The organism is Desulfatiglans parachlorophenolica (assembly GCF_055394735.1).
In genome coordinates this window covers 1,890,998-2,003,310 of the sequence record NZ_AP042460.1, presented here as the reverse complement: position 1 = coordinate 2,003,310, position 112,313 = coordinate 1,890,998, and the positions used below count along the sequence as shown (strand labels likewise).

106 protein-coding genes and 3 pseudogenes (2 of these 109 running past the window's edge) are annotated in these 112,313 nt (G+C 59.7%); 51 read left to right on the top strand and 58 right to left on the bottom strand.

What is annotated here, in order from left to right; all coding sequences use genetic code 11:
• A protein-coding gene (gene cas1, locus ACZ500_RS09500; RefSeq protein ID WP_464232263.1) for a CRISPR-associated endonuclease Cas1 crosses the window boundary here: on the top strand, positions 1 to 177 show its end. Its footprint begins 879 nt before the window's first position; 177 of the gene's 1,056 nt are visible here — the last part of the coding sequence; the start codon falls outside the window, past its left edge; the stop codon is at positions 175 to 177.
• Between the two features lie 3 nt (positions 178 to 180).
• A complete protein-coding gene (gene cas2, locus ACZ500_RS09495) occupies positions 181 to 459 on the top strand; it encodes a CRISPR-associated endonuclease Cas2 (protein WP_464232262.1) in 279 nt (92 codons plus the stop codon).
• 149 nt (positions 460 to 608) lie between these two features.
• On the opposite strand, the gene ACZ500_RS09490 is transcribed toward cas2, so the two are convergent.
• The 5 genes from ACZ500_RS09490 to ACZ500_RS09470 all read right to left on the bottom strand — a co-directional run bounded on the left by ACZ500_RS09490 (position 609) and on the right by ACZ500_RS09470 (position 5,739).
• Positions 609 to 2,765 (bottom strand): hypothetical protein, encoded by a 2,157-nt coding sequence (locus tag ACZ500_RS09490; protein ID WP_464232261.1) that lies wholly within the window; start codon positions 2,763 to 2,765, stop codon positions 609 to 611.
• Entirely contained in the window at positions 2,755 to 3,882 is a 1,128-nt protein-coding gene (locus ACZ500_RS09485; protein WP_464232260.1) for a hypothetical protein, read from the bottom strand. Before ACZ500_RS09485 ends, ACZ500_RS09490 begins: the two co-directional genes overlap by 11 nt.
• Positions 3,875 to 4,939, bottom strand: coding sequence for a hypothetical protein (locus ACZ500_RS09480; RefSeq protein ID WP_464232259.1), 1,065 nt, complete (start codon positions 4,937 to 4,939; stop codon positions 3,875 to 3,877). The genes ACZ500_RS09485 and ACZ500_RS09480 overlap by 8 nt, the downstream gene beginning before the upstream one ends.
• Positions 4,939 to 5,400, bottom strand: coding sequence for a hypothetical protein (locus ACZ500_RS09475; protein ID WP_464232258.1), 462 nt, complete (start codon positions 5,398 to 5,400; stop codon positions 4,939 to 4,941). Before ACZ500_RS09475 ends, ACZ500_RS09480 begins: the two co-directional genes overlap by 1 nt.
• Positions 5,401 to 5,559: 159 nt before the next feature.
• Positions 5,560 to 5,739: a hypothetical protein gene (locus tag ACZ500_RS09470; protein ID WP_464232257.1), complete on the bottom strand. Its 180-nt coding sequence runs from the start codon at positions 5,737 to 5,739 to the stop codon at positions 5,560 to 5,562.
• Between the two features lie 51 nt (positions 5,740 to 5,790).
• Between ACZ500_RS09470 and ACZ500_RS09465 the strand changes: the two genes are divergently transcribed.
• The 6 genes from ACZ500_RS09465 (at position 5,791) to ACZ500_RS09440 (ending at position 11,948) form a co-directional block, all read left to right on the top strand.
• Complete coding sequence (locus ACZ500_RS09465; RefSeq protein ID WP_464232256.1) at positions 5,791 to 6,120, top strand: hypothetical protein; 330 nt, start codon at positions 5,791 to 5,793, stop codon at positions 6,118 to 6,120.
• On the top strand, positions 6,102 to 6,608 hold the full coding sequence (locus ACZ500_RS09460; protein ID WP_464232255.1) for a PEGA domain-containing protein: 507 nt from the start codon (positions 6,102 to 6,104) through the stop codon (positions 6,606 to 6,608). The genes ACZ500_RS09465 and ACZ500_RS09460 overlap by 19 nt, the downstream gene beginning before the upstream one ends.
• 212 nt (positions 6,609 to 6,820) lie before the next feature.
• Positions 6,821 to 7,216, top strand: coding sequence for a CRISPR-associated protein Csx20 (gene csx20, locus ACZ500_RS09455; protein WP_464232254.1), 396 nt, complete (start codon positions 6,821 to 6,823; stop codon positions 7,214 to 7,216).
• Positions 7,217 to 7,528: 312 nt separating this feature from the next.
• Positions 7,529 to 7,963: a MerR family transcriptional regulator gene (locus tag ACZ500_RS09450; RefSeq protein WP_464232253.1), complete on the top strand. Its 435-nt coding sequence runs from the start codon at positions 7,529 to 7,531 to the stop codon at positions 7,961 to 7,963.
• 1 nt (position 7,964) lies between these two features.
• Entirely contained in the window at positions 7,965 to 10,211 is a 2,247-nt protein-coding gene (locus ACZ500_RS09445) for a VIT and vWA domain-containing protein (RefSeq protein ID WP_464232252.1), read from the top strand.
• A 576-nt stretch (positions 10,212 to 10,787) separates the two neighbouring features.
• The gene (locus tag ACZ500_RS09440) at positions 10,788 to 11,948 is read left to right on the top strand and encodes an RHS repeat-associated core domain-containing protein (protein ID WP_464232251.1); all 1,161 of its coding nucleotides are present in this window, start codon (positions 10,788 to 10,790) and stop codon (positions 11,946 to 11,948) included.
• A gap of 546 nt (positions 11,949 to 12,494) precedes the next feature.
• Here ACZ500_RS09440 and ACZ500_RS09435 read toward each other — a convergent pair.
• Positions 12,495 to 12,644, bottom strand: a pseudogene (locus ACZ500_RS09435) (IS701 family transposase); the annotation flags it as partial.
• 400 nt (positions 12,645 to 13,044) lie between these two features.
• Positions 13,045 to 14,109, bottom strand: coding sequence for a type II toxin-antitoxin system antitoxin DNA ADP-ribosyl glycohydrolase DarG (darG, locus tag ACZ500_RS09430; protein ID WP_464232250.1), 1,065 nt, complete (start codon positions 14,107 to 14,109; stop codon positions 13,045 to 13,047).
• A gap of 207 nt (positions 14,110 to 14,316) precedes the next feature.
• On the opposite strand from darG, the gene cas1 (ACZ500_RS09425) reads away from it, so the two are divergent.
• Genes cas1 (ACZ500_RS09425) through ACZ500_RS09410 form a run of 4 tightly spaced genes read left to right on the top strand, consistent with a single transcriptional unit; the run spans position 14,317 to position 15,817 of the window.
• Positions 14,317 to 15,036, top strand: a complete 720-nt coding sequence (gene cas1 / locus ACZ500_RS09425; RefSeq protein WP_464232249.1) for a CRISPR-associated endonuclease Cas1 — start codon at positions 14,317 to 14,319, stop codon at positions 15,034 to 15,036.
• Positions 15,033 to 15,320 (top strand): type II toxin-antitoxin system RelE/ParE family toxin, encoded by a 288-nt coding sequence (locus tag ACZ500_RS09420; RefSeq protein WP_464232248.1) that lies wholly within the window; start codon positions 15,033 to 15,035, stop codon positions 15,318 to 15,320. Before cas1 (ACZ500_RS09425) ends, ACZ500_RS09420 begins: the two co-directional genes overlap by 4 nt.
• A 6-nt stretch (positions 15,321 to 15,326) precedes the next feature.
• Positions 15,327 to 15,632 (top strand): HigA family addiction module antitoxin, encoded by a 306-nt coding sequence (locus ACZ500_RS09415; RefSeq protein ID WP_464232247.1) that lies wholly within the window; start codon positions 15,327 to 15,329, stop codon positions 15,630 to 15,632.
• Between the two features lie 17 nt (positions 15,633 to 15,649).
• A complete protein-coding gene (locus ACZ500_RS09410; RefSeq protein WP_464232246.1) occupies positions 15,650 to 15,817 on the top strand; it encodes a hypothetical protein in 168 nt (55 codons plus the stop codon).
• A gap of 255 nt (positions 15,818 to 16,072) precedes the next feature.
• Here the strand turns inward: ACZ500_RS09410 and ACZ500_RS09405 are convergent, their stop codons facing one another.
• Positions 16,073 to 16,306 (bottom strand): hypothetical protein, encoded by a 234-nt coding sequence (locus tag ACZ500_RS09405; protein WP_464232245.1) that lies wholly within the window; start codon positions 16,304 to 16,306, stop codon positions 16,073 to 16,075.
• A gap of 351 nt (positions 16,307 to 16,657) precedes the next feature.
• On the opposite strand from ACZ500_RS09405, the gene ACZ500_RS09400 reads away from it, so the two are divergent.
• Together ACZ500_RS09400 and csx20 (ACZ500_RS09395) are read left to right on the top strand one after the other, a co-directional pair.
• A complete protein-coding gene (locus tag ACZ500_RS09400) occupies positions 16,658 to 17,020 on the top strand; it encodes a HigA family addiction module antitoxin (RefSeq protein ID WP_464232244.1) in 363 nt (120 codons plus the stop codon).
• Between the two features lie 183 nt (positions 17,021 to 17,203).
• On the top strand, positions 17,204 to 17,599 hold the full coding sequence (csx20, locus tag ACZ500_RS09395; protein WP_464232243.1) for a CRISPR-associated protein Csx20: 396 nt from the start codon (positions 17,204 to 17,206) through the stop codon (positions 17,597 to 17,599).
• Positions 17,600 to 17,686: 87 nt separating this feature from the next.
• Here csx20 (ACZ500_RS09395) and modC read toward each other — a convergent pair whose 3' ends face one another.
• The 6 genes from modC to ACZ500_RS09365 form a co-directional block, all read right to left on the bottom strand.
• Positions 17,687 to 18,808 (bottom strand): molybdenum ABC transporter ATP-binding protein, encoded by a 1,122-nt coding sequence (modC, locus tag ACZ500_RS09390; RefSeq protein ID WP_464232242.1) that lies wholly within the window; start codon positions 18,806 to 18,808, stop codon positions 17,687 to 17,689.
• The gene (gene modB, locus ACZ500_RS09385) at positions 18,805 to 19,503 is read right to left on the bottom strand and encodes a molybdate ABC transporter permease subunit (RefSeq protein WP_464232241.1); all 699 of its coding nucleotides are present in this window, start codon (positions 19,501 to 19,503) and stop codon (positions 18,805 to 18,807) included. Before modB ends, modC begins: the two co-directional genes overlap by 4 nt.
• Positions 19,503 to 20,300 (bottom strand): molybdate ABC transporter substrate-binding protein, encoded by a 798-nt coding sequence (gene modA, locus ACZ500_RS09380; RefSeq protein WP_464232240.1) that lies wholly within the window; start codon positions 20,298 to 20,300, stop codon positions 19,503 to 19,505. The genes modB and modA overlap by 1 nt, the downstream gene beginning before the upstream one ends.
• Before the next feature lie 47 nt (positions 20,301 to 20,347).
• Positions 20,348 to 20,749, bottom strand: a complete 402-nt coding sequence (locus ACZ500_RS09375; protein ID WP_464232239.1) for an ATP-binding cassette domain-containing protein — start codon at positions 20,747 to 20,749, stop codon at positions 20,348 to 20,350.
• Between the two features lie 52 nt (positions 20,750 to 20,801).
• Positions 20,802 to 21,002, bottom strand: a complete 201-nt coding sequence (locus ACZ500_RS09370) for a hypothetical protein (protein ID WP_464232238.1) — start codon at positions 21,000 to 21,002, stop codon at positions 20,802 to 20,804.
• A gap of 522 nt (positions 21,003 to 21,524) precedes the next feature.
• Positions 21,525 to 21,839: a hypothetical protein gene (locus tag ACZ500_RS09365; RefSeq protein WP_464232237.1), complete on the bottom strand. Its 315-nt coding sequence runs from the start codon at positions 21,837 to 21,839 to the stop codon at positions 21,525 to 21,527.
• A gap of 128 nt (positions 21,840 to 21,967) precedes the next feature.
• Here ACZ500_RS09365 and ACZ500_RS09360 point away from each other — a divergent pair, with 128 nt between their 5' ends.
• From ACZ500_RS09360 to ACZ500_RS09350, 3 genes and pseudogenes are all read left to right on the top strand, one after another.
• Complete coding sequence (locus ACZ500_RS09360; RefSeq protein WP_464232236.1) at positions 21,968 to 22,759, top strand: peptidase associated/transthyretin-like domain-containing protein; 792 nt, start codon at positions 21,968 to 21,970, stop codon at positions 22,757 to 22,759.
• Positions 22,760 to 22,972: 213 nt separating this feature from the next.
• Entirely contained in the window at positions 22,973 to 23,368 is a 396-nt protein-coding gene (csx20, locus tag ACZ500_RS09355; protein WP_464232235.1) for a CRISPR-associated protein Csx20, read from the top strand.
• A 204-nt stretch (positions 23,369 to 23,572) separates the two neighbouring features.
• Positions 23,573 to 23,707: pseudogene (locus ACZ500_RS09350) on the top strand (VOC family protein); the annotation flags it as partial.
• Positions 23,708 to 23,959: 252 nt separating this feature from the next.
• Here the strand turns inward: ACZ500_RS09350 and ACZ500_RS09345 are convergent.
• From ACZ500_RS09345 to ACZ500_RS09335, 3 genes are read right to left on the bottom strand one after another with little or no spacing between them, the layout of a single operon-like run.
• Positions 23,960 to 24,217 carry a Txe/YoeB family addiction module toxin gene (locus ACZ500_RS09345; protein WP_464232234.1) on the bottom strand — a complete coding sequence of 86 codons (258 nt, stop codon included), beginning with the start codon at positions 24,215 to 24,217 and terminating at the stop codon, positions 23,960 to 23,962.
• Entirely contained in the window at positions 24,214 to 24,471 is a 258-nt protein-coding gene (locus tag ACZ500_RS09340) for a type II toxin-antitoxin system Phd/YefM family antitoxin (RefSeq protein ID WP_296998262.1), read from the bottom strand. Before ACZ500_RS09340 ends, ACZ500_RS09345 begins: the two co-directional genes overlap by 4 nt.
• Positions 24,472 to 24,482: 11 nt before the next feature.
• Positions 24,483 to 24,842 (bottom strand): helix-turn-helix domain-containing protein, encoded by a 360-nt coding sequence (locus tag ACZ500_RS09335; RefSeq protein ID WP_464232233.1) that lies wholly within the window; start codon positions 24,840 to 24,842, stop codon positions 24,483 to 24,485.
• A gap of 455 nt (positions 24,843 to 25,297) precedes the next feature.
• Between ACZ500_RS09335 and ACZ500_RS09330 the strand changes: the two are divergent.
• Both ACZ500_RS09330 and ACZ500_RS09325 read left to right on the top strand, forming a co-directional pair.
• Positions 25,298 to 27,004 (top strand): annotated as a pseudogene (locus ACZ500_RS09330) (RHS repeat domain-containing protein).
• Positions 26,976 to 27,212: a hypothetical protein gene (locus ACZ500_RS09325; RefSeq protein WP_464232232.1), complete on the top strand. Its 237-nt coding sequence runs from the start codon at positions 26,976 to 26,978 to the stop codon at positions 27,210 to 27,212. The pseudogene ACZ500_RS09330 and the gene ACZ500_RS09325 overlap by 29 nt, the downstream one beginning before the upstream one ends.
• Position 27,213: 1 nt before the next feature.
• Here ACZ500_RS09325 and ACZ500_RS09320 read toward each other — a convergent pair whose 3' ends face one another.
• Complete coding sequence (locus ACZ500_RS09320) at positions 27,214 to 28,548, bottom strand: IS4 family transposase (RefSeq protein ID WP_464232231.1); 1,335 nt, start codon at positions 28,546 to 28,548, stop codon at positions 27,214 to 27,216.
• 351 nt (positions 28,549 to 28,899) lie between these two features.
• Between ACZ500_RS09320 and ACZ500_RS09315 the strand changes: the two genes are divergently transcribed.
• Positions 28,900 to 29,211 (top strand): hypothetical protein, encoded by a 312-nt coding sequence (locus ACZ500_RS09315; RefSeq protein ID WP_464232230.1) that lies wholly within the window; start codon positions 28,900 to 28,902, stop codon positions 29,209 to 29,211.
• A gap of 113 nt (positions 29,212 to 29,324) precedes the next feature.
• On the opposite strand, the gene ACZ500_RS09310 is transcribed toward ACZ500_RS09315, so the two are convergent.
• From ACZ500_RS09310 to ACZ500_RS09295, 4 genes are all read right to left on the bottom strand, one after another.
• Complete coding sequence (locus ACZ500_RS09310) at positions 29,325 to 29,729, bottom strand: PaaI family thioesterase (protein WP_464232229.1); 405 nt, start codon at positions 29,727 to 29,729, stop codon at positions 29,325 to 29,327.
• A 395-nt stretch (positions 29,730 to 30,124) separates the two neighbouring features.
• A complete protein-coding gene (locus ACZ500_RS09305; protein WP_464233026.1) occupies positions 30,125 to 31,585 on the bottom strand; it encodes an ISKra4 family transposase in 1,461 nt (486 codons plus the stop codon).
• Positions 31,586 to 31,696: 111 nt separating this feature from the next.
• On the bottom strand, positions 31,697 to 32,599 hold the full coding sequence (locus ACZ500_RS09300; RefSeq protein ID WP_464229930.1) for a DUF4338 domain-containing protein: 903 nt from the start codon (positions 32,597 to 32,599) through the stop codon (positions 31,697 to 31,699).
• A 218-nt stretch (positions 32,600 to 32,817) separates the two neighbouring features.
• Positions 32,818 to 33,027: a hypothetical protein gene (locus ACZ500_RS09295; protein WP_464232228.1), complete on the bottom strand. Its 210-nt coding sequence runs from the start codon at positions 33,025 to 33,027 to the stop codon at positions 32,818 to 32,820.
• Between the two features lie 158 nt (positions 33,028 to 33,185).
• Here ACZ500_RS09295 and ACZ500_RS09290 point away from each other — a divergent pair, with 158 nt between their 5' ends.
• From ACZ500_RS09290 to ACZ500_RS09270, 5 genes are all read left to right on the top strand, one after another.
• Positions 33,186 to 34,493: a nucleoside recognition domain-containing protein gene (locus ACZ500_RS09290; protein ID WP_464232227.1), complete on the top strand. Its 1,308-nt coding sequence runs from the start codon at positions 33,186 to 33,188 to the stop codon at positions 34,491 to 34,493.
• Positions 34,494 to 34,648: 155 nt separating this feature from the next.
• Entirely contained in the window at positions 34,649 to 35,317 is a 669-nt protein-coding gene (locus ACZ500_RS09285) for a CerR family C-terminal domain-containing protein (RefSeq protein WP_464232226.1), read from the top strand.
• Between the two features lie 108 nt (positions 35,318 to 35,425).
• Positions 35,426 to 36,640 carry an efflux RND transporter periplasmic adaptor subunit gene (locus ACZ500_RS09280; RefSeq protein ID WP_464232225.1) on the top strand — a complete coding sequence of 405 codons (1,215 nt, stop codon included), beginning with the start codon at positions 35,426 to 35,428 and terminating at the stop codon, positions 36,638 to 36,640.
• A gap of 12 nt (positions 36,641 to 36,652) precedes the next feature.
• Complete coding sequence (locus ACZ500_RS09275; protein WP_464232224.1) at positions 36,653 to 39,835, top strand: efflux RND transporter permease subunit; 3,183 nt, start codon at positions 36,653 to 36,655, stop codon at positions 39,833 to 39,835.
• The gene (locus ACZ500_RS09270; RefSeq protein ID WP_464232223.1) at positions 39,832 to 41,322 is read left to right on the top strand and encodes an efflux transporter outer membrane subunit; all 1,491 of its coding nucleotides are present in this window, start codon (positions 39,832 to 39,834) and stop codon (positions 41,320 to 41,322) included. The genes ACZ500_RS09275 and ACZ500_RS09270 overlap by 4 nt, the downstream gene beginning before the upstream one ends.
• A 6-nt stretch (positions 41,323 to 41,328) precedes the next feature.
• Here the strand turns inward: ACZ500_RS09270 and ACZ500_RS09265 are convergent, their stop codons facing one another.
• Both ACZ500_RS09265 and ACZ500_RS09260 read right to left on the bottom strand, forming a co-directional pair.
• Positions 41,329 to 42,855: a benzoate-CoA ligase family protein gene (locus ACZ500_RS09265; RefSeq protein WP_464232222.1), complete on the bottom strand. Its 1,527-nt coding sequence runs from the start codon at positions 42,853 to 42,855 to the stop codon at positions 41,329 to 41,331.
• 94 nt (positions 42,856 to 42,949) lie between these two features.
• Positions 42,950 to 43,099, bottom strand: coding sequence for a hypothetical protein (locus ACZ500_RS09260; protein ID WP_464232221.1), 150 nt, complete (start codon positions 43,097 to 43,099; stop codon positions 42,950 to 42,952).
• A 235-nt stretch (positions 43,100 to 43,334) separates the two neighbouring features.
• On the opposite strand from ACZ500_RS09260, the gene relB reads away from it, so the two are divergent.
• The gene (relB, locus tag ACZ500_RS09255) at positions 43,335 to 43,547 is read left to right on the top strand and encodes a type II toxin-antitoxin system RelB family antitoxin (RefSeq protein WP_464232220.1); all 213 of its coding nucleotides are present in this window, start codon (positions 43,335 to 43,337) and stop codon (positions 43,545 to 43,547) included.
• Positions 43,531 to 43,797 (top strand): type II toxin-antitoxin system RelE family toxin, encoded by a 267-nt coding sequence (locus ACZ500_RS09250; RefSeq protein WP_464232219.1) that lies wholly within the window; start codon positions 43,531 to 43,533, stop codon positions 43,795 to 43,797. Before relB ends, ACZ500_RS09250 begins: the two co-directional genes overlap by 17 nt.
• Before the next feature lie 16 nt (positions 43,798 to 43,813).
• Here the strand turns inward: ACZ500_RS09250 and ACZ500_RS09245 are convergent, their stop codons facing one another.
• Genes ACZ500_RS09245 through malQ form a run of 3 tightly spaced genes read right to left on the bottom strand, consistent with a single transcriptional unit; the run spans position 43,814 to position 48,279 of the window.
• Entirely contained in the window at positions 43,814 to 45,199 is a 1,386-nt protein-coding gene (locus ACZ500_RS09245; RefSeq protein WP_464232218.1) for a sigma-54-dependent transcriptional regulator, read from the bottom strand.
• A gap of 13 nt (positions 45,200 to 45,212) precedes the next feature.
• Positions 45,213 to 46,751 (bottom strand): ATP-binding protein, encoded by a 1,539-nt coding sequence (locus ACZ500_RS09240; protein ID WP_464232217.1) that lies wholly within the window; start codon positions 46,749 to 46,751, stop codon positions 45,213 to 45,215.
• Between the two features lie 46 nt (positions 46,752 to 46,797).
• The gene (malQ, locus tag ACZ500_RS09235) at positions 46,798 to 48,279 is read right to left on the bottom strand and encodes a 4-alpha-glucanotransferase (RefSeq protein ID WP_464232216.1); all 1,482 of its coding nucleotides are present in this window, start codon (positions 48,277 to 48,279) and stop codon (positions 46,798 to 46,800) included.
• Between the two features lie 467 nt (positions 48,280 to 48,746).
• Here malQ and ACZ500_RS09230 point away from each other — a divergent pair, with 467 nt between their 5' ends.
• The 4 genes from ACZ500_RS09230 (at position 48,747) to ACZ500_RS09215 (ending at position 51,319) form a co-directional block, all read left to right on the top strand.
• A complete protein-coding gene (locus ACZ500_RS09230) occupies positions 48,747 to 49,634 on the top strand; it encodes a damage-control phosphatase ARMT1 family protein (RefSeq protein WP_464232215.1) in 888 nt (295 codons plus the stop codon).
• Positions 49,631 to 50,425, top strand: coding sequence for a NifB/NifX family molybdenum-iron cluster-binding protein (locus ACZ500_RS09225; protein ID WP_464232214.1), 795 nt, complete (start codon positions 49,631 to 49,633; stop codon positions 50,423 to 50,425). Before ACZ500_RS09230 ends, ACZ500_RS09225 begins: the two co-directional genes overlap by 4 nt.
• Positions 50,426 to 50,523: 98 nt before the next feature.
• Complete coding sequence (locus ACZ500_RS09220) at positions 50,524 to 50,748, top strand: hypothetical protein (protein WP_464232213.1); 225 nt, start codon at positions 50,524 to 50,526, stop codon at positions 50,746 to 50,748.
• Positions 50,749 to 50,752: 4 nt separating this feature from the next.
• The gene (locus ACZ500_RS09215; RefSeq protein ID WP_464232212.1) at positions 50,753 to 51,319 is read left to right on the top strand and encodes a hypothetical protein; all 567 of its coding nucleotides are present in this window, start codon (positions 50,753 to 50,755) and stop codon (positions 51,317 to 51,319) included.
• A 225-nt stretch (positions 51,320 to 51,544) separates the two neighbouring features.
• Here the strand turns inward: ACZ500_RS09215 and ACZ500_RS09210 are convergent, their stop codons facing one another.
• From ACZ500_RS09210 to ACZ500_RS09195, 4 genes are all read right to left on the bottom strand, one after another.
• Entirely contained in the window at positions 51,545 to 51,760 is a 216-nt protein-coding gene (locus ACZ500_RS09210; protein WP_464232211.1) for a hypothetical protein, read from the bottom strand.
• A gap of 158 nt (positions 51,761 to 51,918) precedes the next feature.
• On the bottom strand, positions 51,919 to 52,629 hold the full coding sequence (locus ACZ500_RS09205) for a phosphoribosyltransferase (protein WP_464232210.1): 711 nt from the start codon (positions 52,627 to 52,629) through the stop codon (positions 51,919 to 51,921).
• A gap of 168 nt (positions 52,630 to 52,797) precedes the next feature.
• Positions 52,798 to 52,962 (bottom strand): hypothetical protein, encoded by a 165-nt coding sequence (locus tag ACZ500_RS09200; RefSeq protein ID WP_464232209.1) that lies wholly within the window; start codon positions 52,960 to 52,962, stop codon positions 52,798 to 52,800.
• A gap of 313 nt (positions 52,963 to 53,275) precedes the next feature.
• Positions 53,276 to 53,917, bottom strand: coding sequence for a transglycosylase SLT domain-containing protein (locus tag ACZ500_RS09195; protein ID WP_464232208.1), 642 nt, complete (start codon positions 53,915 to 53,917; stop codon positions 53,276 to 53,278).
• 343 nt (positions 53,918 to 54,260) lie between these two features.
• Here ACZ500_RS09195 and ACZ500_RS09190 point away from each other — a divergent pair, with 343 nt between their 5' ends.
• Entirely contained in the window at positions 54,261 to 54,434 is a 174-nt protein-coding gene (locus tag ACZ500_RS09190) for a helix-turn-helix domain-containing protein (RefSeq protein WP_208598413.1), read from the top strand.
• A gap of 36 nt (positions 54,435 to 54,470) precedes the next feature.
• On the opposite strand, the gene ACZ500_RS09185 is transcribed toward ACZ500_RS09190, so the two are convergent.
• Positions 54,471 to 55,646 (bottom strand): exo-beta-N-acetylmuramidase NamZ family protein, encoded by a 1,176-nt coding sequence (locus ACZ500_RS09185; protein ID WP_464232207.1) that lies wholly within the window; start codon positions 55,644 to 55,646, stop codon positions 54,471 to 54,473.
• A 258-nt stretch (positions 55,647 to 55,904) separates the two neighbouring features.
• Here ACZ500_RS09185 and ACZ500_RS09180 point away from each other — a divergent pair, with 258 nt between their 5' ends.
• From ACZ500_RS09180 to ACZ500_RS09165, 4 genes are all read left to right on the top strand, one after another.
• Positions 55,905 to 56,831, top strand: coding sequence for a peptidase MA family metallohydrolase (locus ACZ500_RS09180; protein ID WP_464232206.1), 927 nt, complete (start codon positions 55,905 to 55,907; stop codon positions 56,829 to 56,831).
• A gap of 328 nt (positions 56,832 to 57,159) precedes the next feature.
• Positions 57,160 to 59,166 (top strand): oxidoreductase, encoded by a 2,007-nt coding sequence (locus tag ACZ500_RS09175; protein WP_464232205.1) that lies wholly within the window; start codon positions 57,160 to 57,162, stop codon positions 59,164 to 59,166.
• A gap of 278 nt (positions 59,167 to 59,444) precedes the next feature.
• Positions 59,445 to 59,933: a metallophosphoesterase family protein gene (locus ACZ500_RS09170; RefSeq protein ID WP_464232204.1), complete on the top strand. Its 489-nt coding sequence runs from the start codon at positions 59,445 to 59,447 to the stop codon at positions 59,931 to 59,933.
• A gap of 176 nt (positions 59,934 to 60,109) precedes the next feature.
• Positions 60,110 to 61,285 (top strand): adenylate/guanylate cyclase domain-containing protein, encoded by a 1,176-nt coding sequence (locus ACZ500_RS09165; protein WP_464232203.1) that lies wholly within the window; start codon positions 60,110 to 60,112, stop codon positions 61,283 to 61,285.
• Between the two features lie 135 nt (positions 61,286 to 61,420).
• Here ACZ500_RS09165 and ACZ500_RS09160 read toward each other — a convergent pair whose 3' ends face one another.
• Entirely contained in the window at positions 61,421 to 61,975 is a 555-nt protein-coding gene (locus ACZ500_RS09160) for a CBS domain-containing protein (RefSeq protein ID WP_464232202.1), read from the bottom strand.
• 453 nt (positions 61,976 to 62,428) lie between these two features.
• Between ACZ500_RS09160 and ACZ500_RS09155 the strand changes: the two genes are divergently transcribed.
• Entirely contained in the window at positions 62,429 to 64,165 is a 1,737-nt protein-coding gene (locus tag ACZ500_RS09155; RefSeq protein WP_464232201.1) for a YgiQ family radical SAM protein, read from the top strand.
• A gap of 69 nt (positions 64,166 to 64,234) precedes the next feature.
• On the opposite strand, the gene ACZ500_RS09150 is transcribed toward ACZ500_RS09155, so the two are convergent.
• The 3 genes from ACZ500_RS09150 to ACZ500_RS09140 all read right to left on the bottom strand — a co-directional run bounded on the left by ACZ500_RS09150 (position 64,235) and on the right by ACZ500_RS09140 (position 68,324).
• Positions 64,235 to 65,677, bottom strand: a complete 1,443-nt coding sequence (locus ACZ500_RS09150) for an ATP-binding protein (RefSeq protein ID WP_464232200.1) — start codon at positions 65,675 to 65,677, stop codon at positions 64,235 to 64,237.
• A 96-nt stretch (positions 65,678 to 65,773) separates the two neighbouring features.
• Positions 65,774 to 66,661 (bottom strand): thiamine pyrophosphate-dependent enzyme, encoded by an 888-nt coding sequence (locus ACZ500_RS09145; protein ID WP_464232199.1) that lies wholly within the window; start codon positions 66,659 to 66,661, stop codon positions 65,774 to 65,776.
• On the bottom strand, positions 66,630 to 68,324 hold the full coding sequence (locus ACZ500_RS09140; protein ID WP_464232198.1) for a 2-oxoacid:acceptor oxidoreductase subunit alpha: 1,695 nt from the start codon (positions 68,322 to 68,324) through the stop codon (positions 66,630 to 66,632). The genes ACZ500_RS09145 and ACZ500_RS09140 overlap by 32 nt, the downstream gene beginning before the upstream one ends.
• Positions 68,325 to 68,656: 332 nt before the next feature.
• On the opposite strand from ACZ500_RS09140, the gene ACZ500_RS09135 reads away from it, so the two are divergent.
• The 7 genes from ACZ500_RS09135 (at position 68,657) to ACZ500_RS09105 (ending at position 81,810) form a co-directional block, all read left to right on the top strand.
• Positions 68,657 to 68,806, top strand: coding sequence for a hypothetical protein (locus ACZ500_RS09135; RefSeq protein ID WP_464232197.1), 150 nt, complete (start codon positions 68,657 to 68,659; stop codon positions 68,804 to 68,806).
• A gap of 189 nt (positions 68,807 to 68,995) precedes the next feature.
• Positions 68,996 to 70,666 (top strand): glucose-6-phosphate isomerase, encoded by a 1,671-nt coding sequence (gene pgi, locus ACZ500_RS09130; protein WP_464232196.1) that lies wholly within the window; start codon positions 68,996 to 68,998, stop codon positions 70,664 to 70,666.
• A gap of 317 nt (positions 70,667 to 70,983) precedes the next feature.
• Positions 70,984 to 72,300 (top strand): TolC family protein, encoded by a 1,317-nt coding sequence (locus ACZ500_RS09125; RefSeq protein ID WP_464232195.1) that lies wholly within the window; start codon positions 70,984 to 70,986, stop codon positions 72,298 to 72,300.
• Between the two features lie 336 nt (positions 72,301 to 72,636).
• Positions 72,637 to 72,954 carry a YHS domain-containing protein gene (locus ACZ500_RS09120; protein ID WP_464232194.1) on the top strand — a complete coding sequence of 106 codons (318 nt, stop codon included), beginning with the start codon at positions 72,637 to 72,639 and terminating at the stop codon, positions 72,952 to 72,954.
• 19 nt (positions 72,955 to 72,973) lie between these two features.
• Positions 72,974 to 75,202, top strand: a complete 2,229-nt coding sequence (locus ACZ500_RS09115) for an efflux RND transporter periplasmic adaptor subunit (RefSeq protein WP_464232193.1) — start codon at positions 72,974 to 72,976, stop codon at positions 75,200 to 75,202.
• A gap of 56 nt (positions 75,203 to 75,258) precedes the next feature.
• Positions 75,259 to 79,155 carry an efflux RND transporter permease subunit gene (locus tag ACZ500_RS09110; RefSeq protein ID WP_464233025.1) on the top strand — a complete coding sequence of 1,299 codons (3,897 nt, stop codon included), beginning with the start codon at positions 75,259 to 75,261 and terminating at the stop codon, positions 79,153 to 79,155.
• A gap of 144 nt (positions 79,156 to 79,299) precedes the next feature.
• Positions 79,300 to 81,810: a hypothetical protein gene (locus ACZ500_RS09105; RefSeq protein ID WP_464232192.1), complete on the top strand. Its 2,511-nt coding sequence runs from the start codon at positions 79,300 to 79,302 to the stop codon at positions 81,808 to 81,810.
• Between the two features lie 232 nt (positions 81,811 to 82,042).
• On the opposite strand, the gene ACZ500_RS09100 is transcribed toward ACZ500_RS09105, so the two are convergent.
• Positions 82,043 to 82,507, bottom strand: a complete 465-nt coding sequence (locus ACZ500_RS09100; RefSeq protein ID WP_464232191.1) for a hypothetical protein — start codon at positions 82,505 to 82,507, stop codon at positions 82,043 to 82,045.
• A gap of 476 nt (positions 82,508 to 82,983) precedes the next feature.
• Here ACZ500_RS09100 and ACZ500_RS09095 point away from each other — a divergent pair, with 476 nt between their 5' ends.
• Complete coding sequence (locus ACZ500_RS09095) at positions 82,984 to 83,163, top strand: hypothetical protein (RefSeq protein WP_464232190.1); 180 nt, start codon at positions 82,984 to 82,986, stop codon at positions 83,161 to 83,163.
• Entirely contained in the window at positions 83,157 to 83,453 is a 297-nt protein-coding gene (locus ACZ500_RS09090) for a type II toxin-antitoxin system RelE/ParE family toxin (RefSeq protein ID WP_464232189.1), read from the top strand. The genes ACZ500_RS09095 and ACZ500_RS09090 overlap by 7 nt, the downstream gene beginning before the upstream one ends.
• A gap of 11 nt (positions 83,454 to 83,464) precedes the next feature.
• On the opposite strand, the gene ACZ500_RS09085 is transcribed toward ACZ500_RS09090, so the two are convergent.
• The 15 genes from ACZ500_RS09085 to ACZ500_RS09015 form a co-directional block, all read right to left on the bottom strand.
• Positions 83,465 to 83,827: a hypothetical protein gene (locus tag ACZ500_RS09085; protein ID WP_464232188.1), complete on the bottom strand. Its 363-nt coding sequence runs from the start codon at positions 83,825 to 83,827 to the stop codon at positions 83,465 to 83,467.
• Between the two features lie 80 nt (positions 83,828 to 83,907).
• Positions 83,908 to 84,033: a hypothetical protein gene (locus ACZ500_RS09080; protein WP_464232187.1), complete on the bottom strand. Its 126-nt coding sequence runs from the start codon at positions 84,031 to 84,033 to the stop codon at positions 83,908 to 83,910.
• Between the two features lie 99 nt (positions 84,034 to 84,132).
• The gene (locus ACZ500_RS09075) at positions 84,133 to 85,311 is read right to left on the bottom strand and encodes an ATP-binding protein (RefSeq protein ID WP_464232186.1); all 1,179 of its coding nucleotides are present in this window, start codon (positions 85,309 to 85,311) and stop codon (positions 84,133 to 84,135) included.
• Positions 85,312 to 85,816: 505 nt separating this feature from the next.
• Entirely contained in the window at positions 85,817 to 87,400 is a 1,584-nt protein-coding gene (locus ACZ500_RS09070) for an ATP-binding protein (protein WP_464232185.1), read from the bottom strand.
• A gap of 430 nt (positions 87,401 to 87,830) precedes the next feature.
• Positions 87,831 to 89,111, bottom strand: a complete 1,281-nt coding sequence (locus ACZ500_RS09065; protein ID WP_464232184.1) for a TRAP transporter large permease — start codon at positions 89,109 to 89,111, stop codon at positions 87,831 to 87,833.
• 76 nt (positions 89,112 to 89,187) lie between these two features.
• Positions 89,188 to 89,676, bottom strand: coding sequence for a TRAP transporter small permease (locus ACZ500_RS09060; RefSeq protein WP_464232183.1), 489 nt, complete (start codon positions 89,674 to 89,676; stop codon positions 89,188 to 89,190).
• A 142-nt stretch (positions 89,677 to 89,818) separates the two neighbouring features.
• Entirely contained in the window at positions 89,819 to 90,841 is a 1,023-nt protein-coding gene (locus tag ACZ500_RS09055) for a TRAP transporter substrate-binding protein (protein ID WP_464232182.1), read from the bottom strand.
• 122 nt (positions 90,842 to 90,963) lie between these two features.
• Complete coding sequence (locus ACZ500_RS09050; protein ID WP_464232181.1) at positions 90,964 to 92,145, bottom strand: (Fe-S)-binding protein; 1,182 nt, start codon at positions 92,143 to 92,145, stop codon at positions 90,964 to 90,966.
• Between the two features lie 32 nt (positions 92,146 to 92,177).
• Positions 92,178 to 93,587, bottom strand: a complete 1,410-nt coding sequence (locus ACZ500_RS09045; protein WP_464232180.1) for an FAD-binding oxidoreductase — start codon at positions 93,585 to 93,587, stop codon at positions 92,178 to 92,180.
• Positions 93,588 to 93,590: 3 nt separating this feature from the next.
• Complete coding sequence (locus tag ACZ500_RS09040) at positions 93,591 to 93,728, bottom strand: hypothetical protein (RefSeq protein WP_464232179.1); 138 nt, start codon at positions 93,726 to 93,728, stop codon at positions 93,591 to 93,593.
• Positions 93,729 to 93,741: 13 nt separating this feature from the next.
• The gene (locus ACZ500_RS09035; protein WP_464232178.1) at positions 93,742 to 95,112 is read right to left on the bottom strand and encodes an MmgE/PrpD family protein; all 1,371 of its coding nucleotides are present in this window, start codon (positions 95,110 to 95,112) and stop codon (positions 93,742 to 93,744) included.
• Positions 95,113 to 95,121: 9 nt separating this feature from the next.
• Entirely contained in the window at positions 95,122 to 95,784 is a 663-nt protein-coding gene (locus ACZ500_RS09030; protein WP_464232177.1) for a GntR family transcriptional regulator, read from the bottom strand.
• Positions 95,785 to 96,044: 260 nt separating this feature from the next.
• Positions 96,045 to 96,173, bottom strand: a complete 129-nt coding sequence (locus ACZ500_RS09025) for a hypothetical protein (protein ID WP_464232176.1) — start codon at positions 96,171 to 96,173, stop codon at positions 96,045 to 96,047.
• 218 nt (positions 96,174 to 96,391) lie between these two features.
• On the bottom strand, positions 96,392 to 97,975 hold the full coding sequence (locus ACZ500_RS09020) for an ATP-binding protein (RefSeq protein WP_464232175.1): 1,584 nt from the start codon (positions 97,973 to 97,975) through the stop codon (positions 96,392 to 96,394).
• Between the two features lie 99 nt (positions 97,976 to 98,074).
• The gene (locus tag ACZ500_RS09015; RefSeq protein ID WP_464232174.1) at positions 98,075 to 99,205 is read right to left on the bottom strand and encodes an Rpn family recombination-promoting nuclease/putative transposase; all 1,131 of its coding nucleotides are present in this window, start codon (positions 99,203 to 99,205) and stop codon (positions 98,075 to 98,077) included.
• A gap of 908 nt (positions 99,206 to 100,113) precedes the next feature.
• Between ACZ500_RS09015 and ACZ500_RS09010 the strand changes: the two genes are divergently transcribed.
• Together ACZ500_RS09010 and ACZ500_RS09005 are read left to right on the top strand one after the other, a co-directional pair.
• Positions 100,114 to 102,075: a hypothetical protein gene (locus ACZ500_RS09010; RefSeq protein WP_464232173.1), complete on the top strand. Its 1,962-nt coding sequence runs from the start codon at positions 100,114 to 100,116 to the stop codon at positions 102,073 to 102,075.
• A gap of 165 nt (positions 102,076 to 102,240) precedes the next feature.
• Positions 102,241 to 103,767, top strand: a complete 1,527-nt coding sequence (locus tag ACZ500_RS09005) for a hypothetical protein (RefSeq protein WP_464232172.1) — start codon at positions 102,241 to 102,243, stop codon at positions 103,765 to 103,767.
• Here ACZ500_RS09005 and ACZ500_RS09000 read toward each other — a convergent pair.
• The 3 genes from ACZ500_RS09000 to ACZ500_RS08990 are packed head-to-tail and all read right to left on the bottom strand — an operon-like array spanning position 103,760 to position 106,145.
• Positions 103,760 to 103,993, bottom strand: a complete 234-nt coding sequence (locus tag ACZ500_RS09000; protein ID WP_464232171.1) for a hypothetical protein — start codon at positions 103,991 to 103,993, stop codon at positions 103,760 to 103,762. The two genes, ACZ500_RS09005 and ACZ500_RS09000, sit on opposite strands and share 8 nt — an antisense overlap.
• Positions 103,994 to 104,049: 56 nt before the next feature.
• Positions 104,050 to 104,553, bottom strand: coding sequence for a hypothetical protein (locus tag ACZ500_RS08995; protein WP_464232170.1), 504 nt, complete (start codon positions 104,551 to 104,553; stop codon positions 104,050 to 104,052).
• Between the two features lie 17 nt (positions 104,554 to 104,570).
• Positions 104,571 to 106,145 (bottom strand): ATP-binding protein, encoded by a 1,575-nt coding sequence (locus ACZ500_RS08990; RefSeq protein ID WP_464232169.1) that lies wholly within the window; start codon positions 106,143 to 106,145, stop codon positions 104,571 to 104,573.
• A gap of 801 nt (positions 106,146 to 106,946) precedes the next feature.
• On the opposite strand from ACZ500_RS08990, the gene ACZ500_RS08985 reads away from it, so the two are divergent.
• Together ACZ500_RS08985 and ACZ500_RS08980 are read left to right on the top strand one after the other, a co-directional pair.
• Positions 106,947 to 107,165, top strand: coding sequence for a type II toxin-antitoxin system HicB family antitoxin (locus ACZ500_RS08985; protein ID WP_464232168.1), 219 nt, complete (start codon positions 106,947 to 106,949; stop codon positions 107,163 to 107,165).
• Entirely contained in the window at positions 107,162 to 107,341 is a 180-nt protein-coding gene (locus ACZ500_RS08980; RefSeq protein ID WP_464232167.1) for a type II toxin-antitoxin system HicA family toxin, read from the top strand. The genes ACZ500_RS08985 and ACZ500_RS08980 overlap by 4 nt, the downstream gene beginning before the upstream one ends.
• Positions 107,342 to 107,428: 87 nt before the next feature.
• Here ACZ500_RS08980 and ACZ500_RS08975 read toward each other — a convergent pair whose 3' ends face one another.
• Together ACZ500_RS08975 and ACZ500_RS08970 are read right to left on the bottom strand one after the other, a co-directional pair.
• Entirely contained in the window at positions 107,429 to 109,063 is a 1,635-nt protein-coding gene (locus ACZ500_RS08975; RefSeq protein WP_464232166.1) for an ATP-binding protein, read from the bottom strand.
• 56 nt (positions 109,064 to 109,119) lie between these two features.
• Entirely contained in the window at positions 109,120 to 110,262 is a 1,143-nt protein-coding gene (locus ACZ500_RS08970; protein ID WP_464232165.1) for an Rpn family recombination-promoting nuclease/putative transposase, read from the bottom strand.
• A gap of 466 nt (positions 110,263 to 110,728) precedes the next feature.
• Here ACZ500_RS08970 and ACZ500_RS08965 point away from each other — a divergent pair, with 466 nt between their 5' ends.
• Complete coding sequence (locus ACZ500_RS08965) at positions 110,729 to 111,685, top strand: hypothetical protein (protein WP_464232164.1); 957 nt, start codon at positions 110,729 to 110,731, stop codon at positions 111,683 to 111,685.
• An 80-nt stretch (positions 111,686 to 111,765) separates the two neighbouring features.
• Here ACZ500_RS08965 and ACZ500_RS08960 read toward each other — a convergent pair whose 3' ends face one another.
• A protein-coding gene (locus ACZ500_RS08960; RefSeq protein WP_464232163.1) for an Rpn family recombination-promoting nuclease/putative transposase crosses the window boundary here: on the bottom strand, positions 111,766 to 112,313 show its 3' portion. The gene runs 547 nt beyond the window's last position; only the last 548 of its 1,095 coding nucleotides appear in the window; its start codon lies off the right edge, out of view — the gene reads right to left on this strand; it ends in the stop codon at positions 111,766 to 111,768.

The following is a 112,313-nucleotide window of genomic DNA, read 5'->3' as shown; positions in this document are numbered from 1 at the left end:
TCGCGCGCGCTGCTCAGGTCCTACGAAAAGTGGATGGAGCAGCGGATCAAGCCCCCCGATGGGGAGCAGCGGCTCACCTACAGGGGCCTGATCCTCGAGCAGGTCAGGCGCTTCGAGAAATATCTCATGGGGGAGTTGAAGGAGTATCAGCCGTTTCCGTGGTCGCAGGTGGGATGAGTCATGTTCTATCTGATCTGCTTCGACATCGTGGACGACAAGGTCCGCAACCGCGTGGCCAAGGTGCTCAAGGGCGCCGGCACGCGGGTGCAGAAATCCGTCTTCGAATGCGCGGACCTGAACGAAAAGCAGTTTCTGAAACTCAAGGACCGGATCGAGCGCCTGATCGATTTTACGGAGGACAGCGTGCGCTACTACCGTCAGTGCGGCGGCTGCCTGTCGCACTTCGAGTTCTCGGGGGTCGGCGAGCAGCCCGAGAAGCGGAAGTTTGCGGTGGTGTAAAGAGGGTTCCGCACGGGCCGAGGCGAATCTGCTGCTGGCGCTGAGCGGGATCTCGCCTGAGCCGCGTGCGCGGGTGGGAGCCCGCTCGGGCAGAAGGTGGATGAGCACGTCGCCAACACTGAGCCGCCTTGCACGGGCGGAAGCCCGCTTCAGCGGTACGAAAAGGGAAAAAGGGCGGTCTGTTCGTCGATGACGGTCTCGAGGAGTTTTTCCCATCTGTGGGTGTCGAGCAGGCAGGCGAAGTGTCTGCGGCTGAGGTGGGGGCCATCGAGCAGGGCCCGGATGCGCCCGGTTTCGCGCTGGAGCATGCGGGGATCCCCCAGCCGATGAGCGTGCAGGGCGGCGAGGGGGAGGAGCCCCATGACGTTGAGGGTCTCTTCCCCTTGCGTTTTGCAGAGCTGCAGGGATTGCAGCCAGGCCTTCTCCTTCACGGACGGGTCGTCGGACGTGCGGCCGAGGTTGTAGAGCCAGAGCTGCCAGGGATGTTGGGGGGCAGTCTTCCCGATCTGTTTGCACGCCCATGCGAGATACGCGGGGGCTGGCTCCTCGGTGTCCGCCAGCCAGCGCATCAGGGCGGCGTGCCGGTAAGGGTTCGAACGCGGGTTGCACGTATCGGGTGTGGAGGTTTTCAGATAGGTGAGAAGGGCTCTGCGGGCGCTTTCGGGAAGCCCCGCATCGAGGTAGGCGTATACCTTATAGGAGACATCTCTCAGCCAGTGGGTGTGCGCTTCTTCCTGGACCAGACCGCCCCCGAAGGCATCGAGGGCCTTCGAGACCCAGCCTTCGAAGGCAGGCAGGTTCTCCGGTCCGCAGAAAGCGGCATTCTGGGCCATCGTGCCGTAAAAGCCTCCGAGGTCATGATTGACGGCCAGAGGGTCGCAGCGCCGCCTTTCGGCGAAGATGCCTTCCATGCGCTCGATCAGCGCGCGGGTGTCCTCCGGGAGGTGTTCGGCCAGCCGGGGGTCGAACTCGAAGCGGTTGTGGGCCTGCCCGATCCGATGGCAGGCGTGCTGGAGGATCAGACTCTCGCCGTCGGTCATGTGGACGGCTGCTTCCTGGAAAGACTGGGCGGCTCTCAACCAGAAGGCGGCCTTCCCCGCGGCCCCGCAGTGGTTGGCGCAGGTCACCTGGGCCTTGCACAGCCGGAACGCCAGACCGGGGGCATGGCGCCCCAGGGTGTCGACCAGTTCTGGCGTGCAGAGGTCGAGCAGGAGCAGGGCCCTGTCCTTGGACCAGTCCGGCGGGTCCAGCAGCGCCTCGATCGCCCTGACGAACCGTTTGGCGATGGAGGGGTCGCCGACGATTTCAGGTAGGCGGAGGGAAATGATGCGCCGATCGGCCTCCAGCCAGGAAAGGAGCTTGGCCGGCACGTCTTCCAGGTGGTCGATGATCCACTTCGTGCTCCGGTTTTGGGAAAGAAAGGCCGACGCAGCTGAGCCGGTACCCGGGGCGTGAAAGCGCCAGAGGATCTCGGCGGTTTCGAGGTCGCCTACGCGAAGACACTCGAAGCGGCCGATGTTGACAAGGCTGGCCGCGTGGGTTTGGGCAGGGCAAAGGATGCCGGTCAGCCGGTGGTCACGGGCGGCCTCGCATTTTTGAAGGATGCCTTCGACCGGGAGAATGTCGCCGTCTGCGCTGAGGGCGCCTGTAGCCGCGAGCGCCGGGACGGGGAAGCCTTGCTGGGCCGAGCGGAAGCCGAGGTAGACGGCCAGGCCGAGCGACGACCCGTAGAGAGCGACGTTGCCTCCGCAGGGATCGAGCACAGGCCAGAAGAAGAAATGCCCTTTCGGGCGCTTTTGTGCGGCGAGGGCGGCCGCGGTTTCAACCGCCCGGCAGGCCGTCGCATCCATGCGGGTCCGCGCCCACAGAGGCATGCCGGTCCCGGCCGCCTTTTCGCCGAACCCGACCATGGCCCAGCGCACCTCGCCCGCTGTGTCCTGAGGGCGGGTGAGCAGCAGCGGGATCCCCGCCCACCTCCATGCATGGAAATGGTCCCAGTCGATGAAAGGCAACCCGAGGGCGGCAAGGGAGGTGTGGGCCGAGAGGGCGCTGGTCAGTTCCGGGCGGCGTCTGTCAGGGGCGAGGATCGCTGCGGCGAGGCAGCACAGGCAGAAAAGCCTGCGGAAGGGTTCGTCCGCGCCGATCCGTTGGAGGATCTTTTCGAGAAGGTCGGACAGGCGGCCGCCGTCCTCCGGCCAGATCCCCGGATGAGGATGGAGAAGGTTGTCCCGCCGATCGCGGATGTCCCAGTCCGCGGAATAGGCGTGGAGTACCTGCAGATCCCAGCTGTTCGGGTTATACCGCATCGCCCACCAGAAGAAGGACCAGTGCGCCGTTTTGGACCTCGGTTTCCCTGAGGCCTCTGAAAACGATCCGAAAAAGGCTTTTGCCCCGGTCGAGTTCATGCGCGGCGGCCGGCAGCGGGTCAGCGCCGGGCCTTTCCCACCATGCGTGGATGGTTTGAGGCAGACAGCCCGTCTGCCGGATTTTTCCGGTCACCAGAAGGCCGGCAGGGGACTGGCTTATCAGATCCACCTGAAAGGGCAAGGCCTGGACCTCGAAACCACCCGAGGTCAGACAGATGCAGTTCGCCCTGTCCCAGCCCCCCTTCTCGTCGGCCGCCAGAGGCGTTTCCAGGTCGGGAAAGCGGCTGAAGGCCAGCAGTTCATAGTCGTCTGCTGCGCGCTCCGGCAGTTCGGCGCCGGGGTAGGCCTCCTCGAGGAATGCCCGCAGGGCGAGGCCAGCGGGCGGCATCGCTGGGTGGGCGGGGGATTTCTGCTTCGACAGGAGCCGCTCGACGCTCTTGGCCGCGAGGTAGCCCGCCAGTTCGAGTTCCAGCTGGCGGAAGAAGAAGAGGACGGAGTGCTCGGGGATCGGCTGCGGCGGCTGAGCGGCCGCAGCCTGAACGGCCGAAAGGGTTTCGGGGGGGGCCTGCCCCCAGCGTCGCCCGATGTCCGCGAGGGCCAGCGTATAGGTGTTCCAGCACTCCACAAAGCCTCTGTCCTCCCCGAGCGCTTCGTCGTCAAGCCCCATGAGCGCTGCATCGCCGCAAATCTGCGCGACGCGCGCACAGGGGTCGGGCGAGGCCTCGATGTCCAGGATGAACACTATCGGCGGATTGTAGTACCGGTTTGCAGGGCCCCATCCGCCGAGGGCCGCCTTCACCTCCCGGATCTCGCCCGGGGCGGGGGCTCCGTCCTCGGCCGCAGGCGAGGCCTCCGCCAGCCGACCGCCGAGGCTCTCCCATGCGCTCCATTCGTCAACGGCTGAAAGGCGCTCCGCGCAAAAGGGGCAGGCCTCGATATGGCGCTCCAGAGCGGGATCGCGGTCCGCCGAAAAGAGGATGCGGTCCGGCGGACAGGTGCGCAGTGAAAAGAGGTTCTGCCAGGCAAGCTTCATGCGGATGGAACCAGGGTCATTCATCGGAGGGCTCCGTTTCATCTTCTTTCATTGGATCTGAACGGCCTTCGACGGCGGATTTGCAAAGGTCGAGCACCCGCACCACGAATTCTCCGAAAAGATTTTGGTCCAGATCCTCCGGGGAGAGCCCGGGCCACAGGCTGCAGAAGCCGCGGAGGGCGTCTTCGGCAAGGGTCAACTGATAGAGGGGGCCGCTTGGGCCTTTGTACCCCAGCCGGCGGGCCATCTCCTCCAGGGAGAGGTCCATGCCGTATTTGAGATGCAAGACGGCGCGTTTCTTGACGTCGATCCCCTTCACGAACTGTTCGGCCAGAGGGGCGAGATCGGCGAGGGCGGCCGCCTCCTCGGCGGTCAGGCCGGGGTCGGAAGGCGGTGCGAGGTAGGGCCCGCCGGGTCTAGGCGCATCTCCGTCGGGCAGCGGCACCTCCCGGTAGGATTCGAGGAGTTCCGGGAAGAGCGTGCCGAGGAAGTTGACGAACGAGCGGACCGGGACCCAGCCGTGGACCCCTGTCCGCTCGACGAGGAGTCGCTCGAATGTCTTCGAGAGGGAGATGAGGTTCACCTGCGTGACTGACTCTGCGGGTTTCATCCCCGGATCGGGCCAGTCCCTGGGGGTGGCATCCACGGGTGGGATGACCGGCCGGTCCTCCCCGGATTCCCAGGAATAGAAGGCCGCCTCCCGTCCAGCCTTGTAATGGATGCCGTCCGCGTTGGAGAGGACCTGGCGCACGCGCCGGTACAGGGCGTGCCAGGGGCTCATTTCCCGGGTGCGCAAGCGGTCGAGGGCGTGGTTGATGAACAGTGTGCTGAGGTAGCCCGCAAAACGGCTCCAGTCGGCGTTCTGAAGCAGGCGGAGCAAATCGGGCGGCAGGCTGCCCTCCTTCTTCTCCTTCAGGAAGGCCCAGATCTCCGCCGCAAGCTCCCGGTTGTCCTCGTAAGGCCACTGGCGGCTGGAGAGGTTCAGGGGCTTTATTTTGCGGGAAACGGTTGCCGCGCAGCGCTCCAGGACCGCAAAGCAGCCCGGGCTGTCGATCCATGCCTCCCAGGTCGACGTGTCCATCAGAGGCTTCTCCGCAGGCACGATTCAGGCACGACACCCATGAAGCGCAAAGAAAAGTTCACCTTTCCCGAGCGTGGAAGACCGAAGCGGAACCGCTCCATGATGTAGGAGGTGCGCTCCATGGCATATTCGCTCGGTTCGAGGAGGCATCCTTTCTCAATATAGAAGGGACTCGATGGGACGGAGGTGCACGGACAGACCTGGAACCCGAAATTGGCGAGTCGCTTCAGGACGAAGAGCGGATGGGTCTTTTTGTCTCTGCGGAAGGTGGCGGGAAAACCTCCGGTCGCGTCTCTGAGCTTCCGGTCATCCGCCCCGTGGAAGAACATCCGCTCTTCCCAGTAGGGCGAAGGCAGGCGTCTGATGGAGGCCCCCAAGCGGCGCCAGTCGAGCGGCGGCTGTTTTGGGGCCTCACCCCAGAGGCGTGCGGCAAATCCTTGTTTGGACCCGGCCTTTGCCATTGGACCTCTCCATCCCTGTGCTGTTCGGAACCGTGCAATGCTCGGCAGTCTATAGCGCATTTATACGCCAAAAACAATGATCCGGTGCAAAAAACCTCGGGTGTCGGAGCCCGTGTTGCCAGTATACACCCGCTCTCCTCTCCAGCCCGCAATCCCCGCTCAACAGTCCCCAGCCGCCACGGATTCAGCCTTTATCCTTTCTTGTGGTGATGAAGCTCCCATTGTTTCCATTCGGAAATGGTCATTTTGGCCAATCCCGACGTCCATCTGCACGTTTGATTGTGCGGCGACCTGCAGGTTGCCTCCGTGCAAACGCTTGATTTCCTTGATATTGGCCAAAAATGCTCATTTCGGATTGGAAACTGAGTCCTACCACGAAATCATTTCCGGATGGATACTGTCAAGCAGTCAGAAGACGTTTCCAACAACCACTCGATCCAAAATCTGGCCGCGAGCCAGCGGCCGGAGATTAAACAGAACCCGCCGGTCTTGGCCCTCACGCACAAGGCCGCACTTGTCGTGAATGGCGGATTACTTTCATCCCTCAAGGCATTTTTTTTGAAAATTACCGCATCCCCGCCGTTCAGCACTGTCAGGTGGAGGATGGCGCAGAGGTCACGCGGGTTTCCGCAGCGCGGCCACGAAGCGGCGGTTCCTCCGGCCGAGGCGGGATTTATTGACCATCAAAGGAGGAAAGAGGTATGCGTTGGATCATCGTGACAATGATGTTGGGAGTGCTGGGGCTGGTCGGCTGCGCCACGATCGTAGGCGACAAGACCCAGCTCTTGAGTATCAACAGTTCACCCGAGGGTGCCGAGGTCTGTGTTACGGACGAAACAGGTCAGCAGGTCTTCAAAGGGCAGACCCCGACGACCGTGGTGCTCCAGAAGGCGGACGGGACCTATTTCGGTGGCAAGGACTACACCGTTTCGATCTCCAAGGAAGGCCACGAGACCCAGACGGTGCAGGTCGTCAGCGGGCCGAATGGGTGGTACGTCGGCGGCAATTTCATCTTCGGGGGTCTGATCGGGTGGCTGATTGTCGACCCGTTGTCGGGCGCCATGTGGACGCTTTCTCCGGAGACGGTGAACCTGAACCTGGCCCCTGCAGCCGAAAAAACCAGCCTTGACGATTCCAGAGGTCTGGCCATCATCCAGTTGGACGATGTGCCTGTGGAATGGAGGGGCTGTTTGGATCCGTTGATGTAGCCGTTTCAATGCACGGTTGGCAGGTCACCGCGTCCGCCGGCGGTGGCCTGCACGTGTTTGTGTCGTTGCGGTGCAAAAGGTTTGCCCGGTTCGGAGGTTTTCCCGCCATCCAGTTCAAAAAGCCTTGCTTATGAAATGACGCGTTGACAGAATACACTTCCCGTCATGCCGGGTGGTTTCCAGGAGTGATACCGACCAAGGGAGATGAGAAAATGACCGAGCGGACCCTTTTTCTTCTGTTCAACCACCAGATTACAGAGACGCAGCGCGAGGACGCGTCGAAAAGCCTCGGGGTTGGAAGGATCATGGACCTCCCGGCCGGATTGAAGCAGGTGTGGCGGGACATCCCTGCGGATCTGCCGGAGATCGGCGCGTTTCTCGAACCGGTCCGAAAATGGCTCGAGGAAGAGTCCCGACCCGGGGATTTCGTTCTCATCCAGGGGGACTTCGGTGCGTGCTACCTGATGGCGGGCTTCGCCTTCGAGAAGGGACTGGTCCCGATCTATTCCACCACGGATAGAGAGGTTGAAGAAGAGCGCGGCGCCGACGGCCTGGTCAAGGTGACCCACGCCTTCCGGCACCGGATCTATCGGAAATACGGGATTTAGCGCTTCGAGGGAAGATCGACCCTTCCCCGGCTGCTTCAGCGAGCCGTCTTTTCCAAACTCTTCGATTACCCCTGAATCCGTGATGGTGGAGCGGAGAATATCATCGCCCCTGATGTCCGGTACCCTCCCAGCCTTTTTATAGGGTGTGTCCTGTCGCTATGCACTTCGGGCAGGTCTTCGGCGGCATCTTTCCCCTGGAGTTTCCGCAACCTGCAATGGGCTCTGAAAATTCCGCCCCTGGACCCGATCTGTCGAAAAATGCGCCATCTTTTTTTCTTGATCATGACACTAAAAGTGTATAGTATAAGTGTCATGAAAAATGACGTCAGAAAATTCACGATCGACGAGATGTGCGCCCTGGTGGAGATGGACAGGCGCACGGTCCGATACTACATCCAGAAGGGCCTGGTGGACCGGCCCGAAGGCGCAGGAAAGGGGGCCTATTACACGCACGCGCACCTGGAGCAGCTGCTGGCGATCCGCAAGTGGAAGAGGGCCGGGGTGTCGCTCGATCGCATCCAGGAGATTCTGGCCGATGGAAAGGGGGGCGCCCCCGGTGGTCAGCCGCTTCCACCGCCGCCGCCCCGAAAAAAGGGGGCCGTCGAAGTCTGGAGCCATCTGAATGTGAACGACGGCATCGAGCTGCACATCGAACCTACGCGGGCTGGATTGAGCCCGGGACAGGTCCGCGCCCTGTTCCGGGACGTCATGAAGGTGGCTGGAAAGATAAGAGAGGAGAAATCGTAGTATGAACAGAGCGATGACCGCGCCTGATTTGACGCCTGTCGGGGAGGGAAGGGTCGCACTTCAGTCAGTGAAGGTAGAGGCCGAAATCGAAAACCTTCTGTGCAAAGTGACCATCAGGCAAACCTACCGCAATCTGGAAAAGGTCAACATCGAAGCCGTTTACACCTTTCCGCTTCCCCTTGGGGCCGTGCTTCTGGACATGACGATCAAAACCGGCACCAAGGCGTTCAAAGGCGTCGTGGTTGAAAAGACCGAAGCTGAAGACCGGTATGAGGACGCCATAACCGACGGTGACACCGCGATCATGCTGGAGCAGATCGACCCCGGTCTGTACACGATGAACGTGGGCAACCTGCAGCCTGAAGAATGCATCGATCTGTCGATCACGTATGCCGAACTTCTCAAATGGCGTGAGAATTCCCTGAGGTTTTTTCTGCCGACGACCGTCGCGCCGAGATACGGCGATCCCGAAATCCTCGGTCTTCAACCGCACCAGAGCCCGGACTACGATCTGATGCATGAAAACCCCTTCAGCATCACGGTGTCGGTCTGCGGTGCGCTGGCTGGAGCGTTGATTGAAAGCCCTTCCCACCACATCGCGTCACAGCGCCGCTTTGGAAAGACGGTTGTTTCCCTCGCAAAAAGGCAGGCGCTGATGGATCGGGATTTTGTCCTGAACCTTTCCATGGAAACCGATAAAAAGAGCATGGCGCACGTCGAGCGAGACGGGGAGGGCTACGTAGCCTTGGCGTCTTTCTGCCCCAGGTTCCCTGCCCCATCCAGGCCCGCGCCCAGGTGCATCACGATCATCGTCGATTGCTCCGGCTCCATGGCGGGAGACTCCATCGCCCAGGCCCGCAGGGCGCTCTGTGAAATCCTCGGTCTGCTGCGACCAGAGGACTGGTTCAACGTCATCCGGTTCGGGAACTCCCACCGAAAGCTGTTTTCCGCGCCCGTTGCAGCGGACGCCGCCAACCTGAAAAAGGCGAGGGCCCTCCTGGAGGTCCTGGATGCGGACATGGGGGGGACCGAAATCGGGCAGGCCGTCGCGGCCGCCGTGAGGAGCGCAGCCTCCTCGACGCTCTCGAAGGAGGCGCTGCTGATTACGGACGGTGAGGTGTGGGAATGGGAAAAGGTGACGGCGATGGCGGCCGGGTCCGGCTTCCGGTTTTTCACCGTCGGGGTGGGCAGTTCCGTCTCAGAGGCCTTCGTTCAGAGCCTGGCCGACGCCACGGGCGGGGCCTGTGAGCTGGTTTCCCCGTGGGAGGAGATGGTGGAAAAGATCGTGCGGCATTTCAAGAGGATCTATTCGCCCAGGGCGGTGAAGGTGCAAATCCACTGGCCCAGCGAACCGACCGGGATTTTTTCCGAAGCGATCCCGGCCATCTACGAGGGGGATACGCTGCATGTCTTCGGCACCTTCGACGAAAGACCCGACGGCATGGTCGAGCTGCAGGCCGTGCTTGAAAACGGCGCAGCGTGGGTTCAGAAAGTGCCGCTCCAGGCCGGCATTCAGATGCAGCCACCGGACGAGGCGGCTGGAACGATGGCGCGCATGGCCGCGGCATGCAGGATGAAGACGATGAAGGATCCCCGGGATATTGCAGACCTCGGTGTGAAGTATCAATTGATGTCCCCCTTTACGAACTGCCTGGCTGTCGATGTGAGGGCCGAGGGGCGAAAGGCCTTGGATCTGCCGGTCCTCCGAAAGACCCCCCAGATGCTCGCGGCCGGTTGGGGAGCGTCAGGTTCGGTATTGATGAACGAGAGATTCGAATTGAGGTTTAACGCGGAAAGATTGTCGATTTCCAAAGTGGAAATGTCTTCTAAACGGCTATGCTGCTCCACCTTCATGGGCTATCTCGAAAGCGAACGAAGACAATTCGATGGACTGATTGCTTGTATCAACGGGATCCAAATGGACCAAACCGCTCCTTTTGAGAACATCCTGTCCCTGATTCGATTCGAAAAAGAAGGCATGCCGAAAGGCCTTGTCAAACCAATGAAAAGCATGGTGGATGCTGGTGCCGATGAACACACCGCTGTGATCGTTTTGCTCTATCTGCTGTCGCAAGACAAACGAATCAAAGGCGGGCTCGAACGGACAACCAGAAGAATGATCAAGAAATCCTATAAAGAGTTGTCCGATGTCCCAGAAGAAATGAAACAGCAGATTGAAAGCATCATTGAGTCCTACTTGAATCCGAATGCCATTGACTTGAGGGATTGTCTCGAGCCGTTGATGTAGCCGTTTCAATGCAGGGGGTGGCAGATCACCGCGTCCGCCGGCGGTGGCCTTCACGTGTTTTGGGGTTTCCGATCACATGGGGTGCATTGTTTCCTGACGTCATCGCTGAATTTTGCCAAGGTGCCTTCCCGGGAGGGAACAGCACCTTGGCAGAGACCCTGTATCAAATTCACGGCTGTCAGATCAGAGAGGAAGGCCCATCGGTGGCCTGAATCCCGGCAGCAATGGCCACTCGATTGTGCATCGACCCGTTTTGAGGCCCCTTCCAGGATCCCCCATTGCTTTGTCCGTCCCCGTTCCCGGCCGGATCTCCTCCCGAGCAAAAAATCTCCTATCTGCATAAATTCAACCGGATGCATGCCTGCAGCATGAATACCGACCGCCCGATGGCGCGGCCCTCACCCAGCTTGGCGCAGAACTTGCGATATACAACTGCCTGACCTGCGCAGGCCGAAGCGGGTCCGCTCGGGCCCGGAGGAGATCCACTACGGCTGGGAGGGAGGCCTCCTCCTATCCGAAACCCACGGGGGCACCCTGAACCAGACCCTCGGCTACGCCTACGACGATGACTTCCGATTGAGCGCCCTGAGCTACGCGGGCCAGACCCTCTCCTATGGCTACGACCTGGATGGACTCCTCTCTTCGGCCGGCGCATACACGATCTTCCGCAATGCGCAGAACGGGCTTCCTGAGACGGTCGCAGGAAACGGCCTCGAGACCTCCCGCACCTTCAACGGCTATGGGGAAATCACGAAAGAGGCCTCCCTCCTCGCCGGAGGCGCCAGAACCCGGTATGATTACGCGAGCCGCGGCGCGCTTCTGTCGGTCAGCCTTGCGGACGGTAGGCTGATCGAGTACGTCTACGATCCCCTTGGCCGGCGCATCGCAAAAAAGATCGACGGTGCCCTCACCGAGAAATACCTCTGGCAGGGCCTGACCCGGCTCCTTGCGGTCTATGACGCAAACGACCGGCTCCAACTCCGCTTCGAATACGCGGACGGCCGTCTCCCCGTCGCCATGACCGGAGAAGACGGCGCCCGCTCTCACCTTTTCTACGATCCGGTCGGCTCGCTCCGCCTGGTGGTGGATGGCCAGGGCAATGTGGTCAAAGAGATCCAGTACGATGCCTTCGGCTCGGTCCTGAGCGACAGCAACCCGGGGCTTGCCATCCCCTTGGGCTTCGCCGGCGGTCTCCACGACCCCGACACGGGCCTGGTGGGCTTCGGATTCCGCGACTACGACCCCGCCACCGGCCGCTGGACCGCCAAGGACCCCATCGGCTTTGGCGGGGGAGATCTGAATTTATATGGATACGTCCTAAATAATCCGGTTAATTTTATTGACCCACTTGGGCTGGAATTTTATGGGGTTGCCAATGCTGGATTTCTTGGGTTTGATTATAGCGCAAGCACACAAAATCCAAGTCAAGCTTCTCTCACTACAGGTAGTGGAGCTATTGTCGGTGGCGGTTTGTCTGTAGGTTATGATTTTGGTAAAGGAATTTTTGGTGATATCACTCATGACTTACTTGGCCAAGACTCAGTCAATCTTGGCCTTGGGAAGTATTTGGGTATTACCGTTGCACCTGATCTTTCAAAAATACAATTAAATATAGGCCTTGGTTTGGCCCTGCCTGTTTCATACACTGTGCCTATTAGGGATGGTAATTGGGAGCCTATAGATGCTACCTTTGGTGACGATCTTTATGGCCTTTTGCACGATGACCCTTGTAAATAAATTTATAAATATTAAATCCATTCAATTCTAAAATGGCTGGAAAAATAAATGTACATTTGAAAGTTGGACGATGGGTGAAGAAAGTAATATTGTCGTTTATCGTATGTGCAATTTTAATCTTCTGCTTATCAGTCCTTATACAGCGGTATAATATCTCCCAAAAATATATGGCTATAGTATTGTTTATATGCTGTGCTTTTTATCTTTATCAAATATTTTTAATAACAAAGATAAGGTGTCCAAATTGTAATGAAGTTTTAATATTCATATTATTTACAGGAGATATTTCATCCAATTTCAAAAGCTATAAAATGAATAAATGTAATAACTGCGGTAAAGAATTTGATTAAATAAGGAGAATAAAAAAGGTTAAGTAAGAGAGCGGTTGAGATTTAATTCTTCTATTGGGAGTTGGGATAATCAGATAAAATAGGTTGACCTTTGGCGTATTCAAAAGTTATCTTCGCCTTATGTATGTGGCATTTCCCATTGGTACCTATCTTTCGAAAAGGACATTAGAATACATCTGAAGTTTCCTGAAAATGCTCACGCCGCCATGCGCAGCAGGGCGTCCACAAAGGAATTTAGCCTGGATTTACACGGCACCGAGAAAAGTAAACCGAAATTATCATCCGCCGCGGCTTGAGCAACCGATCTTCGCACATCGGAGAAGGCGAAATGGTTGCGGCCCTCCACAATCGCCACACTCGATTCCTTCAGCTGGCTGAAAACCCGGGAAATGGACCTGAATCGGTTCGAGTTGTGGTCGCGACTGGCCCTCGGGCTGGTGGGCGGCGGTCGTGGTTTATAGCTCGTCAGGAGGGTGATAGGTCGGGTAAGAGGATGATCGGCTTTCTTGGAACGAGCGTTTGCCAGGCCGGCGTGTACGTGTTCGGCGGGCGGAGCAAGGAAACGCGCTTCGTGCGGGCCGCCCTCGCCTCGATTTTCGAGCCGTAGGAAGTGGTGGTTTTCCTGAGGCAGGGCGCAAAAGAGAAAAACTGGCAGTCCCCGGCAGATTCGGAAGGGAGGGAAGGAGGCCCAAAACCGTTATAGCCGCAGGGAAGATCGGATAAGAACCGGCTCATAGAAGCGGATGTCAGTGACACATCGTCTGATCAGGGAAGTTCTTAATCCAGTTTTTCCTGGATAACACGTCCACGGCAAGCGCAATCTGACGTCTTGTGAATTGCCTTTTCCGATCATTCCATTCATATGTTTGTGTCACAACGTCGTCCTCGGTTTGAACCTTCTCCTCACTAATAACCCAGTGGACCGAAGACAACAACTCGAGACCGAATGGTGATTCGAATCCTTCGACCAGTTCTGTTACTTTATCAAATCGTGCCTTGGTTTCTGCTGCATCTCTAAGGAAGGCTAGTGCGTCTTCGGCTGCGCCGGGTACCAGCTCTAAATGCTTGTTAGGATCGTCCCATCCGTCGGCGTAGCCGGAAACCAAATGTCCCTCGACGGTGTTCAGTAAATGCCTGAGGTTTTCGGCATACGGCCCATAGTGGCTTTTCGTGAAGCGAAGCTTCAACGGTTCTCCAGCCTCTTGCATAAAATATATGAGCTTGTGTACTTCCAGCAAGGTTATAAAAGGGTCCAGCAACCCGTTTAGATAGCGGGACATCAATCCTACCAAGGCAGCCCTGCCTGACGTCATTTTAGGTACACCCTTTGAATGGTTGATCTCCGTGTTAATCGATGCGTCACGTGGTTCGAAAATGACCGCCTTAAGCTCTTTGAACTCTCCTAAAGCCGCTTCGATACGCGGACGGACCTCTGGCCAGCCCAAACCGCCTAATCCGCTTCCTAGAGGCGGGATGGCGATGGACCGAATGTCCCTTGATCGGATTACCTCCACTAAAGCAACAAGACCGCTCTCGATATCCTCGATCCGGCTCTTGCCTCTCCAGTGACGTTTGGTTGGGAAATTGATGATATAGCGCGGATTCACCAGTCGCTCGGTCTCAAAGACAAACATCCGTCCCGGCTGCACTTTTTTCCGCTTGCAAGCCGCAGCGTATGCCCTGAAATTATCCGGGTAAGCGTTTTTAAACTGAAGGGCTATGCCACGGCCCATGATGCCCACGCAGTTAACCGTATTGACCAGTGCCTCGACGTCCTCAGTGAGTATGTCGCCTGTCTTGTATACGATCATATAGCTCTCCATTTTCTTAATAATACCATTCAGGCTTCACATCTACACGAGGTTTGTGATCTGCCGTTTGCAAAATTTTGAGGTTTTGGTTCCCACAGGCCGAGATATGATGCCGATACGAATGGCCGATTTTTTGAATCGTCTGGAAATAGACCATCCCCGAAAACATTTTTTTGAAAATCCCCCCTCCGATGCCGTGATCCATTAATGCAGGCCCCGGGTAGCCCCTCTCTAAGGGATGGGCTGCCCGGGAGTCCTGCCCTTGGCCGTATAACCTCAACCAGGGCTTTCGCAGACTACCCGGATTTCGAGGCGGGCTGGCGCGAGCACATCGAACTGCTGGTTCTGCTCGGTAAGGGGCAGGAGGCGGCTGCTGTCAAGGCGCGGGCGGCTACCATCCGCGCCATGGAGCGGGGCGCCCTCGACCCGGCCTCCGATTTGGATATCGTCAGGGGGATCGAAGGGCAGGGGACGCGCGTCTATTACGAGGGCTTTCCGCGGCTGGTGCGGAACCCGGGCTTCAGCTTCAAGGGCCGCAACCGCCGGCCGCCGCTCGACCCGGTCAATGCGCTGCTTTCCTTTGTCTATACGCTCCTGACGAGCGAGGTTCTGACCGCCATCAAGATCGTCGGCCTCGATCCCTACATGGGCGCCCTGCACGTGGAAGACTACGGGCGGCCGTCGCTTGCCTGCGATCTGGTCGAGGAGTGGCGCGTTTTTCTCGGGGACCGGTTTGTCCTGGCGCTCATCAATCGAAATGTCCTCAGCCCGGAGGACTTCGTCTACAGGCAGATCGAAAATACGGACTTCGTGGACGAGGAGGACCTCAAACAGAAGCGGCCCGTCGAGATGAAGCCCGCCACCTCAGCATTGGGATGTGAAAACCGTTTGACGTTAAACGCTAAATGGTATAATCTGACTTTATGATAAGATCATTCAAAGACAACGAGGCCGAAAAGATCTTCGATCGACAGCGGTCTATGAAGCTTTCCGAGGAGTTGCAGCGAGCCGCTTTGCGGAAGTTGAGAATGCTGAATCGGGCAACGAACCTCGATGATCTACGAATTCCACCAGGCAACAGGCTGGAAAAAATGAAAGGAGACAGGGCTGATCAATACTCGATACGCATCGATCGGCAATGGAGGGTCTGTTTCAGATGGTCCAGCAACGACGCTTTTGAGGTCGAAATCATAGATTACCATAGGGGGTAACGAAATATGGAAGAAAGAAAATTATCTCCCTTGCATCCAGGAGAGGTTTTACAAAAAGAATTCCTTGAGCCTTTGGGATTGAGTCAAAATAAGCTTGCCATGGCTCTTTGCGTTCCAGCACGCCGAATCAACGAGATCGTTTTGGGGAAGCGACGTGTGACCGCGGACACAGCTTTGAGGCTTTCACGATATTTCGGCATGTCTCCTCAGTTTTGGCTCGGCCTACAAATGGATTATGAACTCGATGTCGCGGAAGATCTGCTCGAAGACAAAATTGAAAAGCAAATCACCCCAATGGCTGCTATTGGATAGCCAGCTTCCATCCGGAAATGGTCTTTTTTGCCAATCTCGGCGTCAATCTACACGTTTGCTTGCGCGGCGACCTGCAGGTCGCTTCCGCGCAAACGCTTGATTTTCTTGATATTGGCCAAAAATTCTCATTTCCGGATTGGAAACTGGGTTCTACAGGGCAAAACTCACAACCCGTACTCTTTTGACAGGTTTTGTCAGGGTATCAAGAGCCTTTTCGGCCCGGCCTGAAAAGGCTCTGCCCCAGACCGCGGCATCCATGCGGTTGCGGACCCACAAAGGCATGCCGGCCCCGGCCGGTTTTTCGCAGAAGCCGACCATCGCCTGGCGCACCTCGCCGGAGTGCTCCTGCGGGCGGGCGAGCATCATCGGTATCCCCGCACACCTCCACGCATGGTAATGGTCCCAGTCGAGGAAGGATAACTCGAGGGCTGGGCCCTGTCTCAGCGGTAGGAAAACGGGAAGGGCCCGGTCTGTTCGTCGATGACGGTCTCGAGGAGTTTTTCCCAGCTGTGGGTGTCGAGCAGGCAGAAGAAGTGTCCGTGGTTGAGGTGGGACCCTCGAGGAGGGAGCGGATGCGCCCGGTTTCGCGCTGGAGCATGCTGGAGGATCTGGCTCTCACCTTCGGTCAGGATAGTGCGCTCCAGAACGCGATCGCAGTCCGCCCAAAAGAGCATCTTGACGGCCTCAATCGGGTCGTCGAATTTAAAGTTAATTATTCATTTCAAACAGTTTGACAACTATTATGGGTCGCATTATCATATGATCCATGATAAAGACTTTTAAGACCGCCGGTGCGGAGGATATTTTCGATGGTAATGCATCCCGAGCAGCTCGAAGATGCTGTCCTCAATCTATTTTCCCGGTTGATCGCCGAAAGTTGTATCAAGTCAACCGATTTCGATAGATCAACGAACTTAAAGAATTTCCTGGTAATCTTATGGAGCACTTGAAAGACAATCGGCAGGATCAATACAATATTTGCATTAATATACAATACAGATTTTGTTTTATATGAGAGTAAGGCCATGCCTACGAGATCGAAATCACAGATTACCACTGATGTTGGTCGGCGCCTGCCTCGTAATCGTCTACCAACACACCCTGGGGAGATGCTTTTAGAGGAATTCGTCAAACCGCTTAACCTCACACAAGCAGAACTTGCAAGGCGTCTAGGCGTTTCTTACCCTCGCTTGAACGAAATTATCAAAGGCAGGCGTTCGGTAACTCCGGATACCGCTTTGCGGCTGTCGCGTGTTTTGGGAATGTCTGCTGATTTCTGGCTGGGATTGCAGCAGGATTGGGACCTTTGGCATGCAATGAACAGCCCTGAAGCAAAACAGATCAATCGCCTGAAACCGATCCCCAGAGATGAACATTCTTTCGCATAACCCTTTGCGTGTTTGACAGGCGTTCTGTTGCCGCTGCACACCTGCAGAAAAAAATCTGTCAGGGCTTGGGATATTCCTGCGGCACCGAAACTTTTGATTTGATACAGCTGAAGTCATGTTGAGCATCGATTGGGCACCAAGAACAGGTCGGAGCAACTCGTTGGTGACGGGGTTGACTAAAGGATGACCGAGCGGACCCTCTTTCTTCTGTTCAACCACCAGATTACAGAGGCGCAGCGCGAGGACGCATCGAAAAGCCTCGGGGTTGGAAGGATCATGGACCTCCCGGCCGGATTGAAGCAGGTGTGGGGGGATATCCCTCCGGATCTGCCGGAGATCGGCGCGTTTCTCGAACCGGTCCGAAAATGGCTCGAGGAGGAGTCACGACCCGGGGATTTCGTCCTCATCCAGGGGGACTTCGGTGCGTGCTACCTGATGGCGGGCTTCGCCTTCGAGAAAGGACTGATCCCGATCTATTCCACCACGGACAGGGAGGTTGAAGAAGAGCGGGGCGCCGACAGTCTGGTCAAGGTGACCGACGCCTTCCGGCACTGGATCTATCGGAAATACGGGGTTTAGCGCTGGGGGGAGTGGTCGATTCGCCCCCGGCGGCGGCAGCGAGCCATTTTCTCCGGGCTTTCCGAGCGCCCCATCGGTGGTGGCCTGTCAGATGGGTGGCACCTTGCTCCCGTCCGGCATCGCATTGACGGCACCGAGTGATACGGACACACTTTTGATGAGGGCGAATACCGGTTGGCCTGGTTTCAGATTCAGGTCGAAGAAGGATTGCCGCGTAACGCGCGCCAGCAGAAGACAGCCGATATCCAAACGCACGTCGACGAAGGATTCTCCGCAGTCGAATATCTGGTCGACCTTGCCGGGGAAGATGTTCTGGAAGCTGGTCCGTTCGGGTGCTTGGAGGGCCACGGCGACATGGCGGGCGGAGATGCGCACACGAACCTGGTCGCGCCGGCCTGCCGGCATCGGCGGCACTTTGAGCCAGTGGCCGCCGAAGCGCAGCCGCGTAAGGCCTGAAGCGTCCAGGGGCTCATCCACCACCGCAGAGATCACCGATCCATAATCTTCCGTTCCAAGGTGCGTCTGCAATTCCGGCCTGGACAGGAGGTCATCCAGGTCCCCGAATGCGGCTACGCGTCCCATGTCCATGATGACCAGGCGATCGGCTAGATTCAGAATTTCATCCATGATGTGGCTGACGTAAAGAATGGGAATGGCGTACTCGCGGGAAAGCCTCATGATGAAGGGCAGCACCTCGGACTTGCGGGAGGCGTCCAGGGAGGCAAGCGGCTCGTCCATCAGCAGCATGGCCGGGCTGGTCAAGAGCGCCCGGCCGATGGCCACGCGCTGTTTTTCGCCCCCGGAGAGCCTGGCCGGCCGGCGGCTGAGCAGGTGTCCGATGCCAAGCAACTCGACCACGGCGTCAAAGGCGACAAAACGGCGACTTGCAGGGGTCAGGCGCATGCCGTAGGTCAGGTTGCCGCGGACCGAAAGGTGCGGCAGCAGGCGGCCGTCTTGAAAGACATAGCCGATCCGCCGTTTCTCGGGCGGCAGGTTTATGTGCCGCTCCGAATCGAACAGGCAAAGCCCGTTGACCTGTATGCGGCCGACATCGGGGCGCATCAAGCCGGCCACCATGCTGATGAGCGATGTCTTGCCGGCGCCGGAGGGTCCGAACAAAGCCGTAACCCCCGATTCCGGGCCCTCGAAGGCTGCATCGACCAAGAAGCCGTCTTGCTTGCGGGTAATGTTGATCTCCAAGCGATTCAACCTCTCATGCGGGCGGCAAAACGTCGCGCCAGCATTTCCGAACAAACCAGGGCCGCCATGGCGATCAGTACTGAAAGGATGCAAAGGCGCATGGCTCCGACCTCTCCGTCGGGAACCTGTGTCAAGGTGTACAGGGCCAACGGCAGTGTCTGGGTCTGTCCCCGGATGTTGGATACGAAGGTGATGGTGGCGCCGAATTCCCCTAAGCTTCGCGCAAAGGCGAGGATCAGCCCGGTGATGATGCCGGGCACCATCAAAGGAAGGGTGACCGTGAAAAAGACCCGTAGAGGTCCGGCACCCAGGGTGCGTGCAGCCGCCTCCAGCCCCTGGTCCACACTCTCCAGCGAGAGTCGCACGGCCCGCACCAGCAAGGGAAACGACATCGCCGCCGCTGCCAGAACGGCCCCTTTCCAGTTGAAGGCCAATGCGAGGCCCAGGTATTTGTAAAGCGCCGCCCCGATCAGACCGTTGCGTCCCAGCAGCACCAGCAGCAGGTATCCGGTGACCACCGGTGGCAGCACCAGGGGCAGGTGCACCAAGCCGTCCAGAAGGTTTTTGCCCGGAAAGCGCAACCGCGCCAGAACCCATGCTACCAGGATGCCGATCGGCAGACTGACGGCTACGGCCCACCCCGAAACCCACAGGCTTAGCCGCAGGGCCTCGATTTCAACGTCGGTCAGATGCCAGAAATGCATTACCTGACTTCGAACCCGTATTTTTCAAACACCGTCCGGGCTTCGGGGGTTTTCAGGAAGTCCAGGAACTTGGCAGCTACATCGGTCTTTTGCCCGGCCACCGCCGCCACCGGGTAAACGATCGGCGGATGGCTCTCCACCGGAAACGCCCCGACAATCCGCACCTTTTTAGAGATGGCCGCATCGGTGGCATACACCACCCCTAAAGGTGTCTCGGCGCGCTCCACCAGAACCAGGGCCGCGCGCACGTCTTTCATGGGTGCCAGGCGGTCCTTGACCCGATCCCACAGTCCCAGGCTCTCCATGGCCTGCTTACCGTATATTCCGACCGGAACATGCTCGGGGTCGCCCGTGGAAAGACGGCCGTCGCTGCCCAGCAAGGCGGCCAGATCCAGCTCTTTTTTCAGGTCGACGGTTTGAATCGGACTCTGCAAAGGCGCGATCAAAACAATGCGGTTGCTCAGAAGGTCGAACCGCGACGCCTTTTCGATGGCGCCTTTTTCCTCGAGAAAATCCATCCATTTTTCGTTGGCCGAAAGGAAGACATTTGCAGGTGCGCCGTTGGCGATCTGCTTGGCCAGCGTTGACGAAGAAGCGAAGGACGTTGTGATATGCCCCAGCCCCCTCGCCGCAAAGAGATCTCCGATCTCCGTGATGGCATTGGTGGTGGATGCGGCGGCAAAAACGACCACCTCGCTTTCCGCGGCGGTTCCGTTTTCCATGGCAAACCCCGGCACCGCTCCGGTCAGCACCATCATCATCCCGAACATGAGCAACAAGCGTTCTGCAAATTTCATTTTTCAACTCCTTCTGATTTTCAAAACGGTCCGTTGGATTATGGGGTTCATGAAAAATTGCTTTTCCCACTACACGCCAGCGCCTGCTCGTCGGCATCCGACCTTGGGCCCGCGATTTTTCCCATAGAGGCCGTATCCGCATCCGTGTCCGAATAATTGAACAGCCGACCGGAATGAATAACGCCGCTGCGGTCCGCCAGGAGACGTGCTTCCTTCCAGTTGTGGGTGACGAAAATCGTGGTGATTTTTAGTTTTCTTTGATGGTTTTTCAACTCAATCCGAAGCCGTTGGGTATTTTCCGTATCCAGGCTGCTAAAAGGTTCATCAAGAAGCAAAATGCGTGGATCGGTGGCGATGGCTCTTGCCAAAGCCGCTCGTTGTTTCTCGCTTCCGCTGATCTGGCCTGGATATCGATCCGCCAAATTCGGGATGCTGAAGCGTTGCAACAACGCAATCCAAATCCTGGCACGCGAACGAGAAACCCTGCGGCCAAGGTTTCCATTATTCGTGGTTGAAAGCCGAAGATACTTCCTTTGACCCTGCCGTATCGGTTTTGAACATGGCCGGCGAGGGCTCGCGCACATTGCGAAAATTGTTGGCTGGCGGGGTTTCAAAAATCGCCTGCAGCGTTTCGCCCATCAGGCCATGCCGGCGGGAAATTGCCGTGGCCTTATTCGCTGGTTCGTGAAAAACATTCGTCATAAAGGATGTAATCCCTTTCATTTACGTTCAAGCGCCAAACATCGTGGAAATTCGATTGACGCTTATACTTGCCATACGTAATTTTCCAAGTATATATGTTGATAGAACATTATCAGGTTCTTTTTCAGATTTTCCTTGAATGGTGTGATCATCTGTGCCTGGCGTTATTTTGAGACGGCTTTTCCGGGGTGTTGCCGACCTTGAAATGTTTGTGATGCCGGCTGCAATTCATCCTTTTCCGACAGTCGAAATGGGTTCCGCAGGGTTTGATATCTGAAAGCGGGGTTCCGTCCAGCATGTCCACCTAGGAAAAATTGGCTCGGTTACCTTCATTCGGTATGCGCTTCCTTAGCCTTTCAAAAACCTTTTACCCTTGAAATATAAATGGCGATCAGACGTTTATAATTTCTAGTTGACAAGTTTACAATATATAACTAGCTAGCGCCTATCTGGAAATCATTTCCCGGTACAACCCCGTTTCCAATCCGGAAATGAAGATTTTTCTTTACACGCTGCGCGTGCTCAGTCCCACCGCTTCGCGGCGGGTCCCGGTTTGGCCAATATCAATAAAATCAAGCGTTTGCGCGGAGGCGACCTGGTGGTCGCCGCACAAGCGAATGCGCGGATTGACGCCGAGATTGGCAAAAAAGGCCATTTCCGGATGGACACTAATTGGTGTCCATCCGGAAATGATTTTCTTATAGAACCCAGTTTCCAATCCGGAAATGAGGATTTTTGGCCAATATCAAGGAAATCAAGCGTTTGCGCGGAGGCGACCTGGTGGTCGCCGCACAAGCAAACGTGCAGATCGACGCCGAGATTGGCCAAAAAGACCATTTCCGGATGGAAACCAGGTATCACTTCGATAGTGTTTCAAGGTGGTAAGATACCCGCTGTCTTGCGACGGCGTCGCTGCGACGGTGGTTTCCCCTAGCACGGCTTGGTGGTGAACGGAGGGCATGCGGTTGACCCATTTGTCAAAGGCCTTGACCGGCCTGCTGAGCTTTACGCTACGGTTGAATGGCTCGGTAAATGGTTGTCGGTTTTTCTTCATCTTCCCAAAGACGCTCCAACTCGTCTTCACTTTCATCCTTTACGGCATTTGTTTTGAAAATTACCGCATCCCCGCCGTTCAGCACTGTCAGGTGGAGGATGGCGCAGAGGTCACGCGGCTTTCCGCAGCGCGGCCACGAACCGGCCGTTCCTCCGGCCGAGGCGGGATTTCTTACAAACCGAAGGAGGAAAGATTTATACGTTGGATCATCGGGACAATGGTGTTGGGAGTGCTGGGGCTGGTCGGCTGCGCTACGATCGTGGGTGACAAGACCCAGCTCTTGAGTATCGACAGTTCACCCGAGGGTGCCGAGGTCTGTGTTACGGACGAAACAGGTCAGCAAGTCTTCAAAGGGCAGACCCCGACGACCGTGGTGCTCCAGAAGGCGGACGGGACCTATTTCGGTGGAAAGGACTACATCGTTTCGATCTCGAAGGAAGGCCACGAGACCCAGACGGTGCAGGTCGTCAGCGGGCCGAATGGATGGTACGTCGGAGGCAATTTCATCTTCGGGGGTCTGATCGGGTGGCTGATTGTCGACCCTCTGTTGGGCGCCATGTGGACGCTTTCGCCGGAGACGGTGAATCTGAACCTGGCCCCTGCAGCCGAAAAAACCAGTCGTGACGGTTCCAGGGGCCTGGCCATCATCCAGTTGGACGATGTGCCTGTGGAATGCAGGGACTGTTTGGATCCGTTGATGTAGCCGTTTCAATGCACGGGTTGGCAGGTCACCGCGTCCGCCGGCGGTGGCTTGCACGTGTTTGTGTCGTTGCAGCGCAAAAGGTTTGCCCGGGTCGGAGGTTTTCCCGCCATTCAGTTCAAAAAGCCTTGCTTATGAAATGACGCGTTGACAGAATACACTTCCTGTCATGCCGGGTGGTTTCCAGGAGTGATACCGACCAAGGGAGATGAGAAAATGACCGAGCGAACACTCTTTCTTCTGTTCAACCACCAGATTACAGAGGCGCAGCGCGAGGACGCGTCGAAAAGCCTCGGCGTTGAAAGGATCATGGATCTCCCGGCCGGATTGAAGCAGGTGTGGCGGGGCATCCCTGCGGATCTGCCGGAGATCGGCGGGTTTCTCGAACCGGTCCGAAAATGGCTCGAGGAGGAGTCCCGACCCGGGGATTTTGTCCTCATCCAGGGGGACTTCGGTGCGTGCTACCTGATGGTGGGCTTCGCCTTCGAGAAGGGATTGGTCCCGATCTATTCCACCACGGACAGGGAGGTTGAAGAAGAGCGCGGCGCCGACGGCCTGGTCAAGGTGACCCACGCGTTCCGGCACCGGATCTATCGGAAATACGGAATTTAGCGCTTCGAGGGAACATCGATCCTCCCCAGGCTGCTTCAGCGAGCCGTCTTCTCCAAACTTTTCGATTACCCCTGGATCCGTGATGGTGGAATCGGCAATCGTAAGGATGTATACAAAGGCGAAATCTAACCAGCACATGCAAGGGACGCCGGCTAGCGCCGGCGCCCCTGATGCTGGGCGTTATGCCTAAAGGACCCAAAGCAAATGAAACCACGAATCACAGTTATTACCACCGGCGTTGATGACCCCGGAATATCACTGCGTTTCTACCGTGATGGCCTGGGCTTTCCTACTGAAGGCATTATCGGCAAAGAGTTCGAGTATGGTGCTGTTGTATTCGGCAAGAATGGCTGCGAGATGTTCTCTTGTCTCAGCTGCATTTTTAATGACATCGGAAGTGCTTAGGATACTGGTCATGATTTTCTTGGGCAACACGCCCTAAGCTTAAGTTCGGCTGAGCGCATCCAGGTAGGGTGCATTCCATGCGCCGTTTGCGGCTGAGCTGAAATCATTATCGACTGGGGGTTTGAAGAAGAAATTATCTTCTTCAAACCCCCGTTTTGTTCTTGTCAATTCGACAGAATATCTTTTCTACTCGTAGTGATAGCGGCAACTGATGACGATGATGCCGTCTTTTTCGATCTGGTAGACCAGCCGGTGCTCTTTGGTGATGCGGCGGGACCAGCAGCCGGCCAGTTGGAACTTCAGCCGCTCGGGTTTGCCGATGCCCTCTTGCGGATGGCGCAGGATGTCCCTGAGCAGCTCGCGGATGCGCTTCACGATTTGCTTGTCATTGTCCAAAAACCATTCAAAATCCTTCCAGGCCTCCTGCGTAAATTGAATCTTCATAGATCCTCGGCGGGAAAGTCAATCAGTTCACCGCACTGCGCTTGCTTTAAGGATTTTTCAAGATGCGCCCGGTGGGCCGGCGAGCTGAGCAAGTAGGCGGTTTCCTCCATCGCCTGGTAATCTTCAAACGAGATCAGCACGGCCTTGTCCTTGGTGCGGTCGCTGACGATGACGGCCGGTTCGGAGTCTTTGCACACTTCCTCAATCAGCGCCTTCAGGTTCTTTTTGGCATTATTGTAAGTTACGGCTTTCATGGTTGCCCTCTTCATATCGGCCCTGTTCCGACCAGGTCCTTGAATCTGTTTTTTAAAATCAAAAGGTCGAGCATTTGCTTGGCCAAAGTCTTATCCGGCTCGGAAAGGCTGTCAAGTTCTTCAAAGCGCCGCAAAAGGTCCCGATCCTGGATATTGATCTTGGCAGCCTGGCCCTTGGCTTCAAAGGCCAGATAATCCAGCGACACATTAAATACTTCGGCCAATTTGATGAGCACCTCCGTGGAGGGCACATTGGCCCCGCGCTCATAGGCCGAGACCTGTTTTTGGTGGACGCCGACCTTTTCGCCGAGTTCGGCCTGGGTCCATCGCCTTTCTTGTCTGAGTTGTCTGATCCGGTCGTTTATCGCCATTAGGTATCCCCCTAAAGCTCAAAAAGCGTGGTTTAGGGGATATGATAACCCTGACTGGTTAAAAAATCCAGTGTCAATGCAAAATTCGTGTTGACATATATCGTTAATAACGTATGGGATAGCCAACGGATCGGGTGTAAATTTTTTGTTTCCGATCACAGGGGGTGCATTGTTTCCTGACGATATCGCTGAATTTTGCCAAGGTGCCTTCCCGGGAGGGGACAGCACCTTGGCAGAGATTCTGTATCAAATTCGCGGCCGTCAGATCAGAGAGGAAGGCTCATCGGTGGCCTGAACCCCGGCAGCAATGCCCACTCGATTGTGCATCGACCCGTTTCGAGGCCTCTTCGAGGATCCCGCATTGCTTTGTCCGTCCCCGTTCCCGGCCAAATCTCCTCCCGAGCCAAAAATCCCCTATCGGCACAAATTCAACCGGATGCATGCCTGCAGCATGAATAGCGACCGCCCGATGGCGCGGCCCTCACCCGGCTTGGCGCAGAATTTGCGATATACGACTGCTTGACCTGCGCAGGCCGGAGCGGGTCCGCTCGGGCCCGGAGGAGATCCACTACGGCTGGGAAGGAGGCCTTCTCCTGTCCGAAACCCACGGGGGCACCCTGAACCAGACCCTCGGCTACACCTACGACGATGACTTCCGATTGAGCGCCCTGAGCTACGCGGGCCAGACCGTCTCTTATGGCTACGATCTGGATGGACTCCTCTCTTCGGCCGGCGCATACACCATCGGCCGCAATACGCTGAACGGGCTTCCCGAGACGGTCACAGGAAACGGCCTCGAGACCTCCCGCACCTTCAACGGCTACGGGGAGATCACGAAAGAGGCCTCCCTCCTCGCCGGAGGCGCCCTTTCCTCGTGGGATCTTCTCCGCGACAAAGCCGGGCGGATCACCCGCCGCACCGAGGTCCTGAACGGCCGGACGGCCGTCTACGATTACGGCTACGATGCGGCCGGACGCCTTGCCACGGTTCACCTCGACGGCCGGCTCGTGGAGGAATACCACTATGACGAAAACGGCCGGCGGGTCCGGGAGCATAACGCCTTGCGGGATATCGCCGGCCGCGCGTATGAGTACTCCATCGAAGATCACCTGGTGAGCACCGAGCAGACCTCTTTTGGCTATGATCTCGATGGGTTTCTGCTCTACCGGGACGACGAAGGCACGAGGACCCGGTATGATTACGCGAGCCGCGGCGCGCTTCTGTCGATCAGCCTCCCGGACGGCCGCCTGATCGAGTAGGTTTCCGATCCCCTCGGCCGGCGCATCGCAAAAAAGATCGACGGTGCCCTCACCCAGAAATACCTCTGGCAGGGCCTGACCCGGCTCCTTGCGGTCTATGACGCAAACGACCGGCTCCAACTCCGCTTCGAATACGCGGACGGCCGTCTCCCCGTCGCCATGACCGGAGAAGACGGCGTGCGCTCTCACCTCTTCTACGACCCGGTCGGCTCGCTCCGCCTGGTGGTGAACGGCCAGGGCAATGTGGTCAAAGAGATCCAGTACGATGCCTTCGGCTCGGTCCTGAGCGACAGCAACCCGGGGCTTGCCATCCCCTTGGGCTTCGCCGGCGGTCTCCACGACCCTGACACGGGCCTCGTGCGCTTCGGATTCCGCGACTACGACCCCGCCACCGGCCGCTGGACCGCCAAAGACCCCATCGGTTTCGCGGGAGGGGATACGGATCTTTACGGCTATTGCCTCAATGATCCTGTGAATTTTACTGATCCTGAAGGATTATCTCCTGCTGGATGGGTAATAAGGCTAACAAGAACGGGATTTCAGAAGATATCTTCATTAAGTTCTACGGCTGCTGCTTGTCTGGCTAGAAGGCAAGGCGAAAATGTCCTCGCACCTAACAGACAGGCTGCTAAAGCCGTCGAACTTGGAGCTTTCGGTGGCGCAGAAGATGTGCTGAGACACAAAAGGCATGACTTGGCAAATGGTGGCAAAGGAATGCCGCATTTTCAAACTCCTGGGAAATATGGTCATACTTTCTGGTGTGGTGTCTTAGGCTTCCTTGGTTCTTTGCTTGATCCATTTGATGCTATATCCGGGGAGTTGGCCAATGTGGAAGCAGATATGGATGGTAATGGAATCCCCGACTATTTAAGGAATGCAGATAATCCTTGCTTACGATTTTGAAAACAGAAAGAAGATAAATATTATGAAAAAATTCAAGCTGATTATAGAGGGGAATAATTTTGAAATAGTCTTGGATGGCAAAGTTGGCAAGCATGGTTTCTTTACAACCAGGTTTGTTGAATCAAAAGACTCGAAAGAGGCTGAGAGCTTGGCTATGAGCCTAATCAGGCATCAGCTTGGACCAATAGTTCTAAATCAATGTCATTGACTTAAGCTATGGGCTTGTAGGCCATGGCGGCAATTTTCAGTTTCGGCCCTCTCTTTCTGGGATTCTTCCGGCCTGGTCGGATAATCGATAAAGACTTACCCAGGAGCGAGAGGAGGCTTCGAAGGATTTTGGTGATGTGTCGCCGAGCAAGGAGGAGCACGACGTTGTTTTTCATAGACGAAAGCGCATAGGTGAAGTTGACCTGGTACCTGAGTCGTTCGGGATGCTTTTTGGCCTGCTCCTCAATAAGATCTTGAACTGGATGAACGATCATGGCAGTCAGATTGGCTGTCAAAACTCTCGCGTGGAAATCCTGGAGGACAGCGAGCGGAGATTTCCCCGAAAAGTTCTCGATTTCGATCCGGCATTTCAAATGGCTGTAAACGGTTTCCACAGACCAGCGCTTGGTGTAGAGCTCTTTGAGCTCAGCCAAAGGAAACTGGCGTTTGTCAAGGAGGGAAGTCAACAGAACGACCTTTACCCTGTTTTTCAATGTAAACCGGAGGACGCGAACTTTCAGGGGGTTGGTGCTCAAGTTCCTCTCTTGGCAGGATTTTATGGCGACGGGCGACGGTTTAAGGGTGACGATAGCCTGGCGCTTTCCGGAGCGGAGGAATTCTTTGACAAGAACTGAATCCTTTTTCATCCGACAAAGGAATTGAGAACCCCGGTTGAGGATCAGGGCAAAAAGCCAGTATGCGGGGTATCCCCGGTCCAGAAGAAGAAGGTCGCCTTCACCGGTATTCTGCACGTGTTTAGCGGCTAATGAGCGTTCACCTTCCCCTTTAGGAACCATGAGTGCATGAACGGTGATGCGGTTCAAAACGTCGTAGAGCAACGAAACCCTGGCCAAAGGGCACATTTTCCGGGTTTTGGCGGGATGCCAAACGCCAAAGAACTTTCTGGTCTCATCGTTGTCAGGGACACGCAAGGTAGATCCGTCGACAGCCAGTAGACGAAATCCCATCCAGCGCCGAACAGGGAAGGACTGATAAAAGAAGGAGAGCAGTCTCTGATTCAGATCAACAAAAGCCTCGAAAGAAATTTTGCGTCTGGCTCGACAAAACGCGCTAGCGGTAACCTTTCTTTCGGAGCGATCGGAAAATAGAAAAAGTTGAAAAAACCCGTCAAGTTCCTTTTGTAAGGAGCAGCGGACAAAATTCATGAGGAAAAGTATCATGGTGCTGAAGGGGAGTTTACGATTGCGGGAAAAATATTTTTCAGACAAACGATGTCGGTGAAAAAATTCAGGAGAATGAAGATATTTATTGAGAAATCCGACAAGTTTGGCACAAATTCTGGAAAGCACCTTCTGTGCCAACCGCAGTGTTTTCATTAAATTTTTCTGTACACATATGTCGCCTCCTTGAAAAGTAATATTCGACCGCTTTTCTACTGAGGGGATAATAGCATAACATATTATATTTGCAAGCAAAAACATCGGCAGTGTTCTCTTAAGTCAATGACATTGAGTTCTAAATGATCGTTCAGACCCTCCTATAATGTATATTGAAGAGAATTATGAAATCGAAGATTTTGGGGAAAATTTTGTTCCCGGATCGGGCTTTACATGGTTTAAATCTCAAGAAACGAGCCTCTGATATAATTTGGAGGTTATGGATCAGAGGGGGTGCATTGTTCCCTGACGTCGGCTGCTAAATTTTGCTAGTTTCGTTTCCATCCGGAAATGGTCTTTTTTGCCAATCTCGGCATCAATCTACACGTTTGCTTGTGCGGCGACCCACAGGTCGCCTCCGCACAAACGCTTGATTTCCTTGATATTGGCCAAACCGGGACCCGCCGCGGAGCGGTGGGACTGAGCGGCGAAGCGGTGAAGAAAAATCCTCATTTCCAGATTGGAAACTGGGTTCTACCGGGAAATCATTTCTGGATGGATACTTGCCAAGGTGCTTCCCCAGGAGGGGACAGCATCTTGGCAAAGATTCTGTACCATATTCACGGCCCTCAGATCAGAGAGGAAGGCTCATCGGTGGCCTGAATCCCGGCGGCAATGCCCACTCGATCGTGCATCGACCCGTTTTGAGCCCCATTCGAGGATCCCCCATTGCCTTGTCCGTCCGGGAATGGGGACAGGCAGATCCCTGCTGAATTTCACACAAATTTAGGAGGCAACGCTGCCGAGCCTGTAAACTTGAACGCGTCCTCGATCGTCTGGAGCCCTTTTGTAATCATCATTTTTGAAGTGCCGTGAGCCAGCCATTTTCCGTTTTTGTCGGTGGCGGTCGCTTCGGCTAAACACATTGACTTGCCGATCTTTATGCTCTTCCCTTTCGCTGTGATCACCCCTTCGCTTATCGGCGCCAAATAATCAATCTTAAGATCTATGGATATCATTCCTACCTTTTCTGGGATCTCACAATATGCCGCCCAATATGCAGCGGTGTCGATCACGGAGGCATAAACGCCTCCGTGGATTCCTCCAAAGGGATTCAAGTGCTCGTTGCCGATCTGCAGTTCGACAACGCAATAACCGATGCCCATTTCCTTGACAGGCATGGATAAATGCCTGAAAAACGGGCCCTGGTTTATCGCGTCGATGACAGCTTTTACATGGGCGGGATTCAGAGAGGGCATCATTCTCTACCAAATTTGTTGATCTTTATCTTTAAATTGAATATCTTGACGCGCCGGTATCGTTCAGGTCAATCAGCAGAATTCATCCTTTGAATGCCGATATCACGCTTTCTCCGACTTGTGTGAATTTTTGCTTTGTTCACGCTCTTGAAGGCTGTCAGGAGACCGCCTCTGCAAGACGGCCGGCGATTCGGCCCGCAGATTGGTTGTCTTTTCTGACGATATTTCAGATATATATTGGGTGCGGCTCTTTTAGAACGACTTTGAGCAGCATTTTTCATCGTATGTTATCAAACATTTGAACAGAAAGATTTCCCTTATTTAATGATCTTCAGATGACTACGACTACGTTCTGGAGCGTGTGTTGGCTTGATTGTGGGGGGGACGATGCCACCGGCGTAAAGGCTTCGATGGTTTCTTTCATACTCCTGTACTTCATGAAATTCCCAGTACTCATCAAAATCGTGGCTGGAGCGCAATGCACGGAGACGCAACACGGCCTCGGCCCCGTTCAAGCTCCATCGGGCGCCAGTCACTTCCATGCGATCTTTGACCAGATGACGACAAGCGCCTTCAATGACTCCCGTAGCAATGGGAAATCCTTGAGCAAGGTAATCGTTGTATTTCAGATAGGGTCCATAGGTGAGCAGGTAATTGGCGCAGACATCGACGGGTTTGCGTTCTGGCGGGGTAAAGTCTCGCAATGTGGCGCTGCGGCGTATGCCTCCTGCAACATACCCGGCCTTTCCCCGCAGGATTTCAAGAAGCCGCACGCGAACCCAATTTTCCAGCTTTTCACCCGATTCGGAGTGAAACGCCCTGCTCGCACTCCAAAGATACTCTGTTACATGAACGAAATCGAGAATGATGGTCAGATCGATGCCTCTCTCTTTGGCTATGCGGCGCAGGAGGCGAATCTGGGTCTTATTGCCGTCAACCAGTGCCACCCACTTCTTTCGATGCCCGGGATCCCGACAAACTGCCTCCTCGAACGCTTTTTCGATCACCTCTTCCGGGGTCTTCTCCAGACTCGCCCAAACCCGTTTTCTCTCAGGCCGGGGGCGAGGCAGCTCGACACGTTCAGAGTCGGTTTCGGGAACCAGGTCCTCCGGTTTACGCACAAAGGGCGCAATCGTGTAAACGGCGGCCACAGTAGCCATGCGCTTGGCGTTTTTCTTCTCCCCCTTGGAAAGCCTCGCGCCCATCTTGTGCTTACGCGCCTTGGCGGCCTTACGGGTTTGCTCTCGAAGATCCTCCGTCCGCATCACTACCCCTTTGCCATCGACGCTTATCACCATAATCGAGTCATTTTCTTCAACCACTGCCGATTGTGCTTGACGGGTCTCGTAAAAAGCATCGAAGTCCTGAGCTGCAAGCCTGACCAGTTCCTCGATCTGACGCTTCGGGACATGACCTCCAGTGATTTTACCGATGCTCTCGAAGGTCTCGTCGAAGGAACTCCTTGCAGCTTCTTCTGCCACACGGCGGCTCAGTTCAAGGGAATACTTTTTGTCGGGCAAATTGAGCTCGGCATCCAGCGGATGCAGACTACGGCTCCCCTCCTGGCCGTAGCCCGCGCGTTCTATCGAGACCGTGCCGAAAATCGTCTCGAACTCTCGCTTCTGAAGCCTCGCCCGCGGCCGCTTGACGCCATCGGAGCCCTGAACGGGTTGTGCACTTTCTCCAGGACCCCGGGATTCCAAATGCTCCTGCAAGAGTTTGCGCATCAGTTCCCGACCCATCTTCTCGAGCTCCCGTTCAATCTCACTATGGGTCATCGAGCGAACCTCCTCGGAATCCAGGCGCCCAACCATTTCTTCAAACCCCTGCCTCGACTGCTCATAAAAGCGCTCCCGGGACGACAATACGGCCAATGCATTCATCGTTCCTTACCCTCCGAAGCCGTCTCGGAGCCTTATCGCTGCATCCTTGACAAGTGGGTAGACCATCACGGTTTTCACTTCCGCTCCATGACGCTGATGGGCGCGGTCCATCCGGCCTCGACCACTGGTTTCCCCCAGAACGATAAAGTTGGCGGCCCGGTAACACCCTCCGTGAAACCGTTCCCGGTCCACCAGCGTTTCCACCAGCCAGGGATCGATCCCATAATGATCCCGCCAGTCCTTTCGCAGTCGCCGAAGCACGCAGGAGAGCAACGCACTGGCCAGATTGCGTATTCTTGGCAGCACCAACAGCCGGCTGTTGTTCACAATCCGTTGAAGACTTCGCTCCCGTGCCGCATCGTCCCAGCCGATCCATCGATCCCTGACCCTCATCCGCCAGGCCGGGCTGGAAAACTGTACGCATCCGACCACTTGCCGTCCTGGCTTCATCACGTAGACCAGGTATTGAAGCCTCGCCCCGAACGGCATGGCATATCCCAGGTAGTGGTGCCGGCTCACAAGATCCTTGAAAAGACTGCGCTGTTTCTGGCTCTTCACCACCTCCACATCCAAGGGCAAAAACGACTCCACACTCCCCGCCAGTCCGGCCCATGGTTGCTCGCCTGTCTGGGGCGCAATGTGCCGCCTCGTGCCTTTCTTCGGTCCAATCTGCCGAGCTTCCGGAAGTTTCAAAAACCCCTGGCCTTCCAGGCGTTCCAAAAAGTCCAAACATTCGCAAGCTTTCAGTCCGCCATTGGCTCGGCGCCACTCCAGCAACTCGCACACCGTATGCGAGAGTTCGGTTCGGCTGATTCCTGCACAGGTCTCGACCACTTCTTGCATCAAAAAAAGCTCTTCGCGCGTAAACTCCCGACCACAGAATCGCTGATTGTCTATTGCGGTGATCATCCCAGTCCTCCTTTACCATTTTTCCATAACAAAGAAATGGGGCAAAGTCCAGCAAAAAATGATCATCTCCGCAAAAAAGTGCTTTCATCGTTGTCCCGAGCTATTGCCCTTGGGAGATCTAGAAAAAAGGGTATATCGTCTCCCCGATATGCTATTTCATCCACAAACAACCAATGCCTAGGCTTGCACAGTGCCTAACTCGCTATGATTGTTATTTTTTAGCGTGGTTCCAAAAGAGCCGCACCCATATATATTGTGTGTAAGTAGTGTCCATCCGGAAATGATTTCCCAGCACAACTCAGTTTCCAATCCGGAAATGAGGATTTTTTGTCAATATCAAGGAAATCAAGCGTTTGTGCGGAGGCGACCTGTAGGTCGCCGCACAAGCGAACGTGCAGATTGACGCCGAGATTGGCCAAAAAGACCATTTCCGGATGGAAACTAACTAACATATTGGTTGAATCATGGTCAAATGCAATGTCGTGTCTTCTGTATGGAGATGCCTGTGGAGGACCAGGCAGGCGTCGATCGACAGAAACTGTTTTTCTGCGGCCCGAGCTGGGTTGATGCGGTGGGGTGAGCCTGTATGAATGTAGCCTTTTTGTTGATTGTCGTCATTTCCTTCCTGTTCGCCGGCTGGCGGGAGTTCGGGTTTTCGCCGGTCGATGGGGCGCCGTCCCCGGTCGAGGCGTTGTCCAAGGCGATGGTCGACTCCGCGGGTGCGGCGGTGGAGCTTGCCATCGGTCTGGTGGGGGTCATGGCCCTGTTCCTGGGCCTGATGAAGATCGCCGAGGAAGGGGGGCTGCTGAAGGTGGTCGCCCGGCTGCTGCGTCCCCTCATGATCCGGCTGTTCCCGCAGGTGCCGGCTGATCACCCCGCCATGGGCGCCATGATCCTCAACCTTTCCGCCAACGTGCTGGGTTTGGGAAATGCCGCGACGCCGTTCGGGATTCGGGCCATGCAGGAGTTGGACACCCTGAACGGGGAAAAAGGCACGGCCACCGACGCGATGGTCCTCTTTCTGGCCATCAACACCTCGAGCGTGACCCTGCTGCCGACCGGGGTTATTGCGCTCCGGGCGGCGGCCGGCTCTGCGGATCCTGCCGCCATCCTGCCCACGACCCTGTTCGCGACCATCGGATCCACGGCCGTGGCGATCGTCGCCGCGAAGCTGTACGGGCGGATCCGGTGGTTCCGGGCTGCGGTCAAAGGGTCTCAGGGGCCGGTGGAAGGGGAACGGGAGACGAACGACGTGCCCGAGGAGGCGGATGGCGTGCGGTTCGAAGACGCGGGGGGCTACCCGCTCTGGATCAGTGCGGCTGCACTCTGCCTGCTGGTGGCCATGGTGCCCTTGACGGTGCTTTACGGGCGGGTGGTCTCGCCCTGGATCATCCCCGGACTCATGGTGGGCTTTCTCCTGTTTGGCGTGCTGCGGCGCGTGCGGGTCTACGAGGCGTTTGTAGAGGGCGCCAAGGAAGGCTTTCAGGTCGCGATCAAGATCATCCCCTATCTGGTGGCGATCCTCGTGGCGGTCGGGATGTTCCGGGCGAGCGGCGCGCTGGATGTCATGGTCCGGACCCTGGGCGTCTGGACCGGCAAGGTGGGTCTGCCTGCCGAGGCCCTGCCCATGGCTCTGTTGAGGCCCCTGTCGGGCTCCGGGGCCTACGGCATCCTGGCTTCCATCATCGATGATCCTGCCGTCGGGCCGGACAGCTACGTGGGATATCTGGTCAGCACCTTGCAAGGGTCGACCGAGACCACGTTTTATGTCCTGGCGGTGTATTTCGGGGCGGTGCAGGTCAGGCGGGTGCGGCACGCGCTCGCAGCCGCTCTGACGGCCGATGCAGCCGGGGTGGCGTTCGCCGTGCTGGGGTGCTGGTACCTTTTCGGTTAGAGGTCCGCGCGGTGGAGATCTCGCCATCCGCTGGCCGCGCCGGTCCGATGGCATCAAACCTTCCATTTACCCAAGCACATCCGAACGAGAAAAACCGCTTGACAGATTCAAACGCCTGTTTCAAACTGGCGTTTGATTTTTTTTGGAGGGGTTGGATGACGGATTGCCAGGGCAGGAGCGAGGATACGAAGCAGCGCCTCATGGAGGCGGCGGGGGAGGTGTTTGCACAGCAGGGGTTCCGTGCGGCGACCATCCGGGAGATATGCAGCCGGGCCGGGACGCATGTCGGCGCGGTGAACTACCACTTCGGGGACAAGGAAGGGCTTTACGCGGCGGTGCTTGCGTATGCGCACACCTCAGCCATGCGCCGCTATCCGCCGGATCTGGGACTCGAAGCCGGGGAGCGCGATCCGGAGGCGAGGCTCCGGGCCTTTGTTCACTCGTTTCTGTTGAGGATGCTGGCCGAAGGGTTTCCCGCCTGGTATGGGAAATTCATGGCCTTCGAGATCGCTGAACCGACCAAGGCATTCGACCAATTGATCGAAAACACTATCCAGCCTCTTTTTACCTATCTCCGCGACATCGTCAGCGAATTGCTCCGGAGGCCCCGCCCGGCGCAAGAGCGGGAGGACGAACTGACGTTTCTCTGCGCAACGAGCATTGTGGGGCAGTGCCTGCACTACTTCACCGCCAGGCGCGTCATCGAACTGCTGTCCCCTGAAGGATTCGACTCAGCCGACATCCAGCGGCTGACCGAACATGTCACCCGTTTTTCACTGGGCGCGATAAAGGCCCTCGACGCAGAAGGCTGGGAGGGCCGTTGATTCGGGGTGGGAGGGGGCGGAGCCTCCCTCCGCAGTGGGGCCGCTTCGCCGGACGTTCTTTTCTGATCGATCCAATATCGATTCAATAAACTGCCTTGGAGATTCTTGATGCAGCAATATCGTTCCGGTTACTGGTTTTTCGTAGCGAAAGCATGTTTCATCGGGCTTGCGATTCTCGTTTTGTTCGGAGGCTGTCAAAAGGAAGAAGGCGAGATGGGCGGGCCGCCGCAGGAGCCGGAGGTGGCCTTCGTGACGGTTCGGCCACAGAGTGTCGAGCTGACCACCGAGCTTCCCGGCCGCACCTCCGCCTTCCTCGTGGCGGAGATCCGGCCGCAGGTCAACGGGATCATCCAGAAGCGTGCGTTTACGGAAGGGTCGATGGTAAACGAAGGGGAGCTTCTCTATCAGATCGACCCTGCCCCTTTCCAGGCTGTCCTCGATTCGGCGAAGGCCTCCCTGCTCAAGGCCGAGACGGTTGTGCCTTCCATCCGGCTGCGGGTGGAGCGGTACCAGGAGCTGGTGGAGGACAATGCCGTCAGCCGGCAGGACCTCGACGACGCCCTGGCGACGCTGCAGCAGGCCAGGGCCGAGATCGAATTCTGGAAGGCCGAGGTGGAAAAGGCCCGCATCAACCTGGAATACACCCGGGTCGTCGCGCCGATCACGGGGCGGATCGGGATATCGAATGTAACCGTCGGCGCCCTGGTCACCGCCTACCAGGCGATGCCTTTGGCGACCATCCAGCAGCTGGATCCGATTTACGTGGATGTGACGCAGTCCTCGGCCGAACTCCTCCGGATGAAGCGGAACCTCCAGTCCGGCCTTCTCAGTGCCGACGGGCGGAATGGGCGGGAGGTCGAGATACGGCTCGAAGAGGGGACGCTGTATCCTCACAAAGGGATGCTCCAGTTCCGCGACGTCACCGTAGATGCCACGACGGGCTCCTTCACCCTTCGCATTGTCGTCCCGAACCCGGATCACCTGCTGCTGCCCGGGATGTTCGTGCGGGCGGTCGTCCAGGAAGGGATCGCCGGAGATGCCATACTGGTTCCGCAGCAGGGGGTGAGCCGCAATCCGAAGGGTGAGGCGGTGGCCCAGGTCATAGGCGGCGACGGCAAGGTGGAGCAGCGCATCCTGACGCTCGATCGGGCCATCGGCGACCAGTGGCTGGTCGCCGCCGGCCTTTCGGCCGGCGATCGGGTGATCGTCGAAGGGTTGCTCAATGTGCGGCCTGGCACGACCGTTCGGGCGGTCTGTCTGGATGGTCCGGCGGCTGGTCCGGAAGACCCGGGTGCGGGCGCCGCAAGCCCGGAAGCGAAGTAGCGGAGGACGGTCATGCTCTCGAATTTTTTCCTGGACCGTCCCGTCTTTGCGTGGGTGATCGCCATCATCATGATGCTCGCCGGGGCGCTCGCGATCTACAACCTGCCCATCGCGCAGTACCCGCCCATTGCGCCTCCCTCGATTGCGATCGACGCCTTCTATCCGGGGGCCTCCGCCGAAACGGTCGAAAACAGCGTCATTCAGATCATCGAGCAGAAGATGACGGGATTCGACCGGCTGCTTTACATGTCCGCGACGAGCGACGGCTCGGGCGCGGGGAGGCTGGAGCTGACCTTCGCGGCGGGTACGGACCCGGATTTTGCGTGGTCCCAGGTGCAGAACAAGCTCCAGTTGGCGATGGCGAGCCTCCCGGATGTCGTCCAACGCCAGGGTGTCAAGGTCAGCAAATCCACGCGGAACTACCTGATCCTCGTCGGTTTGATCTCCGAAGACGGCAGCATGGGCGAAAACGATCTGAGGGATTACGCGCAGTCCAACGTCGAGAAGGTGCTTGCGCGCGTGCCGGGTGTCGGAGAGGTCGAAAGCTTCGGTTCGCAGTACGCGATGCGCGTCTGGCTCAAACCGGACAAGCTCACGGACTACAAGCTGACCGTCGACGATGTCATCGCCGGGCTGCGCGCCTATAACGTCGAGATCTCCGCCGGCCAGTTCGGGGCGGTGCCGGCGGTGGAGGGCCAGCGCCTGAACGCCTCCATCATCGTCCAGAACCTGCTCCGGACCCCTGAGGAGTTTGCGGCGATCCCTCTGCGCATCAACCCCGATGGCTCCACCGTCCGCGTGCAGGACATCGGGCGGGTGGAGCTCGGTACGGAGCGCTACGAAACGAGCGCGCTCTTCAACGGGATGCCCGCCGCCGCCCTGGCGGTCCGCCAGGCCCCGGGGGCCAACGCGCTGGACACCGCCGATGCCATCAAGGCGAAGATGGAGGAGCTTGCGTACTATTTTCCGCCCGGCATGAAGGTCATCTACCCTTACGAGACGACCCCCTTCGTCGAGGTGGCCATCGACGAAGTGGTCAAGACCCTGCTGGAGGCGATCGTGCTCGTGTTTCTGGTGATGTACCTCTTCATGGGGAACATCCGGGCCACGCTGATCCCGACGATGGCGGTGCCGGTGGTGATCCTGGGGACCTTCGGGGTGCTGGGGCTGTTCGGGTTTTCCATCAACATGCTGACCATGTTCGCCATGGTGCTGGCGATCGGCCTCCTCGTCGACGACGCCATCGTGGTCGTGGAGAACGTCGAGCGGGTGATGCGCGACGAGAACCTGCCTCCGCGGGAGGCGACCCGTAAGTCCATGGGCGAGATCACGAGCGCCCTGGTCGGGATCGGGCTGGTGCTCTCGGCGGTGTTCGGCCCCATGGCGTTTTTCGGCGGCTCCACGGGCGTCATCTACCGGCAGTTTTCCGTGACCGTCATCGCCGCCATGCTGCTCTCGGTCCTGGTCGCCCTGATCCTGACCCCGGTCCTCTGCGCCTCGCTCCTGAAGCCCATGCCCAAAGGGCATACGCCCGCGGACAGCGCCTTTTTCCTGTTCCGGCCCTTTTTCCGCTGGTTCGACCGGGCGTTCTTCTGGGTCAGAGACGGGTACCAGGCGGTGGTCGGCGGGATCCTGAGACGGAAGCTCCGCTGCCTCTTCATCTATGTTCTTCTGGTCGCGGCCCTCGGCTTCCTCTTCCAGCGGATGCCTACGGCCTATCTGCCGGACGAGGATCAGGGCCTCATGTTCGTCCAGGCGACTCTGCCGCCGGGTTCGACCATGGAGCAGTCCGCGGAGGTCATGAAGGAGGTTCGGACCTACCTTCTGGAAGAGGAGAAGGAGACGGTTCGCTCCATTATGACCCTGACCGGCCGGAGCTTCTCGGGCGCCGGGCAGAACTCCGGCATGGCATTCGTTCAGCTGCGGGATTGGGATCTCAGGGACCGGCCGGATCTCAAGGTCGAGGCCCTGTTGGGGCGTGCCATGGCGCGGTTTTCGCAGATTCGGAACGCGCGGGTCTTCGCCTTTCCACCGCCGGCCGTAATTGAACTCGGCCGGGCGGGAGGGTTCGATTTTCAGCTGCAGGACCGGGGGGGAATCGGCCACGAAGCCTTGATGGCGGCAGGCGATCAGCTGCTCGGGATGGCGAATGAGGACCGGCGGCTGATCCGTGTCCGGCTGAACGGCCTCGAGGATGTGCCCCAATACCGGATCGATGTGGATTGGGAGAAGGCCGGCACGCTCGGCGTGTCCATCGACTCCATTCACAATACCATTTCATCCCTGTTCGGCAGCGCCTACGTCAACGACTTCATCCAGAACGGGCGGGTCAAGCGGGTCTACGTCCAGGCCGATGCGCCCTACCGGATGCTTCCGAGCGATCTCGACCGCCTCTACGTGCGCAATCAAGCGGGAATGATGACGCCGCTCACCGCCCTCGCGACCGGACGCTGGACCTATGGATCGCCTCGTCTCGAACGCTTCAACGCCTTCCCCTCCCTGAACTTTTGGGGGGAGCCTTCTCCCGGGACGAGTTCCGGAGAGGCGATGCAGGCCATGGAGGAGATCGCGCGCAGGCTGCCGCAGGGAACCGGGTTCGACTGGGCCGGAATCTCCTATCAGGAGCGGATGGCGACATCCCAGGCGCCGGTCCTTTACGCTTTTTCGATGATCGTGATCTTTCTCTGCCTGGCCGCTCTTTACGAGAGTTGGACCGTTCCGATCTCGGTCATGCTGGCGCTGCCGCTCGGTGTGATCGGCGGCGTGCTGGCCACCTCCTTCCGGGGGCTGCCGAACGATGTCTATTTTCAGATCGGGATGCTGACCGTCCTCGGGCTGACGACGAAGAACGCCATCCTGATCGTCCAGTTCGCCATGGCCAAGGTGAAGGAGGGCAGAGGCCTCATCGAGGCCACCCTGGAGGGGGCGAAGCTGAGGCTGCGTCCGATCATCATGACATCGCTCGCCTTCGGTTTCGGGGTGCTTCCGCTCGCCATTGCCACAGGCGCGGGAGCGGGCGCACAGAACGCAATCGGCACCGGAGTCTTGGGAGGGATGGCGACCGCGACCTTCCTGGCGATCTTTTTTATTCCCCTCTTTTACGTTGCGGTGGTGAGGCTCTTTGGGAGAAAGAAGGACCCCATGGATCAGGCGCCCGCCTCGGAGGGCGAAGCCCGTGCGGAGATGAGAGAATGATCATACGGAAAATGCTTGTGTGTCTGCCGCTGGGGGCGCTTGTCCTCGGCGGATGCAGCCTGATTCCGGATTACAGACGGCCTGACGCGCCGATCCCGGGCGAATGGCCGAGCGGACCCGCCTATCGGGAAAGCCTGCGGACGTCGGATGCGCCTTTGGCGGCGGATCTCGAGTGGCGCGCCTTCTTCACCGATGAGCGGATGCGTCAGGTCATCGAGTTGGGGCTTCAGAACAACCGCGATTTGCGGGTGGCCGCCCTCAACGTCGAACGGGCGCGGGCGCTGTACGGGATCCAGCGCGCCGAACTGCTGCCGTGGGTCGGTGCGACGGGAAGCGGATACAAAGGCAGGGTCCCCGCGGACCTCTCGAGCAGCGGCACGCCCCAGACGAATGAGGAATACCGCGTGGAGCTGGGCATTGCCTCCTGGGAGATGGATTTCTTCGGGCGCATCCGCAGCCTCGAACAACAGGCCCTCGAGACGTACTTCGCGACCGAGGAGGCGCAGCGGAGCACCCGGATCCTTCTGATCTCGGAGATCGCGATCGCCTATCTGAGCCTCGCTACGGAGCGGGAAAACCTTCGGCTGGCCCAGTCCACGCTCGAGGCGCAGCAGGACAGCTACAACCTGATCGAGCGGCGCTACGAGGTCGGCCTGGCGCCGAAGATCGATCTGCGCCAGGTGCAGACCCGCGTGGATTCCGCACGGGTCGACATCGCCCTTTTTACCGAGCGGACGGCCCAGGTTGAAAACGCCCTCGACCTGCTGGTGGGTGCACCTGTCCCCGATGAGCTGAAGCCCGGGGGGCTGAGCGCGGTGGTCGCCCTGGGCGCCGTCTCGCCCGGGCTCTCTTCCGAGGTGCTGCTGCGCCGTCCGGACGTTCTTCAGGCGGAGAGGGTCCTCAAGGCTGCGAACGCCAACATCGGCGCAGCGCGCGCAGCCCTCTTCCCGCGGATCTCGCTCACCACGGCGGTCGGCACCGCGAGCGCAGAGCTCTCCGGGTTGTTCCGCTCCGGCTCCGGCATCTGGAATGTCGCCCCGAGGGCGGAGCTGCCGATCTTCTACCCCGGTCTCTGGTCGGCGCTCAAGGTGAGTCAAGTCGACCGGGAGATCGCCGTTGCGCGCTACGAGGGGGCGATTCAGAATGCATTCCGAGAGGTGAACAACGCCCTGGCGGGTGAAGGGACCCTCGGGAACCGCATGGCGGCGCAGGAATCCCTGGTCGAGGCCACTGCGGAGACCTATCAGCTGTCGAAGTCGCGATATGAGAAGGGGATCGACACCTACCTGAACGTGCTGGACGCCCAGCGTTCCCTCTACGGGGCGCAGCAGGGCCTGATCGCCACCCGCTTCGCACGGCTCGCCAATCAGGTGCGGCTTTATGCTGTGCTGGGCGGGGGAGGGGAGAACGCTGCCACCCCGCTCGAGGCGGATGGGCAGGTCCCCCAACCCAGCACGTACGCATCAGACAGAACGGGGGAAAGGTAGGAGGGTTTAAGCAGCCTGCCGCTCGGGCATCCTCAGCTTGAAGCGCTGGATCTTCCCGGTCGCGGTCTTCGGCAGTTCGTCCGGCAGCATGATGTCCCAGGGGCATTTGAACCTCGGGAGCCTGCCGGCTGCGTAGTCGAGCAGTTCACGGCTGAGCTTGTTCGTGTCCGCCTCGGCGTATTGCGGATCGAGAATGACGTAGGCAAACGGCTTGATCAGCCCTTCGATCTCCTGGCCGACCACGGCGCATTCGTGAACGGCCTTGTGCTCCATGAGGACATTTTCGATTTCGACAGGCGAGACCCAGATCCCGCCGACCTTCAGCATGTCGTCCCCGCGCCCCTGGTAGGTGAAATAGCCCCCGACCTGGCTGTAGATGTCGCCGGTCCTGAACCAGCCCCCTTCGAGCATCTTTTCGGCGTTTTCTTCCGGCCTCTTCCAGTAGCCCGGCGTGATGCTGCGGCCCCGGATGAGCAGGTGCCCCGGCACGCCCTGCGGAACCTCTTTTCCCGAGAGATCCACGATCTTTGCCTGGAATCCGGGAACGAGGCGTCCCGAGGTCCCTTCGAGCACATCGTCCTGGAGGTTGGAGATGAAGATGTGCATCGCCTCGGTCGACCCGATCCCGTCGAGGATGGTGAGCCCTGTTTTTTCGCGCCATTTCCTCAAGACCTCGGGCGGAAGCGCCTCCCCGGCCGATGCGCAGAGCCTGATGGATTCGAACCGGATCTGGTCGATCTTTTTCAAGAGGGAGTTGTACTGGGTCGGCACCCCGAAGAAGATCGTCGGCTGCTGTTCCTGGATGATCTGCAGCACGTTGTCAGGCGAAGGCCGATCGGAGAGGAGGACGACCGGTGCGCCGTAACGGAACGGGATCGCGAGGCTGTTTCCGAGCCCGTAGGCGAAAAAGAGCTTGCTCACCGAAAAGAGCTTGTCCTCTTCCGTGATGTGCAGGACATGCCGGCCGTAGGCATTGGCGATGAACAGCAGGTCGATGTGTTTGTGGGGCGTACCCTTGGGGCGCCCGGTGCTGCCCGAGCTGTAAAGCCAGAAGGCGATGTCGTCTTCATGGGCGGGGTGGGCGTCGGCCTCGTCCGATGCCTCCGAAAGCCAGTCGTCCAGCCCGTCGTCAGCGAAGAGGCGGTAGCAAAGGTGGCGGGTCCCGGCGCAGGCCGCCTTGCTGGTCTTTTCCGTGACCAGGACGCGGGCCTCGCTGTTCTCGAGGAGGTATTCGTAGTCCGCCACGCCGAGCATGGTGTTGACTGCGACCGGCCAGGCGCCGTGCTTGATGCTGCCCAGGAAGGCATAGATGAACATCGGCGAGTCGGGCAGATGGATCATGACGCGTTCGGTCGGCTTTACATTCAGCTTCTCGAGGACGTTCGCAAATCGGTTGACGTTCTTCAGTACGTCCCGGTAGGTGACGGTTTCTTCCCCGCAGTAAATCGCGACCTTGTCCCCTCGCTCGGCGGCGTTCTCGTCCAGGAGCCGGGAAGCGATGTTGAACGTGTCCTGTCTGATCTGCTCATTCATGGCATTACCCCCTTTTGAAATGAATGGTTTGTTTCCATCCGGAAATGATTTCCCCGTACAACCCGGTTTCCAATCCGGAAATGAGGATTTTTCTTCACACCCTTCGGGTGCTCGGTCCCACCGCTTCGCGGCGGGACCCGGTTTGGCCAATATCAAGGAAATCAGGCGTTTGCGCGGAGGCGACCTGGTGGTCGCCGCACAAGCAAACGTGCAGATTGACGCCGGGATTGGCCAAAAAGACCATTTCCGGATGGAAACTGGTTTGGTAAACAGGTAAGGCAAGGGGTGTGCCAAAATGGACGTGATTAGAAAAGGTATTAAATATCAATATGTTATTGGATAAATACTGAACGGATAGAAAACAAAGCGCTTCGAAAAATCGAAAAGAATCGAAAGCGGTTTTAAAAATTGAAAACCGGTTGACCCGCTTCCAGTGGCGTTGTACATTGTATGACAACAATGGCGGTCAGGAGGCGATCATGTTGGCAGTCAGATTGGACGAAGCAATCGAAAAGGCGTTGGATAGGCTGGCCAAGGCCAGGGGAAGCACCCGGAGCGCAGTGGTGCGTGAGGCGATTCTTCAATACCTGGAGGATCATGAAGACCTGGAGTTGGCCAAGGAAGCGAAGGCCCGGAGCAGAGGGAGCAAGCCGTTGGCCCAGGTGAGAAAAGATCTTGGCCTGGACGGTTGAAATTGCCGATGTGGCTGAACGGCAGCTGCGAAGGCTGGACCGCCGCGAGCAGAGACGGATCCTCGATTGGCTCGATGATCGAATCGAGGGTTGCAAGAACCCCCGGCACTTCGGGAATCCGCTGAAGGGAGGTCTGGTTGGGTTTTGGAGATATCGGATAGGAAACTACAGGGTACTTTGCGAGATTCAAGACGAGCGGGCGGTTGTTCTCGCTCTGACCATCGGCCACCGCCGGGAAGTTTACCGGTGAAGGCAACACGCCCACCTCAGCCGCGCAAGGATCGGCGGGACTTCGATTCGATGCCGTAGAGTTTCATCCGCCTGCTCAAGGTGGGCCGGGAGATCCCGAGCTGTTCGCAGGCCTTGCCGTAATGCCAATGGACATCGTTCAGGATCCGCAGGATCCGCTCGCGCTCGGATTCGGCCGCCCCTTCCTGCGCAACCTTCTCGGGCTGGTCGTTTTTGCTCTCCGCATGGGTTTTAATCAGGAGGGGGACGGTCGCCGCGTCCGTGATGATGTTCCCCTTGGTGAGAATCGCCGCTTTGGTGAGGATGTTTTCCAACTCTCGCACGTTCCCCGGCCAGGGATAGCGGATCATCCGCTGCATCGCGGGTTCCTCCACGCTGTCGATCCGGTGCTGCAGTTCGGTGCCGATACGCTTCAGAAGATAATCGACGATCAGGGGGATGTCGGCCTGACGATCCCTGAGGGGCGGGATCCGGACGGTGGCTACGCTCAACCGGTAGAAGAGGTCTTCCCTGAAGGCGCCTTTTTGGACCATGCTGCGCAGGTTCCGGTTCGTGGCCGCGATGATCCGGGCCTTCAGCTGCAGGGGCTTTTCGCCGCCCACGCGCAGAAACTCCTTTTCCTGCAGGACCCGCAGGAGCTTCGCCTGCAGTTCGATCGGGATCTCGGCCACTTCATCCAGAAAGAGGGTGCCGGCTTCGGCGATCTCGAACATCCCCTTCTTGGAGGAGACCGCGCCGGTGAAGGCGCCCTTTTCGTGTCCGAAGAGTTCGCTTTCGAGGAGGCTTTCAACGATGGCCGAGCAGTTGATCGCAACGAAAGGCTGGTCCTTCCAGGCGCTGTGGGAATGGATGGCACGGGCGACCAACTCCTTGCCGGTCCCGGTTTCACCCTCGATCAGGACGTTGACCCGGTTGGAGGACAGGACGCCGATGGTCTTGAAGATCTCGTTCATCTCCCTGGTTTTGCCGATGATCTCGCCCTTCTTGAAATCCCGGACCTGAGGCGCCGCGGCGGGGGCCTGGCGCCGGCGCATCCTGGACAGCTCGAGCGCCCTCTGGATGGCGTCTTCCAGTTCGTCGACGTCGATGGGTTTGGGGATGTATTCGAAGGCGCCGGAGCGAATCGCCTGGATGGTGGTGCCCATGTCGTGAAAGGCGGTGATGATGATCACATAGGGGGGATCCTGCCCTTTCCGGATTTCCTCCAGGATCTCCAGCCCGCTCCTGTCGGGCAGCCGCACGTCCAGGATGACGACGTCGGGCTGCAGCGAGCGCGCCTTCTCGATGCACTCGCTGCCGGTCACGGCACAGGCGACGGTGAAACCTTTGTCAGTGAGATAGCCCTCGAGGAGTTCGAGCGAAGAGGGCTCGTCGTCGACGATCAGAAGGGTCGGTTTGGCCATTGGAACGACATCCTCATGTTTTGGGTTCGGGGCCTGCAGCCGGTCCCGGCCGGATGGGAAACACCATGAAAAAACAGAGACCGCCTTCCTTGGCGGGGGAGGCGTGGATCGACGCCCCGTGGGCCTCGACGATGCGTTTGGTGTTGGCCAGCCCGAGGCCGGTGCCTTTGGCCTTCTTGCTGAAGAAGGGGTCGAAGAGGTAGGGCAGGTCTTCGGCGCTTGCCCCGGGGCCGTTGTCGCATATCGCCACTTCAAGGGCGTTTTGTTTTCGCACGAGCCGGGCTGAGATCCGGATGTGCCCCTCCGTTTCCACCGATTCGACCGCGTTCAGGAGCAGGTTGATGATCGCCTGTTCCACCTTTTCCCGGTCGATGGCAAGGAGAGGGAGCGCCTTCGCAAATCGTTTCCGCACGTGAATCCGCTTTTCCTTCAGCTTGGCCTCGAGCACCTCGAGCGACATCTCGATCGCGTCGACGATGGAGGCGGGCGCAAACGCGAAACGGAGCGGCCTGGCGAGATCGAGCATATCGCCCACGATGGCTTCGAGGCGTGAGATCTGCTGGGCGAGGATCTCGATCCTCCGCCGGTCCGTCGCGCCGAAGCCGGTGTTCTTGAGGATCATCTGGACGCTCATCTTGACGGATGACAAGGGGTTCCGGATCTCGTGGGCAAGGGATGTCGTCAGGTGGCCGATGCGTGCAAGGCCTTCCGATTCCCGGATCCGCCGTTCGATCTCCACCCGCTCCGCGATGTCCCGGCAGATGCCGATGGTCGCCGGCTTTCCCTCGTAAAGCGCGAGCGTCACGGTGTTCTCGGTGGGTAGCTCCGCCCCGTTGCGGTGAAGCCGGTCATAGTCGTACTGCCTGCCGTGCGATTTCCCCACCGGCTGCCCTTCATCGATCCACCGGATCTTCCCGAGCGATTCGGCTGCGACGAAGTCGGTGAAGGGCCGCCCGAGCACATCCTTTTTCGGGTAGCCGTGCATGCTGCAAAACGCCGAGTTGGCGAAAAGGATCCTTCCCTCCCGGCTCACGAAATAACCGTCCCGAATCTTCTCGACCAGCGTGCGGTACTTCGATTCGGATTCGGCCAGCTGCCGGGTGCGCTCGGCGACCTTGACCTCGAGCGTCTGGGCGTACTTCTTGATCTCCGCATGGTGGAGCGCCTGGAAATGGTCGCTGAATCGATGCAGCGTATAGCTGAGGCAGTCGTTCAGACGCTGGATGGCCGGCAGCAGGTCCGGGGTTTCCAGTTCGGCGGCGAAGATGGGCAGGAGGATGGTCCGGTAAAGCTCGAAGGCCTTCTGGACCTCGGACACCGAAAACCCGGCTCTCGAGCGGATGTTGCCGATCCACTCGATGAAGGCGTCGATCTTCGAGTGGTCGCCTGCGGCGAGGACGGCGTAGTTGGCATCCGTTACCGCCGGGATGGTCCTCGAGATGTTCTCCTCGGGCAGGGCGGAATAGGTGGGGCTGACATCCCTGTGCAGCCTCTCGACCCACTCGTGGATGATCCGCTCCCGGTGTCGGAGCAGGACCTCGGAAAGATTCATCAGGATCGCTCCCCTTGAAAGGATCGAAGGATGGGGCGGGTGATGCTCACCCCCTTCCGACCATCTCGGTGATCTGCCCCAGTCTTTCTTGGGCTTCTGCGGTGATCAGCCCCGGTGAAAGGCGCCACTCCCAGTTCCCGCCGTTCAGACCCGGATTGTTCATCCGGGCCTCCTGCCCGAGGCCCAGCAGATCCTGCACGGGGATGATCACCATGCCGGCCGCCGAGCGCATGAGGAGGCGGATCAGCTCCCAGTGAAGCTCCTCGACGGAGACCCGCCGCCCGATGTAGGCGAAGATCCGCTCCCTGTCATCCTCCGAGGTCTCGTTTTCGTACCAGCCCCGAATGGTGTTGTTGTCGTGAGTCCCCGTGTAGGCGACGCAGTTTGCGGGCAGGTTGTGAGGGATATAAGGGTTGGTTGGCATATCAGGGCCGAAGGCGAACAGGAGGACCTTCATGCCGGGGAAGCCGAACCGCGCCACGACCTCGCGAACATCCGCGGTGATGAGGCCCAGGTCCTCCGCCAGCACCGGCAGGGCGGGGAAGCGCCGGAAAAGCGTGGTGAAGAAGTCGATGGCGGGGGCGTCGATCCATTGGCCGTTGATTGCGTTCGTCTCCGAGGCGGGCACCTCCCAGTAGCCGACCAGCCCCCTGAAATGGTCGATCCGCACGAAGTCGAAGAGTTCGCGGTTGCGGGCGAAACGCTCGATCCACCAATCGTAGCGCCTTTCCTGAAGGACCGCCCAGTTATACACCGGGTTGCCCCACAGCTGCCCGGTCCGGCTGAAGTAGTCCGGGGGAACCCCGGCCACGACCGCCGGCCGCTTCTCGTGATCGAGTTTGAACAGGTCCGGATGCGTCCAGACATCGGCGCTGTCGTAGGTGACGTAGATGGGGATGTCGCCGAAGATCAGGATCCCCTTCCGGTTGCAGTAGCGTTTCAGCGCGGACCACTGGGTGTGAAAGACATATTGAAGGAATTTCTCCTTGCGGATGCGCCGGCGGTGATCGTACTTCGCCTGGTCGATTGCACCGGGTTCGCGGTCCCGGAGATCGGAAGGCCAGTCTCTCCAGACCGCGCCGTTGTAGCGCGATTTGAGGGCCCTGAAAAGCGCGTAGTCATCCAGCCAGCCGGCGTGGGCATCGGCAAACTCGCGAAAGGCGGGGTCGTGCTCCGGGTCGAACCGTTCGAAGGCCCGTTCGAGCAGCCCCTCTTTGAAGGGGATCACCGCGGCAAAGTCCACCTGATCCTGTGGAAAGGGCGGCAGCGGATGGAGGTCGGCCTCGTCCAGCAGGCCGGAGCGTACCAGCAGCTCGGGGCTGATCAGGAGGGGGTTGGCGGCAAAGGCCGAATCGCTGTGGTAGGGGGATTCGCCTGTGGGGTTCAGGGGCAGGATCTGCCAGATGGATTGTTTGGCGCCTGCCAGAAAGTCCGCAAACCGGTAGGCCTCGGGGCCGAGGTCCCCGATGCCGAAGCGCGACGGCAGAGAGGTGATATGCAGGAGAATGCCGCTGGTTCGAATTTTCATCGGCTATGCCCCATTCATTGGGTTGATTGTCGTGGTTTCAGAGCGGCGAAAGACGGACGCCCGCCCCGCATCGCCCATGACAGGCATCCTCCGCCCGTCCATTAGATCAGGCCTCCAGCGCTGTTTATCCTCCGATGCGCGACTACAACCGGCCCTGCAAGGCAAGTGCCTTCGCGTAGAGACCTGCGGCTTACGGTCGGTCATCTCCGGATGGACACGTTGTTGCGCCGGAGGCTCTCCTCCGGATTGGAAACTGGGTTCTATAGGGAAATCATTTCCGGATGGATATTAACTAGCGGACATAAACAAGCGATGCAACCTAATTTCTCACTTCGCTCTCCGGCCTCTTTTTAAAAAGCCGCGATTTTCAGAGTCTCCTTGCCACGTGGGCGCAGGCGTTGTACCTTGGTCTCCGGCCGGCGCCCTTTTTCTCGCCGTGCCGGCCGGGAAAGGAAATGAATCGTCTGATGAAAACGTATCTCGAATGTATTCCGTGCTTTCTGAAGCAGGCGCTGTTTGCGGCCGGTGCGGCCACCACCGACGACAGGCGGATCAAGGATGTCCTCGACGCGGTCGCGCGCCTGATCCCCGATATATCCCTGGAAAGCTCGCCGCCCGAGATGGCGACCCGGGTCTATGCGCTCGTCAAAGAGATCACCGGCGTGCAGGATCCTTTCGAGCGGATCAAGGAGGAGAGCATCGAAAACGCGCTTTCCCGCTACGCAGATCTGAAGAAGGCCGTCGAAGGCGCCGAAGATCCGCTGGAGGCGGCGGTGAGGATCGCCATCGTAGGGAACCTGATCGATTTCGGCGCTTCTACCGAATTCGATCTCGATGCGGCGATGGAGGAGGTCTTCGACAAGCGGCTTGCCATCGATCACTTCGCGTCCTTCCGGGAGACGCTCGAAAAGGCCCGGCACGTCGTTTACCTGGGCGACAATGCAGGGGAGACGGTCTTTGACCGGGTCTTGATCGAAACCATGGGAAAGGAGACGACCTACGTCGTGCGGGACATCCCCGTTATCAACGACGCCACGCAAGAGGATGCGAGGAGAAGCGGGCTCGATGCGGTAGCGCGGATTCTCCCTTCAGGCTGCTACGCCCCCGGGACGATCCTGTCCGGGTGCTCGGAGGATTTCCTGCGGGCATACGAGGACGCGGATCTCATCATCAGCAAGGGCCAGGGCAATTTCGAGACGCTGTCGGAGGAGACGGGCCCCTTGTTTTTCCTCCTCAAGGTGAAATGCCCCGTCATCGCCCGGCATCTCAGCGCCGAGCTGGGGGCGATGGTTCTCCAAGATGCGCGGCTGCAAGGGAGCGCGGCGTATCGGGACAGGGAGGAGGACGCGGTTTGAAGGTCGTTATCCCCGCCGAAGGGCCTGATTTGGACAGCCGGGTGTCGGACAGGCTGGGCCTTTCGCCCTATCTGCTCGTGGTCGATCCTGAGTCTGAATCCGTTGAAGTCATCCAGAGTTCGAAGGATACCGGCAGCGGCGCCGGAATGCAGGTGGTCGCTCAGATTATCGGGATGAAAAGCGACGTTCTCCTGGTGAGGTGGTGCAGTCCCGTTGCGCAAAGATACCTTTCCGCGCACGGGGTGGAGGTCTGCGCAGACGTCGAGGGAACTGCCGGCGAGGCGCTGAAGCAATACCGGGACGGGAGACACGAAGGCCTTGATGAGCAGTCCTTGCAGGCGGGGTTGGTCCGGTCGGGGATCGATCGGCGCTCCTTCAAACGGGCGGTGTCAGACGCGTGTCGCCAGTTCAGGAATCTTCTGCCTGTTATGGCCGGTGTGGTGCTGCTCATGGGTTTCGCGAGCGTATTCCTTCCGGCGCGGATCTTGACGGGCCTGTTCTCCGGGGACGCCGCCTGGGACTCTTTTCTGGGTGCCTGCGCGGGGAGCCTGTTCGCAGGGAACCCGGCCAACAGCTACCTCATCGGCCGGGAAATGCTCGACCAAGGCATCAGCCTCGTTGCAGTCACGGCCTTCATGAGCGCATGGGTCGGCGTCGGCCTGGTGCAGCTCCCGGCCGAAATCGCAGCCCTCGGCTGGAAGTTCGCCGTCCTGAGGAACCTTTCCTGTTTCGGGCTGTCGATAGGAATGGCCGTCGCAGCGACAAGCCTTTTGTCCTTTTTCGGGTTTTGAGGGGGTGGGCGGCTCTCTCCGGGAGACGGCCCTGCCTGCGGCCCGCGGCGCCGGAGGGGGCGCAGGGGGTCTCAGAGCTGCATAGTTTCCATCCGGAAATGGTCTTTTTTGCCAATCTCGGCGTCAATCTGCACGTTTGCTTGTGCGGTGACCACCAGGTCGCCTCCGCGCAAACGCTTGATTTCCTTGATATTGGCAAAAAATCCTCATTTCCGGATTGGAAACTGGGTTGTACCGGGAAATCATTTCCGGATGGACACTGCATGACGTTTCAGGACGTCAGCGGCGGCTGGTTCGTGAACGGATCGAGTGTGCGAGGATGAATCGATGTCCGAAGGGGTAAAAAAGCGATTCCAAGCAAAGGTCTTCCGTTCGCGCCTTCTCTTTCCCGCGCTGGTATTCCTGCTTTACGCCGTTTCCGGTTTGGCCGCACCGGAAAAAACCATCCAGGCGTTGAATCGGAGCGTCGGCATCTTCTATCATCTGCTGGTGCCGCTTTTGATGGTCTTTGGCTGCATGGTGGCCATAAACGCCCTCTTGAACCCGTCCAGTGTCGCCGAATTCCTGGGCAGAGGGTCCGTCTTCAAGAAGCACATCCTGACCATGGCCGCCGGCTTCCTTTCGACGGGTCCGATTTACGCCTGGTATCCGCTGCTCGAGGAACTTCGTGAAAAGGGGGCGGCCTTCTCTCTGATCGCTGTTTTTCTCGTCAACCGCTCGGTAAAGCCGTTCCTCTTCCCTCTGATGATTACGTTCTTCGGCTGGCCCTATGTCGTGGCATTTACGGCTCTGACAGTCCTCGGGTCGCTGTTTGCGGGCTTCCTTACCGGGCTTCTGCTCGATTCCCGGGCTGTTTTACCCAAGGAAGAAAAGGGGCCTGGACCTTCTCGATAACCATCTGCGAAACGGGTTTCGTGGCGGACGCTGTGGGGTTCTTCGCGTTGTGTGATGCGGTCGGCAAGGTTGAAGGAGCCGTTGATAACGGACGCAAAAAAAAGGATATACCCGCCCGGACGCGGCTTGCGCGTAGCGGCAGCGGGGAAAACAACCGCCGGTGCGGCGCGCGGCGAATCGTCCAGGCGGATGGGCCTTACACTGACAATGGTCTAAAGGTCCCTGTCAGCGGGGGGAGGAGTCCTTCGCTGTGCCTTCGATGCTGCAGCGGGTGAAGTCGATCGGGTTGCCGCAGGCCTTGCATTTGTGCGGACGGTCGAATTCGTCGGAGAAGATCTCGACTTCCTTGCCGCACTCCGGGCACTTGCAGGTAAAAGACGTAAGGTTGCGGAAGCTCTGGAATCCTGGGCAATGAACAGGAGTCGTCGTGTTTTCGGCCATATCGCATCTCCTTTTCCAGTTGGGGTTTCAGGCCTTGTATCTCTCAAGACCGTCGCAAAAACGCGGGCGCACCGCTCGATGGTTCCTCACGGAGAAATTCCTTGGGAATTCCTCCTTCCAGAGCGGTGCATACCGTCGCCTCCAACGAGGGCAAAGCCCTAAGCGACGCCGGGGCGATCAGGCCCTCCACGGCGCTCGAGAAGCTCAAGGACGTCCTCGTGGCTTAGATCATACCAGAATTTATAGGCCGCGGCCACGGCAAATGAATGCTCCTTGCGGATATTTGGGCAGTAGACGGCATCCGCCAGTTCCTGAATGCGCCCGATGGTCCCGAAGGGCGCGGTCGGCACGGCCACCACGACGCTTCTGGCCTTATGGCTTCTAGCCGCATGGATCGATGCCGTCATCGTGAAACCGGAGGCCAGGCCGTCATCGGCCAGAATGACGGTTTTGTTTTCCAGAAGGGGCGGTGAGGCCCCGCCCCTGAAGCGCTGGTTGCGTTTTTGAAGCTCGGCCTCGACCGTACGGCGCTCTTTCTCTATGTCCCCCTTGGACAGACGGATGTAGGCGAGAAGTTCCTCGTTCAGAAAGAGGCTCCCATCGAGTGTCAGGGCGCCGAAACCCGCCTCCGTGTTCCCGGGGATCTGGAGTTTCCTCACCAGCATCAGATCGAAGGGAAGCCGCAGTTCGCGGCTGATGATGAGCCCGATGGGCACCCCGCCCGAGGGGATGGCCAGGACGATGGTGTCTTCACGGTCCTTGAACTCCGGCACGAGCATACGGGCGAGCACCTTCCCCGCCTCGAGGCGATTCTCGAAGACGTGATGCCGATTCCTGAACGAAGCAATGTCATGTACGCTTGCCGACACGAAATGCCTCCCTTTCCTTTTTAATCGAATACCCCTCGGCTGTTGAGGGAGAAGGGTTCGAAGCGGGCGGTTGCACGGCTTCGACCCGATTCCGATCCGGTAAGGGCCGGCGGTATTCGACACGCCGTCAGTGGGTACAGGCCGGAGATGATGGGGTCGGCCGATGGTTCAGTCGGCCGACCAGTAGCGAAGGTAATCCTTCCCTTCCTTCGCAGCCTTTTTCTGCAGTTCTTCCACCTTGGCGGCGGCCTGCCCGGCGCCTTTTTCGTCGTCGGGGTACTCGGCTACGGCCACTTCCTCTCCGCTTCTCTGATCCAGTTCGATCACTTTCATCGCCTTGCTCCTCGAAGTAGGTGGTTTATTTTTCAGAAGGACGAACAGATGCCCTCCGAGCGGCGCAGGCAAGGACCGGCGCGTGCGCCGCCGCCCTGAGGGCCTGTCCTCGTTTCCATCCGGAAAAGGGCATTCGGCACGAAAAGGCCTCCAGTCCGGAGATGCCTTGTTCGGCAGGCGCCGGCTTCCATTCCGGAAATAAGGATTTTTCTTCACACGCTGCGCGCGTCCGGACAGATCCTCACCCCTGCGATCCGGAGCGTGCCGAGCCTTTCACACGCTGCGCGCACCCGGGACCGTTCACCAGCGCTGCTCAAAAGGGCCACAGGCAGCAGGGGCGCCGCTTCTCGAGTGCGGGCTCGCAGACAGCCATCTGGTCTGCGTACACCTGCGCCTGCCTGGCGACCTTCGCGGCCACGCCCTGCAGCCAGGTCTTCCCGGCGTAGGTTGCGCGGTTATATCCACCGTGCCCCTCATGATACGCCAAATAGAGACGATAGGCATCGGATTTGGCGATGCCGCACCGGATATGGCTCATGTGGCAGTACCAGCCGACGAAATCGACGGCGTCTGCAAAATCGTCCCGGTCGGCGCCTCCCCGTCCGGTCCACCTTCTGTAGTCCTCCCAGGCCGCGTCGCCCGCCTGTGCATACCCGTAGGCCGAAGAGGGCCGCGGACCGGGAAGGATCCAGAGGCAGCGTGTGCGCGGGGGCTTGGCCTCCGCTTCGAAGCGTGATTCCTGACGAATGATGGCCATCATGATCGGGATGGAAACCCCCCAGCGTTGGCGGGCGGATGCCGCGGCAGGGTACCAGGCGCGCTCGTTCCGGAACAGATCGCAAATATCGCCGGCTTTCTGTGTGTGGAGCGGCTTGCCGGCGCATCCCTGCAGGAGCAGGGCCGTCAGGACAGCCAGTTTCCATCGGGAAATGGCCTTCCGGGTCGATCTCGGCATCGATCTGCACGTTTGTTTGTGCGGCGACCTGCAAATCGCCTCTGCGTAAGAGATTGATTTCACGGACATTGATCAAGCCAGGGCCCACCGCGGAGCGGCCGCCGTCCGTCCCTGGTGGGGCTTTATATTTTTAACTCTTAGAGGTTATTCTGACAGATTATGATGCTATAGACAATAATATAATCGAAAAAAACAGATTTAAAGCTTCTGTATTTGCGGATGCAGGATTTTCTGTTGACTTTGATGTTTATAGGGGATAGCATTAAAAGAGTAGAACTTCCAGACATTTAATCCCATGACTATGAATTAGAAGCGTAAGCCCAGCAATATACAGGAGACCATCATGCCTCAGATCATGACAACGAAGGAACTGGCAAAATATCTCAAGCTTCACGAAATTACCATCTGCAAATACGCCGCTGAAGGCAAGATCCCTGCCATTCGCATCGGCAGGGTCTGGCGGTTCGACAAAGAGGCCATAGACCGCTGGATCAGTGGTGGGCAGCAATCGAAGTGAGGGCGGGAGAACGCATCTTCCCGACGGCCCCGGCGCTCAGGGATAGAGCAGAAAAGGCCGCCGCCATTCCAGGTAATCGGACAGATCCCGAAGCCAGCGCTCCTTCAAAAGGCTGACGGGGACGCCGCTCTCCAGATCCCTGCGGATTTCATCATCGCCCATGATTAGATCGATGGGCTTTTTTTTGTACTCATATTCGTAAGGAGGCGCCTTCCAGGCGAAGGCGCCGGTGTGGACCCTGGCGATGGACTGGACCAGCGCCAGGGTTGTGAGGTAGGGCTCGTAGAGGTCCGAGTCGAGTATGTGGATCATGAACCCCTGGCACAGCTGATTGCCCCACTTGTTGAAGGTGGGGCGGAAGATATAGGGTTGAAGCCGGATCCCCTTGCAGTATTGCGGGTCGAGGTTCTGCAGGACCGCTTTGCGGTCTATATAAGGCGCGCCGAAGATCTCGAACGGGCGGCACGTCCCGCGCCCCTCGGAAAGGTTGGTCCCTTCGAGGACCACCTGGCCGGGGTAGACCGATGCCGTTTCGAAGGAGGGCATATTGGGAGAGGGCATGAGCCAGCGGAGGCGCGTTTCCGGCCAGAGCATCCTCCGCTCCCAGCCTTCCAGGGTGAGGATGTCGAGTTCACAGTCGATGGCGAAGGTCCGGTGAAAGAGGACGGCCATTTCGCCCATGGTAAGGCCGTGGCGCATGGGGATGCGGGCCGGCCCGACGAACGAGAAGAAGGACTCCTGCAGGAGATTGCCTTCGACGGTCTGGCCCCCGAGAGGGTTTGGCCGGTCGAGGACGACCACGCCGACGCCGACATCGGCCGCCGCCCGCATGCAGTTCAAGAGGGTGGAGGCGAAGGTGTAGACCCGTGTCCCGACGTCCTGGAGGTCGACGATCAGGCAGTCGATGCCTTCGAACATAAAGGGGAGCGGTGCCCGCGTCTCGGCATAGAGGCTGTAGATCGGCAGGCCGGTCTCCTCATCTCGGGCGTGGGGGGTTTCGACCATATTGTCCTGGTCTTCTCCCCCGAAGCCGTGCTGAGGTCCGAGGAGCCCCTTCAAGCGCCCCGGCAACGTCCGGTCGAGGATGCGCCAGGACGGCTCCAGGCGCCCATCCAGAGAGGCCTGGTTGCCCAGGAGCAGGAGATTCCGGTTCTTGAGCTTTTTCCACTCGCCTTCGCGGAGGCGATCGATACCCATGGCGATCGATTGCATTCGGTTCATCCGGTTGCCGGGAGGTTGATGCCGTTCGGACCGGCCAGGAACGGCCCCTGGACGGTCCAATGCATCCTACGGAATGCTGCGGGGCATTTCAAGCCTATTCCTTGCCGCCACGGGTGGCGATTGACCTTCGATGCGGGTGAGCGGCCCCCACCACGCCCCACCTTGCATCCGATACGGGGGGGTTGCAGCCGGAAAGCCGTGAAGAATGGCTGTTCCTTTTGGAACCTTACGATAAAGGTGGACGGCGGGATGGTTCGACCTTCCAGATATCTCTACCTGATTCTTTGCTTTGCCTGGCTTTGCGGGGCGGGGGGGGCGGCGGCCCGGACCGGTGCTCTGGAACTGCTCGAATCCCCGTTTTTGCGGGTCCATTATGAACCGGGCCTTGAACGCCGCGCCGAAGAAGTCGTGTCCGCCTACCCTGCAGCGCACGCAGAGCTCGAGGCGGTGTTTGGATGGCGTCTGCCGTCCCCGCCCGAGATCCTCCTGACGGCTGACAGGGCGGCCTTCGAGCGCTCGACACAAAGCCGCGTGATCGTCGCCTTCGCGGTCCCCTCCAGGAACCTGATCGTGATGGAGTGCTCCCGCGGCTTCGAGAAACCCTTCAGCCTCGATACCATTCTCAAACATGAGATGTGTCACCTGCTGCTGCACAGCCGGATCACGGAGGTTCCCTTGCCGCGCTGGTTCGACGAGGGCGTCTGCCAGTGGGCGACGGACGGCGTCAGTGAGATCGTGACGGATCAAAGGGCGGGTCTGCTGGATCAGGCCGTGTTGTCCGGGCGTCTCATCCCGCTGCGGCACCTGGAAGGCGGATTCCCTCTGGAGGAATATCCCCTCCGTTTGGCCTATGAGCAGAGCAAGTCGGTCGTCCTCTACATCATCGAGCGCTATGGGCGGGATGCCCTGCTGGAAATCCTCGACGCCATGGCCTCCGGGACGGCCCTCGAAGGGGCCATTGAGCGGGATTTTTCCCTCACGCCCGGTCGTTTCGAGAGGGAGTGGCGCGCGGACCTGCGCGATAAGGTTTCCTGGCTGACTTACCTGAGCGGCCATCTTTACGAGATCCTCTTCGTGATGGCGGCCCTCATCTCGGGCTGGGCGTTTGTGAAGGCTTGGATCGGGAAACGTCGATATCTACATGAAATGCCAGACGATTCCGACGAAACTATGTAGTCTCCATCCGGAAATGATTTCCCGGTACAACCCAGTTTCCATCCGGTTTTGGAAGGCACGGCCCGGGATGGGCCGGCGGGGAGCAAATCCCTTGCCGATGCGCCCTTTTGCGCCTATAATCCGTTCCCAACCATCAAGATTTGAAGGATGCGGGGAGGCACCGATCGATCCAGCCCCGGGACGATCCGGGGTGTGCTTCACCATCCGATTGGGAACCCGCATGCCCTTGACGGGCATCCATCCGGGAATGGTTATCCGGCACAACCGTGTTTCCGCTCCGGACAGGATTGTTTTCGGCCGCCGTCCAGGCGGCTGAGGAGGAGAAACCATGCAGCGATACCCTCATCTTTTTTCCCCTGTCACCATCAACGGCATCGATCTTCCCAACCGGATCGTGATGACGGCCATGCACCTCGGGTACACACCCGAGGGGACCGTGACGGACCGTCTGATCGACTTCTATGTCCCGAGGGCCCAAAGCGGTGTGGGGTTGATCATCGTGGGGGGATGCCCGATCGACGAATACGCGGGGATGGCCAACATGATCTGCCTCTATGAAGATCGGTTCCTGCCGGGGCTCGAGCGTTTGACCTCGGCGGTGCACGATGCCGGCGGCAGGATTGCGGCTCAGCTCTACCAGGCGGGGCGGTACACCCATTCGGCCATGATCGGCGGGAAGCAGCCGTTTTCGGCCTCGGCCGTCCGGTCCCGGCTGACCGGGGAGACCCCGCGCGCGCTCGAACTGGAGGAGATCCCGGGCGTGCAGGACCACTTCGCCGATGCGGCGCTCCGCGCCTGGAAGGCCGGCTTCGACGCGGTGGAGGTCCTGGGGAGCGCCGGGTATCTGATCAGCCAGTTCCTTTCCCCGATCACCAACCTGCGGGAGGACCGCTACGGCGGCACGCTCGAAAACCGGATGCGCTTCGGGGTGGAGGTCGTCGAGAAGGTGCGGCGCGCGGTGGGGCCGGACTACCCCATCATCATGCGGCTCGCCGGAAACGATTTCATGGAGGGCGGCAACGGGAACGCGGAGGCGCGCGCGTTTGCGGCGGCCCTCGAAAAGGCGGGCGTGGATCTCTTCAACGTGACGGGCGGCTGGCACGAGACGCGCATCCCCCAACTCACCATGCACGTGCCCCGCGCGGGTTACGTGTATCTCGCCCGGGGCGTGAAGTCGGCGGTCGGGGTGCCGGTGCTCGCGAGCAACCGCATCAATGATCCGGAGACGGCCGAAGAGATCCTGCGCAGCGGCGGGGCGGACCTGATCACCATGGCGCGGGGTCTGTTGGCCGATCCTGAACTCCCGAGGAAGGCGCGGGAGGGGAAGGCCCACCTGATCGACCATTGCATCGCCTGCAACCAGGGGTGCTTCGACAGCATCTTCAACTTCCGGCCGGCGACGTGCCTGGTGAACCCGCAGGCCGGCATGGAGGGACAGTGGCGCGTCGAACCCGCCGCGCAGCCGAAGCGGGTGGTCGTGATCGGCGGGGGCCCCGCCGGCATGAAGTGCGCACGCACAGCGGCCGAGCGCGGGCACGAGGTCATCCTTTTCGAAAAGGCCGATCGGCTGGGCGGACAGCTCCTGCTGAACCGGTGCATCCCGGGGCGGGCTGAGATGGTGACGGCGGCCAAAGACCTGGCGGCGCACCTGGCGGAGCTGCCGGTCGACGTCCGGTTGGGGCAGGTCGCCGATGTCTCCGCGGTCAAGCAGATTCGCCCGGATGCGGTCGTCATCGCCACGGGCGCAAGGCCCATGAAGCCGCCGATCCCCGGCATCGACCGGCCCGATGTGGTGCAGTCCTGGGACCTCCTGGACGGCAGGGTGGGTGTGGGGCGCCGGGTGGTGATCATCGGGGGCAACGCCGTGGGTCTCGAGACCGCCCTGTACCTTGCGAACCTGGGGACCCTGTCGCCCGACGTGCTCCACTTCCTGATGGCGAACCGGGCCGAGAGCGTCGAAACGCTCCTGAACGGCATCGACCGGGGGGTCAAGGAGGTCGTGGTCCTGGAGATGCTCAAGAAGGCGGGGAAGGACATCGGGCAGTCCACCCGCTGGACGGTCATGGCCGAGCTGAAGCGCCTCGGGGTCACGGTCCTGACCGGGACGACTGCGGTGGCGATCGCCGACGGGTCCGTGGAGATCGAAAAGGACGGGGAACCCGGGCGGCTGGAGGCGGATTCGGTTGTGCTCGCGGCGGGCTCCCGATCGGAGCGCGGGCTTGCGGCGGCCCTGGAGGGCCTCGTGCCGGAGATCTATGTGATCGGGGATGCCTCCGAACCGCGCAAGGCCCTCGATGCGATCCGCGAAGGGTTCCGGACCGGATTGAAGCTGTAGCGCAGAGGCTTCAGGCCGCGAAAGGGTGTTGAAACACGAGGTGGCATTCGTCTGGAGATGCTTGATCCGGCACAACCCGGTTTCCATCCGGAAATAGTCTGCTGCGGAGAGGTTGTGCCCGGATTCAGGGTCTTCCAAATCCCGTGGGATCGGATGCGGAAAAAAGCGGGCCGCTGCGGCGAAGGATGAGCATAGCGAAGCGGATGGGCGCTCTTGAGAGTCTTTCGAGGCGTCGAGTCCGATAGGGGCGGGATGAGCCGTAACCCTTCGGAGGATAGGTGAAGATCGGGGTTGTCGCCGACACCCACCTGAAGCGCCCGGACGCCTTCCTGCGGCGCGCGGTCGAGGAGCATTTCGACGGGGTCGACCTGATCCTGCACGCGGGGGACATCTGCACCCTGGAGGTCCTGGAGGCCTTCGGGCGGAGGCCCTTCAAGGCGGTCGCGGGGAATCGGGACAACCGCGCGGTCAAGGCGCGGCTGCCGCAAAGGCTGCTGATCGAGGCCGAGGGGCTGCGGATCGGCCTCATCCACGGCTGGGGTGCGCCCTGGGGGATCGTGCGGCGCCTCCAAGGCGTCTTCGACGGGGTGGCCGCCGTGGTCTTCGGGCATACCCACCGGGTCCTCGACCGGGTGGAAGGCGGGGTGTTGTACTTCAACCCGGGGAGTTTCAAGGGCGGATGGATCGCCGGGGGTGTGCGCAGCCTGGGGATCTTGGAGGTGGGGGACGGCATCCGCGGCCGGATCATCCGCCTCGGAAGCGAATGAAAGGGAGTTGGAATTCCTCCGCATGGCAGAGGTCCAACTTCAATATGCTGACGTCGACGGCGAGGGTCGGACGGGAATTCGGGACGTCCGACATGAAAGGGACCCCTTGCCGGGTGAGGCCCGTCGCCTGAATCGTTTCGACGTATGGTGGATACCCGAACGGGTGCGGGGCGGTTATGGAAAAATACTATCGAGATCGTTTCGAGGCGCAGCGCAGGGTCGCCCGGACCATCGCCGGAATCATGGAAGTGAACCAGGTGCTCGAGAAGCTCCGGACCGAGATCCGGCACGTGATTCCGAGCGCCATGGAGGTCTGCATCCTGCTGCTGGACTCCGATGCGCCCAAGTACACACGGCCCCTTCAGTGCGCCTTGTATGACCGGCCGGTCAACTGCCTCCAATGCAAGCGGCACCGTCCGGCGATCGAAAAGGCGATCCGCGAGGGGAAGGGGGTCCTGGTGTCTGAAAGTGAACCTGTCGTGCGCCACGATGGGTCGCGGGTTGCCGTCGGGCCCGAAGCGGCCATCCCGGCCTTCGTGGGGGACCGGATCCTCGCCGTCCTGAGCGCCGTGGCCCTCCCGGGGGTGCATTTCGGCCGGAAGGATTTCTACTTCCTGAAGGATTTTTCCGAGTTCGTCGGCAATGCCCTCCTCAGTGCGAAACGGCATTGGGAGATCACACAGGAAAAGATCCACATCAGCCAGATGCTGGCCCATCTGTCCCCGTTCGTTCCGCACTCGGTCCGACGTCTGGTCGAGCAGAACCCGGAGATGCTCAGCCGGGAGAAGCAGTCGCGCAATGTCAGTGTCCTCTTCCTGGACCTCGAGGACTATACGCGTCTGAGCGCTTCGCGCCCGGAGGCGGAGGTGAACGAGATCGTCGAGAAGATGTTCTCGAGCTTCGTCGATCCGATCCACCGGTCAAGCGGCGATATCAACGAGACCGCCGGGGACGGTCTGATGATCATCTTCAAGGACGACGATGCGCAGACCAACGCGGTGCACGCGGTGAAGGCGGCCTTCGACATCCAGGAGCGAAACCGGGTGATCAACACGGAACTCGGCTTCGACCGCTCCCCCATCCACGTGAATATGGGAATCAACACCGGTTCGGCGCTGGTCGGCATGACCCGCTTTACGGGCTCTCTCGAGACCCGCATGACCTACACGGCGAGCGGCCCGGTCACGAACCTCGCCGCGCGTCTGGCCGGGCAGGCATCAGGGGGAGACATCCTGGTCGGCGAAGAAACCCGGAAAATGATCGACGGTCTGTGGCCGGTGTACGATCGGGGTGTGGTCAATCTGAAGGGGATCGATCATCCGGTCCACGTCTACTCGCTCGTGAGGAAGTGACCCGTCCGCCCGAGTCGCCGCTGCGAGGATGTGGCGTATCGGCCTCGAGTCGAACCGGCGGCCCGCCCTTACGGGGCATGGGCCGGCGGCAGAACACGCAGGCGGCCGCGGAGGAGCCCGGGCTCCGTCGCGGTGCTAGATCCTGCAGACCTTGATGACCTTGCAGACCTCCGTGAAGACGTCCACCAGCCTCAGAACGCCGACGATCCGGCCGTCCTTCGTCACCAGCAGCGACTGATGGCGGCCCATCACCAGTTGGTGAATCCCCTTGTCGAGGGTGTCTTCCTGATCGACGTATTCCCCTTCCTCCGGGGTGTGCATGATGTCGCGGACCTCGATGTGGACGGCCTTCCCGCAGATCTGGTCGAGGGGGTCCTGCCAGAGGCTGTACTGTTTGATGAGGGAGCGGATGAAATCGGGGTTGAGGCCGCTCCGGGTGACCCCGCTCAGGTCGCCGATCCTGGAGTAGCCGGTTTCGAGCCCCTTCAAGAGATCCAACTGGCTCACCTTTCCAACCACCTGACCCGTTTTGTCTTCCACCAGTACGGCCCGATGGGTGTACCGGTTCTGGTCGAACCTTCGTTGGGCCTCTTCCAGGGCGAGCACGACGTCATAGAGGTTTGCATCGTCTTTGACCACCGCATACTCAGTGAGCGGCACCATGAGGTCTTTGATCTGTATGTTTCGCATCAGGGGCCTCCTGCCTCCAGTGGGTTGATGGACTCGGTCCGTCCGGATTGGTTTCCAGGGCGTTTGGCGGATCGATCTGTCCAGTATGTCCGGAGCAGCCCGTGGGGCGGCCTTCGGATCGACCCCGGTTGCAAATGCGGGGTGCCCCGCGATCCCGCGGGTGGAACGGGATCCGCTCTGAAGGTCGCGAACCTCCGGGCACGCCTTCGATGGCTTCGCGGCGGGCGCTGAACGGGGCGGCGCAGACCCATGGCCGGGAAACGCTCCGAACCTTACCCATGCAGAGCAAACAGCGGGCCAAACGATGGAACAAAGGGATTTAGGCTTTAACATTTTGAAAGCAATAGTTAATTCTACGCTCGATCAAGGGTGCCTGCCGTGCGGGGGCGATGGGCGGTGTAAAAATTCCTGACAGGTTGATCGAGGACTGACAGCGGGGGACAGGTCGAAAGGATGAAGAACGATCTTACAGATAGGCCCATTCTGCCGATGACCAGGGAGGAAATGGCGCGGCTGGGCTGGGAGGCGCTCGATGTCATCCTGGTCAGCGGCGATGCCTATATCGATTCTCCGCACATCGGGGTCGCCGTGATCGGAAGGGTGCTGCTCGCGGCCGGTTACAGGGTCGGAATCATCGCGCAGCCCGACCCGGAGGGGGCGGAGGATATCGGCAGGCTCGGGGAGCCGGCGCTCTTCTGGGGGGTCACCGGCGGCTGTGTGGATTCGATGGTGGCCAACTACACGGCCTCGGGGAAGCGCCGGCGGGGGGACGACATGACGCCCGGCGGGGTGAACGACCGTCGTCCGGATCGGGCCGCCATCGTTTACACGAATCTGATCCGGCGCCATTTCAAGGAGACGAAGCCCATCGTGCTCGGCGGGATAGAGGCGAGCCTTCGGCGGGCCTCCCACTACGATGCCTGGTCCGGCAGGGTGCGGCGGTCGATCCTCTTTGACGCCAAAGCGGATCTGCTCGTCTACGGCATGGGGGAAAAGAGCGTTCTGGAGGTCGCCGCGTGCCTGGCCGAGGGGCGGCCCGTGACCGGCGTCCGCGGCATCTGCACCATCGGCGGCGAGGTCCCGTCCGGGGAGCGGGACCGCATGGGGCTCTGCATCGAGCTGCCCCCGCACGAAGAGGTCAGCCGGGACAAGGACGCCTTTGCACGGATGTTCAAGACCTTCTATGAGCATTCGGATCCGCTCACGGCCCGGCGCCTGTGCCAGCGGCAGGATACGCGATTCCTCATCCAGAATCCGCCTCAGCCGCCCTTGTCGCCGGAGGAGCTCGACCGCATCTGCGAGCTGCCCTACACCCGGTCTCTCCATCCATCTTATCGGAAAACGGGGCGGGTCGCTGCGCTCGACACCATCCGGTTTTCGATCGGGACCCACCGGGGCTGCTACGGGGAGTGCCGTTTTTGCGCCATCACGGTCCATCAGGGGAGGCATGTGGCCTCGCGCAGCCAGGACTCGATCCTGCGGGAGGCGCGCTCGTTCGAACGCCATCCGGATTTCAAGGGCATCATCCCGGATGTCGGCGGGCCCACGGCCAATATGTACGGATTCGAATGCCGCCTCAAGGCGGCGCGCGGGGCCTGCCCCGACAAGGCCTGTCTCTTCCCGCGGGTCTGCAAACATCTCGAGGTCGACCACGGCCCCCAGATCCGCCTGCTGCGGGCGCTGCGGGCGCTCCCCCACGTCCGCAAGGTCTTTATCGGCTCAGGCCTGCGCTACGACCTGATCCTGCATGACCGGAAGCACGGCCGGGAGTATCTGCAGGAGATCCTCCGCTTCCACACGTCGGGGCAGCTCAAGATCGCACCGGAGCATGTCGAGGAGCATGTCCTGGCGCTCATGGGAAAACCGGGTGTGGAGCGTCTGGAGGCCTTTCTCCGACTGTTTGACGAGCTGAATCGGACCAGCCCGCAGAAGGCCTTTCTGACCTATTATCTGATGGCCGCCCATCCGGGCTCGTCGCTCGAGGACATGCGGCGGTTGAGCGATTTTGCGGGCACCAGGATGAAGGTTCTGCCCGAGCAGGTCCAGATCTTTACGCCCACCCCATCGACCTTCTCGACCCTCATGTACCACACCGGCAGGGATCCCTTTTCGGGGAAGGAGGTCTTCGTCGAAAGGAGCGTGCGGGGCAAGGTGCTTCAAAAAACCGCCGTCACGGGCGGCACGAACTGACTGCGGACATTCGGCGCAGCCCGCCTCCGCATCGAAGATAGCCTGCAGAAAGGGGCAAAGGGCACAGCCTCATTCAAAGGAAGGCGCTTGCAGTTCTCCGAATCCCATCCAGTAGCAGAGAAGCGGCGCAGGGATCCTCATGATGCGCTCGGAACCCGCGGGGTCTTCTTGCAAGGCACCGAAATCGTTCAGGGACTTGGTGACGACGTATCCGCGAGGGAGGCTCTTTGCGCGGATCAACTCGACGAGCCCCTTGAGATCCCTGCTCTCGGCGTGCTGCGACCGGTATTTCACTTCAAAAGGGATCAGCGTCCCACCGATTTCCGCAACCAGATCGACCTCGAGATTTTTTTTCCCCTTCCAGTAGCTCAAGCGCACGTTCTGGGAATAGTAGCGGCTGAAAAGGTGTTTGAAAACAGATGATTCGGTTGCCGTGCCGAGCGCAGCAGGGTCCTCCAGCATCGTTTTCCCTTTCAACATGACGGCCGGCGCGATGGCGGCATCCGCAAGGTAGATCTTGAACTTGGCCCTGAGCACATCTTTTCCGTATCCGTATGGCGGCAGACGGTAAATGAGGTGCGTAGCCTCGAGGAGTTCTATAAAACTCTGGGCTGTAGGCCTCTTCACCTCCAGATTGGAGCAAAGGTTGGGCATGTCCAGAAGCCCCCCGTCGTGCATGCAGAGGTAAAGAAACGTGTGCTCCAGATCCAGGACGCGCCGCACCCCGAATATCGCCGTCATGTCTCGTTTGAGGACCTTGTCGATGATGTCTTCGCGGAGGAGCCGCTGAGCCTGCGTGATGCTTTCGACCTGTGCGGTTTGGGGAAAGCCGCCCCGAAGCAGATATTCATGAAAATGCCCGACATAGGGCCCTGCAGCCTCCGTGCACCGGCGGATATCCCTAGGTTTCCAATCGAAGAGTTCCTTCAACGACGAGAGTCCGGGGAGGCTGGGCAGTTCGAGTTTCTTGATCTGGAGGTACTCATAAAAGGACAGGGTGGTGAGTTTGATGACATGCCAGCGGCCTACGCCCGATTCCTGCTCGGCCTCGACGAGAGGAACCGCCGATCCCGTAAAGGCTATGCGCTGCTGTTTCTGGAAATCTACCTGATGCTTGATCCATGTCCCCCATTCGCGAATGAACTGCGCCTCATCCAGGAAAAGATACTCCGGCCCCTCCACCCTGGGTTCCATCTCCCGCCATGCATCGACGACCTCGTCGATGCCGGCAAGTTTGAGCATGGGGTGATCGAAGGTGGCATAAAGGATGTTGGCGGGCGGAACACCCTCCCGCAGCAGCAGCTGGATCGCCTGAAGAATGAGCGTCGTCTTGCCCACCTGCCGGGCGCCTGAAAGCATGACTGCCCGGGGGGCGGGGGGGGTCGACAGCCAGGAGTACAATTCACGGAAGGCCGCCCGCCGCCATAGGGGAAGATCCGGGATGTTTTCCTCCCGCCACCATGGGTTGAATTGGGAGAGCACCGAAAAAAGCTCTTCAGAAGGAATTTTCATGATCGAATAATAACAAAAAAATGTATTTTGTTAAAGTATATCTTCATTATTGCGGAGAAAAAATGAGTTTGCAGCCCCCTGGTTTTCCGCGATGGGTCAGGGCCTGAAGACATCGAGGAATTCCTCGACCCTGTCGGCTTGGAGGGGCTTCAGGCCGGCCAGGGGTTTGTCGGTGATGGTTTCCCTGAAGCGGGAGCCGAAGGTGGCCCCGGGGCTGCCCCGGTACAGGATGCCCGTCCTGAAACGGTTTTCGGGCAGCATGGCCTGCGAAAGCGCAGACGTGCGGTCCGACGGGTCATAGCCCTCCGGGAGAGGCTCCACGCGCTCCTTGTACCAGCTCAACGGGTGCGTTCCCCAGGTGATGCAGGGCTGGATGACATCCACACAGGCCATCCCGGGGTGCCGAACCGCCTCCGTGATCAGCTCCGTGAGATGGTCTATGTGTCCGGCATAGCCGCGCGCGACGAACGTGGATCCGCCGAGGATGGCCGTTGCCGCCGCGTTCATCGGCTCGATCTGGACGCCGTCGGCCTGGATGCTGCGCCTTTCGCCTCTGGCGGTGGTCGGGGAGGCCTGGCCTTTGGTGAGCGCGTAGATCTCGTTGTTGTGCACCACGACGGTGATATCGGGGTTGCGCCTCAGGGCGTGGAGGAAATGATTGCCGCCTTCCCCGTAGCAGTCCCCGTCCCCGGTGACGACGATGGTCGTCAGGGTCGGGTTGGCCGCCTTGATCGCCGTCGCGACGGGCAGGGCGCGCCCGTGCAGCCCGTTGAAGAAGTTGCAGCGCAGATAGTGGGGCAGCTTGGCCGCCTGTCCGATCCCCGAGACCAGACACAATTCCTCGGGCGATTTCCCGAGCTTTTCGAAGGCCTGTTTGAAGGCCTTCAGGATCCCGAAGTTCGGGCAGCCCGGGCACCACTGGATCTCGACCCGGTTGTCGAAGGGCCCGGCGCTACGCCTGGGTGTTTCGGCTTGTGCTGTCATGGATCCTCCTCCTGATATATTCGGCCGTCAGCGGTAAACCGTCGTAACGGAGCACATGGTTTCGGAAGGGCAGGCCGTATTCACCCGCCAGGAGCCGCGCCAGCTGGCCGGCCGCATTGCTTTCCACGACCCAGTACTGTTTGTCCGGAGGGAAGCGGACCTCAGGCAGCGGCCAGACCTCCGTAAAGTGGACCATGCCGGCCTTCAGGCCGTCTGCGGCGAGGAGGTCCAGGGCTTCGAGGAGGGCGGCCCGGCTGGAACCCCAGCCTACCAGGACGAACTCGGCCTCCTCCACGTTGTGGAACTCGGGCGGTGCGATGGCATCCCTCAGGGCGCGCGCCTTGCGGAGCCGTTTTTCGATCATGCTGGCCGCGACGCCCTTCAGGTCCTCGGTGATGTGCCCTTCCTCGTCGTGTTCGTCGCTGTCGGCGGTGACGAGGTGGGGGCCTGCACCGGGCCGGAGGCGCGGCGAAACGCCGGTCTCGGTCAGGGCATAACGCCGGTAGGGGGCCGGCACGGTCGAGGGGTCGGCCAGGTGGAACTCGGGCGCGGAAGGACGGATATCGAAATCCGTAAAGGAAAACTGGGACTCCGCCAGGAACTGATCGGTCATCAGGATGACGGGGATCTGGTACTTGTCGGCCAGGTTGAAGGCGCGCACGGTCTTGTGAAAGAGGTCCCGCGGGTCGGCGGGGGCCAGGACGACCTTGGGAAAATCGCCGTGCCCCCCATGAACGGCGAAGAGCAGATCCCCCTGGGCGGTGCGTGTGGGGAGGCCTGTGGCAGGCCCCGGGCGCTGCGCCAGCACGATCACCACCGGGGTCTCCGTCATGCCGGCCAGGCTCACCCCTTCGGTCATGAGCGCGAAGCCCCCGCCCGACGTCGCGGTCATCGCCCTCGCGCCCGCATAGGAGGCGCCGATGGCCAGGTTGATGGCCGCGATCTCGTCCTCCGCCTGCTCGGCAAAGATGGACCAATCCCGTGCGTGGTCCGAAAGCGCGGTGATGATGGCTGTCGAGGGGGACATCGGATAGGCGGCGATGAAGTGGCAACCGGCATAGGCGGCTGCGACGGGGAGGGTATCGTTGCCCGCGACGAGCATGAAGCGTGTGCTGCGGGGGCTGAGCGACCAGGGGCAGCGCTCCCGGCACGATGTGTTTGCAAGGGACCAGCCCTGCTCGGCGGCCTGCTGGTTTTTGTCGATGACCTCCTGGCCCTTGTCCGAGAAGCGCTTGGCAAGGATCGCTTTGATGACGCCCGGGTCCAGCCCCAGGACCCCCGCAAGGGCGCCGGCGGCGACCGTGTTGGCGTAGAGGACGTCCCCGAAGGCCTCCTTGGCCACCTTGCGGAATGGGACCGTTATGCTCTCCGGCCCGCTGTCCTGCCCGCTCAGGACCACCCCGCCGGGGTTCAAAAGGGGCCTGTATCGATCCTCCGCACCCGGGTTGAGCGCCAGGAGGATGTCAGCGCCTTCGAGCGGTGCATTGACGGCCGTTTCCCCGATGCGCAGCGCAAAACGGCTTTGCCCGCCTCGGATGCGCGATTCGAACTCCTGCCAGGTGAAAACCGCGTATCCGCAGGATGCGACGGCCTCGGCGAAAACGGCCCCGATGCTCTGGATGCCTTCGCCTGCCGATCCGGTGATGACGACGTTGATCTCCATGGTGAACGGCTCCTTTCCACGATCCCGGTAAAAGGTTCCTGTTGTTTGTCCGCCAGGTGATTGCCGGCGCCCCGGTCTTTTTCCAAAGCGTTTGGAGATCCATTATAGGGGACAGGGCGCGTTTCGGCAACCAGCTCGTTTCCATCCGGAAATGGTCTTTTTGGCCAATCTCGGCGTCGATCTGCTCGTTTGCTTGTGCGGCGACCTGCAGGTCGCCTCCGCGCAAACGCTGGATTTCCTTGATATTGGCAAAAAATCCTCATTTCCGGATGGAAACTGGGTTGTACCGGGAAATCATTTTCGGATGGACACTAGCTCGTTTCCATCCGGAAATGGTCTTTTTGGCCAATCTCGGCGTCAATCTGCACATTTGCTTGTGCGGCGACCTACAGGTCGCCTCCGCGCAACCGCTGGATTTCCTTGATATTGGCCAAACCGGGACCCGCCGCGAAGCGGTGGGACTGACCACGCGCAGCGTGTAAAGAAAAATCCTCATTTCCGGATTGGAAATTGGGTTCTACCGGGAAATCATTTCCGGATGGAGACCAGCTCCCGGCGAGGGGTTTGCCCGAAGCCATCGGCCTTTGTCCGGGAAACCGCCGAATTGACAGAACGGATGCACTCCGTTACAGTAAAAGCAAAAACATCACACACCCTCCGAGGAGCGACACGTGCTGCCCAAGATCGACCCTACCCGGACGAACGCCTGGCGGAGGCTCGCGCGGCATTTCGAGCTGGTCAAGCCCCTCCACATGCGGGAACTTTTCAGACAGGACCCCCGCCGTTTCGAAACATTTTCCATCCGCTTCGACGACATCCTGGTGGACTATTCCAAGAACCGCATCACCGGCGAAACCCTGCCGCTGCTCTTCGAACTCGCGGAGGAGGTCCGCCTGAAGGAGGCCGTCGCGAGCCTCTTCAGCGGCGAGAGGATCAACGAGACCGAGAACCGTCCGGTGCTCCACATGGCCCTGCGCAACCGCCCCGACAGGCCGGTCCGGGTGGACGGGCGGGACGTGATGCCGGAGGTGGAGGCGGTCCTGCGCAAGATGGCCCGGTTTTCGGAGGCGGTCCGCGGGGGCGCCTGGACGGGATACACCGGCCGGCGCATGACCGATCTCGTCAACATTGGCATCGGCGGATCCGACCTCGGGCCGCTCATGGTCACCGAGTGCCTCCGCCCTTACGCCCAGCGGGGGCTGAACGTGCACTTCGTCTCGAACGTCGACGGCACCCACCTCGTCGAGACCCTCCGCGCCCTCGACCCGGAGACCACCCTTTTCCTGATCGCCTCCAAGACCTTCACCACCCAGGAGACCATGACCAACGCCTATTCGGCGCGCGCGTGGTTCCTCGAGAAGGCCGGCGATCCGGGGCATGTCGCGCGCCACTTCGTGGCGCTTTCGACCCATGCGGAAAAGGTCCGGGCCTTCGGGATCGACCCGGAGAACATGTTCGTCTTCTGGGACTGGGTTGGCGGCCGCTACTCGCTCTGGTCGGCCATCGGGCTCTCCATCGCGTGCTGCGTGGGCTTCGACCGATTCCGGGAACTCCTGGACGGCGCCTATGCCATGGACCGGCATTTTCAGGAAACCCCCTTCGCGGAGAACATCCCCGTGATCCTGGCGCTCCTCGGGGTCTGGTACAACAACTTCTTCGGCGCCGAGACGCACGCCATCCTGCCCTACGACCAGTACATGCACCGATTCCCCGCCTACTTTCAGCAGGGCGATATGGAAAGCAACGGCAAGTCGATCGACCGGAGCGGCAGGCCGGTCGGCTGGCAGACCGGCCCGATCATCTGGGGCGAACCGGGGACGAACGGCCAGCATGCCTTCTACCAGTTGATCCACCAGGGCACGAAGCTGATACCCGCCGATTTTCTGGCCCCGGCCGTGAGCCACAATCCGATCGGAGAACATCACGCGATCGTGCTGTCCAACTTCTTCGCCCAGACCGAGGCCCTGATGAATGGCAAGACCCGCGAGGAGGCCGCAGCCGAGCTTCGGGGCGAGGGGAGGCGTGAAGCGGAGATCGAGGCGCTTTCACCCTACAAGGCCTTCGAAGGCAACCGCCCCACGAACTCCATCCTCTTCCGGCAGTTGACCCCGCGGGTCCTGGGGAGCCTGATCGCGATGTACGAGCACAAGATCTTCGTTCAGGGCATCATCTGGAACATCTTCAGCTTCGATCAGTGGGGCGTGGAGCTTGGCAAGCAGTTGGCGAAGCGAATCCTCCCGGAACTTGAAACCGAAGACCCGGTCGATGGCCATGACGCCTCGACCAACGGACTCATCAACGCCTTCAAAGAGATGCGGGGAAGGCGCCCTGATCGAGGGTAGCAGAAGACCGATCCTAGTCCATCCGTGCATGCAGGCTTATACCAGCCTCGATCAGGCTCGCTCCTGATCTTTTTCCCGCTTTCAAAAAAACTGTAATGAGATCCTTGCGCACCGGATGCGTGATTGCTACAATGTGGTATATTGCGCTGACGCATTCCGCTCCTCGAAGCGCGGTTCAAGGTGCGTTTTCTCCCTGCCCGGAGGACTCCAAACAAGGGGGATGTGCTGTAATCATCAGGGGGCTTCCGATGAATCCAACGTCGAACTTTCAAGAAAGTGCTTCGCGAGGCTTTGCAATCGGCCTGTTTTTTTTAGTGATGCTGCTTTTTGCAGCAGGGTCGGCCAATCCGGCGAAAGCGGGCCCTGCCGCCCCGTCCGATGAAATCGAAGACCTGAATGGTTATATCGAGGCCGCTCTCCTTGCCAACGGGGAGATCCGCGCGGCTGAGGAGAACTGGCGGGCGGCGGTTCAAAAGGCCGAACAGGCCGGCGCCCCGCCCGATCCGCGCTTCAGCTACGGCTATTACGTCACCCCGGTCGAAACGCGTGTGGGGCCCCAGCGCCACCGTTTCGCTCTGGCCCAGACATTCCCGTGGTTCGGCAGATTGTCCCTCAAGGAGCAGCAGGCGGTTCTGGAGGCCGAAGCGGTGCGCGTCAAGATTGAAGAGGCGCAGCTGAACGTGGTCCGACGGGTAAAGGATGCCTACTTCGAGTATGCCTATGCAGGTCGGGCGATCGCGATTGCACGCGAGAACGTTGAACTCCTGAAATACCTGGAGCGTGTGACGGAGGCCCGCTACAAGGCAGGACTGTCGCCTTACGCCCAATTCCTGAGGATTCAGGTCGAACTCGTCAGAGTGGAGGACCGCCTGCGATCCCTCGAGGACCTCCTCCTGCCTCTCCAGGCGCGCCTCAACGCCGCCATGAGCCGCCCCTCGACAGACACCCTGCCCCTGCCCGACGAGATCCCGATCATGATCGCCGATATGACGGAGGCGGAGATCGCGGCAGCGCTCGCCGACGGAAACCCCGAACTGCGCGCCCTCCAGATCCAGGCCGAAGCTGCATCGACCGGTGCCGAGTTCGCCAGGAAGGGCTACTTCCCCGACGTCACGCTCGGCCTCGAGTTCATTCAGACGGACAAGGCCCGGGTTGGCAGCCCGGACCGCAACGGCGACGACCCGCTCGTAGCCACCATCTCCTTCAACATTCCGCTCTGGTTCGACGCCCGCAAGGCTGCGGTCGAAGAGGCGCGAAGCAGGGCGGCATCGCTCAAACGGCAGAACACGGGCGCCTATGACAGGCTAAGCGCCGCCATGCAGTTGGCGCTTTTCAAGTACCGGGATGCGGGCCGAAGGATCGCCCTGTTCAAGAACAGCCTGCTCCCCAAGACCGAGCAAAGCCTGGCCGCAACCCTCGACGCCTTTCAGGCCGGCGGCCAATCGGTCCTGGACCTGATCGACGCAGAGCGCATGCTGCTGGAGTTTCAGCTCTCCTATCTGCGCGCCCTGGCGGATCAGGGGCAGTATCTGGCTGAGATGGAAAGCCTGATCGGGCAGGAGATCCCCTGCAGGGTGCACGGCGCCCCGGTCCACCTTCCCGGGCTGGAACGGGCGAAGGGCGCGGAGCGTTAGCCGGCTGGGTTGGGCCGGTAGCCGGGGTGTAACCCCTGCCGCGACGCGGGGCGCTTCGTTCCTCGGGATCCCGCGGAGCCTGTGCATCCGGGCCTGTTTCTCAGAAGCTGAGCGCCCTGTTTTGTGACGCTTTTCGTGGCATTCAGCCCTTGGGATCCCGCAGGGCGTTCGACGGGGTATGTTTCTTGACCTTTGACCATTCGGTTTCCTGACTCGCTGGATGGCACATAGAGCTTGAGGTCTTGCAGCGCGACCGGCGGGATAGGTCTCTCCACCTCTCAGCATCCCGTTTTTCCATTTGTTTTAGGGCATTCAGCCCGGTAAAGGAGTTTCAGCATGATGCGCACACTCAGGGTCCTCGCGGTTTTGTCGGCGGTTTTTTTCTTCTTCGGCGTTTTGTCTGCTGCAGCGGAAGTCAAGCAGGAGAAATGCCCCATCATGGGCTACAAGCCCTCCGAGAAGCTCTTTGTGGATTATCAGGGGAAGCGGATCTATTTTTGCTGCGGCAGCTGTCCTGAGACGTTCATGAAGGATCCCGACGCCTACATGGAAAAAATGCGTGAGGAGGGCATCACCCTGGAAGACAGTCCGGATACCGCCCCGGGAAAGGGCCCCGGCGACGGGCCCCGGGGGGATTCCAAAGACGCCCGATGAAAACGGAAGGGGGCAGGTCATGAACGAGGGACAGGGAAAGACCGGGAGGCGGTTTTTCAGCCGTCGGACCGGAGCGGTTCTCGCACTGATCCTGGCAGGCGGCCTCCTCGGTTGGGGAGCGGCGAGGTGGCTCATGCCGGGCGCGCCGCACCGGAGCGCCGTGGAACAGCTTCCTGAGGCGGAGCACGGGCGAGGCGGGGCCGAGCCGGCCACCATCTGGACCTGCTCGATGCATCCGCAGATCCAGTTGCCCGAGCCGGGGAAATGCCCCATCTGTTTCATGGACTTGATCCCGCTCGAGCAGGATGAATCGGGGAGCGCTGCCCGAAGCCTTCGGGAAATCCGCCTGTCGGAAGGCGCGCGCAGACTCGCCCGGGTTCAGACATCGCCCGTCATCCGCAAACGCCCCGGCATCGAAACCCGCCTCACGGGGGAGGTGGCCTATGACGAGACGCGCCTCGGCACCATCACTGCACGGATGGGAGGGCGCATCGACCGGCTCTACGTGGATTATACCGGCGCCTTCGTGAAAAAGGGCCAACCCATGGCGGAGATCTACAGCCCTGAGCTTTACGGTGCCCAATCCGAGCTCATCCAGGCGGTCAAAAGCCTTTCGGATGCCTCGGAGAGCAGGCTTCAACTGATCCGCGACTCCGCCCGGCGCACGGTGGAGGCCGCACGTGAAAAGCTGCGCCTCCTGGGGATGACCGCAGCACAGGTGGATGCCTTGGGCAAACGCGGCACGCCTTTGGAGCACGTCACGCTTTACGCCCCGCTTGCCGGCGTCGTCATTCGACGAGACGTGACGGAAGGGGTCTACGTGGCGACGGGGAGCCCCATCTACACCGTTGCGGATATCTCGCGGGTCTGGGTGATGCTCGACGCCTACGAATCCGATCTCCCGTGGGTGCGTGAAGGCGCTGAAGTGCAGTTCCGGACGGATGCCTTTCCAGGCCGATCCTTCAGCGGCAGGGTGGTGTTCATCGATCCCTTCCTCGATGAGAAGACGCGGACGGTCAGGGTGCGGCTCGAGGCGGAGAACCCGGACTTCCGCCTGCGGCCCGGCATGATCGTGCGGGCGGTGCAGCGCACCGGGCCCGAGGAGGCGGTCGCCTCCGATGGCGAGGCCCCGCTCCTGATCCCCGCCTCGGCCCCTTTGGTGACCGGCAGGCGGGCGGTCGTGTATGTGGCGCTTTCGGGGGAGGAGGGGCTCTACGAAGGACGCGAGGTGGTCCTCGGGCCGCGCGCCGGCGACTGGTACGTGGTCCGGGAGGGGCTGCGCGAAGGGGAGGAGGTGGTGACCCGTGGCGCCTTCAAACTGGACAGCGCCCTCCAGATTCAGGCCAAACCGAGCATGATGGCGCCGGAGCCGGGTGCGGCTCCCGCCGGCGCGCATGATCACGCCATGGAAACCCATGCCGCAGGGGGAGCATTGCCTGAGCGCCCGTGGTCGATCTCCCGCTCCGCCGAACAGGGGCTCCAGTCATTGACTGGGGATGTGAAAGCACTGGAAGCTCTTGTGGCGTCCGGGGATCTGAACACCGTCAGGGCCGCTTTCAAGGGGGTCCACGAGCGCATCGGCGCCTTGACCGACGGGGCGCCGGAAGGCGAGGGCGGACTTTTGTGGCGCGAGTTGACCCTGTTGATCCGCAATGACAGCCTCCTCGGGTCCGAGGCGGTGGATGCGGGGGAGGCCCGCTTCCTCTACGGGGAACTCTCCCGGCATGCGGCGCGCCTGCAAAGCGATTTTGGTTCGGCGCGGGGCGAGGCGCCGGCCGTTCCCTCGGATGCGCCCCACGCCTTCCGCCGGCAAATAGGGGATCTGGTTTTGGCCTATTTGCGTGTCTCCGAGGCCCTTGCCGCGGATGAGGCCGAAGGCGCCCGGAAGGGCGCCCACACCCTTGCGGGGGTGATGGCGAAGGTCGACGATGGCCTGCTGTCCGCTCACGCCCTTGCCCTCTGGCAGGATGCCGCACGCCGGATCCGCACGGGGATCGAGGGCATGCACAGCGCGAAGGCGATCGAGGAACTCCGGGCCGCCTTCGAGCCGCTTTCGAGCGGCCTCATCTCGGCGGTTTCAGAGTTGGGTGCCGCGCTGGAGCAGCCTGTCTTCGAGGTCTTCTGCCCCATGGCCTTCGATGATCGGGGTGCCTCCTGGCTTCAATTGGATGACCAGGTGCGAAATCCCTACTTCGGCGCCGCCATGCTGGCCTGCGGTGAAGTCAAACGGCGGTTCGCCGAACCCTGAGACGATCTATGAACGATACCGATCAACCTGTTGATATCAATGGTGTTGAGCGCAGCATGAAGGATCGATCCTCCTTCATGGCCCGCGTTGTCGACTTCTGTCTCAGACAGCGGCTGGTCGTCATCCTCCTGACGCTCCTAGTGATCGGCTGGGGGGTTCTGACGGCGCCCTTCGAATGGGACATCGGCATTCCCCGGGACCCGGTTCCGGTGGACGCCATCCCGGACATCGGTGAAAACCAGCAGATCGTCTTTACCGAGTGGTCGGGCCGTTCGCCCCAGGACGTCGAAGACCAGGTGACCTACCCTCTGACGGTGTCGCTCCTCGGCATCCCGGGGGTCAGAACGGTCCGCAGCCTTTCCATGTTCGGCTTCTCGAGCATCTACGTGATCTTCGAGGAGGACGTCGACTTCTACTGGTCCCGCACCCGGATCCTCGAAAAACTCTCGAGCCTCCCGCCTGCAGCCCTCCCCGCCGGCCTTCGGCCCACCCTCGGACCGGATGCGACGGCCCTCGGCCAGGTCTTCTGGTACACGCTCGAAGGGCGGGATTCGGAGGGCCGACCCGCCGGAGGGTGGGACCTCGATGAACTCAGAAGCATCCAGGACTGGTACGTGCGCTATGCGCTCCTCTCGGCCAAAGGGGTCAGTGAAGTCGCCTCGGTGGGCGGCTTTGTCCGGGAATACCAGGTGGATGTGGACCCGGATGCCCTGCGCGCCTACGGGGTGAGGTTCGAGCAGGTCCTGGGCGCCGTGAAGATGTCCAACCTGGACGTAGGGGCGCGGACGATCGACTTGAACGACGTCGAATACGTGATTCGGGGGGTCGGCTTCGTGAAGCGGATCCCCGATATCGAGAATGCGGTCATCACGGTGCGGGACGGCGTCCCCGTGCGGGTCCGGGATGTGGCGGCCGTGGCGGCCGGCCCGGCGCTGCGTCGTGGCGCGCTCGACAAGGAGGGGGTCGAGGCGGTGGGCGGCGTCGTGGTGGCGCGTTACGGGGAAAACCCGCTCGCCGCCATCCGGAACGTGAAAGAGAAGATCGCCGAGATCAGCCCCGGGCTCCCCTCGCGGACCCTGGCCGACGGGACGGTGAGCAAGGTGACCGTGGTGCCGTTCTACGACCGTTCGGGGCTGATCGCCGAGACCCTGGGGACCCTCAACACCGCGCTCGTGGAAGAGATCCTCGTCACCGTCATCGTCATCCTGATCGCGGTCATGCACCTGCGGAGCTCCCTCATCGTCTCGGCGCTGCTGCCCCTCGCGGTGCTCATGTGCTTCATCGGGATGAAGCTCTTCGGCATCGACGCCAATATCGTGGCCCTCTCGGGCATCGCCATCGCCATCGGGACGATGGTGGACATGGGCATCATCATCACCGAGAACATCCTCAAGCACCTGGAGGGGGCGGAGAAGGACGGGAACCGCCTGACGCTCATCTATCGGGCCACCGTGGAGGTGGGCGGGGCGGTGCTCACCGCGGTTGCCACCACGGTCATCGGCTTCCTCCCCGTCTTCGCCATGGAAGGGGCCGAAGGAAAGCTCTTCAAGCCCCTCGCCTACACCAAGACCTTTGCGCTGATCGCCTCGCTGATCGTGGCGCTGACCATTCTCCCAACGCTGGCGGCCATGCTGATGGCGCAGCGGCGGGCGGTCGCACGGGGGCTGCGGCGCTGGCTGCGGCCGGGCCTGTATGCCGCGGCGGGAATGGTCGTCGGCCTGACCATCAACGGATGGCTCGGCCTGGCGCTTCTGTGGCTGGCAGGCCGGGCGGCGGTCCAGGGCCGATTGCCGGAGGGGGCCGAACGGTGGATCACGCGGGCCGAAAACTGGATCCTCATCGGACTGGTCATGGTTCTTCTCTCGGAGCACTGGCTGCCCCTCGGCCCCGAGTTGGGGTCTTTCAGAAATCTCCTCTTCGTCTTTGGCCTGATCGCGGGGCTTCTCCTCTTGATCGGGCTTTTCCGGATGGCCTACGCGCGGCTGCTTTCCTGGTTCCTTGCCTGGAAGCTTCCCTTTCTGCTTCTGCCGGGTGTGGTCGTTGTCGTCGGCGCCATGGTCTGGCTCGGGGCGCCGGTCTTGACCTCCCGGCTCCCGGATGCTCTGCGCGGAAGCCGTCCCTTCGTCGCGCTCGGTCATGCCTTTCCCGGCCTCGGGAAGGAGTTCATGCCGCCGCTCGATGAAGGGTCCTACCTCTATATGCCCACCACCATGGTGCATGCCTCCATCGGAGAGGTCCAGAATATCCTTGCCATGCAGGACAAGGCCATTACGGCGATCCCCGAGGTGGCAAGCGCGGTCGGAAAGATCGGGCGCGCCGAGACGCCTTTGGATCCGGCGCCCATTTCCATGATCGAGACGGTCATCGACTACCACCCGGAATACCTGACGGATGACAACGGGAGGCGGCTGACCTTCCGGTTCGAGCCCGCCGGCCGGGACGTCTTCCGGGATGCCGCCGGGAGGCCTGTGCACGCGCCGGACGGTCTGCCCTACACGGTGCCGGGGCGCTATGTCCGGGATGCCGCCGGCGCCCTCGTCCCCGATCCGGACGGGAAGCCCTTCCGGCTGTGGCGGCCGCGCCTCGACCCTGATTTGAACCCGGACCGTGAGGCCTGGCCGGGGATTCAATCGCCGCGCGAGATCTGGGACGAGATCGTGCGCGCGGCCGAGGTGCCCGGGGTGACGAGCGCCCCCATGCTCCAGCCGATCGCGGCGCGCATCGTGATGCTCCAGTCCGGCATGCGGGCGCCGATGGGGATCAAGATCAAGGGGCCCGATCTGGAGACCATCGAACAGGTGGGTATCCGAATGGAGGGGATCCTCAAACAGGTCCCGTCCGTCGAGGCGGCGACGGTCTTCGCCGACCGGATCGTCGGGAAACCCTACCTGGAGATCGTCGTCGACCGGGAGGCCATCTCACGCTACGGCATCATGGTGAACGAGGTGCAGGAGGTGATCGAAGGCGCCGTAGGCGGACGGACGGCCACCCTGACGGTGGAGGGCCGGGAGCGCTATGCCGTCCGGGTGCGCTACCAGCGCGAGCTGCGCGACAGCTTCGAGGCGTTGGGCCGGGTCCTGGTGGCCTCCCCCGTCATGGGTCAGCAGATCCCGCTCGAGCAGCTGGCCGACATCCGGTATGTGCGGGGCCCTCAGGCCATCAAGAGCGAGGACACCTTCCTGCTGGGCTATGTCCTCTTCGACATGAAGCCGGGCTTTGCCGAGGTGGATGTCGTGGAGCAGGCCGCGCGCTTTCTGAAGGAGAAGGAGCGGAGCGGAGAGCTGGTTCTGCCGGCCGGCGTCTCCTACCGCTTCGCCGGCAGCTACGAGAACCAGGTCCGCGCGCAGAAGAAGCTCGCCGTCGTCCTGCCGCTGGCGCTCCTGCTGATTTTCATCGTGCTCTACCTGCAGTTCCGGTCCAGCTTGACCACCTGCATGGTGTTTTCGAGCATCTTCGTCGCCTGGGGCGGGGGGTTCATCATGGTCTGGCTCTACGGCCGGCCCTGGTTTCTGGATTTCAGCCTGTTCGGCGTCTCCATGCAGACCCTCTTTCAGGTGCACCCCATCAACCTGAGCGTCGCCATCTGGGTGGGATTCCTGGCCCTTTTCGGCATCGCCTCGGACGACGGCGTCCTGATGGCGACCTACCTGGACGATTCGAGGGCCGAGCGCCCGACCGATTCGATTTCGGCCATCCGCAAAGCGGTGGTGGCCGGGGCGGTCCGCCGCATCCGCCCGGCCTCCATGACCTCCGCCACCACCATCCTGGCCCTGCTGCCGATCCTGACCTCCACGGGGCGCGGCGCGGACGTCATGATCCCGATGGCGATCCCCTCCTTCGGCGGGATGGTCTTCGCGATGCTGACCTGGTTCGTCGTGCCGGTGCTCTACTGCATGCGGGAAGAGATGCGCTTCCGCTGGACATCGAGATCCCCATCGAAGGACCTCGCCTGATTTGCCCGTCCCTGCATTGCGACAGGCTGCACCGGAGATAATCGAACCGGGGCGCCGGGCGGCCTCCTCCCGGTCCGCAATGGCGTCCAGGATGGGCTTGCCGGGGTCGTCCACCCATATCACCACCTGCCGGCCCGTCTGCCGGTGGCCGTGCAGAATCAGGTCGGCAAAGCGGCTTTCACCCGCTTCCTCAAACAGGTCGAAAGCCTTCACGGGGAGAACTCTGTCGCCTTTATCAAGACGCTCGGCCGCCTCGAGGAGGCGCTGCCGCAAAAGGCTTCCCTGGCGGACCGTAGATTCCTTCTGGAGGTGATGCTGCACCCTTCCATGGCCTGGATAGCCAAAATGTCCCTCGACAGAAAGGACCCATCCCGAAGTTTACTGGATGTGATGAAGAAAATCGCGCAATGGTATTTCGATCACCCTGCCGGGGCACGCGAGGCGGATACCCTTTGGTCCCTGAAGGATAGAGACAGCGTCGACACGGACTATGACCGGGCCTACAGGCCTCTGAGCGCAGAAAGGGGGCGCAGCCGCAAGGACCCGAAAGAGGTCTTCGCGGGACTGCTTTCGAAGAAGAAGAGCGCTGTCGAAGCGGTGCCTGTTCTGGTGCGCAGCATTTGCGCCGAGGAGATACGCAGGCGTTGGATGCCCAAGGGCCTGGACCGGAAGGAAAAGGAGGCCTATACCCATCTGACGCGCACATTTCTCCCCGACGGCGAGAATCCTCTTGGGGATTACGAGGCTTATGTCCAATATGTGGCAACCAACATTCACATCATTGCGCGGCTGAAGCAGGCGGAGCGCTCCGTCTACAGGGTCGGGGCCGAGGGCTACGCTTCCATCCAGACCCGGCTCGAAAAGGCGATGCGGGGCCCGCACGACCTCCCGACCTATAACGCCGTCATGCGCGCTGAACTGGCGCAGACGCTCACGGGTGAGCAAAGGGATGCGTTCCTCGAGCTGACCGACCCCAAAAAGTGGGGCGACCTGTTTCGCGATCCCGGCAAAACCAACTCGTACCTGTTCCTGATTCACGGGATCATCGAAACGGTCGTGACGGATCGGCACGACAACACCGGCTACAACTGGAACGATCTGGAGCGCATCTGGCGGATCGTCACGGGCGCGGAGACGCCCCGTGACATCTATTCGAATTTCGTATCGCGGTTGGTCCATCAGGATGAGGCCCGGCGCGCCCGGAGTGACCAGCCTGGTCCGGAACGGCGCCAAGGCGCTCTCCCGTATTCGCACGGGAGGCCTGCCGTGCCGAAACGGGTCGTGCAGAGGATCATCTCCGATGTGAACTTCCTGCGTCAACGGGAATTCGCGGGTCCGGCAGCGCTGACGGAAGAGCGGCAGCGGGAGCTTTGCGACACGGTCTACCCCTGGGTGTCCGATCGGGATCCCGCCTTCATTCACGGGTTCATCCGCGGCCTGCTGGCCCTTTACGCATCCCGGGTGAGTTGTGAGGAGCAGGCGGGCGAGGTTTTCGAAGCGATGGTCGGTGAACTGCGCGACGATGGGGTCCTGGAACGGCTGGCGGCCGTTGCGGGGGTCATCGAGGAGGAAACCGATGACCTCGAGGCGGAACTTTTCGAAGCCCCCGGAGGCAGGGATCGTTTCACCTCCCTGCGGGAATACCAGGGGCGGATCTGCGTCGCCCTGCTTCCCTGGCTCGCCGGAAGCGATACGGAGTTCTTTCGCGGGGTTGTGCGTGACCTGATGGCGCCCCGGGTGGCCAGGATGCGCCAGGCCGAAGTGAGGAATTCGGCCTGGGTGTTCGAAGGGATGCTTGCCCGACTGAAGTCCTTCAACGACCTGCTGCCGGAGGCGCGCGCCGGCTTCAAGCTGTTTTCCCGAAATGAAAGCAACGAGCCCTTGTCGCAGGTGATCCAGGGCCTGCGGGCCCGCGCCGCTGAAACGAGAGAGCCGAAACGGGAAAGGCCGGCGGATGCAACCAGCCCTTCAGAAAGCGAAAGGGAGTCGCTCCGCAAGGTGTTCGGGGTGGAGCGTGTTCCGTGTGAAAGGGGTGACGACTCCTTCTTCGAAGCGCTGGGCCGTGTCACGGAAAGGGGGATGGCGGGAGTCAGGCAAGATCTGACGGATTCTTTTACCCTTATCAGGGGGAAGTTCCATCTGGACCCGGAAAATGTGAAAGTCCTGGACCCGGTTGTCGGCGGCATGCTCGACGGGTTCGGCTTTTTTTTGAACAGAGCTCCCCAAGGACCCTGCCAAGAATCCCTATGGGACTACTATTTCTGGGAACGTTGGCTTCAAATCAAGTTTGACATTCAACATGTAAGATACAAACGGAGCGCGAAGGACCCTTCTCTACCGGGGAAACCGGGGGGACTGGAGTTGGTTCCTATCCTGGCGCAGATCTATAGGCGCCGCATCGGGGTGGTCTGGTCGAGGAAGCTCGACGGCCGGCGCCGGCAGCAATGGATGGTTTGTAACGTCGACTGGGAAACCGGGGAATCCCTGGGCCGGCGGGAGGATCCGACCCTGGTCCTTCTCTTCGACGGCGAGCACTGGGACGCGACACGGCGGATCACCACCCGTGACGACAGCGATATCCACAACGAATTGGATAGCGACAAGGACGACGACAATAACCACAACACTGTCTTCGACAACGAGGATCACCGTTGAGCATGACACGCCGCACCGGGCAAGTCCCCGTCAGAGTCCAGCGCCGTGGTATGCCACCGGTTGGAACGCGCGGGGGCTTTCCCTGCGCGTTCCACGAGACGGCATGAAGCTGTCCGGTTGAAGTGAAATTGAACGATCATTGCTCGTAGCCTGGCAGCGTCTGTTTTGTTGGGCCAGGATCGGAAAACTGCCATATGTTTCGAGTGGCGAAGATGTTGTGTCGAGGCAATTTTCATGCCGCCGTTGGCAACATCCCATGCAGCAACGGGATTACGGCCACCTCCCGGAGAAGGGCTGGAGGCTTGCCGGGGACGAGCGCCTTCCCTACGAGCGGAGGGAGGCCTTGGCCGATCTGACCCGCCGATACGAGGCGGCGCCTCCGCCGGCTGTTTCGCTGAGAGAGGGGGTTCCTCATACGCACGAAGCGATGAAAGGCTTCCAGATCTTGGAGGCTCGAGACCTGCCTCACATCGCGCTCGAGATAGGCCGTGACATAAGCGTTGAACCAGGCGCGCGCCGCCACCTCCCTGTCGTAGAGCGGCGGATACCCTCCTTTGAAGAGCATCTCTTCGAGGTTCAGAGGCTGCTTCCCCGCCTTCAGAGAAACGTAGGGCTTGTCCACAAAAACCGCCTTGGCGAGGGTGGTTTTCCCTGATTGCCTGTTGAAAAGCCGCTCGATGGTACCCGTCAAAATCATCCTGGCTGCCTTGTATGGCGGTCAATCATACGGGCTGGATGGTCCTTTCCATCATTGGCGCCACCATCCCGGCCTGCGCTGCATACAGGATCCGTCCAGGCTGTTTATAGCTTGACGGGCTGGCGGAGCACGTTTAACATGAGGCTAAAAGAGGTAACTGGTCAACATGACAACTGTTTCAACCAAATCCCGCCGCCCGGGTACCGGGCTGGGGATTTTGTGCTGCACGCGATTCGCGATAAGGTCCTCGTTGGATGAAGCGGCAAGATCTAGAACGTAAGCTGTGGCCTTTTACCGCGGTTGAGGAAGACCTTCATCAGTTCTGCGACCAAAAAGGTCTCGAAAAGGTTCGCGCGGAGGCGACCTGGTGGTCGCCGCACAAGCAAATGCGCAGATTGACGCCGAGATTGGCAAAAAAGACCATTTCCGGATGGAAACTAACTGATAATGGTTATTCGACGCGGGAGAATAAAACAATGGAGACATTGAAGGACGAAGCTATAGATGTAATTTCAAAATTGCCTGATTCAGCCAGCATCGATGACATAATGTATCAATTGTACGTTATCGATAAGGTAAGGAAGGGCAAAGAGGCTATTAAAATTGGAGATAGTATTTCCACCGAACAATTAAAAAAGGAAATGGAAGAATGGTAGTATGGTCTGGTCCTGCAAAGAAAGACCTTAAGCAGATATACGACTATATTGCCCGTGATTCGAAGTTTTACGCAAGAAAAGTCGCCTATGATGTTGTTGAAAGAGTTGAGAATCTTGATCGTTTTCCAAATATCGGCAGGATAGTGCCTGAGGTAAACGATCCCAATATCAAGGAAATATTTGTTTATTCATACAGGGTCATCTATGCAGTCAAACCGGATAGGGTGGAAATTTTGACAATTCTACATGGCAGGCGCGATTTTTCTAACTCCAAACAGATTATTCCTTGAAACCAATAATTTCAGATGAAGTTATTGCGTAAGGCTTTGGAAAATTTTGATCTGCAATCTCTTTCTTGAGAGTGGTCTCTGCGAGGCTGCTTTTCTGATTCCCTTTTCAGCAGCAATCGCCTTGAGAATTTCGATGCACAAGGACTCAGATTTTCTAAATTCCGCTTTGACAGCTTGTTGAAAAATACCTTTTTCACCGGCCTGTTAAGCGATCTGGGGCTCTCGATCTCTTCAAAAAGCCTTTCAGCCCAGATCGGTTCCTCCGGCGCATGGCGCATGAGCGTGTTGACGAGCGAGGCGAAAAAGATCGAGTACCGCGGCAGCCCGGCGTGCTCGAAACCCACCGCCTTGCGGCTGATGGTGCTCGTCTCCATCCGCAAATGATTTCCCGGCACAACCCGGTTTCCAATCCGGAAATGAGGATTTTTTCTTCACACGCTTCGCATGCGCAGTCCTACCGCTTCGCGGCGGGTCCCGCTTTGTCAATATCAAGGAAATCAAGCGTTTGTGCGGAGGCGACCTGGTGGTCGCCGCACAAGCAAACGTGCAGATCGACGCCGAGATTGGCCAAAAAGACCATTTCCGGATGGAAACTAGCTAGCGTAAATAACGATATCCTGCCGAATCCTGATGCTGTCGTCAACAGGTCGCGCGGCTTGAGCGCGAGGAGCGTCTCGCCTCAAGGAGCCGGTATTCCGAGCAGATCCGGTCCGATCTTCCTCCAGCTGACGACTCTTCTTCCTTTCATCCGGTAGCTGTCCGCGCCTCCGTATACGAGCGTGGGATCGACGGCGGTGTGTCCTGCCAGGGCCGACCATTTATCGATGCTGGAGAAGAACTCACGCGTGACCGTCCTGCCCGATTTGATCTCGAGCGGCATGATCCGCCCCGCCCTCTCGATCAGCACATCGACCTCGACGCCGTTGCTGTCGCGCCAAAAAGAGAGCTGCGGCCTTTCACCGCGGTTGAGGAAGGACTTCATCAGTTCTGCGACCACAAAGGTTTCGAAGAGGTTTCCGCGCAGCGGGTGGGTCTCCAGTTGATGGGGCGCTTCGATTCCCAGCAGCCACGCGGCAAGCCCGACATCATAAAAATAGAGTTTGGGGGTCTTGACGAGGCGCTTGTTGAAGTTGGCGAAATGCGGCCGCAGCTGAAACAAGACGTAGCTCGTCTCCAGGACCGATATCCAGCCTTTGGCCGTGTTGCGGCTGATGCCGCAGTCGTCGGCCAGGCTGGAAAGGTTCAGGAGCTGCCCGCACCGCCCGGCGCACAGACGCACGAAACGATGAAAGGCCTCCAGATCCTGGACGTTCGAGACCTGCCTCACATCACGCTCGAGATAGGCGGTGACATAAGCGTTGAACCAGGCGCGCACCGCCACCTCCCGGTCGTAGAGCGGCGGATAGCCGCCTTTGAAGAGCATCTCTTCGAGGTTCAGAGGCTGCTTCCCCGCCTTCGACAGTTCCTCCAGGGAAAAAGGCAGCAACTCCACAAAGGCGGTTCTGCCGGCCAGGGATTGGGTGATGCCGGAAAGGAGGCCGAAATGCTGCGAACCCGTCAGCACATACAGCCCCATGCGGCCGTCGGCGTCGACGATGGACTGGAGATAGGAGAAGATCTCCGGGCAGCGCTGAACCTCATCCAGGACAGCCCCGTCAGGGAAACGCTCCAGAAATGCCCGCGTGTCCTCGCGTGCAAAGAGTCTTACGTCCGGATCCTCCAGAGACGCATAGGGCTTGTCCGCAAAAACCGCCTTGGCGAGGGTGGTTTTCCCTGATTGCCTGGGTCCGGTCACCGTCACGATGGGGAAGCCCCGGAGAAGGGATCGGATGATCTGTTCGGCCTCGCGTCGTATCATGGGGTCGAAGATAGCGTTTTTCAGGCTGAATGGCAATGGATCAATCGAATTGTATAACGGATAAAGCCGGTCTTATCCACGTAACAATAATCGCTTTCCCGGATCCGATGGGCCGTTTCTTTTTACCGGTCATCTGGTGTGTGCTCCCGGTGCTGCATTCACGGCTAGGGCGGCGGATTCAATTCTTCCACGGCTCTTCTGCCGTCGCCCGGAAGGCGGTTCAACGGCGCTTTTCATATCCCTCAGATCTGAGCGAGGACCGTCTTGAATTCCTCCAAGTCGCGGGCATCGATCGCTTCTCTCAAGAGTTTTGTCAGGACATCTACCTCAGCAGGAGCGGCAGCCTGAGGCGGAAGGCGCCCTTGATCTGCTCGTCGCTGTATTGCGACAGGTCGCACAGCAGATACTCGAACCTCGGCACCAGAGGGCGCAATTCCCGGGGCAGCTCGAAAAGGTCCTCGAACGCGAGCCCGATCTTCCTCGAAAACAGCGTTGACGTTTCTAATCAGACCGCCGGCCCTGCGTTTTCTGCGGCCGGTGGGGTCAGACTCCGGACCTCGAAGGCGCAGAGGTTCCGCTCCTTGCGGCTGAACTCGACGCCGATCAGATGGATGGGCCGGCCCGGGTCCAGGTATTTGTCGGCATAGCGCCGGGCCAGGATCTGCTCCAGGGCCCGGCCCTCGGGCTCCAGTTCCACCACCTTGAACTCGAAGACGAACACCCGCCCCTCGAAAAGCACGGTCATGTCCACCCGGCCGCGGCTGGTGGCGTCCTCCACCCGGATGTCCAGCCCGAGGGCCGCAAAATGGCTGTAGAAGACGCTCGCGTAGTAGCCCTCGTACTCGGCTATGGTGTTTTTGCGGTGCCAGTCGGCGGGGATGGCGGCGAACAGGGCCCGGAAATGGGCCTCCAGGGCGGCGAAGTCGGCGGATTGCAGGCTGCGGAGCAGGTTCAGGCGCAGCTGGTTCTCGCGGCCCGGGTCATTCAGGAAGGCCCCGGCCAGGCAGACGTTCAGGCTTTGATAGACCTCGCGATTGGGATAGCCCAGGCGAAAAAATCGCGAGCCTGCGAGATCCTCCGTCCGGTGGAAGGTCAGGTAGCCGGTCTGGAAGAGCAGGGCCTCGACGGGCATGGTGTCCACATCGAAGGTCGAAAGGAGCATTTCAGATGCCACGGTCTGCCCCAGGCTGGGGGTGAATACACCCCGCTCCAGCAGGAGCTTGACCAGGAAGGTGGGGGTGCCGGACTCGAACCAGTAGGCCCCGAAGGTGCGCTTCGAGAAGAGCAGCAGCACGTCGAAGGGGTTGTAGACGCTCTCCCCCAGCCAGTTGTAGCCGTCGTACCACTCCCGGATGGCCGCCCGATCGAGGCCCGGAAGCTCCGGGGCGAAGACTGTCTCCAAATCTTCCTCGGTGTACCCGCAGATGGCCGAATAGGGTGCTTCCACCGTGATGTCCCGCAGGTTGTTCAGTCCGGAGAAGATCCCGGCCTTGCTGAACTTGGAGACCCCGGTCAGGAAGGCGAACCGGATATGGGCGTCGTTGTCCTTGATCACCGAGTAGAAGTCGCGCAGCACGTCCCGTACCCGGGCGGCCTCTTCCCTGTCCGCGATGGCGTCCAGGATGGGCTTGTCGTACTCGTCCACCAATATTACCACCTGCCGGCCGGTTTTTTCATGGCACTGCCGTATGAGCTGTTTGAAGCGGCTGCGGATTTCAGGAAAGCGTGCGCTGATCCCCCAATTCTCCTCAGCGTACGTAAGCTGCTCGATCAGGCTGTTTTCAAGCGCCTCGACCGATCCCAGCACACCCCCGGCAAAGCTGAAGAGCAAGACCGGGTGGGATACGGACCAGTCCCAGTAGTCCTCGGCGTAAAGCCCGGCAAAGAGTTCCCGGCTCCCGCTGAAGAGCTCCTTCAGGGTGTCCACCAGCAGGCTTTTTCCGAAGCGGCGGGGGCGGGAGAGAAAGTAGTAGCTTCCCTCTTCGATCAGCCCCAGAATAAATCCGGTCTTATCGACATAGTAATAATCGCCTTCCCGGATCTTGCGGAAAGACTGGACCCCGATCGGCAGCTTCTTTTTAGCGGTCATCTTGCGTTTGCTCCCGGTGTTGCATTCACCGTCCCGCGAAAGTCCCCGGCCTGATCCGCGTGCGACAGGGTTTGCTTGAAGGTCCTGTCGTGTGGACTGTTTACCTTATCTGAGGCCATGTTAAACGTGCTCCCTCATCTCGTCAAGCTTCAAACCGGGGCAGGGTGCGGCTCCATTCCCGAGGGGAAAGGGATGGCCCGTTTCTTTCACTCCATGGCACTGCAGGCACTTTCTGTGCCGGGTAGGATTCATGTAATGCAATCGGCAGAGGCTCATCCGCAGCCTCTCGTTCAGCCGGCAGGGGACGTCCTTCGATCCGGATCTGGATCCGGCCTGCAGGACTTTCAAGGGCAGGGAAGGCGGAGAGAGGTGGCGTTCGACTTTGGTGAGCGGCTGGATCTGGCGGCGGAGCGGGCCCCTTTGCTCCGCCTCAGCGGTAGAACACCTCGGGCAGCACCATCGTGAACCATGGGATGTAGGTCAGGATCAACAGGATGACGAGCAGGATCAGCAGCGGTTTGGCGATCGCACGCATCATCTCGATCAGCGTCACGTTCCCCATCTGCATGCCGATGTACAACAGCACCCCGAGTGGCGGCGTGATGTAGCCGATCCCGAGGTTCACCGTCATCAGCAGACCGAAATGCACCGGGTCGACGTTGAACTCGCTCAGGATCGGTATGAATATCGGTGTCAAGAGCAGTATGGCGGAGATGATGTCGATGAAGGTTCCCACCACCAGCAAAATGAGATTGGATATGAACAGGAACACGAACGGCGATTTCACCGTCGACACCACGGACTCCGCGATCTCCTGCGGGATCCGCTGGATGGTGAGGTACTCCGCCAGGCACGAGGCGCCCGTGATGATGATCACGAACGACGAAGTGACCAGCCCCGAATGGATCAGGATATTCGGAATATTCTTCCAGGGGAGGTCGCGGTAGACGACCTTTTCGACGAACAGCGCGTAGAAGGCCGAGACCGCCGCCGCCTCCGTCACCGTAAACACCCCCGAGAAGATGCCCCCGAAGATGATGATGGGCAGGAAGAGGGCCCATGCCCCCGCCTTGACGGCCTCCCACAGCTCCGCCCCGGTCGGAAAGCCCCTCGTCTCCACCCCCCGCTTCTTGCTGTAGAAGAAGACATAGAGGCACAGCCCGAGGATGATCAGAAACCCCGGCACGAACCCCGCGATGAACAGCTCCCCGACCGATTCCGAGGTCAGGAGCGCGTAGATGATGAGCGGGACGCTCGGCGGGATGATGATCCCCAGGATCGGGGCTGCCGTCATGATCCCGAGGGTGAAGGACTTGTCGTACCCCCGCTCCATCATCGCGGGGATCATGATCCCGCCGATCGCCACCATGGTCGCGATCGTCGATCCGGAGATGGACCCGAAAAGCCCGCAGGCCACGACCCCGGCGATCGCGAGCCCGCCCGGCAGGAACCCCACCAGGGTTTCGGTGAACTTGACGAGCCTCACCGCGATGCTTCCCCTCGCCATGATGTCGCCCGTCAGGATGAAAAAGGGGACGGCCAGCAGGGAGAACTTGTCGATCGAACGGAAGAGCACCTGTGCCAGCACCATCGGATCGATGGTCGTAAAGCAGACGATCACCAGCAGGGAGGTCAGGAAGAGGGCGATGTAGATCGGCGCCGACAGGAAAAAGAGCAGAAAAAGGACGAACACGAGCACCAGGTTTTCCATACCGCGCTTTCCTCCTTGCCGGGTGTGCGGCGCCACAGCGCCCCGCGCCGGCCGGTTCCTTTCATCCTTCAGCGCCTCAGAGCGCCTGCTCCCTGGGCTGTCCGGCGAGTTGAATCACCGATCGAACGATCATCAGGACGGATGCCATGGCGGGGATGGCATACAACAGGCAGAACGGGATCTCCAGCACGATGGACTTCTGCCGGGTGACGTACTGCATATGGATCAGGTCCGTGCTGATGTAAATCACCGCTGCGGCGAAGACGATCACGATCAGCTGGCTGAACCAGCGGTTGAACCGGTCCATCTTCGGGAACAGCTGGCTGATGACGTCGACCTTCAGGTGGGTCCCGGATTTGATGGCGGCGCTCGCTCCGACGAACACGACGCAGATGATGCAGTAGCGGGCGAGCTCGGGCGGCCATGCCAGCGGGTAGGAGAAGACATAGCGCATGACCACGTTGACGAGCGAGGCGACGAGCGCCGCCGCCATCCCGAAAAACAGGACGAACTTCTCGATCTGTTCGATCACGCTGTCCAAACGCGCAAGGATAGTGCGCAGCATCACTTTCTCCAGACTGTCAGAGCGACAATTCTTCGATTTCCGCCGATGATCTCTCTGTTCGCATAGGGTGCGCCACGCCGCCAGGCAGCGCTGAGCGGCACCCGTCCTCCGCCCGGCCGTTCCCGCCGTGCGCGCCTGTCCGCTACTCGTAGCCCATGAAGCTCAGCACCCTCTGCAGGTAGTCTTTCCCGATCTTGTCCTCGAACTCCGTCTGCACGGGCTTCATCATCTCGACAAGCTTCGCGGTCTCCTCGGGTGAGAGCGCAATGATCTCGACCCCCTTTTCGGCCAGGACCTTCTTGGCCTCGACCTCCTCCGCGCGGCTTGCCGCCCGCTCCTGCACGCAGGTTTCCTGGATGACGCGCAGCACGGTCTCCTCCAGTTCCGGCGGGAGGCTCTTCAGCCACGTCTTGTTGACCATCACGGGAAAGGTCCCGTACCAGTGCGCCGTATCCGTCACATAGGGCGTCGCCTCATAGAGCTTCGCCTTCCAGAGCGTCGTCCAGGCCTGGTCGATCCCGTCGACGATCCCGCGCTTCAAACCCTCGTAGGTCTCGGTGAAGGGGATGACGGTCGGGCTTCCGCCCATCGCCGTCGTCATGGATTTCTGGATGTAGGATTCGGGGACCCGGATCTTGAGTCCCTTGATGTCCTCGATCTTCCGGACCGCCTTGTTGGTGGCGAGGCAGGCAAACCCGTAGTCGATGAACCCGACGATGGTCGTGTTCAAATGGTCCGTGCTGTCGTAGAGTTCCTCGACCAGGTCGCTTCGCAGGAACTTCTCGACGTCCTCATAGTTGCGGAAGATGTAGGGCAGGGTCATGAGCGAGAGCTTGATGGAGTTCCCGCCGAGGCTACAGGCCGCCGGGCACCCCGGGAGCGCGACCTGGATCATGTTCATGGAGGCCTTGTTCGCCAGCTCGATGCAGGACCCGAGCTGCCCGCCCGGGAAGTCCTGCACCTCGATGCGCCCCTGCGTGGCCTTCTCGAGGTTTTCCTTCAGCATGGCGCCGAACCTGCCGCACGCCTGCACCGGCGGCGCGACGATCGCCACCTTCATCACGTACTCCGCCTTCGCCTCGGCCCTCCCCGGAAACGTGAACGGCCCGACCAGGGCCATGACAGCAGCACACAACACCGCGACTCCGAAATCTCCCCTTTTCATCGTCCGACTCCTTTTCTTTGACCTTTAAAGCGTTGAATGGTTCACTGGCCCGATTGCCGTTCCAAACCGCCTTTCGCCATTTCATGGCACCTTGTCGAATCAGCCCCCATCAGGAACGCCCTCTAACCGCCGACCGATTCGAAGGCGATCTCCGCCACGTCCCTGACGCAGATCCGGTCTTCCAGATCGAGGGTCTTCACCGCGTCCTCGAAGTTGAGCAGGCAGAAGGGACAGGCGGTGACCAGCACCTCCGCCCCGGTCTCCACGGCCTCCAGCACCCGCAGCTCGGCCAGCCGCGGCTTCTCGCCGAACTCGGCCCACATCCGGCCCCCGCCGCCCCCGCAGCAAAGGCTCTGCCGCCCGGACCGGCGCATCTCCACCAGCTCGAGCCCCGGGATGCTTCTCAGGACCTTCCTCGGCTCCTCGATCACCCCGTTGTGCTTCCCGAGGTAGCAGGGGTCGTGGTAGGTCACGCGCTTTGGATAGGCTCCCCGGAACGCGAGTTTCCCTTCATCCAGAAGCGCGCCGAGCAGCCCCGTATAGTGCTGCACCCGCACTCCGTCGAGATCCTCCGCATACTGCGTCCGGAAGCAGTCGAAGTCGTGCGGCGAGGTCGTCACGACCGCCTGCGCCCCCGCCCGCTCGAAGGCCTCCAGGTTCCGCTCCTTCAGGATCTCGAAGAGCCCCGTCTCCCCTATCTGGAAGGCCGGATCCCCCGAACACGTTTCGTCCTCCAGGACCGCGAACCGCACCCCGCACCCTCGCAGGATCCCGACCAGGGCCCGCGCCACGCCCTGCACCCGGTCGTCGTAGGAGGCCGTGCACCCCACGAAGTAGATCACCTCCGGCTTCTCCTCACCCGCGGCCCGCGGCACCCCGAGCCCCTCCGCCCACGCCGTCCGCTTCCCGGCCTGCTTCCCGTAGGGGTTCCCCACGACCTGCAGCGCCTCCAGCGCCTTTTGCTGCTCCCGGATCATGGGCACCCCCTGGTCGAGCAGCATCTGCCTCCCCCCGCGGATCGCTTCCACGAGTTTCACCCCGGCCATGATCCTCTCGCAGATGATCTCGCAGCTGCCGCAGGTCGTGCACCGCATCAGGATGTCCCGCAGGTCCGCATCCACCCGGCTGTACTTCAGCCCGTAGTAAAGGGACTGCGTGATCCCGGAACTCCCGTTCACCATCCAGCGGTCCGAGGCTTCGTAGACCGGGCACTCGGTGAAGCAGAAGCGGCACTTGACGCACCTCGAAACGATATCCAGTATCCGGTCCTCGACCGGTTTCATCTCATCGCTGACGGCTTCCATCTAACATTCCCCCCTTGAAATCATCCCCCGCATCACAGCCCCTCCAGGACCCCGCGGCAAAGGATGTCGTTCGGGTCGAACACCCGCTTGATCCCCCGTACCAGCTGGTAGGCCTTCTCCCCGTACCGGCGCCTGAAAAACTCAGTCCGCTTCCCGAACTGCGCCCACTCGCCCCCGCACGTCCCGAACCGCAGGTTCATCTCCGTCTCGATCTCGAACTCCGCCTCGACCAGCCGCCGCTTCTTCTCGTTGTCCCAGTCCTTCGGCAGGATGGCCGTCGGGTGGAAGGTCAGCGCCCCGATGTGGCCGAAGAGGTAGACCGGCACCCCGTCGAAGATCGGGTCCTTTTCAGTGTAGCGGGTCAGCTCCGTCATGCAGTCGACCAGCCCGGGCAAGGTGCTCACGATCTCCGGCCCTGTGAACTGTCCGTTGTGCTTCTGCATGAGCGAGGCGATGATGATCTCCCTCGCGGTCCAGATCCGCATCCACTCCTCCACCGACCCGATCGCCTCCGCCTCGAGCGCCTGTTCCTTTTCCATCAGCTGGAGGATCCGGTCCCGGTTTCCCGCCGCCTCCTCCGCCGATCCGCCGAGCGAGGCGAAGAAGATCGAGCACCCGGGCGGCACCGGCAGCCCGGCGTGCTCGAACCCCACCGCTGTGCTGGCCCGGTCCATGAACTCCATGAAGAGGGGAGGGGGCGCCTTCTCCCGGTAGAGCCGCACCACGGCCCTCGCCACCCCCTCCGGCTCCCCGAAGTACGCGATCCCGAAGGCCTTGTGCCTGGCCGGCACCAGCCGCATCCGGATGCGCGTGACCACGCCGGTCAGCCCGTCGTTCCCCACGAAAAACTTCGTCAGATCGGTCCCCGCAGGCTTCCGCAGCCCCTTCGACCCCGTCTCCAGGATCTCCCCGCTCGGCAGCACCACGGTGAGCCCCAGCACATAGTCGGCCGGCTTGCCGATGCAGGCATCGATGATGTGCCCGCTGGTGTTCCCGGCCATCATCCCGCCCATACTCGCCACCAGCTTGCTCCCCGGGTAGACGGGAAGGAAGAATCCCTGCTCCATCAGCGCAAGGTCGACTGTGTTTACCGTCACCCCCGGCCCGCACTCGAAGTACCCGTAGTCGGTGTCGATCTCCAGCCCATCGAGCCGGCTCGTGCTCAGGATGATCCCCGCCTCGGGCGCCCTGGCCGCCCCGGTCAGCCCCGTCCCCGAACCCCGCGGGTAGACCGGCACATCCTCCTGGTTCGCCCATCGGAAGATTGCGGAGATCTCCGCCGCGCTCCCCGGCTTCACCACCACGAACGGGAGCTTCTCCCGGTCGAGATCCAGCTCGTACGGGTAGGCGTCGAGGGTGTTGTTGACGAATTCGAAAAAATTGTCCGAGACGTGCGCCTGGCCCACGATCCCTTTGACGGCTTCGTAAATCCTCTGTTTCATCCTTTACACCTCTTCCTCCACCATGCAGCTTCCCATCCGTACATGGGGAATTTTCGCCATGATCAAGACAATCGAGCGTTTGCGCGGGGGCCGCACAAGCAAAACGGGCAGATGGACGTCGGGATCGGCCCAAAAGGCCATTTCCGAGTGGAAACTAGGCGATAAGAGCCACAAGCGTGCGCACATCCTCCAACTCGTCGAACCGCTCCGTCAGCCCGATGATCTCCCTTGCCCGCTCCTCCGAGAGGACCTGCGCCGTCTGCGCCCGGAACTTCTCGATCACCTCTTCGTGGCTCAGCGTCTTCTGCGGGTCGCCCTTGCAGTACTCCGTCCACCTCTGAAAGATTTCCCCCCGCACCGTCTTCACCCTCAGCAGGGTGACCGACTTCTCCGGCTCCTTCGCGAAGGCCTCGACGGCCTCGGGCAGCGTTTCGATCTTTACCTTCTGCATGAAGTCCTTCATGGCCTTCTCTTCGAACCGCTTCTCGTCGTACCAGTCCGGTCCCGGCCGATATCCCAGGGCCGCGTTGGCGAACGGCCACGGCACGCTCCAGTAGGCGTCCTCCGGGTTTTTCGGCTCGGTGTTCGCATAGGGGTACCCGGTGATCTTCTCATGCGCGGCGTAGACGACCGACTCGATCTCGTCCGTCCCGACCCCGTGCTCCCCCATGATCCCCAGCAGCGACTCGATCCCGGGCTGCGCCCACCGGCAGGTCGGCCACGGCTTGAAGGCCATCGCCGAGGTCAGCAGAAAATCGCTCCCGAGCCCCTCCGTGTAGACCTCCTCGCGGTTCATGTCCGAGATGGTCGTCCAATAGGGGTAGGGCTCGTCCAGGATCTCGTGGAACCCCGTGTAGCCCATCTTGGCCAGGATCGCCGCGTTGACCGCCACGAAGTTGTGGAAGGGGTTCCCGAGCTTCGACATCGACCCCGGCACATACAAAATGTTGTGGACGTTCATGGTGGGCGCGTTCCCGAGCCCCATGCCGAAGGCGTGCATGCCTTCGTCCTCCGTCAGCCCCAGGCAGCGCACCGCCACCGCCAGCGGGCCGCACCCCTGCCAGCTCTCGTTCCACACCCGCAGCCGGTGCTCGGGCGAGGGGAAGGTCGCATCGATGATTCTCCCCGTGACGTCGTAGGCGCTGCAGACAGCCGTCAGCAGCTCTTTTCCGTCCAATCCCTCCCGCTCCCCGAAGGCGAGCGCCGTCATCACCATCCCCGACCCCGGATGCGCCCGGTTCTTGTAGGTTTCCATCAGCTCGAGCCCCATGCACAGCTGCGTGTTGACCCCCGAGGCGATCGCGACGGGCAGCTTCGCCCCGTCGGCGAACACGGTGGCCTCCTCCGCGCCCCCCAGCGCCTTTCCCCAGGCGATGATGATCTTCCCGGATTTCAGCACGGACCCTCCGATCGCGTTTCCGATCTCGTCCAGCACGAAATCCTTGGTCCTCGCCACACAGGCCTCCGGAATGTCCTCGAACCGGGCCTCCCGCAGATACCGAACGAGTTGTCGTGTAATGCTCATCTTGGCCTCCTAGAAAAACAGCGCCTTCATCTGCTCGAATCTCTCTTTGCCGTGCCGGATGTGCTCCGTCATCAACCGCTTCAACGCCTCGGTGTCCCTGGCCTCGACCACTTCGAGGATTGCCTTGTGGTCGTCCAGAGAGATCTCCGCGCCCCTCGGCGCGCTCAGCCCGATGGCCCTTAGCCACTGGAACTTGTCGACGATCCGCGAGATGATGTGGAAGAACATCTCGGACTTCGCCGCCTGGTACAAAATCGTGTGGAAGTCCGTCTCGCACCGGATGATCTGAGTGAGGTCCCCGCCCTGGACACTGCCATCGGCCTCCTCCACGTTTCGCTTCAACGCCTCGATCTCCTCCGGGGTGATCCGTTCGATAATAAACGGCGCCACGAACTCCTCGAAAACGATCCGGATCGCGAAGTACTCCTCGATCTCGGTCGGCGTCAGCCGCTTGACCTGGAACCCGAGCCGCGGATCGCACTCGACCAGCAGCTCGTTTTCCAGCAGCAACAGCGCCTCCCTGACCGGCGTCCGGCTCACCCCCAGCTCCTGGGCGATCTCGCTCTCGAAGATCTTGTCTCCCGGCTTGAGGTTCAAATAGATGATCTTGTCCTTGACCGCCTCATAAGCCCTAGTCCGTAGACTCGAATTTTTGTCCTGCTTTTGACTCATATACTCTCCAATATATCGCTAAATATATCGCTCGGTATGCTATAAAGCATACTGAAACCCCTTGTCAAGCAAATAAATGAGTATAGTTCATCTATGCCTTTTCGAACTTCATGCACCGCCATCTCATTCATGTTTGGAACAGCGGCGTCTGAGAGGATTTTTACTTCGTATCCATCCGGAAATGATTTCCCTATAGAACCCGGTTTCCAATCCGGAAATGAGGATTTTTCTTCACACCCTTCGGGTGCTCAGTCCCACCGCTACGCGGCGGGTCCCGGTTTCTTCACCGCTACGCCGCTCAGTCCCACCGCTACGCGGCGGGTCCCGGTTTGGCCAATATCAAGGAAATCAAGCGCTTGCGCGGAGGCGACCTTGTGGTCGCCGCACAAGCAAACGTGCAGATCGACGCCGAGATTGGCAAAAAAGACTATTTTCGGACGGAAACAAGATAGCTTTCGGATTCGGTAGCGCTTGGATGTGTGTGGGGGGAGGCGATCGTGTCGGCAAACAGTCTTCCGGGACAGAGCATCGGTCAGCGACAGGGGGGTGTTTCAAGAGGTTGGATCAGGATGTGGTAGTCGGAAGCGTTGAGGGCCTTCATGGGCCATTATCCCGGCGGCCCTGCGTTTTCTGTGGCCGGTGGGGGCAGGCTCCGGACCTCGAAGGCGCAGAGGTTCCGCTCCTTGCGGCTGAACTCGACGCCGATCAGATGGATGGGCCGGCCCAGGTCCAGGTATTTGTCGGCATAGCGGCGAGCCAGGATCTGCTCCAGGGCCCGGCCCTCGGGCTCGAGTTCCACCACCTTGAACTCGAAGACGAACACCCGCCCCTCGAAAAGCACGGTCATGTCCACCCGGCCGCGGCTGGTGGCGTCTTCCACCCGGATGTCCAGCCCGAGGGCCGCAAAATGGCTGTAGAAGACGCTCGCGTAGTAGCCCTCGTACTCGGCGATGGCGTTTTTGCGGTGCCAGTCGGCGGGGATGGCGGCGAACAGGGCCCGGAAATGGGCCTCGAGGGCGTCGAAGTCGGCGGTGCTCAACACATCGTAAAGGCGGCTTACGACCCCCTCGGCCGCTCCGGGATCGGCCAGCAAAGATTTGAGCAGCACATCGTTCAGGGCGCTCTGCACCTCCAGGTTGGGGTAGCCCAGCCGGTACTCGGTCCGGGCGCCCATGCGCCGCGTCCCGGCAAAGGTCAGGTATCCGGTCTGGAAGAGCAGGGCCTCGACGGGCATGGTGTCCACATCGAAGGTCGAGAGCAGCATCTCGGAGGCTACGGTCTGCCCCAGGCTGGGGGTGAATACACCCCGCTCCAGCACGAGCTTGACCAGGAAAGTGGGGGTGCCGGACTCGAACCAGTAGGCCCCGAAGGTGCGCTTCGAGAAGAGCAGCAGCACGTCGAAGGGGTTGTAGACGCTCTCCCCCAGCCAGTTGTAGCCGTCGTACCATTCCCGGATGGCCGCCCGATCGAGGCCCGGAAGCTCCGGGGCGAAGACTGTCTCCAAATCTTCCTCGGTGTAGCCGCAGATGGCCGAATAGGGTGCTTCGACCGTGATGTCCCGCAGATTGTTCAGTCCGGAGAAGATCCCGGCCTTGCTGAACTTGGAGACCCCGGTCAGGAAGGCGAAGCGGATGTGGGCGTCGTTGTCCTTGATCACCGAGTAGAAGTCGCGCAGCACGTCCCGTACCCGGGCGGCCTCTTCCCGGTCCGCGATGGCGTCCAGGATGGGTTTGTCGTACTCGTCCACCAATATTACCACCTGCCGGCCGGTTTTTTCATGGGTTTGGCGGATGAGCTGTTTGAAGCGGCTGCGGATTTCGGGAAACCGCATGCTGATCCCCCAATTCTCCTCAGCGTACGTAAGCTGCTCGATCAGGCTGTTTTCAAGCGCCTCGACCGATCCCAGGACACCCCCGGCAAAGCTGAAGAGCAAGACCGGGTGGGACACGGACCAGTCCCAGTGGTCCTCGGCGTAAAGCCCGGCAAAGAGTTCCCGGCTCCCGCTGAAGAGTTCCTTCAGGGTGTCCACCAGCAGGCTTTTCCCGAAGCGCCGGGGGCGCGAGAGAAAGTAGTAGCTTCCCTCCTCGATCAGCCCCAGAATAAATCCGGTCTTATCCACATAATAATAATCGCCTTCCCGGATCTTGCGGAAAGACTGCACCCCAATCGGCAGTTTCTTTTTGGCGCTCATCGTGCGTGTGCTCCCGGATTTACATTCACTGCCCGGCGAAAGTCCCCGGCCTGACCGGTGTGACTCCTTATCGGTCAAGGAGGGTGCATTCTACATTCCTCAGATCTGAGCGAGGACCGTCTTGAATTCCTCCATGTCGCGGGCATCGATCGCTTCCCTCAAGAGTTTTGTCAGGACATCTACATCGTCAATTTCCTCGATCTTCTCGGCGATCTCTGCAGGAAGGGTGTTGAATCTCGTTCTCAGGGCCTCCGCCACCATCGCGCGCGCCCCTTTCAGTTTTCCCTCTTGTATTCCTTGGTGTAAACCTTGCTTTTTGCCTTGTTCCACGCCCTGTTGCATGCCTTTTTGCATACCTTGCTTCATGCCCTGTTCCATACCTTGATGTAAGCCCTGCTTTCTGCCTTGCTCCATGCCTTTTTGCATGCCCTGTTGCATGCCTTGTTGCATACCTTGCTCGATCCATTGCTCCGCCAGAGTAGGCATAATGTCACCTCCCTTCTCGTGAAAAACAGCTTTGGCGTTTTTAATCAGATCCTCGGCCTTCACCTGATCGTTCGCGGAGGCCACGTAGCGCAGCGCCGCCTCCAGCGCTTCGAGGGCGCTCTCGTTGTCCGACAGGGACCTGAGGAGTTCGAGGAAGTCCGGCAGCCGCGCCGTCAGATCCTTTGAGAAGATATGCTTCAGCAGCAGGAGCGGCAGCCTGAGCCGGATGGCGCCCTTGATCTGCTCGTCGCTGTATTGCGACAGGTCGCATAGCAGATACTTGAACTTCGGCACCAGAGGGCGCAATTCCCGGGGCAGCTCGAAAAGGTCTTCGAACGCGAGCCCGATCTTCCAGCAGCTCAGACCGTGATAGAGAACCACCGGGATCACCGGCGGGAGCGCCCCGGCCTCTCCCCGTTTCAACCACTCCGCCCATATCCGGACCATGTAGCGCAGCACCTGGTAGGCGGTCAGGCGATCCGGAGAACTCTTGTGCTCGAAGAGCAGATAGACGAAGGCCGAACCGCCTTGCTCGATCTCGACCTCGTAGAGCAGATCGGAGAAATAATGCTGCAGCTGGCGGTCGACGAAACTGCCCTTGCACACCGAAAGGGTTTCCAGATCCAGCAGGCGCGTGATCTCCGCCGGCAGGTAGTGGAGCACAAAATCTCTGGCCTGATCCGCGTGCGACAGGGTTTGCTTGAAGTACCTGTCATGCGGACTGTTTACCTTATCTGAAGCCATGTTAAACGTGCTCCCTCATCTCGTCAAGCTCCAAACCGGGCAGGGGGGTGGCTGCAGCCCTGAAGGGGAGGGCCGCCTGTCTGGGCTGCTTTTTTCCCGGCTATATCTGCCCGTTTTTTGAGCGGTGGCAATCATCCATGGCATCGCAAGCACGTTCTGTGCCGGATGGGATTCATGTATTGCAGTGCGCAAAATGTCATCCGCTCGCAAGAACGTCTATTGCAGAGGGTCGAGCGTCATCCGCTTAGCGAGAATGTATTCTCCCGACGTGACCGGCCATCGGCCGCCATCGCCCGGATGCGTCAATCCGGAGATTCGCCCACGGGCGCGGAGGCTGGTGCAATCTCCTCATCGTGGGGTTCGCGCAGAGGGCATCGCTCCATCCGCATAGAGGTTGCTGGCTCATTCATATCTTGGTCCCGGTCTATGACGGGATCGCCCCATCGGCCTGGAGGCAGCTATTGACAGGGGCTTTCCGTCGCTTGCCGAGTAGAAATCCACCCGTGTGGGCAGAGGTTGGTGCGGGGAGGCTGCATGGTTGGCTATCATCCGTAGAATCCACCCGTGTGGGCAGATGTTGGTGTTTTCGGTCAATTCCATATGATCAACATGCAGAAATCTACCCGTGTGGGCAGAGATTGGTGTTTTCGGTCGTGAGGTCCTGCACACGAAGGCCCGTCGTGGTCAAGACAACCCGTTTTGCACGATGTGCCATGCACTGTTGTTTGTGCATGCGCCATGGGTTTTTGCTTTCGGTTTCGCTCTCCTTCCGACCCGATCGGGCATTCAACCACCCGAACGGCAGGAACCACCCCCTCCACCTGCGGCCTGGTCGTGTGGCACAGATCCTGCTTCACCCTTTTTGACCGTTTGAGTTCCTCCAATGAACCCTCATGAGCAGGAACCCGATGCCTCCGATCACCACCATCTCGTTCAGCCATCGGCAAATCCCTTTTGAACTGGATCTCGCCGCCCGAACCTTCAAGGTCAAGCAGGGCGGCGATCCGGAAACGGTCGCCCTGCGTCGGCGCGATTTTGAACATAGGCCCTGGTGCGGGTGCATGCCGAGCCTCGAGGAGAGAAAGGCGAGGGCCCTTTCCCGTGTGGAGAGCGACCTCGCGCGTCTGATCCATCTGCCGCTGGGAAAGGACTATTTCCTTTATAATCTGAGGGATCTGATCGAATCGAGCGACCGTTTGCTCGAGGATGCCGAGCAGCCCGTAGACCTGAAGGATCTGATCGCCCCGCTCATCGAGCCGGATATGTTTCCCCTGCATTGCGCGGAGGCCATGAACAGGCTCCGCTCCGATCTGCAGGACCTCAAGAGCCGTGCCCGCCTCACGCCGATCGTCTCCTATGATCTGATGGATCCCTGGTCGTTTGAAAACGGCACACGGAGCCTGCCTCCATCCGAGGTGCGCGGGATCATCGATGTGATCACCAGCGCTATGGAAGCCTGCCCCCCGATCGAGCGGGAGGCCGTCCCCGGCATCCGCAACCATGGTGTGAACGATAAGCCCGGGCGACTGCCCGTATTGAAAAAAGAAAGACGAATGCCGCGTCTGAGAAAGGAACTCTATCGCAGGAAAAAGACCTCTGTTGCCGCCGATTATGATGAGAAGACCCCAAAAAGGGACAGCGAGATGGAGCGGCCCACCGCCCTGAAACAACGGCCCACGCCCCCTGAAAGGCCGCTGAACTTCCTCGATCCCGCGAAGTACAACTTCCTTGACCCTTCGAACCCCATTCTGTCCCCTTGGACCACCGCCGCCGACCATCGCCCGCCGTCCATTCCCGACCTGCTTTTTCCCGGACTTGGTGAATCCTTTTCGAAGCCGCTCGAGCAGTTTTCTCCGCCCGCAAAGCCGCCGAGTGTCCTCGGTTCCGGTCCCTCCCCGGAAGCCGAAAAGGAATCAGCAAAAGAAGGGTTGAAGGTGCAGCTGTATCGAACCCGGCCCGAACGCGCCGATAGCGGCGCTCCTTTGAAATCCATGCACGAAGACCCAAATCCAGCGTTTTACGAGAAAACGATCCGGAGGGCCAAGGATGTCATGCGGAAGTTGTTCATCTCCGATGAAGAGCAGAAGGCGGTTCTGGGGGTGGTGAGGGATATCTGGGTGAATCATGCCTACGGGGTGCCGCTGGAAGAGAAAAGATCCAGGTGGCGGTTTTTGAAGGGAAGGCGGACCCGCGGTGGACCGATCATCGAGCTTCGTAAAAAGAAGAAGACCGAGCCATACTTCGAATGTATCCGTCAATCCTGGCTCCCCTATTATGGACGTTGGAAGGCGGAAGTTCAACGCAGGTGCGAGGAATTGGGCGACCCGACCCGGGGTCCTCTTAGTTATATTTACGATCCGATCTACAAACAGGTGACTGAGCAAATGCAGGGCGAGTTCCTTTCATCAAAGCCTCAAATGGATGCTTATCTGGATGAGCTGCAAGACGATGTCGAAGAAGTTTACCGCCTTCGTAAGAACCCGCCCTTCCGGAGCTTTTGGATTACCCCGAAAAACGTGCCTTATTACGGTGAAGGACTGGAAAATTTTTGGGATGCTCAAAGCGAATTCCTACAGCTTTGGGAGGATCTGAGCCGATCCCTTGGTGATCGTAAAATATGCATCGAGTGCCTGGCGATACACATATATAGTTTAGGTGGAGGTGTTCACAGAATATGCAATACGTTTTTCGATGTCGAGAGACGATCCGACCGGAAAGAGATTATCTCATGGCCTTTTACAAGGAAACAGGAAATTGATTGCATAGACTTTGACATTTATACAGACTTTGGTAAGGCATTATGGAAGATTTACTGTGTGAGAAGGGATGAATATAGACAACCAGCGGACAGGCAAATGAATGAATTATAAAAAAGAATTTGTTGTTACAATGAACTTCCATGGATGTATATCATGTGCGATAGTCGAATCCGATTGGACCATGTGAGCACACAAACACCTCGGATGCATCCATCAGAACAGCATAGAAGGCATCGAACGGCCATCAAACCATCCAGCAATTTTGATAAGTTCCTTGTGGCGGTCAATCAGGCGCAGTGGATGATCCCTTCCATCGGAGCTGCCACCATCCGCAAGCTGTCTCCGCCGAACGTGAAAGACGTTTATCTTGTTACGCTCCCTGAACAACAGTCCATCGGCCAGATGGTGGACGATACTTCTTCTGGATTTAGAGAATGCCGGTTTGTACCGACGGGAGATGAGTCCATCCGGATCGGCAGCAAATCGGTCCATTGGGGAAAGATATCCGGAAAGGTGGAATTGGACCTCCAAAAACTGGGCCGGCTCCGGGAGTACTTTCTCCTGAACCAGGGGATTGCGCAGGGGGAATGGCGTCTGATCGAGGCATCCAGTAAGACCGAAAAGTCTTTGTCCAGAATGATCGCCCGCAAACAGAACGGCACCCTCGTCCACTACCCCGACCTGACGGCCTTGTTTTGGAAGAATGATGCCCTCGACGAGTTGGTGATCGCCTTTCCGGGGATGTCCTCTTTGGAAGACAGCGTGAAATGCGCAGAGATCCTTGCCGGGCTCGTGCCGAAACAATTATCGCAGGCGGATGGTTTAACGCAGGATGTGGACCGAGCATTGAAAAACGGGCAGCTTCGTCATCACCTCAAGTTGGTCGGGCACTCCATGGGCGGGGCGATAGCGGCCTATGCGGGGGCGAAGCACCATGTCCCGTTTGAGGTTTTCAATCCTCTCGGGCTGGGGTCTGGAATCCTTTCGACGCTCAAGAAAGAGGATATCCGGTATGCGAAGGAGCAAAGTGCCTGTTATATCGACGAAGGGGACTGGGTCAGCGACCCCCGCCGTCCCAAAGGCGGTCATTGGCTCTTTTCGGCTGGGCTCGGATTCTTCGGGGGAGGTTCGCACCTCGGGAAGTTCCACCTGATTCCGAACGAGTATCATCCGCAGGATGAGGGACAGGATCTGCATAACCGACTCGATCTCGTCTTCGACCAGATGATCGGACAGCTTGCCCCTGATCCCCTGAGGTTGGAGAATGTCTTCAAGCCTCCGAAAAAAGAGCCCGCGGTGAAGGATTGCAGCGATACGGTAACCCTTTGCTCCGACGAGGATGGTGGGGAATACTTGCCATGGGTGAGCACCTTGGAATACCGGCCTGAGCGCAATGAATCAGCGCAGAAAGGGGATCGCTCCAACGACCGCCCAATCCATCTGAAAGACACCAAACCCACCCGGAACGACCGGCCCCTGATTACGCCGCTTTCCAATCCTTTCGTCGTCGGCTATGCCGTCTATAGGGATTTCAACCTGGTCTTTCCGGATCTCAAAGGCATGAGTCTCGAAGAGGCTCTGGTGATGATCGCCGAGGCCGCAAAACCCATTACGAACGTGGATATGAGATTTTACAACGTGGAATTGGCTGTCTACGACATCGATGGGACCGCCCTGCCAAAAAACCCTTTCAACTTGAGCCGCACGGTGCTCGAGCAGTATCCGCCCGCCGGCGCGGTGCAGCACTTCTTCGTCTTGTGGAAGTCCATCGGGTGCAACGGCGCAAGCCTCTGGATCAAGTAACGATGTTTGCTTGCCGCACCACCCCGTTGTGTCGCTTTACGGACGTTTGAGCGCAGAACTCCGAGAGGTACCCCGTCAGCCACCCCCTCCGGCGCGTGGCGCGGACTGCCAAAACCCTGGCCGGGGCCCCGAAGAAAGGCTGCACCCCGATGGGCAGCTTCATTTTAGCGGTCATCTTGCGTTTGCTCCCGGTGTTGCATGTATCGCCCGGCGGCGATTCGATCATCCCCCGGCTCTCCTGCTGTCGCCCGGAAGGCGGTTCAAAGGCGCTTTTCATATCCCTTAGATCTGACCGAGGACCGTCTTGAATTCCTCCATGTCGCGGGCATCGATCGCTTCCCTCAAGAGTTTTGTCAGGACATCTACATCGTCAATTTCCTCGATCTTCTCGACGATCTCTGCAGGAAGGGTGTTGAATCTCGTTCTCAGGGCCTCCGCCACCATCGCGCGCGCCCCTTTCAGTTTTCCCTCTTGTATTCCTTGGTGTAAACCTTGCTTTTTGCCCTGTTCCATGCCCTGTTCCATGCCCTGTTGCATGCCTTTTTGCATACCTTGCTTCATGCCCTGTTCCATACCTTGATGTAAGCCCTGCTTTTTGCCTTGCTCCATGCCTTTTTGCATGCCTTTTTGGATGCCCTGTTGCATGCCTTGTTGCATACCTTGCTCGATCCATTGCTCCGCCAGAGTAGGCATAATGTCACCTCCCTTCTCGTGAAAAACAGCTTTGGCGTTTCTAATCAGATCCTCGGCTTTCACCTGATCGTTCGCGGAGGCCACGTAACGCAACGCGGCCTCCAGCGCCCTCACCCGTTCTGCCCGGCCGGTGGTGGGGCCAGGCTCCGGACCTCGAATGCGCAGAGGTTCCGCTCCTTGCGGCTGAACTCGACGCCGATCAGATGGATGGGCCGGCCCGGGTCCAGGTATTTGTCGGCATAGCGCCGGGCCAGGATCTGCTCCAGGGCCCGTCCCTCGGGCTCGAGTTCCACCACCTTGAACTCGAAGACGAACACCCGCCCCTCGAAAAGCACGGTCATGTCCACCCGGCCGCGGCTGGTGGCGTCTTCCACCCGGATGTCCAGCCCGAGGGCCGCAAAATGGCTGTAGAAGACGCTCGCGTAGTAGCCCTCGTACTCGGCGATGGCGTTTTTGCGGTGCCAGTCGGCGGGGATGGCGGCGAACAGGGCCCGGAAATGGGCCTCGAGGGCGGCGAAGTCGGCGGATTGCAGGCTGCGGAGCAGGTTCAGGCGCAGCTGGTTCTCGCGGCCCGGGTCATTCAGGAAGGCGCCGGCCAGACAGACGTTCAGGCTTTGGTAGACCTCCTGGTTAGGATAACGCAGGTGGAAAAATCGCGCACCGGCCATATGTTCGACACGGTCGATGGTCAGGTAGCCGGTCTGGAAGAGCAGGGCCTCGAGAGGCATGGAGTCCACATCGAAGGTCGAAAGGAGCATTTCAGATGCCACGGTCTGATCCAGGCTGGGGGTGAAGACGCCGCGCTCCAACATAAGTTTGATCAAAAAAGTGGGGGTGCCTGACTCGAACCAGTAGGGGGCGATGGTTCCTTCGGCGAAAAAAAGCAGGATGTCGAATGGGTTGTAAACGCTCTCCCCGAGCCAGTTGTAGCCGTCGTACCATTCTCGCACGGCCGTCCGATCAAGACCCGGAAGCTCCGGGGCGAAGACCGTCTCCAGGTCGCCCTCGGTGTAGCCGCAGATCGCCGAATATTTAGGGCTCACACTGAGGTCCCGCAGGTTGTTCAGTCCGGAGAAGATCCCGGCCTTGCTGAATTTGGAGACCCCGGTCAGGAAGGCGAACCGGATATGGGCGTCGTTGTCCTTGATCACCGAGTAGAAGTCGCGCAGCACGTCCCGTACCCGGGCGGCCTCCTCCCTGTCCGCGATGGCGTCCAGGATGGGCTTGTCGTACTCGTCCACCAGGATGACCACCTGCCGGCCGGTTTTTTCATGGGTTTGGCGGATGAGCTGTTTGAAGCGGCTGCGGATTTCGGGAAACCGCATGCTGATCTCCCAATCCTCCTCAGCGTACGTAAGCTGCTCGATCAGGCTGTTTTCAAGCGCCTTGACCGATCCCAGGACACCCCCGGCAAAGCTGAAGAGCAAGACCGGGTGGGACACGGACCAGTCCCAGTGGTCCTCGGCGTAAAGCCCGGCAAAGAGTTCCCGGCTCCCGCTGAAGAGTTCCTTCAGGGTGTCCACCAGCAGGCTTTTTCCGAAGCGGCGGGGGCGCGAGAGAAAGTAGTACTTGCCCTGCTCGGCCAGGTCCACGGCATAGCCGGACTTGTCCACGTAATAGTAGCCGCTCTCCCGGATTTCCCGGAAAGACTGCACCCCGATGGGCAGTTTCTTTTTGGCGGTCATCTTGTGTGTGCTCCTAATGTTGCATTCACTGTCCGGCGAAAGTCCCTGGCCTGATCCGCGTGCGACAGGGTTTGCTTGAAGGTCCTGTCATGTGGAGTGTTTATCTTATCTGAAGCCATGTTAAACGTGCTCCCTCATCTCGTCAAGCTTCAAACCGGGCAGGGGGGCGGCTCCAGCCATGAAGGGCAGGGCCGTCCGTCTTGGCTGCTTTTTTCTGGTTATAGGGGCCGGTTTTTTGACCGGTGGCAATCATCTAGGCCATTGCAAGCATTTTCTGTGCCGGATAGGATTTATGTATTGCAATCGGCAGAAAATCATTGGTTCACCGGGCGCCTGTTCTCCCAGCCCCCCCCGGGCATCCACCGCGACCGCCCGGATGTCGTAATCCGAAGCCTTTCAAATACCCGGGGAGGTCGATAGAACTGAACTCCGAGATGCGGCTCCTCAGCGACCTCCTCCGGCGCACGGTGCGAATCGTCAAGACCCTGCCCAACACTGAATAACAGGATCGATTCGGGCTGTTTATAGCTTGACGGGCCGGCTGAGCACGCTTAACATGAGGCTAAAAAGGGTAACTGGCCAATATGACGATTGTTTTAACCAAATCCCGCTGCTTGGGCGCTGGGGTGGTGATTTTGTATTGTGTTTCCGTACCGGTGGAGCGGGTGGGTGCTATGGAGCGTTTGGTGCAGAAGGCGCGGCGACGTTGATATGGGGCGGCAAGCGCCCGGTCTCCAGACGTAAAGAACTTCTCTATGACGCAACACACGGTCTCCACGGAACGAACGAAAGGACGAGAGGATGAAAGCGGAATTTACAGCCATCATCGAAGCTGCTCCAGAAGGTGGGTACTGGGCGGTTTGCGCGGAGATCCCCGGTGCGAATGGACAAGGTGAGACAGTCGAGGAAACCAAGAATAGTCTGCGCCAAGCGATTGAATTGATACTGGAAGATCGACTTGCAGATATGCTTCGCGGGTTGCCCGAGGACGCGATTCGCGATAAGGTCGTCATTGGATGAAGCGGCTGGATCTGGAGCGTAGGCTGAGGTTTGCCGGTTGTTACTTGAAGCGCGAAGACGCTGGTCATGCCTTGTGGATAAACCCAAAAACCGGTGTTATTGAAGCAGTTCCACGTCATAAGGAAATCAAGGAGCCGTTGGCGAAGAAAATCCTCAAGAATCTCGACGCTCAATGATTCACATTTTCTCTCCCATTTCCTCGATCTTCTCGACGACCCCTGCATGAACGGTGTTGAAATTCGCTCCCAGGGCCTCCGGGGTTGTCACTCCTGCGGCCCGGCACCCCCGGCCGGTTGGTGCGGCAGGCTCCGGACCTCGAAGGCGCAGAGGTTCCGCTCCTTGCGGCTGAACTCGACGCCGATCAGATGGATGGGCCGGCCCGGGTCCAGGTATTTGTCGGCATAGCGCCGGGCCAGGATCTGCTCCAGGGCCCGGCCCTCGGGCTCCAGTTCCACCACCTTGAACGCGAAGACGAACACCCGCCCCTCGAAAAGCACGGTCATGTCCACCCGGCCGCGGCTGGTGGCGTCCTCCACCCGGATGTCCAGCCCGAGGGCCGCAAAATGGCTGTAGAAGACGCTGGCGTAGTAGCCCTCGTACTCGGCTATGGCGTTTTTGCGGTGCCAGTCGGCGGGGATGGCGGCGAACAGGGCCCGGAAATGGGCCTCCAGGGCGGCGAAGTCGGCGGATTGCAGGCTGCGGAGCAGGTTCAGGCGCAGCTGGTTCTCGCGGCCCGGGTCATTCAGGAAGGCCCCGGCCAGGCAGACGTTCAGGCTTTGGTAGACCTCGCGATTGGGATAGCCCAGGCGAAAAAATCGCGAGCCTGCGAGATCCTCCGTCCGGTGGAAGGTCAGGTAGCCGGTCTGGAAGAGCAGGGCCTCGACGGGCATGGTATCCACATCGAAGGTCGAGAGCAGCATCTCGGATGCCACGGTCTGCCCCAGGCTGGGGGTGAATACACCCCGCTCCAGCAGGAGCTTGACCAGGAAGGTGGGGGTGCCGGTCTCGAACCAGTAGGCCCCGAAGGTGCGCTTCGAGAAGAGCAGCAGCACGTCGAAGGGGTTGTAGACGCTCTCCCCCAGCCAGTTGTAGCCGTCATACCACTCCCGGATGAGCGCCCGATCGAGGCCCGGAAGCTCCGGGGCGAAGACCGTCTCCAGGTCGCCCTCGGTGTAGCCGCAGATGGCCGAATAGGGTGCTTCGACCGTGATGTCCCGCAGATTGTTCAGTCCGGAGAAGATCCCGGCCTTGCTGAACTTGGAGACCCCGGTCAGGAAGGCGAACCGGATATGGGCATCGTTGTCCTTGATCACCGAGTAGAAGTCGCGCAGCACGTCCCTCACCCGGGCGGCCTCTTCCCGGTCCGCGATGGCGTCCAGGATGGGCTTGTCATACTCGTCCACCAGGATGACCACCTGGCGGCCGCTCTGCCGGTGGGCGTGCAGAATCAGGTCGGCAAAGCGGCTGCGGATTTCGGGGTAGTGAGATTCAATCCCCAGGGTCTTTTCGTGCAGATCGAGCTGCCGCTCCAGATGATTGTGCAGATCCGCCACCGACCCGAGCACACCCCCGGCAAAGCTGAAGAGCAAGACCGGGTGGGACACGGACCAGTCCCAGTGGTCCTCGGCGTAAAGCCCGGCAAAGAGTTCCCGGCTCCCGCTGAAGAGTTCCTTCAGGGTGTCCACCAGCAGGCTTTTTCCGAAGCGGCGCGGGCGCGAGAGAAAGTAGTAGCTTCCCTCCTCGATCAGCCCCAGAATAAATCCGGTCTTATCGATATAGTAATAATCGCCTTCCCGGATCTTGCGGAAAGACTGCACCCCGATGGGCAGCTTCTTTTTAGCGGTCATCTTGCGTTTGCTCCCGGTGTTGCATGTATCGCCCGGCGGCGATTCGATCATCCCCCGGCTCTCCTGCTGTCGCCCGGAAGGCGGTTCAAAGGCGCTTTTCATATCCCTTAGATCTGACCGAGGACCGTCTTGAATTCCTCCATGTCGCGGGCATCGATCGCTTCCCTCAAGAGTTTTGTCAGGACATCTACATCGTCAATTTCCTCGATCTTCTCGACGATCTCTGCAGGAAGGGTGTTGAATCTCGTTCTCAGGGCCTCCGCCACCATCGCGCGCGCCCCTTTCAGTTTTCCCTCTTGTATTCCTTGGTGTAAACCTTGCTTTTTGCCCTGTTCCATGCCCTGTTCCATGCCCTGTTGCATGCCTTTTTGCATACCTTGCTTCATGCCCTGTTCCATACCTTGATGTAAGCCCTGCTTTCTGCCTTGCTCCATGCCTTTTTGCATGCCCTGTTGCATGCCTTGTTGCATACCTTGCTCGATCCATTGCTCCGCCAGAGTAGGCATAATGTCACCTCCCTTCTCGTGAAAAACAGCTTTGGCGTTTTTAATCAGATCCTCGGCCTTCACCTGATCGTTCGCGGAGGCCACGTAGCGCAGCGCGGCCTCCAGCGCTTCGAGGGCGCTCTCGTTGTCCGACAGGGACCTGAGGAGTTCGAGGAAGTCCGGCAGCCGCGCCGTCAGATCCTTTGAGAAGATATGCTTCAGCAGCAGGAGCGGCAGCCTGAGCCGGATGGCACCCTTGATCTGCTCGTCGCTGTATTGCGACAGGTCGCATAGCAGATACTCGAACTTCGGCACCAGAGGGCGCAATTCCCGGGGCAGCTCGAAAAGGTCTTCGAACGCGAGCCCGATCTTCCAGCAGCTCAGACCGTGATAGAGAACCACCGGGATCACCGGCGGGAGCGCCCCGGCCTCTCCCCGTTTCAACCACTCCGCCCATATCCGGACCATGTAGCGCAGCACCTGGTAGGCGGTCAGGCGATCCGGAGAACTCTTGTGCTCGAAGAGCAGATAGACGAAGGCCGAACCGCCTTGCTCGATCTCGACCTCGTAGAGCAGATCGGAGAAATAATGCTGCAGCTGGCGGTCGACGAAACTGCCCTTGCACACCGAAAGGGTTTCCAGATCCAGCAGGCGCGTGATCTCCGCCGGCAGGTAGTGGAGCACAAAATCTCTGGCCTGATCCGCGTGCGACAGGGTTTGCTTGAAGTACCTGTCATGCGGACTGTTTACCTTATCTGAAGCCATGTTAAACGTGCTCCCTCATCTCGTCAAGCTCCAAACCGGGCAGGGGGGTGGCTGCAGCCCTGAAGGGGAGGGCCGCCTGTCTGGGCTGCTTTTTTCCCGGCTATATCTGCCCGTTTTTTGAGCGGTGGCAATCATCCATGGCATCGCAAGCACGTTCTGTGCCGGATGGGATTCATGTATTGCAGTGCGCAAAATGTCATCCGCTCGCAAGAACGTCTATTGCAGAGGGTCGAGCGTCATCCGCTTAGCGAGAATGTATTCTCCCGACGTGACCGGCCATCGGCCGCCATCGTTCGGATGCGTCAATCCGGAGATTCGCCCACGGGCGCGGAGGCTGGTGCAATCTCCTCATCGTGGGGTTCGCGCAGAGGGCATCGCTCCATCCGCATAGAGGTTGCTGGCTCATTCATATCTTGGTCCCGGTCTATGACGGGATCGCCCCATCCGCCTGGAGGCAGCTGGCGAGATGGAGCGGTCCACCGCCCTGAAACAACGGCCCACGCCCCCTGAAAGGCCGCTGAACTTCCTCGATCCCGCGAAGTACAACTTCCTTGACCCTTCGAACCCCATTCCGTCCCCTTGGACCACTCCCTTTGACCATCGCCCACCGTCCATTCATCCGATTTTTCCCGGACTCGGTGAATGCTTTTCGAAGCCGCTCGAGCAGTTTTCTCCGCCCGCAAAGCCGCCGAGTGTCCTCGGTTCCGGTCCCTCCCCGGAAGCCGAAAAGGAATCAGCGAAAGAAGGGTTGCAGGTGCAGCTGTATCGAACCCGGCCCGAACGCGCCGATACCGGCGCTCCTTTGAAATCCATGCACGAAGACCCCAATCCAGCGTTTTACGAGAAAACGATCCGGAGGGCCAAGGATGTCATGCGGAAGTTGTTCATATCCGATAAAACACAGAAGGAGGTCCTGAGGGCGGTGAGGGACATCTGGGTGAATCATGCCTACGGGGTGCCGCTGCAAGAGAAAAGATCCAGGTGGCGGTTCTTGAAGGGCAGGCGGACCCGTGGCGAACCGATCATCGAGCTTCGCAAAAAGAAAAAGACCAAGCCATACTTCGAATGCACCCGTCAATTCTGGCTCCCCTATTACGAACACTGGAGGGCGGAGAGGAAGCGCAGGGCCGAGGAGTTTGGGGATCCGAGCTGGAGCCCTTATGATGAGAAATACAAAGCGATCTACCAACAGGTAGATGAGGAAACACTCAACGAGTTCTTTTCCTCAAAGCCTCAAGTGGACGCGTACTTGAATGAGCTGGAAGAGGGTGCCGAAGAAGTTTGCCGGCTTCGTAATAGCGTACCCGTCCGGCGCGTGGCGCGGACTGCCAAAACCTTGGCCGGGGCCCCGAAGAAAGGCTGCACCCCGATGGGCAGCTTCTTTTTAGCGGTCATCTTGCGTTTGCTCCCGGTGTTGCATTGACTGCCCGGCGGCGGATTCCATCATCCCCCGGCTCTCCTGCTGTCGCCCGGAAGGCGGTTCAAAGGCGCTTTTCATATCCCTTAGATCTGACCGAGGACCGTCTTGAATTCCTCCATGTCGCGGGCATCGATCGCTTCCCTCAAGAGTTTTGTCAGGACATCTACATCGTCAATTTCCTCGATCTTCTCGACGATCTCTGCAGGAAGGGTGTTGAATCTCGTTCTCAGGGCCTCCGCCACCATCGCGCGAGCCCCTTTCAGTTTTCCCTCTTGTATTCCTTGGTGTAAACCTTGCTTCTTGCCCTGTTCCACGCCCTGTTGCATGCCTTTTTGCATACCTTGCTCCATGCCTTTTTGCATGCCCTGTTGCATGCCTTTTTGCATGCCTTGTTGCATACCTTGCTCGATCCATTGCTCCGCCAGAGTAGGCATAATGTCACCTCCCTTCTCGTGAAAAACAGCTTTGGCGTTTTTAATCAGATCCTCGGCCTTCACCTGATCGTTCGCGGAGGCCACGTAGCGCAGCGCCGCCTCCAGCGCTTCGAGGGCGCTCTCGTTGTCCGACAGGGACCTGAGGAGTTCGAGGAAGTCCGGCAGCCGCGCCGTCAGATCCTTTGAGAAGATATGCT

Excerpts from the sequence above, each read along its gene's own strand:
- ACZ500_RS09115 (WP_464232193.1), top strand. The coding sequence starts at position 72,974 with ATGAACGAGGGACAGGGAAAGACCGGGAGGCGGTTTTTCAGCCGTCGG.
- ACZ500_RS09175 (WP_464232205.1), top strand. The coding sequence starts at position 57,160 with ATGCAGCGATACCCTCATCTTTTTTCCCCTGTCACCATCAACGGCATC.
- ACZ500_RS09270 (WP_464232223.1), top strand. The coding sequence starts at position 39,832 with ATGATCATACGGAAAATGCTTGTGTGTCTGCCGCTGGGGGCGCTTGTC.
- ACZ500_RS09135 (WP_464232197.1), top strand. The coding sequence starts at position 68,657 with ATGGTCTTTTTGGCCAATCTCGGCGTCAATCTGCACATTTGCTTGTGC.
- ACZ500_RS09210 (WP_464232211.1), bottom strand. The coding sequence starts at position 51,760 with ATGGCCGAAAACACGACGACTCCTGTTCATTGCCCAGGATTCCAGAGC.
- ACZ500_RS09165 (WP_464232203.1), top strand. The coding sequence starts at position 60,110 with ATGGAAAAATACTATCGAGATCGTTTCGAGGCGCAGCGCAGGGTCGCC.
- ACZ500_RS09295 (WP_464232228.1), bottom strand. The coding sequence starts at position 33,027 with ATGGTCTTTTTGGCCAATCTCGGCGTCAATCTGCACGTTCGCTTGTGC.
- ACZ500_RS09340 (WP_296998262.1), bottom strand. The coding sequence starts at position 24,471 with ATGAAAGCCGTAACTTACAATAATGCCAAAAAGAACCTGAAGGCGCTG.
- cas1 (WP_464232249.1), top strand. The coding sequence starts at position 14,317 with ATGCAGGCCCCGGGTAGCCCCTCTCTAAGGGATGGGCTGCCCGGGAGT.
- ACZ500_RS09410 (WP_464232246.1), top strand. The coding sequence starts at position 15,650 with ATGGTCTTTTTTGCCAATCTCGGCGTCAATCTACACGTTTGCTTGCGC.
- ACZ500_RS09015 (WP_464232174.1), bottom strand. The coding sequence starts at position 99,205 with ATGGCTTCAGATAAGGTAAACAGTCCGCATGACAGGTACTTCAAGCAA.
- ACZ500_RS09460 (WP_464232255.1), top strand. The coding sequence starts at position 6,102 with ATGCGTTGGATCATCGTGACAATGATGTTGGGAGTGCTGGGGCTGGTC.
- malQ (WP_464232216.1), bottom strand. The coding sequence starts at position 48,279 with ATGAAAATTCGAACCAGCGGCATTCTCCTGCATATCACCTCTCTGCCG.
- ACZ500_RS09280 (WP_464232225.1), top strand. The coding sequence starts at position 35,426 with ATGCAGCAATATCGTTCCGGTTACTGGTTTTTCGTAGCGAAAGCATGT.
- ACZ500_RS09365 (WP_464232237.1), bottom strand. The coding sequence starts at position 21,839 with ATGGTCTTTTTGGCCAATCTCGGCGTCGATCTGCACGTTTGCTTGTGC.
- ACZ500_RS09090 (WP_464232189.1), top strand. The coding sequence starts at position 83,157 with ATGGTAGTATGGTCTGGTCCTGCAAAGAAAGACCTTAAGCAGATATAC.
- ACZ500_RS09195 (WP_464232208.1), bottom strand. The coding sequence starts at position 53,917 with ATGCCGAGATCGACCCGGAAGGCCATTTCCCGATGGAAACTGGCTGTC.
- csx20 (WP_464232254.1), top strand. The coding sequence starts at position 6,821 with ATGACCGAGCGGACCCTTTTTCTTCTGTTCAACCACCAGATTACAGAG.
- ACZ500_RS09475 (WP_464232258.1), bottom strand. The coding sequence starts at position 5,400 with ATGGCAAAGGCCGGGTCCAAACAAGGATTTGCCGCACGCCTCTGGGGT.
- ACZ500_RS09240 (WP_464232217.1), bottom strand. The coding sequence starts at position 46,751 with ATGAATCTTTCCGAGGTCCTGCTCCGACACCGGGAGCGGATCATCCAC.
- darG (WP_464232250.1), bottom strand. The coding sequence starts at position 14,109 with ATGATCGTATACAAGACAGGCGACATACTCACTGAGGACGTCGAGGCA.
- ACZ500_RS09275 (WP_464232224.1), top strand. The coding sequence starts at position 36,653 with ATGCTCTCGAATTTTTTCCTGGACCGTCCCGTCTTTGCGTGGGTGATC.
- ACZ500_RS09180 (WP_464232206.1), top strand. The coding sequence starts at position 55,905 with ATGGTTCGACCTTCCAGATATCTCTACCTGATTCTTTGCTTTGCCTGG.
- ACZ500_RS09040 (WP_464232179.1), bottom strand. The coding sequence starts at position 93,728 with ATGGCCTTTTGGGCCGATCCCGACGTCCATCTGCCCGTTTTGCTTGTG.
- ACZ500_RS09150 (WP_464232200.1), bottom strand. The coding sequence starts at position 65,677 with ATGAAAATTCCTTCTGAAGAGCTTTTTTCGGTGCTCTCCCAATTCAAC.
- ACZ500_RS09070 (WP_464232185.1), bottom strand. The coding sequence starts at position 87,400 with ATGACCGCTAAAAAGAAGCTGCCGATCGGGGTCCAGTCTTTCCGCAAG.
- ACZ500_RS09325 (WP_464232232.1), top strand. The coding sequence starts at position 26,976 with ATGCAGATAATCCTTGCTTACGATTTTGAAAACAGAAAGAAGATAAAT.
- ACZ500_RS09400 (WP_464232244.1), top strand. The coding sequence starts at position 16,658 with ATGCCTACGAGATCGAAATCACAGATTACCACTGATGTTGGTCGGCGC.
- ACZ500_RS09100 (WP_464232191.1), bottom strand. The coding sequence starts at position 82,507 with ATGATTTTGACGGGTACCATCGAGCGGCTTTTCAACAGGCAATCAGGG.
- ACZ500_RS09080 (WP_464232187.1), bottom strand. The coding sequence starts at position 84,033 with ATGGTCTTTTTGGCCAATCTCGGCGTCGATCTGCACGTTTGCTTGTGC.
- cas2 (WP_464232262.1), top strand. The coding sequence starts at position 181 with ATGTTCTATCTGATCTGCTTCGACATCGTGGACGACAAGGTCCGCAAC.
- ACZ500_RS09465 (WP_464232256.1), top strand. The coding sequence starts at position 5,791 with ATGGATACTGTCAAGCAGTCAGAAGACGTTTCCAACAACCACTCGATC.
- ACZ500_RS09085 (WP_464232188.1), bottom strand. The coding sequence starts at position 83,827 with ATGGAGACGAGCACCATCAGCCGCAAGGCGGTGGGTTTCGAGCACGCC.
- ACZ500_RS09140 (WP_464232198.1), bottom strand. The coding sequence starts at position 68,324 with ATGGAGATCAACGTCGTCATCACCGGATCGGCAGGCGAAGGCATCCAG.
- ACZ500_RS09220 (WP_464232213.1), top strand. The coding sequence starts at position 50,524 with ATGGTCTTTTTTGCCAATCTCGGCGTCAATCTGCACGTTTGCTTGTGC.
- ACZ500_RS09490 (WP_464232261.1), bottom strand. The coding sequence starts at position 2,765 with ATGCGGTATAACCCGAACAGCTGGGATCTGCAGGTACTCCACGCCTAT.
- ACZ500_RS09260 (WP_464232221.1), bottom strand. The coding sequence starts at position 43,099 with ATGGTCTTTTTGGCCAATCCCGGCGTCAATCTGCACGTTTGCTTGTGC.
- relB (WP_464232220.1), top strand. The coding sequence starts at position 43,335 with ATGTTGGCAGTCAGATTGGACGAAGCAATCGAAAAGGCGTTGGATAGG.
- ACZ500_RS09055 (WP_464232182.1), bottom strand. The coding sequence starts at position 90,841 with ATGAAAAGGGGAGATTTCGGAGTCGCGGTGTTGTGTGCTGCTGTCATG.
- ACZ500_RS09310 (WP_464232229.1), bottom strand. The coding sequence starts at position 29,729 with ATGCCTGTCAAGGAAATGGGCATCGGTTATTGCGTTGTCGAACTGCAG.
- ACZ500_RS09020 (WP_464232175.1), bottom strand. The coding sequence starts at position 97,975 with ATGAGCGCCAAAAAGAAACTGCCGATTGGGGTGCAGTCTTTCCGCAAG.
- ACZ500_RS09155 (WP_464232201.1), top strand. The coding sequence starts at position 62,429 with ATGAAGAACGATCTTACAGATAGGCCCATTCTGCCGATGACCAGGGAG.
- csx20 (WP_464232235.1), top strand. The coding sequence starts at position 22,973 with ATGACCGAGCGAACACTCTTTCTTCTGTTCAACCACCAGATTACAGAG.
- ACZ500_RS09285 (WP_464232226.1), top strand. The coding sequence starts at position 34,649 with ATGACGGATTGCCAGGGCAGGAGCGAGGATACGAAGCAGCGCCTCATG.
- ACZ500_RS09485 (WP_464232260.1), bottom strand. The coding sequence starts at position 3,882 with ATGAATGACCCTGGTTCCATCCGCATGAAGCTTGCCTGGCAGAACCTC.
- modB (WP_464232241.1), bottom strand. The coding sequence starts at position 19,503 with ATGCATTTCTGGCATCTGACCGACGTTGAAATCGAGGCCCTGCGGCTA.
- ACZ500_RS09185 (WP_464232207.1), bottom strand. The coding sequence starts at position 55,646 with ATGCAATCGATCGCCATGGGTATCGATCGCCTCCGCGAAGGCGAGTGG.
- modA (WP_464232240.1), bottom strand. The coding sequence starts at position 20,300 with ATGAAATTTGCAGAACGCTTGTTGCTCATGTTCGGGATGATGATGGTG.
- ACZ500_RS09415 (WP_464232247.1), top strand. The coding sequence starts at position 15,327 with ATGGAAGAAAGAAAATTATCTCCCTTGCATCCAGGAGAGGTTTTACAA.
- ACZ500_RS09480 (WP_464232259.1), bottom strand. The coding sequence starts at position 4,939 with ATGGACACGTCGACCTGGGAGGCATGGATCGACAGCCCGGGCTGCTTT.
- ACZ500_RS09315 (WP_464232230.1), top strand. The coding sequence starts at position 28,900 with ATGGTCTTTTTTGCCAATCTCGGCATCAATCTACACGTTTGCTTGTGC.
- ACZ500_RS09370 (WP_464232238.1), bottom strand. The coding sequence starts at position 21,002 with ATGACGAATGTTTTTCACGAACCAGCGAATAAGGCCACGGCAATTTCC.
- ACZ500_RS09145 (WP_464232199.1), bottom strand. The coding sequence starts at position 66,661 with ATGACAGCACAAGCCGAAACACCCAGGCGTAGCGCCGGGCCCTTCGAC.
- ACZ500_RS09200 (WP_464232209.1), bottom strand. The coding sequence starts at position 52,962 with ATGAAAGTGATCGAACTGGATCAGAGAAGCGGAGAGGAAGTGGCCGTA.
- csx20 (WP_464232243.1), top strand. The coding sequence starts at position 17,204 with ATGACCGAGCGGACCCTCTTTCTTCTGTTCAACCACCAGATTACAGAG.
- ACZ500_RS09050 (WP_464232181.1), bottom strand. The coding sequence starts at position 92,145 with ATGGAAGCCGTCAGCGATGAGATGAAACCGGTCGAGGACCGGATACTG.
- ACZ500_RS09190 (WP_208598413.1), top strand. The coding sequence starts at position 54,261 with ATGCCTCAGATCATGACAACGAAGGAACTGGCAAAATATCTCAAGCTT.
- ACZ500_RS09445 (WP_464232252.1), top strand. The coding sequence starts at position 7,965 with ATGAACAGAGCGATGACCGCGCCTGATTTGACGCCTGTCGGGGAGGGA.
- ACZ500_RS08990 (WP_464232169.1), bottom strand. The coding sequence starts at position 106,145 with ATGACCGCCAAAAAGAAACTGCCCATCGGGGTGCAGTCTTTCCGGGAA.
- ACZ500_RS09290 (WP_464232227.1), top strand. The coding sequence starts at position 33,186 with ATGAATGTAGCCTTTTTGTTGATTGTCGTCATTTCCTTCCTGTTCGCC.
- ACZ500_RS09345 (WP_464232234.1), bottom strand. The coding sequence starts at position 24,217 with ATGAAGATTCAATTTACGCAGGAGGCCTGGAAGGATTTTGAATGGTTT.
- ACZ500_RS09405 (WP_464232245.1), bottom strand. The coding sequence starts at position 16,306 with ATGCTCTTTTGGGCGGACTGCGATCGCGTTCTGGAGCGCACTATCCTG.
- ACZ500_RS09095 (WP_464232190.1), top strand. The coding sequence starts at position 82,984 with ATGGAGACATTGAAGGACGAAGCTATAGATGTAATTTCAAAATTGCCT.
- ACZ500_RS09450 (WP_464232253.1), top strand. The coding sequence starts at position 7,529 with ATGAAAAATGACGTCAGAAAATTCACGATCGACGAGATGTGCGCCCTG.
- ACZ500_RS09335 (WP_464232233.1), bottom strand. The coding sequence starts at position 24,842 with ATGGCGATAAACGACCGGATCAGACAACTCAGACAAGAAAGGCGATGG.
- ACZ500_RS09305 (WP_464233026.1), bottom strand. The coding sequence starts at position 31,585 with ATGACCCATAGTGAGATTGAACGGGAGCTCGAGAAGATGGGTCGGGAA.
- ACZ500_RS09245 (WP_464232218.1), bottom strand. The coding sequence starts at position 45,199 with ATGGCCAAACCGACCCTTCTGATCGTCGACGACGAGCCCTCTTCGCTC.
- ACZ500_RS08975 (WP_464232166.1), bottom strand. The coding sequence starts at position 109,063 with ATGATCGAATCGCCGCCGGGCGATACATGCAACACCGGGAGCAAACGC.
- ACZ500_RS09215 (WP_464232212.1), top strand. The coding sequence starts at position 50,753 with ATGTCCGAAGGGGTAAAAAAGCGATTCCAAGCAAAGGTCTTCCGTTCG.
- ACZ500_RS09045 (WP_464232180.1), bottom strand. The coding sequence starts at position 93,587 with ATGAAACAGAGGATTTACGAAGCCGTCAAAGGGATCGTGGGCCAGGCG.
- ACZ500_RS09030 (WP_464232177.1), bottom strand. The coding sequence starts at position 95,784 with ATGAGTCAAAAGCAGGACAAAAATTCGAGTCTACGGACTAGGGCTTAT.
- ACZ500_RS09125 (WP_464232195.1), top strand. The coding sequence starts at position 70,984 with ATGCTGCTTTTTGCAGCAGGGTCGGCCAATCCGGCGAAAGCGGGCCCT.
- ACZ500_RS09010 (WP_464232173.1), top strand. The coding sequence starts at position 100,114 with ATGCCTCCGATCACCACCATCTCGTTCAGCCATCGGCAAATCCCTTTT.
- ACZ500_RS08965 (WP_464232164.1), top strand. The coding sequence starts at position 110,729 with ATGGAGCGGTCCACCGCCCTGAAACAACGGCCCACGCCCCCTGAAAGG.
- ACZ500_RS09110 (WP_464233025.1), top strand. The coding sequence starts at position 75,259 with ATGAAGGATCGATCCTCCTTCATGGCCCGCGTTGTCGACTTCTGTCTC.
- ACZ500_RS09420 (WP_464232248.1), top strand. The coding sequence starts at position 15,033 with ATGATAAGATCATTCAAAGACAACGAGGCCGAAAAGATCTTCGATCGA.
- ACZ500_RS09000 (WP_464232171.1), bottom strand. The coding sequence starts at position 103,993 with ATGATCGAATCGCCGCCGGGCGATACATGCAACACCGGGAGCAAACGC.
- ACZ500_RS09075 (WP_464232186.1), bottom strand. The coding sequence starts at position 85,311 with ATGATACGACGCGAGGCCGAACAGATCATCCGATCCCTTCTCCGGGGC.
- ACZ500_RS08980 (WP_464232167.1), top strand. The coding sequence starts at position 107,162 with ATGAAGCGGCTGGATCTGGAGCGTAGGCTGAGGTTTGCCGGTTGTTAC.
- ACZ500_RS09320 (WP_464232231.1), bottom strand. The coding sequence starts at position 28,548 with ATGAAAACACTGCGGTTGGCACAGAAGGTGCTTTCCAGAATTTGTGCC.
- ACZ500_RS09230 (WP_464232215.1), top strand. The coding sequence starts at position 48,747 with ATGAAAACGTATCTCGAATGTATTCCGTGCTTTCTGAAGCAGGCGCTG.
- ACZ500_RS09160 (WP_464232202.1), bottom strand. The coding sequence starts at position 61,975 with ATGCGAAACATACAGATCAAAGACCTCATGGTGCCGCTCACTGAGTAT.
- ACZ500_RS08985 (WP_464232168.1), top strand. The coding sequence starts at position 106,947 with ATGAAAGCGGAATTTACAGCCATCATCGAAGCTGCTCCAGAAGGTGGG.
- ACZ500_RS09060 (WP_464232183.1), bottom strand. The coding sequence starts at position 89,676 with ATGCTGCGCACTATCCTTGCGCGTTTGGACAGCGTGATCGAACAGATC.
- ACZ500_RS09035 (WP_464232178.1), bottom strand. The coding sequence starts at position 95,112 with ATGAGCATTACACGACAACTCGTTCGGTATCTGCGGGAGGCCCGGTTC.
- ACZ500_RS09120 (WP_464232194.1), top strand. The coding sequence starts at position 72,637 with ATGATGCGCACACTCAGGGTCCTCGCGGTTTTGTCGGCGGTTTTTTTC.
- ACZ500_RS09065 (WP_464232184.1), bottom strand. The coding sequence starts at position 89,111 with ATGGAAAACCTGGTGCTCGTGTTCGTCCTTTTTCTGCTCTTTTTCCTG.
- ACZ500_RS09300 (WP_464229930.1), bottom strand. The coding sequence starts at position 32,599 with ATGATCACCGCAATAGACAATCAGCGATTCTGTGGTCGGGAGTTTACG.
- ACZ500_RS09265 (WP_464232222.1), bottom strand. The coding sequence starts at position 42,855 with ATGAATGAGCAGATCAGACAGGACACGTTCAACATCGCTTCCCGGCTC.
- ACZ500_RS08970 (WP_464232165.1), bottom strand. The coding sequence starts at position 110,262 with ATGGCTTCAGATAAGGTAAACAGTCCGCATGACAGGTACTTCAAGCAA.